The organism is Caulobacter sp. UNC358MFTsu5.1, assembly GCF_000712075.1.
Taxonomy (GTDB): domain Bacteria; phylum Pseudomonadota; class Alphaproteobacteria; order Caulobacterales; family Caulobacteraceae; genus Caulobacter.
The window spans coordinates 1-113756 of sequence record NZ_JONW01000008.1 but is presented as its reverse complement, the minus strand read 5'-3'; the positions used below and the strand labels follow the sequence as shown (position 1 = coordinate 113756).

The 113756-nt window shown below is 70.5% G+C and carries 97 protein-coding genes and 2 pseudogenes; 41 read left to right on the top strand and 58 right to left on the bottom strand.

All coding sequences use genetic code 11. The features are described from left to right. The first annotated feature begins 27 nt into the window (after window positions 1-27). From BR39_RS0115530 to BR39_RS0115515, 4 genes are all read left to right on the top strand, one after another. On the top strand, window positions 28-1782 hold the full coding sequence (locus tag BR39_RS0115530; RefSeq protein ID WP_029913771.1) for a DUF885 family protein: 1755 nt from the start codon (window positions 28-30) through the stop codon (window positions 1780-1782). 212 nt (window positions 1783-1994) lie between these two features. After that, on the top strand, window positions 1995-2912 hold the full coding sequence (locus BR39_RS0115525; RefSeq protein WP_029913764.1) for a sugar kinase: 918 nt from the start codon (window positions 1995-1997) through the stop codon (window positions 2910-2912). A 140-nt stretch (window positions 2913-3052) separates the two neighbouring features. After that, complete coding sequence (locus BR39_RS0115520; protein ID WP_029913761.1) at window positions 3053-3439, top strand: helix-turn-helix domain-containing protein; 387 nt, start codon at window positions 3053-3055, stop codon at window positions 3437-3439. After that, window positions 3436-4161 (top strand): DUF6456 domain-containing protein, encoded by a 726-nt coding sequence (locus BR39_RS0115515; RefSeq protein ID WP_029913759.1) that lies wholly within the window; start codon window positions 3436-3438, stop codon window positions 4159-4161. The genes BR39_RS0115520 and BR39_RS0115515 overlap by 4 nt, the downstream gene beginning before the upstream one ends. A gap of 166 nt (window positions 4162-4327) precedes the next feature. Here the strand turns inward: BR39_RS0115515 and BR39_RS0115510 are convergent, their stop codons facing one another. The 3 genes from BR39_RS0115510 to BR39_RS0115500 all read right to left on the bottom strand — a co-directional run bounded on the left by BR39_RS0115510 (window position 4328) and on the right by BR39_RS0115500 (window position 6182). Next, window positions 4328-4780: a PA2169 family four-helix-bundle protein gene (locus BR39_RS0115510; protein WP_029913757.1), complete on the bottom strand. Its 453-nt coding sequence runs from the start codon at window positions 4778-4780 to the stop codon at window positions 4328-4330. Window positions 4781-4822: 42 nt separating this feature from the next. Then, a complete protein-coding gene (locus BR39_RS0115505; protein WP_051695756.1) occupies window positions 4823-5179 on the bottom strand; it encodes a hypothetical protein in 357 nt (118 codons plus the stop codon). Window positions 5180-5243: 64 nt separating this feature from the next. After that, window positions 5244-6182 (bottom strand): rhodanese-related sulfurtransferase, encoded by a 939-nt coding sequence (locus tag BR39_RS0115500; protein WP_029913753.1) that lies wholly within the window; start codon window positions 6180-6182, stop codon window positions 5244-5246. Window positions 6183-6260: 78 nt separating this feature from the next. Between BR39_RS0115500 and BR39_RS26775 the strand changes: the two genes are divergently transcribed. After that, window positions 6261-6422, top strand: a complete 162-nt coding sequence (locus tag BR39_RS26775) for a hypothetical protein (protein WP_165185581.1) — start codon at window positions 6261-6263, stop codon at window positions 6420-6422. A gap of 52 nt (window positions 6423-6474) precedes the next feature. Here the strand turns inward: BR39_RS26775 and BR39_RS0115490 are convergent, their stop codons facing one another. Both BR39_RS0115490 and BR39_RS0115485 read right to left on the bottom strand, forming a co-directional pair. Further along, the gene (locus BR39_RS0115490) at window positions 6475-6897 is read right to left on the bottom strand and encodes a SufE family protein (RefSeq protein WP_029913749.1); all 423 of its coding nucleotides are present in this window, start codon (window positions 6895-6897) and stop codon (window positions 6475-6477) included. Between the two features lie 38 nt (window positions 6898-6935). Next, on the bottom strand, window positions 6936-7799 hold the full coding sequence (locus BR39_RS0115485; RefSeq protein WP_029913746.1) for a sensor histidine kinase KdpD: 864 nt from the start codon (window positions 7797-7799) through the stop codon (window positions 6936-6938). 187 nt (window positions 7800-7986) lie between these two features. Between BR39_RS0115485 and BR39_RS0115480 the strand changes: the two genes are divergently transcribed. After that, on the top strand, window positions 7987-9741 hold the full coding sequence (locus BR39_RS0115480; protein WP_029913742.1) for a sensor histidine kinase KdpD: 1755 nt from the start codon (window positions 7987-7989) through the stop codon (window positions 9739-9741). 106 nt (window positions 9742-9847) lie between these two features. Here BR39_RS0115480 and BR39_RS0115475 read toward each other — a convergent pair whose 3' ends face one another. Then, window positions 9848-10714, bottom strand: coding sequence for a hypothetical protein (locus tag BR39_RS0115475; protein WP_029913740.1), 867 nt, complete (start codon window positions 10712-10714; stop codon window positions 9848-9850). A 177-nt stretch (window positions 10715-10891) separates the two neighbouring features. Here BR39_RS0115475 and BR39_RS0115470 point away from each other — a divergent pair, with 177 nt between their 5' ends. After that, window positions 10892-11230, top strand: coding sequence for a DUF1491 family protein (locus BR39_RS0115470; RefSeq protein WP_029913736.1), 339 nt, complete (start codon window positions 10892-10894; stop codon window positions 11228-11230). A 181-nt stretch (window positions 11231-11411) separates the two neighbouring features. Here the strand turns inward: BR39_RS0115470 and BR39_RS0115465 are convergent, their stop codons facing one another. Continuing rightward, on the bottom strand, window positions 11412-12122 hold the full coding sequence (locus BR39_RS0115465; RefSeq protein ID WP_156035808.1) for a 2OG-Fe dioxygenase family protein: 711 nt from the start codon (window positions 12120-12122) through the stop codon (window positions 11412-11414). Window positions 12123-12375: 253 nt separating this feature from the next. Here BR39_RS0115465 and BR39_RS0115460 point away from each other — a divergent pair, with 253 nt between their 5' ends. Then, the gene (locus tag BR39_RS0115460; RefSeq protein ID WP_029913729.1) at window positions 12376-12756 is read left to right on the top strand and encodes a hypothetical protein; all 381 of its coding nucleotides are present in this window, start codon (window positions 12376-12378) and stop codon (window positions 12754-12756) included. Window positions 12757-12814: 58 nt separating this feature from the next. Here BR39_RS0115460 and BR39_RS26770 read toward each other — a convergent pair whose 3' ends face one another. After that, window positions 12815-12958, bottom strand: a complete 144-nt coding sequence (locus BR39_RS26770; protein WP_197026714.1) for a hypothetical protein — start codon at window positions 12956-12958, stop codon at window positions 12815-12817. Between the two features lie 215 nt (window positions 12959-13173). Here BR39_RS26770 and BR39_RS0115450 point away from each other — a divergent pair, with 215 nt between their 5' ends. Then, complete coding sequence (locus BR39_RS0115450; RefSeq protein WP_051695752.1) at window positions 13174-14772, top strand: hypothetical protein; 1599 nt, start codon at window positions 13174-13176, stop codon at window positions 14770-14772. A 9-nt stretch (window positions 14773-14781) separates the two neighbouring features. Beyond that, the gene (locus tag BR39_RS0115445; RefSeq protein WP_029913723.1) at window positions 14782-16383 is read left to right on the top strand and encodes a peptide chain release factor 3; all 1602 of its coding nucleotides are present in this window, start codon (window positions 14782-14784) and stop codon (window positions 16381-16383) included. A gap of 86 nt (window positions 16384-16469) precedes the next feature. Here BR39_RS0115445 and BR39_RS27470 read toward each other — a convergent pair. Together BR39_RS27470 and BR39_RS0115440 are read right to left on the bottom strand one after the other, a co-directional pair. Continuing rightward, window positions 16470-16550: pseudogene (locus BR39_RS27470) on the bottom strand (hypothetical protein); the annotation flags it as partial. A gap of 1104 nt (window positions 16551-17654) precedes the next feature. Beyond that, window positions 17655-18917, bottom strand: a complete 1263-nt coding sequence (locus tag BR39_RS0115440; RefSeq protein ID WP_029913722.1) for a pyridoxal phosphate-dependent aminotransferase — start codon at window positions 18915-18917, stop codon at window positions 17655-17657. Window positions 18918-19184: 267 nt separating this feature from the next. Here BR39_RS0115440 and BR39_RS0115435 point away from each other — a divergent pair, with 267 nt between their 5' ends. The 4 genes from BR39_RS0115435 (at window position 19185) to BR39_RS0115420 (ending at window position 22192) form a co-directional block, all read left to right on the top strand. Beyond that, window positions 19185-20255 (top strand): hypothetical protein, encoded by a 1071-nt coding sequence (locus tag BR39_RS0115435; RefSeq protein WP_029913720.1) that lies wholly within the window; start codon window positions 19185-19187, stop codon window positions 20253-20255. Beyond that, window positions 20252-20821, top strand: a complete 570-nt coding sequence (locus BR39_RS0115430; protein WP_029913712.1) for a hypothetical protein — start codon at window positions 20252-20254, stop codon at window positions 20819-20821. Before BR39_RS0115435 ends, BR39_RS0115430 begins: the two co-directional genes overlap by 4 nt. Before the next feature lie 69 nt (window positions 20822-20890). Continuing rightward, window positions 20891-21784, top strand: a complete 894-nt coding sequence (locus BR39_RS0115425) for a hypothetical protein (protein ID WP_156035792.1) — start codon at window positions 20891-20893, stop codon at window positions 21782-21784. 36 nt (window positions 21785-21820) lie between these two features. After that, entirely contained in the window at window positions 21821-22192 is a 372-nt protein-coding gene (locus BR39_RS0115420) for a methylglyoxal synthase (protein WP_029913708.1), read from the top strand. 7 nt (window positions 22193-22199) lie between these two features. On the opposite strand, the gene BR39_RS26765 is transcribed toward BR39_RS0115420, so the two are convergent. From BR39_RS26765 to BR39_RS0115405, 3 genes are all read right to left on the bottom strand, one after another. After that, a complete protein-coding gene (locus tag BR39_RS26765; protein ID WP_035018542.1) occupies window positions 22200-23000 on the bottom strand; it encodes a hypothetical protein in 801 nt (266 codons plus the stop codon). A gap of 18 nt (window positions 23001-23018) precedes the next feature. Beyond that, window positions 23019-24152, bottom strand: coding sequence for an ankyrin repeat domain-containing protein (locus BR39_RS0115410; RefSeq protein WP_029913705.1), 1134 nt, complete (start codon window positions 24150-24152; stop codon window positions 23019-23021). 138 nt (window positions 24153-24290) lie between these two features. Then, a complete protein-coding gene (locus BR39_RS0115405) occupies window positions 24291-24761 on the bottom strand; it encodes a ribonuclease H (protein WP_029913703.1) in 471 nt (156 codons plus the stop codon). A 124-nt stretch (window positions 24762-24885) separates the two neighbouring features. On the opposite strand from BR39_RS0115405, the gene BR39_RS0115400 reads away from it, so the two are divergent. The 4 genes from BR39_RS0115400 (at window position 24886) to BR39_RS0115385 (ending at window position 27968) form a co-directional block, all read left to right on the top strand. Continuing rightward, entirely contained in the window at window positions 24886-25335 is a 450-nt protein-coding gene (locus BR39_RS0115400; RefSeq protein ID WP_029913701.1) for a DUF2214 family protein, read from the top strand. A gap of 363 nt (window positions 25336-25698) precedes the next feature. After that, the gene (locus tag BR39_RS26545) at window positions 25699-27075 is read left to right on the top strand and encodes a hypothetical protein (RefSeq protein ID WP_029913700.1); all 1377 of its coding nucleotides are present in this window, start codon (window positions 25699-25701) and stop codon (window positions 27073-27075) included. A gap of 61 nt (window positions 27076-27136) precedes the next feature. Next, a complete protein-coding gene (locus BR39_RS0115390) occupies window positions 27137-27442 on the top strand; it encodes a hypothetical protein (protein WP_029913699.1) in 306 nt (101 codons plus the stop codon). 103 nt (window positions 27443-27545) lie between these two features. Next, on the top strand, window positions 27546-27968 hold the full coding sequence (locus BR39_RS0115385) for a hypothetical protein (protein ID WP_029913697.1): 423 nt from the start codon (window positions 27546-27548) through the stop codon (window positions 27966-27968). Between the two features lie 3 nt (window positions 27969-27971). Here the strand turns inward: BR39_RS0115385 and BR39_RS0115380 are convergent, their stop codons facing one another. From BR39_RS0115380 to BR39_RS0115340, 9 genes are all read right to left on the bottom strand, one after another. Continuing rightward, window positions 27972-28568 (bottom strand): hypothetical protein, encoded by a 597-nt coding sequence (locus BR39_RS0115380; protein ID WP_029913695.1) that lies wholly within the window; start codon window positions 28566-28568, stop codon window positions 27972-27974. Window positions 28569-28658: 90 nt separating this feature from the next. Then, a complete protein-coding gene (locus BR39_RS0115375) occupies window positions 28659-29291 on the bottom strand; it encodes a hypothetical protein (RefSeq protein WP_029913692.1) in 633 nt (210 codons plus the stop codon). A 53-nt stretch (window positions 29292-29344) separates the two neighbouring features. Beyond that, a complete protein-coding gene (locus BR39_RS0115370) occupies window positions 29345-30436 on the bottom strand; it encodes a DUF2336 domain-containing protein (protein WP_029913689.1) in 1092 nt (363 codons plus the stop codon). Further along, complete coding sequence (locus tag BR39_RS0115365) at window positions 30433-31125, bottom strand: hypothetical protein (RefSeq protein ID WP_029913685.1); 693 nt, start codon at window positions 31123-31125, stop codon at window positions 30433-30435. The genes BR39_RS0115370 and BR39_RS0115365 overlap by 4 nt, the downstream gene beginning before the upstream one ends. A 122-nt stretch (window positions 31126-31247) precedes the next feature. Continuing rightward, window positions 31248-32003, bottom strand: coding sequence for an ABC transporter permease (locus tag BR39_RS0115360; RefSeq protein ID WP_029913682.1), 756 nt, complete (start codon window positions 32001-32003; stop codon window positions 31248-31250). After that, window positions 32000-32743 (bottom strand): ABC transporter ATP-binding protein, encoded by a 744-nt coding sequence (locus BR39_RS0115355; RefSeq protein WP_029913679.1) that lies wholly within the window; start codon window positions 32741-32743, stop codon window positions 32000-32002. Before BR39_RS0115355 ends, BR39_RS0115360 begins: the two co-directional genes overlap by 4 nt. Window positions 32744-32751: 8 nt before the next feature. Then, a complete protein-coding gene (locus tag BR39_RS0115350) occupies window positions 32752-33744 on the bottom strand; it encodes an ABC transporter substrate-binding protein (protein WP_029913676.1) in 993 nt (330 codons plus the stop codon). A 213-nt stretch (window positions 33745-33957) separates the two neighbouring features. Further along, window positions 33958-36021 carry an ATP-binding protein gene (locus tag BR39_RS0115345; RefSeq protein WP_029913673.1) on the bottom strand — a complete coding sequence of 688 codons (2064 nt, stop codon included), beginning with the start codon at window positions 36019-36021 and terminating at the stop codon, window positions 33958-33960. A 99-nt stretch (window positions 36022-36120) separates the two neighbouring features. After that, complete coding sequence (locus BR39_RS0115340; protein ID WP_029913667.1) at window positions 36121-37392, bottom strand: sodium:proton antiporter; 1272 nt, start codon at window positions 37390-37392, stop codon at window positions 36121-36123. A gap of 107 nt (window positions 37393-37499) precedes the next feature. Between BR39_RS0115340 and BR39_RS0115335 the strand changes: the two genes are divergently transcribed. Continuing rightward, window positions 37500-37982, top strand: coding sequence for a low affinity iron permease family protein (locus BR39_RS0115335; RefSeq protein WP_029913664.1), 483 nt, complete (start codon window positions 37500-37502; stop codon window positions 37980-37982). Between the two features lie 154 nt (window positions 37983-38136). Here the strand turns inward: BR39_RS0115335 and BR39_RS0115330 are convergent, their stop codons facing one another. Continuing rightward, a complete protein-coding gene (locus BR39_RS0115330) occupies window positions 38137-38448 on the bottom strand; it encodes a polyhydroxyalkanoic acid system family protein (RefSeq protein ID WP_029913661.1) in 312 nt (103 codons plus the stop codon). A gap of 127 nt (window positions 38449-38575) precedes the next feature. Here BR39_RS0115330 and didA point away from each other — a divergent pair, with 127 nt between their 5' ends. Beyond that, window positions 38576-38785 (top strand): DNA damage-induced SOS-independent cell division inhibitor A, encoded by a 210-nt coding sequence (gene didA / locus BR39_RS0115325; RefSeq protein WP_029913658.1) that lies wholly within the window; start codon window positions 38576-38578, stop codon window positions 38783-38785. 32 nt (window positions 38786-38817) lie between these two features. Continuing rightward, window positions 38818-39831 (top strand): N-acetyl-D-Glu racemase DgcA, encoded by a 1014-nt coding sequence (gene dgcA, locus BR39_RS0115320; RefSeq protein WP_029913656.1) that lies wholly within the window; start codon window positions 38818-38820, stop codon window positions 39829-39831. Here dgcA and BR39_RS0115315 read toward each other — a convergent pair. Continuing rightward, the gene (locus BR39_RS0115315) at window positions 39828-40775 is read right to left on the bottom strand and encodes a helix-turn-helix domain-containing protein (RefSeq protein ID WP_029913652.1); all 948 of its coding nucleotides are present in this window, start codon (window positions 40773-40775) and stop codon (window positions 39828-39830) included. The two genes, dgcA and BR39_RS0115315, sit on opposite strands and share 4 nt — an antisense overlap. 129 nt (window positions 40776-40904) lie before the next feature. On the opposite strand from BR39_RS0115315, the gene BR39_RS0115310 reads away from it, so the two are divergent. The 3 genes from BR39_RS0115310 (at window position 40905) to BR39_RS0115300 (ending at window position 44022) form a co-directional block, all read left to right on the top strand. Then, entirely contained in the window at window positions 40905-42125 is a 1221-nt protein-coding gene (locus BR39_RS0115310) for an acetyl-CoA acetyltransferase (RefSeq protein ID WP_029913649.1), read from the top strand. Window positions 42126-42263: 138 nt separating this feature from the next. Continuing rightward, complete coding sequence (locus BR39_RS0115305; protein WP_029913646.1) at window positions 42264-43049, top strand: DUF1295 domain-containing protein; 786 nt, start codon at window positions 42264-42266, stop codon at window positions 43047-43049. Window positions 43050-43113: 64 nt separating this feature from the next. Then, window positions 43114-44022 carry a hypothetical protein gene (locus tag BR39_RS0115300; protein ID WP_156035790.1) on the top strand — a complete coding sequence of 303 codons (909 nt, stop codon included), beginning with the start codon at window positions 43114-43116 and terminating at the stop codon, window positions 44020-44022. Here the strand turns inward: BR39_RS0115300 and BR39_RS0115295 are convergent. Beyond that, window positions 44019-45482 (bottom strand): carotenoid oxygenase family protein, encoded by a 1464-nt coding sequence (locus BR39_RS0115295; RefSeq protein WP_029913640.1) that lies wholly within the window; start codon window positions 45480-45482, stop codon window positions 44019-44021. The genes BR39_RS0115300 and BR39_RS0115295 overlap by 4 nt on opposite strands. A gap of 149 nt (window positions 45483-45631) precedes the next feature. Here BR39_RS0115295 and BR39_RS0115290 point away from each other — a divergent pair, with 149 nt between their 5' ends. Beyond that, complete coding sequence (locus tag BR39_RS0115290) at window positions 45632-47659, top strand: TonB-dependent receptor (protein WP_029913638.1); 2028 nt, start codon at window positions 45632-45634, stop codon at window positions 47657-47659. Window positions 47660-47799: 140 nt separating this feature from the next. Here BR39_RS0115290 and BR39_RS0115285 read toward each other — a convergent pair whose 3' ends face one another. After that, complete coding sequence (locus BR39_RS0115285) at window positions 47800-48900, bottom strand: L,D-transpeptidase (protein ID WP_029913634.1); 1101 nt, start codon at window positions 48898-48900, stop codon at window positions 47800-47802. A 92-nt stretch (window positions 48901-48992) separates the two neighbouring features. On the opposite strand from BR39_RS0115285, the gene BR39_RS0115280 reads away from it, so the two are divergent. After that, on the top strand, window positions 48993-50144 hold the full coding sequence (locus BR39_RS0115280) for a D-alanyl-D-alanine carboxypeptidase family protein (protein WP_029913631.1): 1152 nt from the start codon (window positions 48993-48995) through the stop codon (window positions 50142-50144). Window positions 50145-50199: 55 nt separating this feature from the next. Continuing rightward, on the top strand, window positions 50200-50877 hold the full coding sequence (locus BR39_RS0115275; protein ID WP_029913628.1) for an arylesterase: 678 nt from the start codon (window positions 50200-50202) through the stop codon (window positions 50875-50877). On the opposite strand, the gene BR39_RS0115270 is transcribed toward BR39_RS0115275, so the two are convergent. From BR39_RS0115270 to BR39_RS0115210, 14 genes and pseudogenes are all read right to left on the bottom strand, one after another. Then, window positions 50870-51979 (bottom strand): YeiH family protein, encoded by a 1110-nt coding sequence (locus tag BR39_RS0115270; RefSeq protein WP_029913624.1) that lies wholly within the window; start codon window positions 51977-51979, stop codon window positions 50870-50872. The two genes, BR39_RS0115275 and BR39_RS0115270, sit on opposite strands and share 8 nt — an antisense overlap. Before the next feature lie 136 nt (window positions 51980-52115). Next, window positions 52116-55232: an efflux RND transporter permease subunit gene (locus BR39_RS0115265; protein ID WP_029913622.1), complete on the bottom strand. Its 3117-nt coding sequence runs from the start codon at window positions 55230-55232 to the stop codon at window positions 52116-52118. A 9-nt stretch (window positions 55233-55241) separates the two neighbouring features. Then, window positions 55242-56369 carry an efflux RND transporter periplasmic adaptor subunit gene (locus tag BR39_RS0115260; protein ID WP_231499479.1) on the bottom strand — a complete coding sequence of 376 codons (1128 nt, stop codon included), beginning with the start codon at window positions 56367-56369 and terminating at the stop codon, window positions 55242-55244. Window positions 56370-56491: 122 nt separating this feature from the next. After that, window positions 56492-56929, bottom strand: a complete 438-nt coding sequence (locus BR39_RS0115255; protein WP_029913616.1) for a hypothetical protein — start codon at window positions 56927-56929, stop codon at window positions 56492-56494. 162 nt (window positions 56930-57091) lie between these two features. Then, window positions 57092-57448, bottom strand: coding sequence for a hypothetical protein (locus BR39_RS0115250; protein WP_029913614.1), 357 nt, complete (start codon window positions 57446-57448; stop codon window positions 57092-57094). 180 nt (window positions 57449-57628) lie between these two features. Continuing rightward, window positions 57629-57961 (bottom strand): hypothetical protein, encoded by a 333-nt coding sequence (locus tag BR39_RS27065; RefSeq protein WP_029913611.1) that lies wholly within the window; start codon window positions 57959-57961, stop codon window positions 57629-57631. A 190-nt stretch (window positions 57962-58151) separates the two neighbouring features. Next, a pseudogene (locus BR39_RS27060) lies at window positions 58152-58310 on the bottom strand (helix-turn-helix transcriptional regulator); the annotation flags it as partial. An 83-nt stretch (window positions 58311-58393) separates the two neighbouring features. Then, window positions 58394-59452 carry an L-glyceraldehyde 3-phosphate reductase gene (gene mgrA, locus BR39_RS0115240; RefSeq protein WP_029913608.1) on the bottom strand — a complete coding sequence of 353 codons (1059 nt, stop codon included), beginning with the start codon at window positions 59450-59452 and terminating at the stop codon, window positions 58394-58396. A gap of 117 nt (window positions 59453-59569) precedes the next feature. Beyond that, window positions 59570-60583, bottom strand: a complete 1014-nt coding sequence (locus BR39_RS0115235) for a glycoside hydrolase family 5 protein (protein ID WP_029913606.1) — start codon at window positions 60581-60583, stop codon at window positions 59570-59572. Between the two features lie 94 nt (window positions 60584-60677). Continuing rightward, a complete protein-coding gene (locus BR39_RS0115230) occupies window positions 60678-61406 on the bottom strand; it encodes a FadR/GntR family transcriptional regulator (protein WP_029913603.1) in 729 nt (242 codons plus the stop codon). A gap of 186 nt (window positions 61407-61592) precedes the next feature. Continuing rightward, the gene (locus BR39_RS0115225; protein ID WP_029913600.1) at window positions 61593-63149 is read right to left on the bottom strand and encodes a sodium/sugar symporter; all 1557 of its coding nucleotides are present in this window, start codon (window positions 63147-63149) and stop codon (window positions 61593-61595) included. A 47-nt stretch (window positions 63150-63196) separates the two neighbouring features. Beyond that, window positions 63197-63811 (bottom strand): 2-dehydro-3-deoxy-6-phosphogalactonate aldolase, encoded by a 615-nt coding sequence (locus BR39_RS0115220; protein WP_029913597.1) that lies wholly within the window; start codon window positions 63809-63811, stop codon window positions 63197-63199. Continuing rightward, window positions 63804-64733, bottom strand: coding sequence for a 2-dehydro-3-deoxygalactonokinase (locus BR39_RS0115215; protein WP_029913595.1), 930 nt, complete (start codon window positions 64731-64733; stop codon window positions 63804-63806). The genes BR39_RS0115220 and BR39_RS0115215 overlap by 8 nt, the downstream gene beginning before the upstream one ends. Window positions 64734-64741: 8 nt before the next feature. Beyond that, on the bottom strand, window positions 64742-66478 hold the full coding sequence (locus tag BR39_RS0115210; protein WP_029913592.1) for an IlvD/Edd family dehydratase: 1737 nt from the start codon (window positions 66476-66478) through the stop codon (window positions 64742-64744). Between the two features lie 285 nt (window positions 66479-66763). Here BR39_RS0115210 and BR39_RS0115205 point away from each other — a divergent pair, with 285 nt between their 5' ends. From BR39_RS0115205 to BR39_RS0115190, 4 genes are all read left to right on the top strand, one after another. Further along, entirely contained in the window at window positions 66764-69691 is a 2928-nt protein-coding gene (locus BR39_RS0115205; protein ID WP_029913589.1) for a TonB-dependent receptor, read from the top strand. Between the two features lie 136 nt (window positions 69692-69827). Further along, on the top strand, window positions 69828-71336 hold the full coding sequence (locus tag BR39_RS0115200) for a tryptophan halogenase family protein (RefSeq protein WP_029913584.1): 1509 nt from the start codon (window positions 69828-69830) through the stop codon (window positions 71334-71336). A gap of 120 nt (window positions 71337-71456) precedes the next feature. Then, on the top strand, window positions 71457-73127 hold the full coding sequence (locus BR39_RS0115195; RefSeq protein ID WP_029913581.1) for a DUF5597 domain-containing protein: 1671 nt from the start codon (window positions 71457-71459) through the stop codon (window positions 73125-73127). 172 nt (window positions 73128-73299) lie between these two features. Next, a complete protein-coding gene (locus BR39_RS0115190) occupies window positions 73300-76137 on the top strand; it encodes a TIM-barrel domain-containing protein (protein WP_231499478.1) in 2838 nt (945 codons plus the stop codon). 162 nt (window positions 76138-76299) lie between these two features. Here the strand turns inward: BR39_RS0115190 and BR39_RS0115185 are convergent, their stop codons facing one another. The 6 genes from BR39_RS0115185 to hutI form a co-directional block, all read right to left on the bottom strand. After that, entirely contained in the window at window positions 76300-76962 is a 663-nt protein-coding gene (locus BR39_RS0115185) for a M23 family metallopeptidase (protein WP_029913575.1), read from the bottom strand. Window positions 76963-77107: 145 nt separating this feature from the next. Continuing rightward, window positions 77108-77692, bottom strand: coding sequence for a HutD family protein (locus BR39_RS0115180; protein ID WP_029913572.1), 585 nt, complete (start codon window positions 77690-77692; stop codon window positions 77108-77110). 38 nt (window positions 77693-77730) lie between these two features. Continuing rightward, window positions 77731-79395, bottom strand: a complete 1665-nt coding sequence (hutU, locus tag BR39_RS0115175; protein WP_029913567.1) for a urocanate hydratase — start codon at window positions 79393-79395, stop codon at window positions 77731-77733. Between the two features lie 8 nt (window positions 79396-79403). Then, window positions 79404-80231, bottom strand: coding sequence for an N-formylglutamate deformylase (gene hutG, locus BR39_RS0115170; protein WP_029913564.1), 828 nt, complete (start codon window positions 80229-80231; stop codon window positions 79404-79406). A 130-nt stretch (window positions 80232-80361) separates the two neighbouring features. Beyond that, complete coding sequence (gene hutH, locus BR39_RS0115165; protein ID WP_029913561.1) at window positions 80362-81897, bottom strand: histidine ammonia-lyase; 1536 nt, start codon at window positions 81895-81897, stop codon at window positions 80362-80364. After that, entirely contained in the window at window positions 81894-83105 is a 1212-nt protein-coding gene (hutI, locus tag BR39_RS0115160; protein WP_029913559.1) for an imidazolonepropionase, read from the bottom strand. Before hutI ends, hutH begins: the two co-directional genes overlap by 4 nt. An 87-nt stretch (window positions 83106-83192) precedes the next feature. Between hutI and BR39_RS0115155 the strand changes: the two genes are divergently transcribed. Together BR39_RS0115155 and hutC are read left to right on the top strand one after the other, a co-directional pair. Then, window positions 83193-84686 carry a formimidoylglutamate deiminase gene (locus BR39_RS0115155; RefSeq protein WP_081916833.1) on the top strand — a complete coding sequence of 498 codons (1494 nt, stop codon included), beginning with the start codon at window positions 83193-83195 and terminating at the stop codon, window positions 84684-84686. Beyond that, window positions 84683-85411 (top strand): histidine utilization repressor, encoded by a 729-nt coding sequence (hutC, locus tag BR39_RS0115150; protein ID WP_231499477.1) that lies wholly within the window; start codon window positions 84683-84685, stop codon window positions 85409-85411. Before BR39_RS0115155 ends, hutC begins: the two co-directional genes overlap by 4 nt. Before the next feature lie 133 nt (window positions 85412-85544). On the opposite strand, the gene BR39_RS0115145 is transcribed toward hutC, so the two are convergent. From BR39_RS0115145 to BR39_RS0115130, 4 genes are all read right to left on the bottom strand, one after another. Further along, a complete protein-coding gene (locus tag BR39_RS0115145) occupies window positions 85545-86306 on the bottom strand; it encodes an SDR family NAD(P)-dependent oxidoreductase (protein WP_029913549.1) in 762 nt (253 codons plus the stop codon). Between the two features lie 189 nt (window positions 86307-86495). Then, entirely contained in the window at window positions 86496-88136 is a 1641-nt protein-coding gene (locus tag BR39_RS0115140) for an alpha-L-fucosidase (protein ID WP_029913546.1), read from the bottom strand. A gap of 8 nt (window positions 88137-88144) precedes the next feature. Beyond that, window positions 88145-90322, bottom strand: coding sequence for a sialidase family protein (locus BR39_RS0115135; protein WP_029913544.1), 2178 nt, complete (start codon window positions 90320-90322; stop codon window positions 88145-88147). Further along, complete coding sequence (locus BR39_RS0115130; RefSeq protein WP_029913541.1) at window positions 90322-92295, bottom strand: glycoside hydrolase family 97 protein; 1974 nt, start codon at window positions 92293-92295, stop codon at window positions 90322-90324. Before BR39_RS0115130 ends, BR39_RS0115135 begins: the two co-directional genes overlap by 1 nt. Before the next feature lie 178 nt (window positions 92296-92473). Here BR39_RS0115130 and BR39_RS0115125 point away from each other — a divergent pair, with 178 nt between their 5' ends. From BR39_RS0115125 to BR39_RS26535, 3 genes are all read left to right on the top strand, one after another. Further along, entirely contained in the window at window positions 92474-94957 is a 2484-nt protein-coding gene (locus BR39_RS0115125; protein ID WP_029913536.1) for an exo 1,3/1,4-beta-D-glucan glucohydrolase, read from the top strand. Window positions 94958-95133: 176 nt separating this feature from the next. Further along, window positions 95134-97065, top strand: a complete 1932-nt coding sequence (locus BR39_RS0115120; protein WP_035018581.1) for a sialate O-acetylesterase — start codon at window positions 95134-95136, stop codon at window positions 97063-97065. A 228-nt stretch (window positions 97066-97293) separates the two neighbouring features. Next, complete coding sequence (locus tag BR39_RS26535; RefSeq protein WP_156035788.1) at window positions 97294-97455, top strand: hypothetical protein; 162 nt, start codon at window positions 97294-97296, stop codon at window positions 97453-97455. A gap of 5 nt (window positions 97456-97460) precedes the next feature. On the opposite strand, the gene BR39_RS0115110 is transcribed toward BR39_RS26535, so the two are convergent. The 3 genes from BR39_RS0115110 to BR39_RS0115100 form a co-directional block, all read right to left on the bottom strand. Beyond that, on the bottom strand, window positions 97461-97937 hold the full coding sequence (locus tag BR39_RS0115110; RefSeq protein ID WP_029913532.1) for an ester cyclase: 477 nt from the start codon (window positions 97935-97937) through the stop codon (window positions 97461-97463). 84 nt (window positions 97938-98021) lie between these two features. Further along, complete coding sequence (locus tag BR39_RS0115105) at window positions 98022-98723, bottom strand: DnaJ domain-containing protein (RefSeq protein ID WP_029913529.1); 702 nt, start codon at window positions 98721-98723, stop codon at window positions 98022-98024. Between the two features lie 40 nt (window positions 98724-98763). Beyond that, on the bottom strand, window positions 98764-99105 hold the full coding sequence (locus BR39_RS0115100) for a hypothetical protein (protein WP_029913525.1): 342 nt from the start codon (window positions 99103-99105) through the stop codon (window positions 98764-98766). Between the two features lie 81 nt (window positions 99106-99186). Between BR39_RS0115100 and pdxH the strand changes: the two genes are divergently transcribed. Continuing rightward, window positions 99187-99852 (top strand): pyridoxamine 5'-phosphate oxidase, encoded by a 666-nt coding sequence (pdxH, locus tag BR39_RS0115095; RefSeq protein ID WP_029913523.1) that lies wholly within the window; start codon window positions 99187-99189, stop codon window positions 99850-99852. A 124-nt stretch (window positions 99853-99976) separates the two neighbouring features. Here the strand turns inward: pdxH and BR39_RS0115090 are convergent, their stop codons facing one another. Beyond that, the gene (locus tag BR39_RS0115090) at window positions 99977-100648 is read right to left on the bottom strand and encodes a TetR/AcrR family transcriptional regulator (RefSeq protein WP_051695749.1); all 672 of its coding nucleotides are present in this window, start codon (window positions 100646-100648) and stop codon (window positions 99977-99979) included. A gap of 239 nt (window positions 100649-100887) precedes the next feature. Between BR39_RS0115090 and BR39_RS0115085 the strand changes: the two genes are divergently transcribed. Further along, window positions 100888-102387 (top strand): bifunctional aminoglycoside phosphotransferase/ATP-binding protein, encoded by a 1500-nt coding sequence (locus BR39_RS0115085; RefSeq protein WP_029913515.1) that lies wholly within the window; start codon window positions 100888-100890, stop codon window positions 102385-102387. Here the strand turns inward: BR39_RS0115085 and BR39_RS0115080 are convergent. Beyond that, entirely contained in the window at window positions 102384-102791 is a 408-nt protein-coding gene (locus BR39_RS0115080; RefSeq protein WP_029913512.1) for a hypothetical protein, read from the bottom strand. The genes BR39_RS0115085 and BR39_RS0115080 overlap by 4 nt on opposite strands. 49 nt (window positions 102792-102840) lie before the next feature. Beyond that, window positions 102841-104616, bottom strand: coding sequence for an ATP-binding protein (locus BR39_RS0115075; protein ID WP_337685175.1), 1776 nt, complete (start codon window positions 104614-104616; stop codon window positions 102841-102843). A 202-nt stretch (window positions 104617-104818) separates the two neighbouring features. Between BR39_RS0115075 and BR39_RS0115070 the strand changes: the two genes are divergently transcribed. Continuing rightward, window positions 104819-107749, top strand: a complete 2931-nt coding sequence (locus BR39_RS0115070; protein ID WP_029913506.1) for a long-chain-fatty-acid--CoA ligase — start codon at window positions 104819-104821, stop codon at window positions 107747-107749. Between the two features lie 144 nt (window positions 107750-107893). On the opposite strand, the gene BR39_RS0115065 is transcribed toward BR39_RS0115070, so the two are convergent. Continuing rightward, window positions 107894-108787, bottom strand: coding sequence for an MBL fold metallo-hydrolase (locus tag BR39_RS0115065; RefSeq protein WP_029913504.1), 894 nt, complete (start codon window positions 108785-108787; stop codon window positions 107894-107896). Window positions 108788-108865: 78 nt separating this feature from the next. Here BR39_RS0115065 and BR39_RS26530 point away from each other — a divergent pair, with 78 nt between their 5' ends. Then, window positions 108866-109018, top strand: coding sequence for a hypothetical protein (locus tag BR39_RS26530; protein WP_156035787.1), 153 nt, complete (start codon window positions 108866-108868; stop codon window positions 109016-109018). A 23-nt stretch (window positions 109019-109041) separates the two neighbouring features. On the opposite strand, the gene BR39_RS0115055 is transcribed toward BR39_RS26530, so the two are convergent. Next, complete coding sequence (locus tag BR39_RS0115055; RefSeq protein ID WP_029913502.1) at window positions 109042-109452, bottom strand: TIGR01244 family sulfur transferase; 411 nt, start codon at window positions 109450-109452, stop codon at window positions 109042-109044. A 617-nt stretch (window positions 109453-110069) separates the two neighbouring features. Here BR39_RS0115055 and BR39_RS0115050 point away from each other — a divergent pair. After that, window positions 110070-113285, top strand: a complete 3216-nt coding sequence (locus tag BR39_RS0115050) for a TonB-dependent receptor (protein ID WP_029913499.1) — start codon at window positions 110070-110072, stop codon at window positions 113283-113285. The last annotated feature ends 471 nt before the right edge of the window (window positions 113286-113756 follow it).

Here is a 113756-nt window from a genome sequence, read left to right as displayed (position 1 = left end):
CTCGTGGTGAACCTGCGGGGAGTTTACATGTCCAAGCGCGTCCTTCTGGGCCTCGCCCTGGTTCTGGCCCTGAACGGCGTAGCCGTCGCGGCCGCGCCCAGCGCCGCCGACCGGCTGGCCCAGGCGGTCAAGGCCTACGAGGCGGCCGGGGCGGGCGAGGACGACGGCGAGGGCGGGGCCGACGACGCCTCGCGCTTCAAGTTCCCGCCGGTGGGCCCCAAGGCCGACGCCGACCGCAAGGCTCTGCTGACCTCGGCCCGCCAGGCGCTGGACGGCGTCGACCTGGCCGCGCTGAAGCCCGACCAGCGCCTGACCCACGCCATCCTGAAATGGAGCCTGGACGAGCGGCTGGAGGGCCTGTCGTTCGACGAGGCGCGGATGCCGTTCAGCACCGACGGCGGCTTCGACGTCATCCTGCTGTACCGCGCCAACGGCATGCACCTGAAGTCCGAGGAAGAGGCCAAGCAGTGGATCGCCCTGCTGGCCCAGACGCCCGACTGGTACGCCGCCAACATCGCCAACGCCCGGCGCGGCGTGTCGACCGGCTTCGTACAGGCCGTGCCAACCGCCCAGGCTGTGCTGGACCGCGCCCGCCGCACCGCCGCCACGCCCCTGGCCGAGGAGCCGCTGCTGGCGCCGCTGCGCGACCTGCCGTCCAGCATCCCCGCCGATCGCCGGGCCGCCCTGCTGGCCTCGGGGACCAAGGTGGTGACCGACCGGGTCGCCCCCGCCCGCGCCGGCTTCGTCACCTTCATGGAGCAGGAGTACCTGCCGCACGCCGCCAAGAGCCTGGCGGTGTCGGACCTGCCGGACGGCGCGCGCTACTACGCCTTCCTGGTGCGCCGCCACACCACCACCACCATGACCGCCGACCAGGTCCACGCCCTGGGCCAGTCCGAGGTGGCCCGCATCCGCGCGCGGATGGAGGTCGTGATGAAGCAGGCCGGCTTCCAGGGCGACCTGCCGGCCTTCATCGCCTATCTGCGCAAGGACCCGCGGTTCTACGCCACCAGCCGCCAGCAGCTGCTGGAGAAAGCCAGCGAGATCGCCAAGCGGGCCGACGACCAACTGCCCGCCCACTTCGGGACCCTGCCGCGCCTGACCTACGGCGTGCGCCCCGTGCCGGCCAGCATCGAGCAGGGCTACACCACCGGCCGCTATTTCGGGGGCGATCCCAAGACCGGCCGCGCCGGCGGGCTGATGATCAACACCTCGGCCCTAGACCAGCGGCCGCTGTACGAGCTGCCGGCCCTGGTGCTGCACGAGGGCGCGCCCGGCCACCACATCCAGACCGCCCTGGCCCAGGAGCAGACCGGCGTCCCGGACTTCCGCAAGACGGTCTATTTCAATGCCTACGGCGAGGGCTGGGGCCTCTATTCCGAGTGGCTGGGCGAGGAGATGGGGATCTATCGCGACCCCTACGAGCTGTTCGGGCGGCTGTCGTACGAGATGTGGCGCGCCTGCCGGCTGGTGGCCGACACGGGCCTGCACGCCAAGCATTGGACGCTGGACCAGGCCAAGGCCTGCTTCGTCGAGAACACCGCCCTGTCGCCGACAAACATCGACGTCGAGGTGGCCCGCTACGTCTCCTGGCCGGGCCAGGCCCTGGCCTACAAGGTGGGCGAGCTGAAGATCCTGGAACTGCGGAAACGGGCCGAGACGGCGCTGGGCGACAAGTTCGACGAGCGGGCTTTCCACGACGCGGTGCTGCTGAACGGCTCGCTGCCGCTGGCGGTGCTGGAGGCCAAGATCGACGCGTGGATCGCGGCGCGGAAGCGGTAGGCGTCGGGCGGCGATCACTTGCCCCCTACGGACCGCTTCGCGGTCGTCTTCCCCCGAAGGGGGAAGAGCGCTCGGCGCGAAGGCTCCGCCCCCTATGGGGGCGGACAGACCGCGAAGCGGTCAGGTGGGGGCCAGTGGGCGAGCCACCGCCGCCTGGATCGTGGCCGGCAAAGCGCCTATCACCGCGCTCGACAACAAGGGGACCCCGTCACATGGCCAAGATCACCGTCCTGGGCGAATGCATGGTCGAGCTGTCGCCGGAGGGCGAGGGTCTGCATCGGATGGGGTTCGCGGGCGACACCTTCAACACCGCCGTCTACATGGCCCGGCTCGGCGACGACGTCGCCTACTGCACGGCCCTGGGCAAGGGCGATCCCTTCAGCGACGGCGCCCTGGCCGCCATGCGCCGCGAAGGGCTGGACACCCGGCTGGTGCGCGAGGCCGAGAACCGGCTGCCGGGTCTCTACGCCATCGTGCTGGACGAGAACGGCGAGCGGAAGTTCCACTACTGGCGCGAGCGCGCGCCCATCCGCGACCTGTTCTCGCAACACACCGCCGACCAGCTGATCGCCGCCGCCAAGGCCAGCGACCTGGTCTATCTGTCGGGCGTGACCCTGGCGGTGATCGGCGACATCGGCCGCGCGCGGCTGAAGGACATCCTCGCTTACGTCCACTCGCTGGGCGTGGCCGTGGCCCTGGACTTCAACTACCGCCCGGCCCTGTGGGCCTCGCCCGAGGCGGCGCGCGAGGCGCTGGACGGCGTCGTGCCGTCGTGCCGTTTCGTCTCGCTGAGCAGCGAGGACAGCCGGCCGCTCTACGGCCGCGAGGCCGAGGACCTGGCCGCCGAATGGGCCGCGGCCGGCGCCGAGGTGGTGGCGCGCGACGAGAGCCACGCGGTCAACGTCCACACGCCGGAGGGCCGGATCGCCACCCCGGCCCCGGCCCGGGTCAAGGCCCTGGACACCACCGGCGCGGGCGACAGTTTCAACGCCGCCTACCTGTCCTCGCGCCTGGCCGGCCTGCCGGTCGAGACCGCCGTGGCGCGCGGCCACGACCTGGCCGCGGCGGTGGTGACTCGCAAGGGCGCGATCATCCCGACGGCCTCGATGCCCGTCTGGCCGCGGGGATAGAGCGGGGTCAGGTCCAGCGCAATCAAAGGTTTATATTCCTACTAGACGCGCGTAATAGGAAAGTTATCCTCACCCCTGGAATATCGACCTAGGATTCGGGTCGAGGGCGTCACGGGGACGCCGTTCGCAGGGGGAAGCCGATGCTGGCTCAAGCTCTCGAGGATCTGTGGGCCATCTCGCCCGACCCGCGCCGCGACAAACTGACGGCGGCCTTCATCACCCACGCGGTGGCCCTGGCCACCGGCGTCGCGCCGTCCGACATCGCGTCGACCAAGCGCACCAGCAAGGCGGCGGCGCGGGCGCGGCAGATCGCCATCTATCTGGCGCACGTGAACTTCAACTGGCCGCTGATCCGGGTGGCCTTCGCCTTCAACCGCGACCGCACCACCTGCGGCCACGCCTGCCACCGCATCGAGGACATGCGCGAGAACGCCGACTTCGACGCGCGGATGAGCGTGCTGGAGGCCTGCATCAAGCAGGCGCCGGACGCCATTCCGGAACTGACCGAACTGGGGCCGGAGCGATGAGCGGCGCGGCGACGGAGGCGGCGTTCCAGCGGATGCTGGAGGCCGAGCGCCTGGCCGGCCGGGCCGAACGGCTGCTGCGGCGGCCGGGGGCGCTGATCGAGGTCAAGGGTCTGGGCTACGTGGTCCGCTTCGGTCCGCGCCGGGCGGCCATGCTGACGGTGGACGAGGCGGCGTTCCGGGTGCTGGCCCGCGACGGGGCCCTGGCCGCGCGGCGCGAGGGCGGGTGGCGGCTGGTCAAGCCGCTGGCGCCGCCGGTCCCGCCGCCGGGACGTCCAGGCGTGATCGAGGGCGAGCGGGTGGTGATCGAGGGCAGCGACCAGCACGTGGTGCTGAAGGCCAACCTCGGCGAGTCGCCCCTGGCCTGGCTGGCCCGGCGCGGCGGGCTGGAGGACGTGGAGTTGCTGGCCGGCGAGCGGCTGCGCGAGGACTTCCAGAAGGCCGGCTCGATCGGCCGCCTGACCATGGATTGGGACGCCCAGCCGCGCGGCGACGGCGGCGGCCAGAGGCTGGAGCCGGCCCTGCGGGCCCGGGCGGCCAAGGACCGTATCGCCGCGGCCCTGGCGGCCGTGGGGCCGGGCCTGCGCGAGATGCTGGAGCGGGTGTGCCTGGCCGAGACGGCCCTGCAGGTCGCGGAGCGCGAACTGGGCCTGCCCAGGCGGGCCGGCAAGACGGTGCTGAAGCTGGCGCTGCAGCGGCTGGCGATGCACTACCGGATGGCGTGATGACGCCCAGATCGTCTGTCCCTCTCCCTTGTGGGGAGGGTGGCCCTGGCGGAGCCAGGGTCGGGTGGGGCTTACTGAGTCAGCAGACCCCACCCACCAGCTTCGCTGGTCCCCCTCCCCATAAAGGGGAGGGAAGAGCCAAGATTTGGAAAGCTCTGGCCGGGACCTAGTGCTTCATCATGTGCTTGATGTCGCGCATCTGGTCGTGGCCGGACTTGACCGAGGTCCAGGCCTTCTCGATGGCGGCGCGGGTCTGGGCGTCGACGTCCGTGTCGGCCAGGGCCTTCTCGAACTTGCCCTTGATGTAGTCCTCGCCGGACTCGACCTCGCTGACGATGGCTTCGTCGCCCTTGGTCAGGCTGTCCTTCAGGTTGACGAAGGCGCGGTGGGCGGCGGCCAGGATCGTGCCGTCGTCCTTGGCCTGGCCGCCCAGGCGGCGGACCTCGTCCTGCAGGTCGGAAGCCACCGAGCGGCGCTCCTGGGCGCGCTGGGTGAACAGGGTCTTGAAGCGGGCGCCGTCGGCGTCCTTGGCGGCCTCGGCGTAGCCGTCGGCGCTGTCGATGGTGGTCTCGACCAGGCTGTTGATCAGCTTGATGTGGTCTTCGTTGGTGTGGGCCATCGGGGGCTCTCCTTGATTGGGGACGGGTTGCGTGGGGGAGGCCTAACGCGGGGCGGACTCGGAAGGTTCGAAGCGCGACTTCAGCGTCGAGGCCTGCGCGCCCAGGAAGCCCCAGGCGGTGGTGGCGGCGGCCAGGGTCGGACCGCGCGTGCGGCGGTTGATCAGCAGGGCGGCCACGGCGCCGGCGCCCACCAGGGCGAGGGCCAGCGGCACCTTGCGGCCGGCCAGCGTGATCCGGCCCTGGGCGTCGGGCTTGAGGGCGTAGTCGGCCGGCGGCTGGACCGCGTAGGGATCGGCGGGCGCCTTCTGGAAGAGGCCCGAAATCTTGTCGGACAGGCTGGACAGCAGGCCCTGGCGGGCGGCGGCGGGCGTGCCGTAGGAGGCGTCGTAGGCGGCCATGGGTGGCTCCTTGGAGAAAGAGGAGCCTCGATAACGCGGGGCCGGCGGGGATGATCCGCCGCCGTCAGTCCGTTTCGCGCGGCGGCATCACGGCCCCGACGTGCTCGATGCCCAGTTCCTTCGCCCGGGCCGCCTGCCTGTGCCGCTCGGCGTAGCGGGCCTTGGCCACATCGTCGCGGGCGTCGTGGCAGGCGGGGCAGGAGACGCCCTCGACATAGTGCGCCGAGGCGCGATCCTCGGGACTGACCGGCATGCGGCAGCCCCGGCACAGGGCGTGGGTCCCGGGCTCCAGCCCGTGGCCGACCGCCACCCGCTCGTCGAACACGAAGCACTCGCCACGCCACAGGCTCTGGTCGGCGGGCACGGTCTCCAGATAGTTCAGGATGCCGCCTTTCAGGTGGAAGACGTCCTCGACGCCCTCGCTCTTGAGGAACGCCGTCGACTTCTCGCAGCGGATGCCGCCGGTGCAGAACATCGCCACCTTGGGCGGAGCCGCCGGGTCCCAGGTCTCGCGGAAGGCGCGGAACCAGGCGGGGAAGTCGCTGAAGCTGGCGGTGGCCGGGTCGATCGCCCCCTCGAACGTGCCGATGGCGGTCTCGTAGGCGTTGCGGGTGTCGATCACCACCACGTCGTCGCGGGCGATCAGGGCGTTCCAGTCGGCGGGCCCGACATAGGTCCCGGCGTTGGCGGCGGGGTCCAGGTCGCCGGCCCCCAGGGTGACGATCTCGCGCTTGATCCGCACCTTCATGCGGTGGAACGGCATGGTCTCGGCCGTTGCGAATTTCAGCTCCAGCGTGTCGCAGCCGGGCAGGGCGCGGATGTGGTCCAGCACCTGGTCGATCGCCTCGGGCGTCCCGGCGATCGTGCCGTTGATCCCCTCGCGGGCCAGCAGCAGCGTGCCCTTGACGCCCAGGCCGCAGCACAGCTTCGACAGCGGCCGCATGATCGTCAGCGGGTCGGCGAAGGTGGTGAAGCGGTAGAGGGCGGCGACGCGGAAGCTCATGGCCTGGGCTGATAGGCGCTGGAGCGCGGCTTCTCAAGCGTCAGTGGAACTATCGCCAAACACGGCGGTTACATCGGCATGAGCATCCTGATCGTCGTCCTCGTCGCCCTCATCCTGCTTGGCCTGGCGCTCTATGCGGTCCAACGCAGCCCCATCCCGTCGCCGGTCAACTGGCTGATCCAGCTGGTGCTGATCGTCATCGCGATCTGGTTCATCGGAACGCGGGCGGGGTTCTTCTGAGCCTAAACACCGCTCATTCCGGCATTCGCCGGGTTGAGCGGATTTTATAGGATCAGACCAGCGCCGACGCGTCCCGCTGGATGCGCGCCACCATCGCCTTCAGACCGTTCGACCGCTGCGACGACAGCGCTTCCGACAGGCCCAGCCGCGCCATGGCGGCGGCGGCGTCGAAATCGACGATGTCCCGCGCCGGGCGGCCCGAATAGAGCCGCATCAGGATGGCGATCAGGCCGCCGACGATGTGGGCGTCGCTGTCGCCCCGGAACCGGATCGTGCCGTCGGCCTGGGGCTCGGTCACCAGCCACACCTGGCTGGCGCAGCCGCGCACCTTGTTGGCGTCGGAATGCTCGGCCTCGCTCAGCGGGGCCAGTTCCTTGCCCAGCTCGATCACGTAGCGATAGCGCTCTTCCCAGTCGCCGAGCAGTTCGAACTCGTCGGCCAGTTCGTCGAGGGCGGCGTCGATGGGGCGTTGCATGGCGGGGACTTAATGCCCCACGGCCCAAAGGGGAAGGCCTAAGGCCGCGCCCGGGCCAGCGAATGCCGCGCCGAGGCTTCCGGCAGGGTGACGACGGCGGTGAACCCGTGGCCCGGCGTCGATTTCAGCCGCAGGCTCCCGTCCATGGCCCGGGTCAGCAGGTCGACGATCGGCAGGCCCAGGCCCGCGCCTTCCGACTCCCGGGTCAGGGTGGCGCCGCCCTGCTCGAACGGGCGGATCAGGCGCGGCAGGTCGGCCGGGTCGACGCCCTCGCCGTGGTCGCGGATCTCGATCTCGACGGTTCCGCCGATCTGCTTGGCTTCGATCAGCACCAGCCCGCCCTGCGGCGAGTGGGTTAGGGCGTTCTGCAGCAGGTTGGTCAGGATGGTGCGCAGGCCGCGGCCGTCGGCGCGCAGGCAGGGCAGGGTCCCGGCCTCGGGCGCGACGATGCTGACCCCACGCGCGGCCGCTTCGCCCCGCAGCTGCAGGATCACGTCCTCGACGGCGTCGTCCAGACTCTCCTCGCCCAGGTCCAGGTCGGTGACGTGGCCTTCCAGGCGGGCGATCTCGACGATCTGGTTGACCAGCCGCAGCAGCTTCAGGCCGCTCTCGTGCACCAGGGTGGCGTATTCCTTGTACTGCGGCGCGCCCAGGGGGCCGTACAGCTCGCAGGACAGGATCTCGGAAAAGCCGATCACCGCGTTCAGCGGGGTGCGCAGCTCGTGGCTGACCATGCGCAGGAACGAGCGTTTCTGGTCGTCCAGGGCCTGCTTGCGCCGCGCGCGCGCCGCCGCCCGCCGGAAGGCGGTGGTCTGCGACATCAGGCCGGTGTCGGCGCCGGCGCTTTCGCGCGGCGTCTCGGCATGGCCCGACGCGTCGGTGATCGCCGGAGGTGGCGGCATGAGGACTCCCGGACCTTCTGTCCGTAACTTCGATGGGCCAGAATGAACCAAGGCGCTTACGAATCCGTTTCCGTCCACAAGAAGCTCTGGCGTTAACGATCCCGCGCAGATTGTGCGGCCTTGGGCGACTCCCCGGCCCGCGTTAAGCTTTGACGACGAAGACTCACCGAAAGGGATTCTCGCGGCCTTGCCCATCGACGGCGCCCCGCTCCAGACCGGCTCCAAGCCGGGTCAGGTCTCGTCCTCGACGGGAGCCTTCGGCGCGGCGCATCTGTGGCGGCTGGGCTGGCTGGCGACCGTGATCTTCGCGACCGGCGCGGCGGCCTTCACGCCCGGCGTGGTCGGCGGTCCGGTCTGGCTGGCCCTGGCGGCCGGCGCGGTCCCCGCCCTGGCCGCCCTCGCGGTCGGCGACCGGCGCGACGAGCGCCTGCAATCCCTGATCCTGGTCCTGTGGGCCACCTGCGGCGCGGGCGCGGCGGTGGTGACCGGCGGCGTCTCGGGCGCGATGAGCGCCTGGATCCTGGCCCCGGTGGCGGCCGCTTCGACCCTGTCGTCGCCGCGACGTCTGGCCGAGGGCGCCAGCCTGTCCCTGATCGGCGGCGCCGTGGCCGCCCTGACCCAGCTGTCGGGCCTGGCCCCGCCCGCGCCCACCGGCCCCCTGGCCTTCATCCTGGGCTTCCTGTCGGTGGCCACCGTCGGGGTGGGCCTGGCCTCGGGCCTGATCCTCACCCACCGCCGGGCGGGCGAGCGCGACAATCGCCACGTGGGCGAGCTGAACACCCTGCAGACCCTGGTCGACGGCGCGCCGCAGCTGCTGCTGGTCGTGGCCAGCAACGGCCGGGTCAGGACCGTGCGCGGGGCCGCCCCGCGCGGCGTCGCCACCTCCAACCTGGTCAGCGAGGGCCTGGCCTCGGCCGCCGTGGCCGGCGACCGCCAGAAGGTCAGCGCCGCCCTGGCCTCGGCCCTGGACGGCGGCGAGGCCAGCGTCGCCTTCGCCCCGCTGCTGGACCCCACCCGCACCGTCTGCCTGGACCTGCGTCAGGTCTCGCCCGACCTGCTGGTCGGCGTCATGCGCGACGCCACGATCGAGCGGGCCCGCGAGACCGCCCTGCAGCAGGCCCGCGCCGAGGCCGAGGGCCTGGCCGCCGGCCGCGCCCGCTTCCTGGCCAATATGAGCCACGAGCTGCGCACGCCGCTGAACGCCATCATGGGCTTCTCCGACATCATGCGCGCGCGGATGTTCGGCCCCCTGACCGACCGCTACGGCGAATACGCCGAACTGATCCACGAGAGCGGCCGCCACCTGCTGGACCTGATCAACGACGTGCTGGACATGTCCAAGATCGAGGCCGAGCGCTTCGAGCTGCAGCGCGGCGAGTTCGACGCCCGCGAGGCGGTGACGGCGGCCATGCGCCTGCTGCGCGTCCAGGCCGACGCGGCCGGTGTGCAGCTGCGCGGCGTGCTGCCCCCGGGCGAGCTGGAGGTCGACGCCGACCGCCGGGCCCTGAAGCAGATCGTGCTGAACCTGGTGTCCAACGCCCTGAAGTTCACCCCGCGCGGCGGCCAGGTGACGGTCACGGCCGACGGCCACGACGGCGAGTTCGAGCTGGTGGTCGCCGACACCGGCGTCGGCATTAGCCCCGAGGATCTCGAGCGCCTGGGCCGTCCCTACGAGCAGGCCGGCGGCGTGGACCAGCGCGCCAAGGGCACGGGCCTGGGCCTGTCGCTGGTGCGGGCCTTCGCCAAGCTGCACGGCGGCGAAATGAACATCGAAAGCCGCCTGGGCGCGGGGACCAGCGTCTCGGTCCGCATGCCGGTGCTGCTGCGGGCCTCGCGTCCGGCCATGGAGGCCCCGCTGCTGGAGCCGATGTCGTTGCCCGAGGTCGAGCCGGAAGAGTCCGAGCTGGGCCCGAACGTCGTGAAATTCGCCCCGCCGCGCTGAAGCGGCTCACCCACTTGCCCCCACCAGGCGCCGAAGCGCTCTTCCCCCTCAGGGGGAAGACGATCGCGAAGCGATCCGTAGGGGGCAAGTGCTAGCCGCTCAAACCCTACCGCAAAAACGCCCGTCCCGCCGCGAAGTCCCCGACCTCCACATAAGCGCGGCGCACCGTGTCTACGCCGGTCCGGCTGGTGAACACGAACTCCACCGTCGCCGCCTCGCGCGGGTCGAGCCGGCTCATGGCGTCGGCGGCTTCGCGGGGGAAGCGGAACGACAGGCCGGTCTTGGCGCCGGTCGGCAGCAGGGTGACGGGGGCGGCGTCGCGGGTCTCGGCGGCGAACACCCGGCTGGCGTTGCGCGGGGCGGCGTTGGCGGCCAGGCCCTTGGCGTTGCGGGCGTTCAGGTACGGCCCCTGGGTGCGCAGGGTGTCGCGCAGCACCAGGCGGGCGGCGTAGGGCTGGGCGTCGTCGGCGAAGGTCGCCACGGCCAGCATGTCGTTGGCCCGGCCCGACAGGCCGAAGACCAGCCGGTCGCGGCCGAAGCCGGCGGGCTGGGACAGCCGCCAGACGGGGATCGTCGCCGAGACCGAGCGGTCGGCCTGCCAGGTGGCCCGGTCGCCGGGATAGGTCATCCGCAGCATGGTCGAATAGCCGTCGAAGGCCTGGCGCACGCGGCCGGCGGCGGTCTGCATGTCCTTGGAGGCGCAGGCCGTCGCCCCGGCCTTGGCGCGGGCGCGCTGCTCCACCGCCTGGACCTGGACCTCGCTGGCGCCCGAACGCAGGGTCGCGCCGCGCGCCTGGGCGCGGGCGGCGTCCAGGGCCGAGCCCACGGCGGGCTTGAACAGCCGGCAGCGCGCGTCGGCCGAGGTCATCAGCGTCCGTTCGTAGAGCTGGTCGGCGGCGGTGGCGGCATGGGCCTGGCCGCAAACGCCGAGGGTGGCGATCGCGACGAAAATCCCTGGCCACCGCGCCGTCATGACCGGCAGAGCCTTTCCCTTTCGAATGAAATTCGAAAGGGGCGAAAAGGCTCTACAATAGGGGGGCGAACGCGCGTAGGCGCGTTCGGCGGTCTTTCTCGACGTCATTTTCTCGTATTCTGCGAGAGCGGTTTCAGCCGGCAGCCTTAGGGCGCCGAGGTTGCGGTTCGGTTAGCGATGCTTCTTTCGACGGATATCTGGGTCGGGGCGCTGATCCGCCGCGCCGAACTGGGCGGGGCCTTCGCCACGGTGGCGCGCAAGGGCGACCCGCGGGCCGGCGCCGTGCTGGTCAAGGCCGTGGACCGACGGGCCAACACCGCCAAGCTCTACAGCGAGGCCACGCGCGGCGACGGCGAGCGGTTCTGGATGCAGCCGGTGCGTTCGGACTTCGAACCGGACCTGGACGCCTACGCCGAACGCGCCGCGCGGATCGATCCGGACATCTGGGTGGTCGAGATCGAAGACCGCGAAGGCCGGCATTTCCTGACCGAGCCGGTGGAGGCGGAGAAGGGGTAGGGGGCTTCGTTTGAAGCCCACTCAATGTTGTCATCCCGGAAAGCGCGCAGCGCTTGTCCGGGACCCAGGTGAACCGCAAAGCCTCAGCCCAGTCCCCTGGGTCCCGGACAGCCTCTGCGAGGCTTCCGGGATGACAACCGTTTGGGGCGTCCGGCGATCACCTTGAACAGCGAGAAGGGCGCTACTCCCGCCGGAACGTCGCCACTAGGACGTCGCGCCGCGCCGGCTGGCCCGGCTCCAGCGGGTGGATCGCCGTCACCCCGTGCAGCACGCGGTGGTCGTCGAGGAAGACCGTGTCGCGGGGCTGTTCCAGGGTGAAGGCCCCCAGGCGCGCGCCGTCGTTGGCGTAGATGTCGGTGACGCCGCTGGCCGCGTTGCGGCGCTCGACCAGCATGACGATCACCCAGTCGACGCCGTCGCGGTGCGCGCCCTCCGGCGTGGGCAGGCCCGCCTCGCCCTCGCCGGCCTCGATGCGGAACTGGTGCAGCTCCACGTGCCAGCGGGCGGGCGGATCGGCCGTCAGGGGATGGAACAGCGCCAGGCCCCGCGCCAGCACGGCCCGGGTCACCGGGTGGTCGGCGATGGCGTCGGTGATCGGCTCGAACCAGCGCTGCACCCCGCCGTTGAGGCTGTTGTAGTCGCGGCTCTGATAGTGGGGCTGGTGCGGCTTGCGCACGACGCCGCCAGAAAGGTCCGGGGCGGGCGACGCGGAGAAGGCCGCGAATCGCCGCCGGCGGTAGCGGCCGCCGTCGGCCATGAAGCGGTCCAGGCCCAGGTCGTTCCAGCTGTCGGCGAAGCGGTCCCACCCGGCCACGGCCTCGGGACCCAGCAGGGCGTCGGTCTCGGCCGGGAGGACGCGGCGGAAGCCCGTGTCCCGCAGGTCGGCGGCGATGTCGCGCGCCAAGGCGGCGGAGGGCGTCGTGTCGGACTGGATCAAGCTTGGCCTCCGGCGGAACGAGACTTCCAGATGGGGCGCGAAGGCCGCCGCGCCAAGCCTTGTTCCGTGTCCAGAAGGTTATCCAGGAATCCCAAATCTTACCCCGTTAACCCTGCTCCTAAACCGGACCGAAAGCACGATGCGGCAGGGTGACGCACGTCTCCCCGACGAATCCCATCAGCCGCCGCGAGGCCCCGGCAAGGTCCCTATGCTCTTCCTGCTCAACGACGTCGTCCTTAGCCTCGACGCGGCCGAACTGGCCCCGCCGCTCACCAGCGAACGTTTCGCTCAGGTGTCGCTGAGCTATGTCGCCAAGCTGGGCCAGGAGCTGTACGCGGCCGAGCCGCTGCTGCACCACAAGGACGTCGAGAAGGCCCAGCGCCTGGCCGCCCTGATCATCGCCAAGCAGCCCACCGTCAACGCGGCCCTATTCATCGCGCCGTCGCGCGGCTGCCTGGTCGAGCAGGTGCAGGTGCGCTACGCGCAGCTGGGGCCGGAGATCATGGGGGCGCTGTTCTCGCGCCAGAAGGCCGGCATCCTGACCAACCTCGAGGCTGACCGCCACGTGTGGCGGCGTCTGGCGGCCTGATCGCCGCACGCCGTCCCGCGCCTTGGGGGCCGCGTTCCGGCCCGGGATTTCCGATCGCCTAGAGGAAGGCGATCAGGCTGAACAGCCAGCTCAGGATCATCGCCACGATCACCAGGCCGGCGAACGCGACGCCGAAGCAGAGGGCGTTGCCTTGAGGGGTGCAGACTCCGCGCTGGTGGCGCGGCTCGTGAACCATAGCCATTGTCGTTTCCTCTCTCGTGGCCGCTCCTCTGACGGAAGTGGTCCACAGTAACGTGAGCATGACTCCAAAACCCCGCACTGACTAGGGTTGTTCCCGGATTTTCAGAAGGTCGGTATGGGCCACGATGTCGCGGCCCGGAGATGACCTTTCGTCACCCTTGCGCCTGGTAGCGCTCACCGCTTAGCTTCGACGTCAAGTTGTGAGGAGGCGTGTTCTTGGGGGGATATCGAGGCGGGCGGCGCATCGCGTCGGCGCTGGTCGCGGCCGGCGTGCTGATGGCGGGGTCGTCGGCGCGGGCCGAGTGGCTGCGGGCCGAAAGCGATCACTTCGTGGTCTACGGCCGCAGCGAGAAGTCGGTGCGCGAGTACGCGACCCAGCTCGAGGACTTCGATTCCCTGCTGCGCCGGCTGCACGGCCGTCCCAAGGACGAGGTCACGCCCCGCAAGCTGCCGGTCTATCTGGTCTCGGGCCTGGGACAGCTGAAGCGCGTGCTGCCCGACGCCCGGGAGGGCATGGCCGGGGTCTATCTGTCGTCGGTGCCGGAGGTCTTCGTCGTGGCGATCCGCGACGGCGCCGGCGAGATGGACCAGAACAAGGGCGACGACACGGTGCTGCACGAGTACGTGCACCACTTCATGCTGCAGTACTATCCCAGCGCCTATCCGGCCTGGCTGGTCGAGGGCTACGCCGAATATTACATGACCGCCGACCTGGCGAAGACGCGCATGGTGGTGGGCGGGGTGAACCGCGGGCGGGCCTACAGCCTGACCGAGCCGGGCGGCTGGATTCCGATGCAGGACGTGCTGGGCAAGCGCCCCGGGGCCCTGAAGGAGCGCGAGGTCTACGCCTACTACGCCCAGGCCTGGCTGCTGACCCACTACATCCTGTCCGATCCCGAGCGGCACAAGCTGCTGGCGCCCTATCTGGACGCGGTGCGCGGCGGCGACGATCCGGTGAAGGCCTGGAAGAAGATCTATGGCGACGAGCCGGACGAGCTGCGGCGCAAGCTGCGGGTCTATATGAGCAAGCCGATCCCGGCCGGCGCGCTGCCGCGGACGGGCGCGACGGAGCCGACGATCACCGTGACCCGCCTGACGCCGGGCGCCGACGACCTGCTGCTGGAAGGCCAGCGCCTGAAGCTGGGCGTGTCGAAGGACGATCGGGCCGAGACCCTGGCCGACATCCGCGCGGCCGCCGCCAAGCGGCCGACCGACCGGTTCAGCCAGCTGGTCCTGGCCCGGGCCGAGACGACCTTCGGCGACCGCAAGGCCGGCGAGACGATCCTGAACGCGCTGCTGGCCGCCAATCCCAAGGACGAGGAGGCGCTGGTCGCCCTGGGCGAAAGCCGCCTGGGCGCGGGGGAGGAGGGTCCGGCCCAGCGCGAGGCCGACTTCGCCCAGGCCGGCAAGCTGTTCGCCCGGGCCTTCAAGATCAATCCGGACAATCCCGAGACCCTGCACGGCTATGTCGAGGCCCACAGCCTGGAGCCGATGACCGACGCCCTGGCCGACATCCGGGTGCGGGCGGTGGTCCTGGCGCCCCAGGTCGGCCATCTGCGGCTGGACGCGGCCCGGGCCCTGATCGAGGTCAAGGACACCGCCATGGCCAAGGTCGTGCTGACGCCGCTGGCCAGCAACCCGCACGGCGGCGGCGAGGTCGAGGCGGCCCAGGCCATGCTGAAGACCATCGACCCCAAGGCCGCCGACTCCGACAAGGCGCTGGCGCCGACCGAGGCCAGCGAAACCACCGGAGCGGCGCCCAAGCCGGCGGCCAAGACGTCGGCAGAGGGTGACAAGGCGGCCTCGGGGAGCTAACCCCCGGGGATGAGCACCTCCCTCGCCCTCGAGGCCGCCCGTCGGCGCACCTTCGCCATCATCAGCCACCCCGACGCCGGCAAGACCACCCTGACCGAGAATCTGCTGCTGGCCGGCGGGGCGATCCGCGCGGCCGGCGCCGTGCGCGCCCGCGGCCAGGCCCGCCGCACCCAGTCCGACTGGATGAAGATCGAGCGCGAGCGCGGGATCTCGGTGTCGGCCAGCGTCATGACGTTCGACCACGACGGCCTGATGTTCAACCTGCTGGACACCCCGGGCCACGAGGACTTCTCGGAAGACACCTACCGCACCCTGACGGCCGCCGACGCGGCGATCATGGTGCTGGACGCCGCCAAGGGCATCGAGCCCCAGACCCTGAAGCTGTTCGAGGTGTGCCGCCTGCGCGACATCCCGATCATCACCTTCATCAACAAGATGGACCGCGAGGCCCAGGACCCGTTCGAGCTGCTGGACGAGGTCTCCTCGAAGCTGGCTCTCGACCCCGCGCCGCTCTACTGGCCGGCCGGCTCGGGCGGGCGCTTCAAGGGCATGCTGGACCTGCGCGGCCAGAAGTTCATCCCCTACGCCAAGAAGAGCTCGACCGACGAGGAGGGCCATCCCGATCCGGTGGCCCTGAAGTCGAACGCGGTGGTGCAGTACCTCGACCCCGAGGAGCTGGCCGAGGTGGAGGAGGGCGCCATGCTGGTGTCCGAGGCCGCCAAGCCGTTCGACGTGCAGTCGTTCCTGGAAGGCCACATGACGCCGGTGTTCTTCGGCTCGGCCCTGCGCCACTTCGGCGTCAACGAACTGCTCGCCGGCATCGGCAGCTACGCCCCCGCGCCGCATCCGGCCAAGGTCAGCAAGGCCGGCGTCGACACCCACGTGGCGCCGGGCGACCCGGAGGTCTCGGGCTTCGTGTTCAAGGTCCAGGCCAACATGGACCCCAATCACCGCGACCGGATCGCCTTCCTGCGCCTGACCAGCGGCCGCTTCACGCGCGGCATGAAGCTGAAGGCCCAGAACACCGGCAAGGCCATGAGCGTCAACGCGCCGATCATGTTCTTCGCCAGCGACCGCGAACTGGCCGAGGACGCCTTCGCCGGCGACGTGATCGGCATCCCCAACCACGGCGTGCTGCGCGTGGGCGACAGCCTGTCCGAGACCGGGACCCTGCGCTTCGCCGGCCTGCCCAACTTCGCCCCGGAAATCCTGCGCCGCGTGCGCGTGAAGGACCCGCTGAAGGCCAAGCACCTGAAGAAGGCGCTGGAAGGCCTGGCCGAGGAGGGGGTGACCCAGCTGTTCCGCCCGATGATCGGCAGCTCCGACTTCATCGTCGGCGCCGTGGGCCAGCTGCAGTTCGAGGTCATGGCCGACCGCCTGGGCAACGAATACGCCCTGGACGTGATCTTCGAAGCCGCCCCCTACGCCGAGGCCCGCTGGATCAGCGGCGACCGCGCCGACGTCGAGGACTTCACCAACAAGCACCGCTCGGCCATGGCCCAGGACATCGACGAACAGCCGGTGTTCCTGGGCAAGTCGAGCTGGGAGATCGGCTACGTGGCCGAGCGCTTCCCGAAGGTGCGGTTCGAGCGGACGAAGGAGCGGGGGTAGGGGGCGTTCGCTGCCGGCGTGCGGCGAAGCCGACGATGGGGCGAAGCGCTGGCGATGCTGAAAGCGGACTTGTCCAAGGTCAGCTAAGGGTGGTTAGCGGACGCCGTGAAAACCCCTCTCTCATAGAGAGAGGGAGGGGCCCGCCGCGAAGCGGTGGGAGGGTGAGAGGTTTCACCGCTAGCCGGAAAATCCAGAGCCGCTGATCCGCGCCTTCGAGACTCCGACAGAGGCTCACCAGGGCCGCCACCGTGGATCGAGCAACTATCCGAAGACCGGCTGAAACAGCCGCGTTTCATTCGGTGAGAGTGTAACCTCTCACCCTCCCATGGCTTCGCCATGGGCCCCTCCCTCTCTCAAAGAGAGAGGGGTCAAGAGGGCTGCCCACTGTCCGACATGGGTCGAAAGCCGACGAAGGCGCCCGGTCTGGATACGGACTTCGCCGTATCGTTGGTCCGTGAAAAACTTATCCCCCTCTCTCCCGGTGTGTTTCCTCAACGAAAACAACGCTCCGAAATCACTTATCCTCCCCCTCTCACGCCGCCGCATAATCAGACCACCTCGAGGCGATGGGGAGGGCGCTAAGGCCTGCGACCTTCGCGGCCTTGGGGGGCGGTCGAGCGGGCGTGCTCGTCGGCGGCGGTCTCGTGAGGGGCCGCGTCTCATCCATCTGGTGCCGGCCGGGCGTGGTCCACAGATACGGCGTTGGATGAGGGTCGGCGGCGCGACAGGCGCGGAGTGACCCATGCGTTCCGGGACCGGGCGACGCGAGCCCGGCCCGCCCGTCGGGGGCTAAGATCGGCGAGGTCCGAACAGGACCCACCGCCGGACGCTCCCGGATAACGATCGCGCGGAGCGTCGGTCCTGGTCGAAACGGTATTCCTACAAAAGCTTCCGGGCCTGGCCCGGCGCTCCGCAGCCCTCCCCGAACTTCAGCGGCTTTCCGCGTGAGGCGGCGAAGTCGTGGCCAGAACAAGGAAGCGCCATGCCGCGATCCAAGACACGAGCCCTTATCCGCGCCGCCAGGCGGCCGCCTCGCGACAGCAACGATCCCATGGATGACGACAGCGGCCGCACGGCCGCGCGCATGGACTATCTCCGCCGCGACATCAGACGGCGGCTGAAAATGGTCGCGGCGGCTCGGACGGCGCAAGGCGGAGTTCCTTCTGGCGAAGGCTAGGGCGACGTCCACGGCGGTTGAACGCACATTCCTCATCCTGAGCTTGTCGAAGGGCCAGGAATTCGTTCACCGACGATGCGGCTGTCCACGAAGCCTAGCCCAGGGCGCTGCGTCCCAGGTCGGCGAAGTGCCCGCCCGCGTCCCGCACGCCCATCGCCACCGCCGGGCTGTCCATCACCGCCTTGAACGCCGTCTTGAACGCGGCCATCTCCTCCGGCGTCCCGACCGACACCCGCACGGCGTTGGGCCAGATGGGCCAGGTGCGGCCGATATAGACGTTCTGGGCCTTCATCGCCGCGATCACGCCCTTGCCGTCGCGGCCGGTGTCGATCATGAAGCAGTTGGTCTCGGGCGCGCCGATGACCTTGTAATTGTTGGCTTTCAGCCAGGCCAGGGTGTCGCGGCGGGTGTCGCCGATGAGCTTCTTGCGCTCGGGGACCAGGCCCTTGTCCTCCAGCGAGGCGCGGGCGGCGGCCGAGCCGGTGATCGGCATGGCGTTCTGGCCGTACGGCTTCAGCCTGGCCAGCAGGTCGGGGCGTCCCACCGCGAAGCCGCAGCGGATGCCGGCCATGCCGTAGATCTTCGAGAAGGTCCGCAGCACGATCAGGTCCTTGCCCGCGGCCACCAGGTCCAGCGTGTCCTGGGCGTCGGACAGGTGGATATAGGCCTCGTCGACCAGCACGATCGACCCGGCCGGCTTGTTGTCCAGCGCCCAGACGATGTCCTGCTTGGTGGTGGTCGTGCCGGTCGGGTTGTTGGGATTGCAGATGTAGATGACGCCGGCGTTGGGATCGGCGGCGACCATCGCCTTGACGTCGTGGGCGTAGTCGGCGGTCAGCGGCACCTTGACGACCTTGGCCTGGCTGGTCCGCGCCGCGTACATGCCCGCCTCGTAGGACGGGTCGGCGGTGACGAAGCCGCGGGTCGGCGAGGTGAAGGCCAGGACGCTGTAGTGCAGCGGTTCGGACGAGCCGGCGTAGACCGCCACGTTCTCGACCTTCAGCCCGTTCTGGGCGGCGAAGGTCATGGTCAGCAGCTCGGTCTCGCCGTTGCGGTCGTAGCGCCCGCCCAGCGGGGCCATGCGGGCGATGGCGTCGCAGGCGGCCTTGGACGGGCCCAGCGGGTTCTCGTTGGCGTTGATCAGCACCGCGCCGGGCGGCGGGATGTTCGGGCCCTGGCCGTGCAGGGCCAGGCCGGTGGGCGCAGCGCCGGGCTTGGCCGGGTCGGCGGCGGCGGCGCGCGCCAGGGCGGCCTCGGTCAGGATCGGCGTCGCGGCCGCCAGCGCCGCGGCGCGCAGGAAGAACCGGCGGCCCATGGCCGGTGAGGTCGCCGATTGGTCGGATGGGCGCTGATCCATGGTCGTTCCCCGCTCGTCGTGTGGGCCCGCCTGCCACGGGCGCGTCCAGCACAGGCCCTGGCGCCGGCGAGGGCAAGAGCGGAGCCGGGCGCCGGGCCCGCCTGCCCGCCGCTTGGGCAAAGGCCGTGGTTCGGAAGGCCGTCGAGGCGGCGATTGCCTGAAGTCCCGGCGTTCGCCTCGGTTGCTGTCGAGCTTCAATTCTACTTGACCGCGCATCCGTGCGGACGGACGCTAGCGGTCCTCGCGATTGAAGGATCGTCTGGAGTGATGCGGTATCAGGCCAGGGGCGGGTGGCTTCGGACCGGCGGCCTGGCCGCGGGCCTGCTGTTGGCGCTCGCCGGACCGGCCCCGGCCTTCCAGTCCAGGACGACGCCGGCGGTCACGACCAGCCCGGCGGCCGTGGGGCCCAGGACCTATACCGAGTGCATGCGCGCCTACGCCAACCGGCCGGACGCGGCGACCACCTGCGCGCGCCTGTTCCCGGCCACGGCGCCCGCCGCCTCGACGCCGTCGACCTCGACGCCTTCCACCACCACGCCCGCCTCGACGTCCACGCCCGCCCAGACCACCCAGCCGGTCGATATCACGCCCCAGTTGGACAAGCTGCTCGACGCCTGGAAGAACCGCCCCAGGACGACGCCCAAGCCGCCCGCCGATCCCCTGGCCGTGATCCCCGACATCCAGGCCAAGTGCGGCGCCTACGCCGGCGTGGTCGAGCGGTGGCGGCGTTGCGTCGCCGACGCGTGGCGGACGGCGGGGCTGAGGGGCGAGCCGCCGCTGGTGCTGCAGAATCCCCCCGCCGTCGAGCCGCCCCCGGTCCAACCGCCGGTCCAGCCGCCCGTCACGACCCGGCCGCCGGTGACGCCTCCCGTCCAGCCGCCGGTCGTCCAGTCCAAGCCCCCGGTCCAGACGCCGGCGCCGCTGACGCCGCAGACGGTCGAGCCCGAGCCCGTGGTCGCCGCGCCGGTCGCCGTGCCCGAACCGCCGCCGGCCGCGATCGTCCCGTCCCCGCCCGCGCCGCCCCCGGCGGTGGTTCCCCCGCCGCCGCCCGCGCCGCCCGGGACGCCGATCTGGTTCTGGCTGGCGGCCCTGGTCGCGGCGGCGGGCGCGGGCTTCGGCGTGGCCAAGCTGCTGAGCCGCGCGCGGACGCCGCGCCCCGCCAAGTCCTCTCCCGCGCCGCCGTGCCCGGAGATCGCCCTGGTCCCCGATCCCGGCGTGGTGGTCCTTACGCCCGACGGCCCGCCCCGGGCCGGCATGGCGGTGTCGTTGCGCGTCGAGCGGGCGGCCGACCGCGACGCCGTTCGCCTGGACTATCCCACGCTGGAGACCGCGCCATGACCGATGCGGCCGCGAACCCCGTCGTCGCCGGGACGACCTGGCGGGCCCTGTTCGCCGAGGACGGCGGCGATCCGCTGGACGTCCTCAAGGACGCGCCTCCCCTGACCCAGGCGATCTCGGACGCCGCCCACAAGTTCCCCAGCGCCTGCTGGGACGACGTCGAGACCGGGTGCCGGGACGAGGTCGGCAAGCTGCTGGACCTGTCGGTGGAACGGGTGCTGTTCGACGGCTGGATGAAGCTGGAGCGCTTCAAGAAATGCGTCGAGGAGTCCAAGGCGCGGCCGGACGACGCCTTCTTCCAGGACCTGGACGACCACCAGATCGCCTCCACCCACAAGCCGCGCATCGAGCTGCGCTACGGGGCGGTCAAGGTGGCCGACCTCGACTTCGAGATCGAGCTGGCCCTGAAGATCAAGGGCGTGCGGCTGGAGGTGCGCGGCGGCAAGGTGGTGTGCGCCACGGCCGGGGTGTTCGCGGCCAGCGCCAAGCTGTCGCTGCACGACCAGGTGCTGGTGGAGAAGGGGACGCCGGAGTTCTCGGCCCCGACCAGGATCCGGTTCGCCTAGGACGGGGCTTCTCAGGCGGGCGAGGCTGGTGCAGCTTGCCGCCGCCAGTTGGGGAATCGCATGCCGTTCATGATCACCTTGCTCGCCGCCGCGCTGTCGGCGGAGACGCCGGCGGGCGAGGTTCCGCCCAAGGTGCCGTTCCAGCTGCTCCTACCCGCCGAACGGTTCTACCCCGACGTGGCCCAGCGGATGGAGGTCGAGGGGTGGGCCGTTCTGCGCTGCACGCCCCAGGCGGACCGCACGTTCGCGGATTGCGGGGTGACGGGCGAGGGGCCGGGCGACGTGGGGTTCGGCCAGGCCGCCCTGCGCATGGCGCCGTATCTGCGCGTGGCCCTGAAGGGCAAGGCTCTGGACACCGTCGTCGGGCGACCGGCGGAGATGACCCTGCGCTTTCAGGTCCCGGCTTCGGAGCGGGCCCCGACAGGGGTGAAGGCGCCGGCGGCGGCCGTCGTGGACGCGGCCCGTCCGCCGGGCGCTCCGTCGGACGGCGTCGCGACCGTGGTCTGCCATGCGTCGTTCGCCGGCGGCGGCCCGCTGACGGACTGCTCGTCCGGCTTCCAGGCGCCCAGGGACGCCGGCTTCGGCAAGGCCGCGGTCGACCTGGCGGCCAGCGCCTATGTCTCCACGCTGGGAGCCGCGCCGCGCCGCGTCCAGGCGTCGCTCTACCTGTCCGACACGACGGGCACGAACGGCTCGTCGATCCGGTCGCCGGATCGGAGCCTCGGCGTGCGGTGGCCGGAGGGGGTGTGGGCCGATCTCGTCGCGCCGGCCGGAAGCGCGCGGACCACCCAGGCGGCCAACCCCGCCGTGTTCGACTGCGATCTGGACGCCAAGGGCGCCTTGTCGGCCTGCACGCCCCAAGGCCAGCTCCCGGCGGAAGCGGCGGCCGCGTCCCAGGCGCTGCTCAGCCAGGCGATCGTCGAGCGCAAGGTCTATTTCAACGTGGTCTGGTCCGGCCGCTAGGCCGCCGGTCGAACCTGTCGTCGTTCAGGAGTCCTCATGTCCCGTCTCGCCATCGGCCTGGTCGCCCACGACGACAAGAAGGCGGCGCTGGTCGACTGGTCGGTGGCGCACCAGACCTTCCTGTCGCGGCATACGCTGTACGCCACCGGCACCACGGGCGGGCGCATCCTGCAGGCCCTGCCGGACCTGGACCTCACCCGCCTGAAGAGCGGTCCGCTGGGCGGCGACCAGCAGCTGGGCGCCCTGCTGGCCGAGGGGCGGCTGGACCTGCTGGTGTTCTTCGTCGACCCGCTGTCGCCCCAGCCGCACGACGTCGACGTCAAGGCGCTGATCCGGATGGCGACCCTGGCCAACATCCCGTTCGCCTGCAACGTGGCGACGGCCGACCTGATCGTGGCCGGCCGTTGAGCCTGTCCTAGCTGGTCGGCGTCGCCGGGGCGACGGCGGCGGCCGGGGCGGCTTCCGAAGCGGGCGCGGCGGCGGGGGCGGCTTCCGCGGCCGGCGCGGTCGTCGTGGCGGCGACCGACGCGGCCGGAGCGGCCGGCGCGACAAGCGCGGCGCCCACCTTGTCGGCGATCTGCGCCCAGCAGGCCTTGCGGGCGTCCTCGTCCATCTTGTCGAGGGAGTCGTGGAAGTGAGGGTCCTTGATCTGGTGGTAGTTCGGGATCCGGCCCGCCACCTCGGCGTCGCAGCTGAAGGTCTGGCCTTCGACGACCACGTCCATGTGCGAGACGAAGTACAGCGGCACCGTCGCCGGCGCGGCGAGGCCGAAGGTGAAGCCGGCCTTCAGGGAGTCGCCCCACAGGTTGCCCTGGTCGATACGGGTCTTGTCCACGAAGCTGGCGGTGACGACCACCGAGCGCGGCGCGGCCTGGCCGGCGGCGCGGGTGCGCAGGTCCTCGGCGGCGAAGCGCACGAACTTGACCAGGTTGCGGCCGTCGACGGTGTTCAGCGGCACGGCCAGGCCGCGCTCCTTGCGTTCGGCCCGGGATTCGCCGGGCACAGGCATGGTCGAGTACCAGCCCATCCCCGAACCGGCGTCGGCCGCCTTGACCGTGACCTTGAGGGTGGGGCCGTCGGTTTCTTCATTGAGCGGCAGGCTGATGGTCTGGCCGGCGACCAGAGTCTGCTTGGCCGCCTGGGCCGGGGCGGCGACCAGGGTGAGGGCGGCGGCGGCCAGGGCGGCGATCGAGATCGACGAGCGAAGCATGTTCATGAGAGGTTTTCCTGAAGATCAGTTGGCGGCGAGTTGGACGCGCAGGGCCTTGGCCCGGGCGGTGAACTCGGTGGATTCGGCCTTGAGGGCGGCGATCGCCGCCTCGTCCTGTTCGACCACGTCGGCCAGGAGCGGCATGAAGGCGGTGATGGTGTTGCCTCCGGCCCCCAGGGTCAGGGCGACGCTCAGGACCGTGGCCACGCCGGCGGCGGCGCGCTGGTTGTTGCGGGACTGCTTGTCCTTCACGAGCTTGGCTTCGTAGACCTTGATCAGGCGGGCGCTTTCGGCGGCCGCGGCGTCGTAGTCGTCCGCGGCGCCGGCGAAGGCGATCTTGGCGGCGGCGGGATCGCTCTTGCGGGCCGCGTACTGGCCCCACCAGTCGGCGGCCAAGGCGTTGGCGCGGAACGACATGTCCTGGACCAGCTCGGACTTCGCGGCCGCTTCGTCCGGCTTGAACTGGATGCGGGCCGGCCGGAAGCCGCGTGCCATCAGGTAGTCGGCGTTCGAGCGTTGATGGTTCTGGGCCGCCATCATCAGGACGTTGGCGCCCGAGACGGTGGTGACGCCGGTGTCCTTGGTGCTCGCCAGCAGCAGTTCGAGCACCTTGCGGGGCTCGCCCACATAGGCCGCGTAGTGCAGGGGCGCGGCGCCGGACGTGTCGGCCAGGTTGGGATCGGCGCCCGCCTTGAGCAGCAGGCCGACCATGGCGACCTGGCCGTCGGTGTCGAGAACCTGGGGCGCGCGGAGCACGGCTTCCATCAGCGGGGTGCGCCCGCCCTGGTCGGCGGCGTTGATGTCGGCGCCCTTGCCCAGCAGGAACTGGACGACGTCGGCCTGGCTGGTCGGATTGCGCAGCGCGGCCAGCAGCGGCGTGGCGCCGCTCTTGTCGCGCAGGTCGACGCCGGCGCCCTTCTCGGCGAACTTCTGCATCAGCGAGAGGTCGCCCTTGGCGGCGGCGTGGAAGAAGGCCGAGCGGCCTTCGGTATCCACCTCGTCGATGGCCGCCCCCGCGGCCAGCAGCTTGTCGATCTTCTTGATGTTCTGGTCGGCGGCGGCCTTGGCCAGGTCCGCCGCGGCGAACGCCGGCGCCGCCGAGGCGACGAACAGCAGCACGGCCGCGCCCACGGCGGCCGTCGAAACGGTGTTACGCAATTGATCCCCCTAGTACACATCCGTTTCAGCACGGACATGTTTCCACCCCAGGTTTCACCCTAGGCGGAAAGGCGGAACACGCGCAAGACGGTCAAGCTTCTCGATCCACTGGATTCCAGTGGGCTCGGATGGAGGCGATCAGCCGGGGAACTTCATCAGGTTGGGCCGGGGGATCGCGGCCTTGAAGGTCCCGCGCGTCTTGGCGGTGTCGAGGCCGAAGTCAGCCCAGGCCTTGAGGAAGCCGGCGACGGGCGTCGTGTCCGGCAGCGGCGCCAGGCTCAGCACGGGGCGGGCGGCCAGCAGGGCGCGGGCGGCGGCCCAGGCCTCGGGTTCGGCCGTGGCCCAGGCGCCGTCGGCGGTCACCAGTTCGGCGGCCAGGTCCGGATCGGCGAAGTGCAGGGTGACGGCCGTGTCGGCCGGCAGGTCGGCCACGGCGCCCAGCGCCTCGATCACCCCGGTCAGCACCATCTTGATCCCGGTGGTCCGCCGCTCGCCGCCGGCCGCGCCCGCCAGGCTCCCGTCGGCGTTGCGCCGCACATGGGCCCAGCCGCCGTAGCCGGGATCGGGTTTGCAGAGCGAGGCGGTCCAGAGGTCGACGGAAGCGGTCATGGCCCTTGTTTAGAGCCGGGTCCCGAAACTGGCCAGAGGGGCGGCCGGAGGGGGAGGGCGGTCGCGTGACGAACCTCGTTCTCCCAGGCATGCTCGGCCCGCGCACATCGAGTCGGAGCCCGCCATGCTGGATCTCGTCCTGGCCGTCCTGCACCACCTGCTGATCCTGTCGCTGGCCGGGCTGATGATGGCCGGCTTCGTGCTGGTCCGGCCGGGCTTGGGCGGTGGGGCGCTGAAGACGCTGGGCGGGATCGACGCCAGCTACGGCGGGACGGCGGTGCTGATCCTGGTCGTGGGCTTCAGCCGGGTCTTCCTGGGCGCCAAGGGGGCGGACTTCTATCTGCACAACCCGGTGTTCTGGGCCAAGATCGCCGCCTTCGCGGCCGTCGGGCTGCTGTCGATCCAGCCGACGATCTCGATCCTGAAGTGGCGCAAGCAGGCCGCCGCCAACCCCGCCTTCGTCCCGTCCGACGCCGACGTCGCCAAGGTGCGCAAGGTGATGCTGGCCGAGCTCCTGGTCTTCGCCCTGATCCCGATCTTCGCCGCCGCCATGGCGCGCGGCTACGGCCTCTAGCCGCCGTTCGGACCCCGCTCGGGCGGCGGTCCGACGGCTGGGCCGGAACAGAAGGTAAACCCGGTCTTAAAAACTATGGTTAACGTCATTTTCACTTGAGTGAACAATGTTCTAACAAGTGCGGCGACGCTCGCTCTCCCGCTCGGATCCGGTAAGCAAGAAGTGTGCCAAATCGGTGCAGAAACAGGGGTTTGAGGGGTATTCGGGAACGAAGTGTAAACACAACCCAAATATTTATGGTTAACGCCATCTTCAGACCTATTAACCGCTTGTTAAGCGCGTTGGCTCCGGCTTTGCTACTCGTGCGTTGAACCCTTGCCGGACGTCCCGGCGTGGGACGGTCCGTGTGCGGAGTGCGCAGCGATGTTTGATTTCGGTCGTGATCTGAAGAAGCTCTTTGGAGTCGACGCCGGAGCGCCCGCGAGGGCGGCGGCGCATCGCGACGGACTGACCGGCGGCGACACCTCGCTGCTGGAGCTGCTGGATCTGCGTCTGCTGGTCAACGAGGCCCGCTCGGCCGACGTGGCCGCGGGCCGGATCGGCGCCAAGGACCGCGGCCATCGCCTGCTGGAGGCCGCCGTGGTCTGGCGCGAGCTGGCCCGCCGCTCGGGCGACGCCGCCGCCCTGCGCAAGGGCGCGGCCCAGGCCGAGGCCGCGGCCAAGATCTTCGAAGCCGAGCACAAGACCGACAGCCTGGCCGCCGCCCGCTGCGAGCAGGCGACCCTGGCGGTGCTGGGCGCCGACCTGTTCGGCGACGAGGGGCTGCACGCCGCCGCCGGCGCCACCCTGACCCTGGCCAAGACCGCGCCGGGCCACCGCTGCGCCATGGCCGAGGCCCTGCTGGCCGGGCTGGAGGGCCGCGTGGCCCTCGGCGAGAACGACATCGACCGCGCCCTGGCCGCCGCCGAGGCCTTCGAGGCGCCGCTGCGGGGCCTGTCGGCCGCGCGCCGGGTCAAGGGCGGGGCCTCGCGCCTGCTGCTGGCCGACCAGCGCGCCGCCCGCGTCGAGCTGCTGCTGGCCTGCGCCGCCCGCCTGAAGGACCGGGCCCTGACCGAGGTGGCCCTGGAAGAGGCCAAGGCCGCCGAGGCCGGCCTCGATCCCGATTTCGAACCCCTGGCCTGGTCGCGCCTGGAGTCCCTGCGCGGGACGGCCCTGGTGCAGCTGGGCGAGCTGGACGGCGAGATCAACCACATCGCCGACGGCGTCGAGGCCCTGGCCGCGGCGCTGGAGCCGGTCTCGGCCGACCACAGTCCGATGGACTGGGCGCGCGGCCAGGCCGCCCTGGGCGCCGGTCTGCAGGCCATGGGCGAGGCCACCACCTCGGACCGCTGCTTCGAGCGGGCGGTCACCTGCTACGACCGCGCCTCGCACATCCTCAAGACCCAGCCGGCCCTGGCCCTGCGCGCCGTGGTCGCCAACAACCGCGCCCTCAGCCTGGCCCGCTGCGCCGAGCTGACCGCCGACCTGGCCGTGCTGGACGCCGCCGAGATGGCCTTCAAGGCCGAGCTGGCTTCGACGCCGGGCGCCCGCGACCCGGCCGCCTGGGCCGTGACCCAGATGAACCTGGCCCGCCTCTACGAGGCCCGGGTCGAGATCACCGGCCGCGACGACGGCCGCCTGGACCGGGCCGCCATGGCCCTGGCCAGCGCCTTCGACATCTTCGCCGAACTGGGCCTGAGGTCTCTGACCGACCTGGCGGCTCAGGGGTTGCAAAGGGTGAAACAGGCGCACGCCGCCTGACCCAAAATGAAACCGGACGGCCTCGAACGGGCCGGACCCAAAGACCAGTAGGGAAGACCCAGTGATCGCTTCGTTGCTCGCCGCCGCCGCTGTCTCGATCGTTCCGACCCCTGTCGCCGACCAACCGGCGGTGACCCAGGTCAAGGACGTCCAGCCCCAGATCGCCGAAGCCATCCTCAGCTGCATGGTCAAGCGCGACGGCGGCCTGACGGCCTGCTCGGTGCAGAGCGAATTCCCCGCCGACATGGGCGTGGGCAAGGCGGCCGTGACCATGGCCTCGCAGTTCCAGGTCGACCTGATGGGCCCCGACGGCAAGAGCCGCGCCGGCTCGTTCATCGACGTTCCGGTCCGCATCCGCATCCGCTAGGGCGCTTTCCCCGGCTCGACCCGAAGCGCGACACCGCCTAGCTTGGCCGCGTAGCGTTTCGGGGGACGACATGGGTCAGGGTTGGGGCGAGGCTTTCAGGGACGTGGACGTCTCCCGGGCGATCTATCTCCTCCTTTATCTGTTCATCGTCGTCCTGGGCATGCGCGGCCTGTCGCCGAGGGTGCGCCGTCGCGCCGAGCCGCCGCGCTGCAAGGCCTGCGACACGCCGCTGGGCGCGGACGCCGCGCCGCAGGGGCCGTGGGGCGGCTGGGCCTGCGGATCGTGCGGCGGTCCGGTGGAACCCGCCGTCGAGCCGCCGCCCCGGACCGGCCTGCTCGGCTGGATGGACCGGTATCCCTGGGCGATCTACGGCGCCGTCTGGGGCCTGCTGATCTGGGGGATGCTGGCGGGCCGCGATCTGTGGCTGCACCAGCCCACGCCCGATCTCCTGACCTTGCCTCTGACCGTCGTGGGCGGCCTGGGCGTCGGCTGGCTGCTGACCCTCATGCACGCGCGCCGGGGCTAGGCCTCACCAGCCCGGCGGAGGGCGGTCGTCTTCGGGCGGCGGCGCATAGCGATCCTCGTCCCGCCGCTCGTCCTCCCAGCGTTCGCGGTCGCGTCGGGCCTGTTCCCAGGCGGCGCGGGCCTCGCGGTCGCGGCGGGCCCAGCGCTGCTCGTCCTCCCAGCGCCGGCGCTGGGCTTCCTCGTAGCGGTCCCGCCGCCAGGCGTCGCGTTCCCAGCGGTCGTCGACCGGTTCGGGCGGCGGCGCGAGGTCTTCCTCCGCCGCCTCGTCGATCTGGGCGACCTGCATCGGCGCGGGCCGCGCGGGCTTCGGCGCGGGCCGCACCGGCGTCCCGACGAACAGGGCCTCGCGGCCCTTGGCCATGGCCCGGGCGGCTTCCGACAGGCCGACGTCCAGGGGACTGGCCAGCGGGCCGGCGCCCGCGACCAGCGCCTTGGGCGGCTGGACCAGGCGGATGCGCAGGCCGCCGTCGCCGCTGGCCTCGGCCGGCGGGTCGGGCCGTGTCAGGGCGGGCCAGAGGGCCGCCGCCACGGCGGCCGTCGTCACGATCCCGGCCACGACCACGCCGGCCGCCAGGGCTGTTTTCTTTTTGGGCGGTTCCACTAGGGCGCTCCGGAGACGGAAGGCCCCTCGACGGGAAGGGAACGACGGCGGACGGCGCCAGTTCCCGGCGATAGGGATGCGCCGATCCGGTCAGCCGGAGGTCTTGCGGTGCCGGAAGCGGCGCGCCAGGAGTTCGACGGCCGTGTTGGCGAACGCCCACAGCAGCATCGCGTAGATGGCGGCCACCACGGCGTACATCGCCCAGAACCCGGCATCCATGCTCAAGGTGCTGTAGCGGCCGCGCTTCGAATTGTAGAACGTCGTCACGTTGCGCCACGCCTTGGCTTGACCGCTGGGCGTGACCAGGTCGCGCTGTCCCAGCCTGGCGTGGGTGATGATGTTCCTCTGCACGCCGCCCGTAAGCGTCTCGGTGTAGTAGGCGACGGTGAGGCGATAGGTCTGGCCCGGCGTCAGTCCCGGCTGATGCAGGCACAGCTCGTCGTACGGCCAGGGGCCGCAGTACAGCGAGACCCACCGCCCGTCCGACATCCGCAGGGAATAGTCGCCCTTGCTGTCGGGATCCCAGTGGTTCGAGATCCAGACGTCGCCTTCCACCGCCTTCTGGGCGGCGGGAACGACGACCGGCTTCGGGGAAAGCAGGCCGGCGACCGGGCCGAGCGCCTCGTTGCCCAGGATGACCAGCCCGAAAAGGCATGCCGCCGCCCGCCAAAGAAGGCTCTGGGCGCTTTGCTCGGAAATGGGGACGCGTTTGCCGGGGATCATCGGCCCGTGGACTACAGGGGTTCGCGTCAGGCGGACAGTCGAAACGCTCCGGCCTAGGCCGCCGCCACGTCGCCCGTCGTGCGGCGCATGCGCCAGAAGCGGAGGGTCCGCAGGGCCGTGTCGCGGGGCAGGGCGCCGTAGAGCTCGCCATAGGCCTTGGCCTTGCCCATGGCGTTGTCGTTCGGGTCCAGGATCAGCAGGGCGAAGGTCAGGAACAGGGCGCGGTCGAAGTCCGCGGCCTTGCAGACCACCGACAGGGCGTCCAGCTCGCGGCGCTCGATGATCTTGCGGGCGGTGTGGAAGTCGATGTCGGCCAGCTCGGCCAGGGCCACCAGGAACTGGCTGGTGCGGTTGGCGCGCAGCATGGCGACCAGGGCCTGAGGCGTGATGGCCCCGCGCCGCTTCAGGGCCACGATCTCATCGACCGCCGCCTGGTAGTCGTCTGGCAGGGCGCCGTCGCCGGCGGCGACGCGGTTGCGGCCGGCCTTCAGCGCGGCTTCCAGGATGGCCGGATCGACATTGGCGTTGCGCTCCATGATCCGGTCGCGCAGGCGCGCCTCGGCCACGAAGTACATCTCGTTGAGCAGGTCCATAGGCATGGCCTTGCGGTCGATGACCGCCTCGTGCAGCTCGGGATTGGCCGCCGCGCGGTCGACCGCCGCCTCGTGGGCCTCGCGAGACAGCACCGCGCCCTCGTTGCGCAGCAGCACGCCCAGGGTGGTGTCGTCGCCGCGCTCGACGATGGCGTCGGACACCAGGCTGGGCACGACGGGACGCTGCGAGATGGCCCGCAGGTGGTCCTGGCCCTGGGTGCGGGCCACGTGCAGGAGGTCGGCCTCGCTAAGCTGGGGCGCGCCTTCCAGGATCGGACGGGCGATGGCGATGCTGTCGCTGGCCAGGGCCCGGGTCAGGGCCGGCGGCGGAGCGGCGGTCTGGCCCAGGCGCTCGGCCAGCTCGATGCGCACGGCCTCTTCCATCTCGCCGGCCAGCTGGCCCATCACGTCGTCGAACAGGCCCATCTCGACCTCGCCGTGACCCTCGCCCGTGAAGAACAGGTCGGTGACGCCGCGCAGCAGTTCGCGGCGGCGGGCGCTGGAGGGCTCGTCGGCCAGGGCGATGAGGTCGTGGAGGCGCGACTGGATCACAGGCCTTCGTTCCGGGTCTTGGCGCGGCGGGCCGCGCTGTCGTCATCGTCGTTGTCGTCGTCGCCGCGCGCGCCGGCCGCCAGCCAGTCGGCCGAGCCGTGCATCGGCACGGCGTCCTTGGGCTCGGGCGGCGGTTCGGTCGCGGCGACCAGGACGCGGTTGTCGGGGCCCGGACGCGGCGCGGCGTCGGGCGTCAGGCCGTAGTCGCGGTCCACCGAATAGAAGCGGGCGCCGGCGGCGGCGCCCGAGGTCGCGGCGACCGGCTGGGGCGGCGGAGCGGGCGCGACGCGGGCGCTGCGGTAGGTGGACCAGTCCTTGACGGGGGCGGCGGCGGCCTGAGGCGGCGCGGCGGCGGCCGGCGCGGGACGCGGCGGGGCGTAGAGGCTGGTCGGCGTCGCCTGGATGGCCGAAGGGACGGTCGCGGGCGGGGCCTGGTACGCGGCAGGCGTCTGGTAACCGGCCCAGGCGGCCATGGGCGCGGGTTGGGCCGGCGCCGAGGTCGCGGGCGCGGCCGGGGCGACCTGGCCCTGACGCTTGTTGGCCCAGCCCAGCATCGGGCCGTCGTAGCGCGTGGCGGCGGCGGACGCTTGACGGGGCGTGGTCGGGCCGTAGCGGCTCTCGCGCGCGCCCTCGGCGTACGCCGGGGCGGCGACGCAGAACAGCACGGGCAGGAGCAGGGCGAGACGCATGAACCGGTCCGACAGAGGCGCGGGATCGGCTGGATTGATAGGCGCTCGGGCTTAATCTTGGCCTAACGCGGCCCGATCCCGCGCCCCTTGTGTCACTTATGCGACTCTCGGGCGCATCCGGTTCAGCGGCCGCGCCACCAGGCCAGCAGGCGGCGCTCGATCAGGCTCAGCACGCCGTGCAGCGCCACGCCCAGCACGGCCAGGACCGCCAGGGCGGCGAACACCCGCGCGGTCTGCAGCCTGTTGGACGCTTCCAGCAGGCGCCAGGCCAAGCCCTGATTGCCGCCCGAGCCGGCCACGAACTCGGCGACCACGGCCCCGACCACGGCCAGGCCAGCGGCCACCTTGTGACCCTCCAGCAGGGCGGGCACGGCCGAGGGCAGGCGCAGCCGCCACAGGCGCTGGGTCCGCCGCGCGCCGTAGAGGTCGAACAGGCGCGACAGGTCCGGATCGACGGCCTTCAGGCCGGTCAGGGCGCCCGAGAAGATCGGGAAGAAGGCCGCCACGGCCGCCAGGGCGACCACGGCGCGCTGCGGATGCTCGATCCCGGCCCAGATGGTCATCAGCGGGCCGATGGCCACCAGGGGCGTGACCTGCAAGGTGACGGCCACCGGGCGCACGGCGTCCTCGACGACGGGGTTCAGGCTGACCAGCAGAGCCAGGCCGCAGGCCAGCAGGCTGGCCAGGACCAGGCCCACCAGGGCGGTGGACAGGGTGGTCCAGGCGCTGGCCAGCAGCAGGGGCCAGCCCTCGACCAAGGCCGTCCCGATCGCCGACGGCGCGGGCAGGAGGTAGACCGGCACGCCCAGGACGCGGCAGGCGGCCTCCCAGGCGGCGAGCAGGACGAGGATCAGGATCGCGGGGGCGAGCAGCTTCATGCCGCCGCTCCCACGCCCGTCGCCAGCAGCCGCGACACCGCCTCGGCCGTCTCGCGGAAGGCCGCCGTGGTGCGGAAGCCCGGCGGGCGGACCACCGGGCCGTCGACCGCCACCTCGCCGGCGATCCGGCCGGGGCCGGCGCTCATCACCACGACGCGGCGGGCCATGTAGACGGCCTCCTCGACATTGTGGGTGACGAAGACCACGGCCGGGGCCAGCTCGGCCGCCAGGGCCAGGACGTCGTCGGCGAGGGCGCGGCGGGTGATCTCGTCCAGGGCCGCGAACGGTTCGTCCAGCAGCAGCAGGCGCGGGCGGGTGACGAGGGCGCGGGCCAGGGACGCGCGCATGGCCATGCCGCCCGACAGCTGGGCGGCGCGGGCGGCCTCGGCGCCCTTCAGGCCCACCTTGGCCAGGGCCTCGACCGCCTGGGCGCGGGCCTGGGCCTTGGGCGCTCCGGCCAGTTCCAGCGGCAGGGCGACATTCGCCGCGGCGCTCATCCACGGGGCCAGGGTGGGGGCCTGGAAGACGACCGAGGTCTCGCCCCGTCCGGCGGCCCGGGCCACGGTCCCGCGCGTGGGCGCCTCCAGCCCGGCCAGCAGCCGCAGGGCCGTGGACTTGCCGCAGCCGGACGGCCCGACCAGGGCGACGATCTCGCCGGCGTTCAGCGCCAGGTCGACGGGCCCCAGGGCGCGGCCGCGTCCGGGATAGTCGACCTCGACCTGTTGGAGGGACGCGATCACCTCCGGCGTCACTTGGGCAGGAAGTCCAGCGTGTAGGCGCTCTTGTAGTCCATGTCCTTGGGGTAGACGCCCTGTTCGGACGCCACCTTGAAGAACTCGGCCCAGCGGGCGTCGTCCATCTTGCCCACGCCCTGGCGCGGCACGATGCCGTAGCTGCGCATCTTCTCGCGGGCCTGGTCGAGGACGTCCTGGGTCATTTCCGGATTGTCCTTGAGGATCAGAGCGTCGCCCGGCTTGGCGTCGCCGTACAGGTACGACGTCCAGCCGGCGGCGGTGGCCTCGACGAACGCCTTCACGGCGGCCGGGTTCTTGTCGATCAGGGCCGTCGGGACCAGGGCGAACGAGGCGTAGGCGGGATAGCCGTCGTCGGCCAGCAGGAAGACCTTCGGCGTGATCTTGCCCTCCTTCTGGATCAGGTAGGGCTCGGAGGTGGCGTAGCCCTGCTGCACCACGCTCTTGTCGGCCAGGAAGGGGGCGGCCGAGTAGTTGTACTTGCGCACCTGGGCGTCGGTGAAGCCGTGCTTGGCCTTCAGCCACACCCAGAAGGCGGTGATCGAGGCGTCCGACAGCAGGATCGGGTGGCCCTTCATGTCGGCGATCGAATTGATGCCCACGCCGTCGTGGGCGATCAGCACCTGCGGGTCCTTGTCCATGAAGGCGGCCACGGCTTTGACCGGCACCTTCTCCTTGGCCAGGTTCAGCACGATGAAGCTGTTGGAGCCGACGCCGACGTCGACCGCGCCGGTGGCCAGCAGCTGGGGCACGTTCACGCCCGGACCGCCCTGGATCAGGGTCACGTCCAGCCCGCGCTTGGCGTATTCGCCGGTGGCCACGGCCTGGTAGTAGCCGCCCAGCTCGGCCTCGCCCTTCCAGTCGGTGGCCAGCTTCAGCGCCGTGCGGCCGGGGGGCGGAGCGGCTTCCTTTTTCGCGGGCGAGCAAGCGGCCAGGGCGGCGCACAGCACCAGCATGGGGGCCAGGGCGGCCAAACGCAGGATCTTCATCGTCGTGTCCCCGAATTGCCGGGGGAGGTTAGTGGGGGAGCGCTGGAGAGGGAAGGGCAGTAAGGGGTTTGTGGCTAACCCACTTTGCCCCCGCCTGGCGGCTTCGCCGCCTGTCCGCCCCCGTAGGGGGCGGAGCCTTGCGCTCTTCCCCCTCCGGGGGAAGACGACCGCGTAGCGGTCCGTAGGGGGCAAGTATTCACCGGCACGAAGGCGCTACTTCCTGGCCAGCCAGCGATTCACCTTGGCGTACAGCACCTCGCGCTGCACCGGCTTGGCCACGTGGTCGACCATGCCGGCGGCGTAGCAGCGCTCGACCTGCTGGGGCAGGGCGTCGGCGCTCATGGCGATGATCGGCACCTCGCCGGCCCCGCCGTCCAGCGCCTTGATGGCCCGGGTGGCGGCCAGGCCGTCCATCTCGGGCATGTGGATGTCCATCAGGATGATGTCGAAGCCGCCGCGCGCGGCCTTGGCCACGGCCTGCTCGCCGTTGTCGGCCGTCTCGACCTCGCACCCGACCAGGGTCAGCAGGGCCGCGCCGATCTCGCGGTTCATCGGGTGGTCGTCGACCAGCAGGATGCGGGCCGCGCCCGGCGCGGCGGCGGGCTCGGGCTGGCCGGCGTCATAGGCCTCGACCTGGGGCGCCTGCAGTTCCACCCAGAAGGCCGAGCCGTGGCCCTGGGCGCTGTCGACGCCGATCCGGCCGCCCATCAGCTCGACCAGCGCCTTGCTGATCGCCAGCCCCAGGCCCGCGCCGCCGTAGGGGCGGCTGGCCGAGCTGTCGACCTGGCTGAAGCGCTGGAACAGCCGGCCCTGGTGTTCGATGGGAATCCCGACACCGGTGTCGATGATCTCGAATTTCAGCCGGTCCTCCAGCTCGCCGGGCTCCACGGTGAGGCAGGCGCGGATGCGGCCGGCCTCGGTGAACTTCACGGCGTTGTTCAGCAGGTTCAGCAGCACCTGGCGCAGGCGCAGGCCGTCCAGGTCGTGCAGGCCGCCCACCGGGTCGTTGACCTCGACCTCCAGGGTCAGCCGCTTGTTCTCGGCCTCGGGGCGGATGATGCCGACCGCGTCGTGCAGCACCGCCGCCGCCGAGGTCGGCTGGAACAGCAGCTCCACCTGGCCCGCCTCGACCCGCGAGAAGTCGAGGATGTCGTTGACGACGGTCAGCAGGGCGGTGCCGGCGCTGTCGATCAGGCCCAGCTGGCGGCGGACGTCGGGCGGCAGGTCCTTGCGTTCGACCAGCAGCTGCGAGAAGCCCAGCATGCTGTTCAGGGGCGTGCGGATCTCGTGGCTCATGGTGGCCAGGAACTCGGTCTTGGCCTCGTTGGCGGCCAGGGCCCGGGCGCGGGCGGCGCGGGTCAGCTGCTCGCGGCGCACCAGCAGCCGGCGCAGGCGCTCCTGCTGGGCCAGGGCCAGGCCGGTGGCCAGGCTGGTGACGAACAGCACGCCGACGAAGATCTGCACCAGGCGGTTCTGGTGGGCCTGGGACCAGTCGGTCGAGATCTGCGGTCCCCACAGGCCGTGGACCGTCAGCGGGATGGCGACGCAGGCGACGATCAGCGAGGCCTGGGCCGCGCCGCGCGGGCCCAGGCGGAAGGCCGTCAGCAGGGCGACGGGGAACAGCAGGAACGGCGCGGGGATGCCCCGGGCGTGGAACACCAGCGCGGTCAGGGCGGCCATCAGCAGGCCCAGGCCCCATGGCTCCAGCGGCGAGCGCTGGAAGGTGCGGCGGTGCTCGCTGTCCAGCAGGACCAGCACGGCCGGCAGCACGATCGACATGCCCAGCACGCCGCACAGGAACCAGTCGGTCAGGACGGACACGAACGGCATGCCGTAGCCCAGGGCCAGCACGGCGGCGGCGACCGCGGCCATCAGCAGCGTCACGGGCGCGGTCAGGGTGGTCAGCAGGGCCAGCTGCCGCATGGTCCGCACGCGCGGCGTTCCGCCGAAGAAGCGTCGGGTCACGCGCCATACCAGCAGGGCCTCGCCGACGTCGACCACGGTGGAGAGGATCGAGCGGCCGATCCCGTCGCCGACCAGCAGGTCGATGATCATGTGGCCGACCACGGCGATGACCGTCAGGAGGGTCCGGCGCCGCGGGTTCAGCACCAGCAGGCCGCCGGCCAGCAGCGCGTTGGTCGGCCAGAGGGTGGCGACGCCGAGCACGTTGCGGGTCAGGAAGTCGCTGAAGGCCTGGCTGGCCAGCAACGCCACGGCCAGGACGAACAGGATCCGGTCCTGCCGCCGCTGTTCCTGATGGGCGACGTTAGCCTGCATGGTTTTCCCGTTCCCCGGACGGGAGGAATACGCGAACAGGGCCTTTGCGTTTCCTCGATACGAGGCGCTGTGACGCTTTGCCGCATCCTAAGGTGAAGTTCAATCCCGTTGAGGTTGCGGGTCGTCCCGATGCAAGACCTCTCGCCGCCGCCAAGCGTCGATGCGGGTCATCAGCGGGGTGGCGGTGACGCCGTGGACCAGGATCGAACACAGCACCACGAAGCCGGTGATCGCCCACAGCCGGTCCCAGCCGTGGAAGTCGCCGTGGTTGAGGCCGTAGGCCAGATAGTAGAACGACCCGATCCCGCGGATGCCGAAGAAGGCCACGACCGCGCGCTCGCGCATGGAGTGGGGCGCGCCGATCAGGCCGATCCAGCCGGCCAGCGGCCGGATCACGAACACCAGCGCCAGGCCGAAGGCCGCCTCCTTCCAGGTCAGGCCGTCCAGCAGGCCGCCCGCCACCGCCCCGCCCAGCAACACCAGCACCAGCATCATCAGCAGGCGCTCCACCTGCTCGGCGAAGTCATGCATGGCCTCGTGGAATTCGTGGTCGCGCTCGGTCGCCCTCAGGGCCAGGGCGGCGACGAACACGGCCAGGAAGCCGTAGCCGTGGGCGGCCTCGGCGACGCCGTAGGCCACCAGGGTCGCGCCCAGGGCCACCAGCCCGTCGCCGGTGCCCGAGATCCGGGCGTGCGGCGCCTTGAAGGTGGCCCAGCCCAGGACCTTGCCGACCGCCCAGCCCACGCCCGCCCCGGCCGCCACGCGCCACAGCACGTCGACGGCCAGCCACTGGGTCAGCAGGGGCGCGCCGACCGTTCCTCCGGCCAGGGCGATGGCCACGGCCAGGTGCACGAAGGGGAAGGCGAAGCCGTCGTTGAGCCCGGCCTCCGAGGTCAGGGCGAAGCGGGCCTCGCCGTCCTCGCCCGAGCGCGGCGGCCCCACCTGGACGTCGGAGGCCAGCACCGGGTCGGTGGGGGCCAGGGCGCCGCCCAGCAACAGGGCCGAGGCCAGGCCGAGGCCCAGGCCGTGCACGCCCATCAGGGTCACCGCCACGATGCTCAGCGGCATGGTGATGGCGATCAGCCGCCAGGACGAGCCCCAGCGCCGCCAGCCGATCCGCCGGTCGATCTTCAGCCCGGCCCCCATCAGCGAGACGATGACCACGACCTCGGTCAGCCGCTGGGTCAGGGTCGAGAACCGCACGGGATCGGAACGGAACGGCAGGACGCCGCCGTGGAACACCGCCACCCCGATCAGCACGCAGAGGATGGCCAGGGACAGGGGCAGGCGGCTCAGCGCCATCGGCAGCCAGGCGACCAGCAGAACCACGACGCCCAGGCCCAGCAGGAACAGCAGATACGGATCGAACATCCGTCCCTAACGCATGGGGCGGGGAACCGGGGCCGTCGCCGTCCGAACCCAGCGGCGCCGTCGGGCGTTATGACCTCGGGCCCTCGCGCCTGAAAGCTGGGAGCGTCATGGACAAGCTGTTCGCCAAATTCGCCAACGCCACGGCGCGGATCACCGGCAGCCCGCCGGCCTTCATCGTCTGCGTGGCGCTGGTCGTCGCCTGGGCCGCCAGCGGGCCGATCTTCAAGTTCTCCGAGACCTGGCAGCTGGTGATCAACACCGGCACCACGATCATCACCTTCCTGATGGTGTTCCTGATCCAGAATACCCAGAACCGCGACGGCGCGGCGGTCCAGACCAAGCTGGACGAGCTGATCCTGACCTCGGCCGCCGAGAACGACTTCATGGGCATCGAGAAGCTGACCGAGAAGGAGCTGGCGGCCATGCACGCGCGCTGCACCGAGCACGCCCAGATCGCCCGGGACCGTCTGGACAAGATCGAAGCCGAGCGCGAGGCCCGCAAGGGCGCCAAGGCCTCGCCCAAGGCCAAGCGCGCCCGGGCCAAGCGTCCGCCGGCCAAGAACGCCCCGCCGCGGCGGGTGAGGGCCTAGCCTCGAAGCCGCTCATCCCGGCGAATGCCGGGACCCAGATGGAAGGGCTTTGAGGCTGACGCCAAGAACTCAGAGCTCATCCAGTCATCCACACCGTTATGGGATCTGGGTCCCGGCGTTCGCCGGGATGAGCGGATGTTGGGGAGCGTGACCGCTACTTCTTCTCCAGCAGCAACTGGCCCTGCTTCTTGACCGCCCCGGTGATCTTGCCGGCGATCATGCCCAGCAGGCCGGGCAGGACGATTTCCATCCGCACCGAGTCCGCGAACACCGTCAGCACGCCCGAGATCGGCTGGCCCATGGCCTGGGCCGAGAAGGTCAGGGCGTCGCCGGCCCAGCTCTTGTTGACGTCCTTGACCATGCCGCCGGTCTGGCTGAGCAGCTGGCCGAACCCTTCGTCGATCCGGCGGCGCGCCTCGGCGACGCCCAACTGGTGGGGCAGGGTGATGGTGACCGGCTTGCTCATGCGCGGGATGCTCCTTGGCTACGGGGTCTAACGCCCGTCGGCGACATATGGTGGCGAGCGGCCTTCGATCATACGTCCGGATTTGACGCATCGCCCGGCGAAGGTCTCCTCATCCACGGAGGACGCCATGACCGACATCGCCATGCCCAGCCTGTTCCAGCCCCAGCCCCGCTCGGTCCGTTTCACGCGTCCGGGCCGTCCGGCCGGCGTGCTCGGCGCGCTGAACTACGCCGGGGTGCTGCTGGTCTGGGCCGGGCTGTTCGTCTGGGACCCCCGGCTGGCCATGCAGGTGCTGCGTGAGCGCCGCGCCGACTCGCCGATCCGTCGTCGCCCCTAGCCAAATCCCGCTGACGGTGGGATGGCAGGGACATGCAGCGCACCGTCTCGATCGCCCATGTCAGCCACCGCCTGAAGGCCCCGTTCCGCATCTCGCGCGGGGTCAAGACCGCCGCCGAGGTGGTGGTCGTCGAGATCGTCGAGGATGGGCTGATCGGGCGGGGCGAGAGCGTGCCCTACGCCCGCTACGACGAGACGGTCGACAGCGTCGTCGCCCAACTCCAGCCCGCCGCCCAGGCCCTGCGCGACGGCGCCCGGCCGCATGACGCTGTGGCGCTGCTGACGGCCGGCGCGGCCCGCAACGCGCTGGACTGCGCCCTGTGGGACCTGCGGGCCAAGCGCGAGGGCCTCAGCGTCGAGGCCCTGACCGCCCTGCGCGTCCCCGACAGCCTGGTCACCGCCGTCACCGTCAGCCTGGACAGCCCCGAGGCCATGGGCCTGGCCGCCCAGGCCGTGGCCTCCGCCCCGCTGATCAAGGTCAAGCTGTCGGCCGAGGATCCCGCCGCCCGCCTGCTGGCCGTGGCCAAGGCCGCGCCGCGCGCCCGGCTGATCGTCGACCCCAACGAGGGCTGGGACTTCGCCATCCTGGACGGGCTCAAGCCCATCCTGTCGGACCTCAACATCGCCCTGGTCGAACAGCCCCTGCCGGCCGGCGCGGACCAGGCCCTGGAGGGCTACGACCCGCCGTATCCGATCTGCGCCGACGAGTCGGTGCATGTGGCCGAGGACCTGGCCGGGCTGAAGGGCCGCTACCGCGCCGTGAACCTCAAGCTCGACAAGGCCGGCGGCCTGTCCGAGGCCCTGCTGATGCTGGAGGAGGCCCGCAACCACGGCTTCGAATTGATGGTCGGCTGCATGGTGGCCTCGTCCCTGGCCATCGCCCCGGCCCTGCATCTGGCCGGCTCGTGCGCCTTCGCCGACCTGGACGGGCCGTGGTGGCTGGCTGAGGATCACCCGGGCGGCTGCCGCGTGGCGGACGGGCGGATGACGCGTCCGGCCGAAGGGTTCTGGGGCGACGGCGTGACGGCGACGGGGCTGTGGCTCTAGGCGGGAAGCCGCGTCGACTTCACGTCCACCGCCCCGTGGCACGTCTCGCAGCGCGCCTTCGTCTCCAGCGGCGATCCGCAGGGCTTGTGGATCAGCACCTCCGGCGGCCCGGCCTCGCCTGACAGCCAGCGGTCGCCCCAGGCCATCAGGGCCACGATCAGCGGGAACAGGTCGCGCGCCTCTTCCGTCAGCCGGTACTCCCAGCGCTCGGGCCGGGCCTGGTAGAGCCGCTTCTCCAGCATGCCCAGGGCGGTCAGCCGCGCCAGCCGGTCGGCCAGGATGTTGGTGGCCGCGCCCAGCTCGGCCTGCAGGTCGTTGAACCGTCGCCGGCCGTAGAAGCACGCCGCCAGCAGGTGGGCCGTCCAACGGTCGCCCAGCACGGCGATCGAGCGCTCCAGCATCGGCGTCAGCGGCTGGGCGGCCTCGGCGGTCGAGCGGCGCTGCAGGCGGGCGCGGGGCGCAGGCTCCAGGCCGGCGCCGGGACCGGGGACCAGCTCGACGTCGCGCGCCTCGACCGGCCGCTCGCAGGCCTTGCAGACCAGCTCGGCCACCAACGGCTCGCCGCAGGTGGCGTGCCGGATCCGGTGCGAGGGGCTGGTCTCGTCATAGTGCCAGCGGGTCTCCCAGCGCAGGATCATCAGGGCCGCGTCGTAGAGGTCCTTGCCCATGGCCGTCAGGTGATAGCCGTGGCGGACGGGACGCTCCTGGTAGGGCCGCTTCTCCAGCACTCCGGCGGTCTCCAGCCGGCCCAGCCGGTCGACCAGCAGCGAGCGGGCCATGCCGGTCAGCTTCACGAAGCCGTCGAACCGGGTCTGGCCCATGAAGGCGGCGTAGAGGGTCAGCAGGGTCCAGCGGTCGCCGATCAGGTTCAGGGCCCGCGCGGCCGAGCTGGCGCGGACCATCTGAGGGGCGGCGACGACCTGGCTGGGAGCCTCTGGGATCATGACCTCTGGTTCGGATGTTTCGCGGCGGGCTGTCAACGCGGAGCATTGCCTCGCGACAAGTCACTTGTATAGTCGGACTGACTAAGCCGGGGCACATCGGCGAGGACGGCGAGCGGGAGGGAAACGGCGATGGTCTACATCCTGGGCGGCTGGCAGAGCGACTATTCGGCCAACTGGGCGCGGCAGGGCATGGACCTGGCGGACGCCTTCGCCGAGGCGGTGGGCCAGGGCCTGGCCGCCGTCGACCTGGACCCCGCGGACATCGAGACCGGCCATGTCGGCAATTTCGCCGGCGAGCTGTTCGCCGGGCAGGGGCTGCTGGGCGGCTTCTTCGGCCAGGTGCATCCGGCCCTGGACGGCTTGCCCACGGCGCGCCACGAGGCAGCCTGCGCCTCGGGCAGCGTGGCGATCCTGGCGGCCACCGCCGAGATCGAGGCCGGCCGCTACGACCTGGCCTGCGTGGTCGGGATCGAGCAGATGCGCAACGTCGCCGGCCAGGTCGCCGCCGAGCACCTGGGCTCGGCCGCGTGGGTCGGGCACGAGTTCCAGGACGCCCGCTTCCTGTGGCCGCGCGCCTTCTCCGACCTCGCCGACGAGTACGACCGGCGGCACGGCCTGAAGTACGAGCACCTGATGGCGATCGCCGAGAACAACTTCAACAATGCTCGCCGCAACCCCGACGCCCAGACCCGCGACTGGCGGTTCGGGCCGGGGGCCTTCACCGCCGACGACGTGGCCAATCCCGTGGTCGAGGGCCGCACGCGCAAGCAGGACTGCGGCCAGGTGACGGACGGGACGGCGGTGGTGTTCCTGGCTTCGGAGCGCCGGGCCAAGGCCTACGCCTTCCTCCGCGGCGTGCCGCTGGAGAGCCTGCCGCGCATCAGGGGCTGGGGCCATCGCTCGGCCCCGATCAGCTACGCCCGCAAGGTCGAGGCCAGCCGCGACCAGCCCTACGTCTTCCCGCAGGTGCGCCGGGCCATCGAGGACGCCCGGGCCCGGGCCGGCATCACGGACGTCTCCCAGATCGACGCCGTCGAGGTCCACGACTGCTTCACCGCCACCGAATACATGGCTATCGACCATCTGGGCCTGACCGCGCCGGGCGAGAGCTGGAAGGCGGTCGAGGATGGCTCCATCGCGATGGGCGGCCGCCTGCCGGTCAACCCCTCCGGCGGCCTAATCGGCGCCGGCCACCCGGTGGGCGCCACCGGCGTGCGCATGGCCCTGGACGCCTTCAAGCAGGTGACCGGCGCGGCCGGCGACTGCCAGGTCGAGGGGGCCCGGACGGTGCAGACCCTGAACATCGGCGGCTCGACCACGACGACGGTGAGCCTGGTGGTGGGGGTGTAGATCCGCCCCCCTCGGGGGAGGTGGCCCGAAGGGCCGGAGGGGGCAGCTCCGCCGGCTCGGAAGTCCCCCTCCGTCGGCTTCGCCGACACCTCCCCCAGAGGGGGAGGATTTTCTGTTCGACATCTCCAAGGCTTCGCGATGCCCCTCCTGACCCTCCTCCTGATCAACGCCGCCGTCTCCGCCGTCGCCTTCGTGGCCCTCTGGCTGATCGGGCTTCGCCTGAAGGACGTCAGCTTCGTCGACGCCTGGTGGGGCGTGGGCATGGCGCTGATCGCCTGGGCGACGCTGGTCCAGTCCGGCGCCACCCCGCACGGCGTGCTGCTGACCGGCCTCTGCACCGTCTGGGCCGCGCGGCTGGGCGGTTACCTGCTGTGGCGCTGGCGCAGGCAGGGACCCGACCGGCGCTACGTCACGATGATGCACTACGCCGAGACCCAGCGCGGCTGGGGCTTCGCCAAGGCCTCGGCCCTGCTGGTGTTCGCCCTGCAGTACCTGCTGCAGTTCGTGGTGGCCCTGCCGGTGCAGCTGGGCCAGCTGATCGCCGCGCCGCTGGGCGGGCTGGCGATCGCCGGGACCGTGCTGGCCCTGGTCGGGATCGGCTTCGAGAGCCTGGGCGACTGGCAGCTGGTCCGCTTCAAGGCCCAGCCCGCCAACGCCGGCAAGGTGCTGGACACGGGCCTGTGGCGCTACACCCGCCACCCGAACTATTTCGGCGACGCCTGCGTATGGTGGGGCCTCTACCTGATCGCCGCCGAGACGGGCCTGGGCGCCTGGGCCCTGCCGGGGCCGGTGCTGATCACCGTGCTGCTGACCCGCTGGAGCGGCGTGCCGACGGTCGAGGGGCGCATGCGCCGGAAACGTCCGGACTACGAGGCCTATGTCGCCCGCACCTCGGGCTTCGTCCCGTGGTTCCCCAAGGCCTGAGCCGCCGCTGTACTTTGGCGCGCGCGGGCGTAACCTTCGATTGAAAAATCATGGAGGTCGCGTCATGCGTAAGCGTTCGGCAGCTTTGGCGGTCGTCGCCGCTTCGATCCTGTTCGCGCCCCAGGCGCTGGTCCCCCAGGCCCAGGCCTTCGGCACCATCCGCAGCTTCGGCCAGAACGCCGAGCACGAGCGGATCACCCGCAGCGGCCTGGCCGGGTTCGGCTTCGGCCCGGATTCCCTCAGCGAGATCGCCGGCAAGAACGGCACCTGGGGCGCGGTCGGGGCGCCCGACAACCCGACCCGGGGTCTTGGCGGCAACAAGGCGGCCCATTGCGACGGCGGCGACTTCTTCGCCAGCCCCGGCTATCCCCAGAGCTCGCTGGCCGCCGCGACCGAACTGACCCGCTGCCGCAACTACATCTACAACAACATCAACGCCGCGGTGACCGACGCCGCGGGCCTGGTGAGGGCGAACCTGTCGCTGGACAGCACCAGCATCTTCGGCGGCTGCAACTACAACGGCGCCAAGGGCCGGGCCAAGTGCAACGTGTTCGAGGACATGGGCATGGCCTTCCACGCGGCCCAGGACTTCTATTCCCACACCAACTGGATCGACGCGCCGCGCGCCACGCCCTCGATCGCCAATCCCCAGGGGCTGAACAACACCGTGCCCGCGACCTGGCTGTCGCCGACGCCGGTGACCTTCCCGACCGGCCTGATCAGCGGCTGCTACGACGGCTTCCCGGAGGCGTTCCATTGCGGCGGGCGGATCAAGCACGCGACGCTGAACAAGGACACCGCCGGCGCCGCGCGCGGCGGGGGCGGGGCCTATGCCCGCGCCATGAACGTCGCCGCCATCGATACGCGGGCCAAGTGGGCCTATTTCGAAAGCCGCCTGATCGCGGTGTACGGCGCCCCGCGCGGGAACAAGATGATCTGCGTGCTGAAGCGGGACAATCCGGGCAGCTGCTAGGCGCCGAGCGCCGCCCGTCCCGCCCACACCGCATGCGTGCCGCTGCTGATCTTGTGGGGCAGGGCGATGCGGCAGGCCGGCTGCATGGTCTTGGCGTCGACCACCAGGCACTCGGACGTCCCCCGGTTCTCGTCGATGATGAAGCTGACCAGGTAGCCGTCGTCCTCATCGACCGCGCCGACGCGCGGCGCGAACGGGGCCTCGCTGGCGTAGCGGCCGGGCTCCAGCGGCAGGGTCCAGCTGACGCCGGTCTCCAGGTCGTGCTTGACGAAGCCGTTGAACAGGAACCAGCCCGGCTTGGCGGTAGTGGAATAGGCGTAGCGGTAGGGCCGCCCGGCATAGGCCTGGTTGAACATGCCGAACTCCAGGATGCGCTCGTCCAGCCGCTGTTCGACGGTCTCGCCGGTGGCCAGGTTGAAGCGCCAGCGGTGCAGCTTCGGCCGGAAGCTGTGCTCGTCCAGATAGGCCATCAGGTGGCCGTGGCCCTCGGGCGCGTCCTCCAGCGGGCGCGGCGTGGGGTTCTCCTGGAAGTAGCCGTCCAGCACGATCTCGTCGCCGTCCTCGTACGCATTGAGCCAGTGCAGGACGTAGGTCGGCGCGGCCTCGAACCAGCGGACCTCGCCGCCGTGGCGCGGCACGATTCCGAAGCGCGACGGCACCCCCTTGTGCAGGCGCACGGCGTGGATGTCGCGCTCCAGCAGGGCCTGGTCCCAGAACACCGGCAGGTCGTTGAGGATCGAGTAGTTGGCCGTGAACGCCATGTCGTGCGGCAGGCGCGGGCCGGGCAGGTCGATGGCCTGGTAGACGGTCCGCTTCCCCGACGCGTCGACCACGCCGTAGTGCATGTAGGGCGCGTGCTTGGAGTAGTTGAAGAACATCAACTCGCCCGTGGCCTCGTCCACCTTCGGGTGGGCCGACACGCCGTCCAACGGGGCCCAGGACGCGACGCCCAGGTTCTCCAGGGTCAGGGGATCCAGGCGATAGGCCTCGCCGCACTGGTAGAAGGTGGCGATCGCCTCGCCGCGATGGACCAGGATGTCGGTGCTGGCGGTGTCCTTCAGGCTTCCGTGCGCGCCGAAGCCGGGGCGCTTGGACGTGCCGGGCCCGTCGGCCAGCCCACCCCAGAGGCTCTCGCCGGCCTCCTGTTCGGCCTCGAAGCCGCGGGTGCGGATGAAGCGGTTGCGGTAGCTGGCCGCCCCGTTCCTGAACTCGATCTGGTGGACCATGCCGTCGCCGTCGAACGGATGGTAGCGGCCCAGCGGCTGGTGGACGGGGTTCTCGGTGTTGCGCAGGTAGACGCCGTCCAGGTCGGCCGGGATCGCACCCTCCAGCACCTCCAGGTCGACCGCATCCACCTCCTCGTGCAGCGGCGTCCAGGCCCCGGTCATGTACGGATGGTTGGTCGGCTGGAGCGAGGTGCGGACCGGCGGCAGGCGCCTAATCTGCGTGGCGATCTTCATGGCGGGCTCCCTGGCGTCTTGGCGCGAGCTTAGGAATGCAAGTCTCGTTGTGCAAGTGACTGAAAAGGGGATTGCGCCGACGCGGGCCGCCGTTCTTTCGTCACGCCGGCGGTCCAGCTGATACAAGACGCCGCCGAGTGAGATTGACCATGCCCCTGGACGCCCCGCCTGCCCTTGAAGCGCCCGCCCCCGAAGCGCCCGCCGTCGAGCAGGTGATCGTCACCGCCGCCCGCCTGCCGCCCGCCGCCGCCGAGGCGGCCTTCTCGTCGGTGCATCTGGGCGAGCGCGACCTGGCCCGGACCCAGCGGGTGGACGAGGCGGTGGGCCAGACGCCGGGCGTCTCGCTGTTCCGCCGCACCTCCAGCCTGTCGGCCAATCCGACCACCCAGGGGATCAGCCTGCGCGCCATCGCCCCGTCGGGCGCGGGGCGGGCCCTGGTCACCCTGGACGGCGTGCCGCTGAACGACCCGTTCGGCGGGTGGGTGATCTGGTCGCAGCTGGCGCCGGAGTCGCTGAGCGGCGTGGACATCGTGCGCGGGGCGGGGGCGGGGCCCTACGGCGCCGGCGCCCTGACCGGCGTCATCGACCTGAAGGAGCGCGACGCGGGCGTCGCCGGCGACGTCTCGCTGGGCGAGCTGGGCAGCGAGCGCGCCTCGGCCGCCGCCACCTCGACCTTCGGGCGGTTCGAGTTCACGGGCGCGGCCTTCTACGACAAGTCCGACGGCTACGTGCCGGTGCGCGGGGCCCAGCGCGGCGCGGCCGACACCCGGACCGACCTGGAGGCCAAGAGCATCTCCGGCCGCATCGACCTGGCCACGGGCCTGGGCCTGCTGTCGCTGCGCGGCGGCTTCTTCGAGGAGGACCGTGGCGCGGGCCTGGCCGGCGCGCGCGCCAACGCCTCGGGCAACGTGTTCAGCGCCACCCTGGTCAAGGCCCCGCGCGGCGAGGCCCTGGGCTGGAAGCTGCAGGCCTGGCGGCGGACCAGCGACCTGTTCAACAGCTCGGTCGCCGTGGCGGCCGACCGCTCGTCCACCACGCCGGCCAACAGCCAGGACAAGACCCCGGCCACCGGCTGGGGCCTGAACGGCGCCCTGCGCCAGAAGGTCGGCGGGCTGGAGTGGGAGCTGGGCGCCGACGCCCGCCTGAACGACGGCGAGGAGCGCGAGCGCTACAGCTATTCGGGCGGGACCTACACCCGCAACCGCGTGGCGGGCGGCAAGACCTCGGTGGTCGGCGCCTATGCCGACGGCTCGTGGACCACCGGCCCGTGGCTGGTGGCCGGCGGCCTGCGGCTGGACCACTGGGAGACCACCGACGGCTTCCGCGTCGAGCGCAACGCCCTGACCGGCGCGGTGCTGCTGGACCAGCGCCCGGCCGACCGCGACGGCGAGGTGGTCAGCGGGCGCCTGGGCGTGACGCGCGACCTGGGCCACGACGTGACGGCGCGCGTGGCCGGCTACACCGGCTTCCGCCCGGCCAGCCTGAACGAGCTCTACCGCCCCTTCCGAGTGGGCAACGACGTTACCGAGGCCAATGCCGGCCTCAAGCCCGAGCGGCTGGAGGGGCTGGAGGCGGGCCTGTCGCGCAAGGGCGCAAAGGGCTTGATCGAGGCCACGGCGTTCTGGAACCGGATCGACGACCCGATCGTCAATGTCACCCTGGGCGTGGGGCCGGGGACCTTCCCGATCGGCGGCTTCATCCCGGCCGGCGGCGTGCTGCGCCAGCGCCAGAACGCCGGCTCGATCGACGCCGTCGGGCTGGAGGGCCGGGCCGAACGCAAGGTCGGGGTCGTGACCCTGACCTCGGCCTTGTCGGTCACCGACGCCCGGGTGGACGGCGGTTCGACCGCGCCCCAGCTGACCGGCAAGCGCCCGGCCCAGGCCCCGGTCTGGAGCGCCACGGCGGGCCTCTCGGCCGACCTGACCGAGACCCTGGTCCTGGCCACCGACCTGACCTGGGAGGGCAAGCGCTTCGAGGACGACCTCAACAGCCGCGTGCTCGACCCGGCGTACCGCCTGGACGCGCGGCTGGACTGGCGCGTGCGGCCGCTGGTGACGGCCTACGTCGCGGGCGACAACCTGCTGGACGCGGACATCCAGACCTCGCGGACGGCCGACGGGGTCCCAGGCTATGCGGCGCCGCGGATCGTGCGGGTGGGGCTGCGGGTGGCGATCTGAGGCTAACCCACTTGCCCCCACCTGACCGCTACGCGGTCTGTCCGCCCCCATAGGGGGCGGAGCCTCGCGCGGCGCCGGCTACAGCGCTCTTCCCCCTCTGGGGGAAGACGACCGCGAAGCGGTCCGTAGGGGGCAAGTGTTCAGCGCACCGGCTTGCCCCGGAACACCACCTTCGCCCCCTTCTGCACGGCCGCGCCCAGCTCCGCCGCGTCCCAGTTCGTCAGCCGCACGCAGCCGTGCGAGGCCCGCTTGTTGACCAGGCGCGGGTCGGGCGTGCCGTGGATGCCGTAGGTGTCCTTGGTCAGGTCGATCCAGGTGGAGCCCACCGGATTGTTCGGCCCGGCCTTTATGGTCAGCTTGCCCGTCGGCTTGCCGAAGGTCAGGCGCGTGGGGTCGTAGGTGTAGGTCGGGCGGGGGGCCACGGTGTTGACCGCCCATTCGCCGACCGGGGCCGGGCGCTCGGTGCTGCCCACCGTGGCCGGATAGACCGCCAGCAGCCGGTCGCCGTCGGCATAGGCCTTCAGCGTGCCCTTGGCGTTGTCGATCTCGATGCGGGTGACCTTGCCGTCCAGGCCGTCGGGACCCAGGGCCGCGACGACGATGGTGGTCCCGGCCTTGGAGAAGTCGACGCCGGGATTGAGGGCCTGCAGCAGCGGCTCGTCCATGTGGAACTTCTCGGCCAGCAGCTCCAGCGGCGTGCCGTAGCCGAGGGCCGGCAGCTTGGCCATGGCCTCGTAGTCGTCCTTGGGGATGTCGGGCGTGAACGGGCCGGCCACGTCCTCGGCGGTGATCACATAGTCGGTCAGGGCCGGCGCGCTGTCGGCGACCAGGGCGTCCCAGGTGGCGGGGCTCAGCTTGCCGTCGACCGTCAGGCGGTGGGCCTCCTGGAAGGCGCTGAGCGCCAGGGTCAGGTTGCCGCCCTCCTGGCCGTCGATGACGCCGGGCGAGAAGTGGGCGCGGTCCAGCAGCACCTGGGCGCGGGCCAGATAGGCCTGCTTGGCCTCCGGCGTCGTGGCGGCGGGGTCGAAGGCGGCGGCGTTCACGGCCTGGGCCAGGGGCGAGGGGGCGGCCGGGGCCGGGGCGGGCGGGGCGGCGACCAGCGGCGGCGGCGTCTGCGGCGCGGGCGCGGCGGCGGGCTTGGATGCGGCCGGCTTCTGCTGTTGCGGGGCGGGGTCGGAACAGGCCGTCGTGGCCGCCAGGCAGCCGAGCAGAAGGACGACGGGACGCAAGGGCAGGGGCATGTAACAACTCCGAGGCGGGAACGCCTTGCCCCTCTCAAGCCTTGAGCCATGGCGAAGTTCCACTGCTGCCCCCTGGGGGCGAGGAGCCCCGATTGAAGATTCTGCGTCGGCTGATCTGGGTGCTGGGCGTCCTGCTGGTGCTGGTCGTCGCCTTCTCGGTGTGGGTGATGTGGCCCAATCAGCGGCCCGCGCCGGCCATGCCGCCGCCGTCGGTGTCGGCCGCCCGCGAGCCGCTACAGTACGAGCCGCCGACCTACCTGCCGTCCAACGATCCGCCGGCCAGCCCGAGTTTCGCGCCGACCGGCGGGACGCCCGAGGCCTGCGACGCCGGCGGCGCCTCGGCCAGCGCCGCCCCGGTCAACGCCGCCTCGCTGACCACCCTGGTCTGGACGCCGTTCGGCCGTCCCGAGACCGGCTGGGAGATCTACGCCCCCCGCGTCGCCCACGAGATCCAGACGACCTGCGCGCCCGGCTCGCCCCGCTTCGCCGCCGCCCTGGCGCGCTGGCAGGGCGGCCATGGTCTGAAGTCGACCGGGACGTTCGATCCGGAAACCTTCCAGGCGATGCTGGTGCGCTGGCACCGGGCGCGGCCGTTCGTGAAGGTCAACGGCGAGGGGATCTGCCCCGGCGCGCCGGCCGTGAGCCTGCTGTCCACGGCCGGTCCCCAGGAGAGCTACGGCGGCAAGACGATCCAGCTGCGCCCCGGCGCGTTGGACGCCTATCGCCGGATGGTCGCCGAGGCCAAGGCGGCGGGCGTGGCCCGCGACCCGCGCGCCCTGACCATCTTCTCCGGCTTCCGCGACCCGCTGGCCGACGCCGCCCGCTGCGCCCGCGACAACAACTGCCAGGGCGTGTCGCGCACCATCTGCTCGGCCCACCGCACGGGCCTGGCCCTGGACATGTTCATCGCCGCCGCCCCGGGCTTCGGACCGGACTCCAGCGCCGACGCCAACCGCCTGGCGATGGCCCGGTCGGACCTCTATCGCTGGCTGGTGGCCAACGCGGGGCGGTTCGGCTTCGTCAACTATGCGTTCGAGCCCTGGCACTGGGAATGGACGGGCGAGCCGATGCTGCCGGGCGTGCCGATCAACAGCCTGCCGTTGGCGGGGTCAGGCCGTCCGGGCGATCCGCTGCTGACGCCGCCTCCGGCGCCGGCCCCCGCAACCGCAGCGCCCAAGCCGCCGCCGAAAGCGTCTCCGCCGTCCAAGACCCCGAAACAGGGCGCGGCGAAAACCCGGTCATGAAACCTCCCGAATTCGTGGACATTGTCTGGACGACAGCCAGCGTACACAGGGAGTCATGAGCTTCACCGCACCGCGTTTGCCCGATCGCCGCGCGTTCCTGGTCGGCCTGCTGCTGGCCGGCCAGGCCGCCGCCGCGCCGCGAATCCAGCCGAGGCTGCCGCCGAAACCCCCGGTCGTGACGGTGCTGGGCGACTCCATCACCTCGGGGTTGGGCGTTCCGGCCCAGGCCGCCATGCCGGCCCAGCTGCAGGCGGCCCTGACCCGGATGGGCGTGGTCGCCCAGGTGCGCGCCGCCGGCGTGCCGGGCGACACCAGCGGCGGCGGCCTGGCGCGGGTCAACCGGAGCGTCCCGCCGGACACCGCCCTGTGCGTCGTGGCCCTGGGCGGCAACGACCTGCTGCAGGGGATCGAGCCCCGGGTGACCAAGGCCAATCTGCGCGCCATCCTGCAGAGCCTGCGGGACCGGCGGATCGGGGTCGTGCTGGTCGGGGTCGGCGCGCCAACGCTGTTCGGGGCGGGCTACGCGCGCGAGTTCAACGCCGTCTATCCAGCCCTCGCGCGGGAGTTCTCGGCGCCGCTCTATCCCAACATCCTGGCCGGGGTGGGCGGCTCGCGGCAGCTGATGCAGGGCGACGGCATCCACCCCAACGCCGCGGGCGCGCGGGTCATCGGCGACCGGCTGGCGCCGCTGGTGGCCCAGGCGCTGCGGTCGATCCAGACCGCCGCTAGGTGAAGAACTCCACTGCCACCAGCACCACGCCGGCGATCCACACCGTCTCGAACACCATCAGGGCCACGGGCCGCCAGCCGGCGGTCATCAGGTCCTTGAACGAGGTCTTCATGCCCAGGCCCGCGATGGCGGTGACCAGGCACCAGCGCGAGACCTCGTTGGCCGCGTCTGTGACCGGCTTGGCCAGCCAGCCCAGGCTGTTGATGACGACCAGGGCCGCGAAGCCGATCAGGAACAGCGGCACGGTCGGCTTGGCGCCGCCGCTCGCGCCGGGACCCATCCGCGCCACGACGAAGGCGATGGTGAAGACCACCGGCAGCAGCATGGTCACCCGCAGCAGCTTCACATAGGTGGCCACGTCGCCGGTGTGCGGCGAGATCATGTAGCCGGCGCCGACCACCTGGGCCACGTCGTGGATCGTGCCGCCCAGGAAGACCCCCGCCCGGGTGTGGTCCAGGTGCAGGGCCGCCGTCAGCAGCGGATAGGTGATCATGGCGATGGTCGACAGGGCCGTGACCGTGACGACCGCCAGGATGGTGTCGCGTTCTGCGTCCTTGCCGCGCGGCAGGACCGAGGCGATGGCCAGGGCCGCCGAGGCCCCGCAGATGCCGACGGCGCCGCCCGACAGCACGCCGAAGCTGGAGCGCAGGCCCATGCGCTTGGCCACGAACGCGCCCAGGGCGATGGTCGAGCCGATGCCGACGATGACCATGATGATCGGGGTCAGGCCCAGGCCCAGGATCTGGCTGGCGGTGATCCGCGCGCCCAGCAGGGCCACGCCGAAGCGCAGGACGGCCTTGGACGAGAACTCGATGCCGGGGATGCAGCGGCCTTCCTGGTGCAGGAAGTGGAAGGTCATGCCGAACAGCAGGGCGAACAGCATGACCGGCGCGCCGTAGTGCTGGGCCAGCCACTGCGAGGCCAGGGCGATGGTCACCGCCACCAGCACGCCGGGATAGAGCTTCAGCAGGGCCGCCTGGCCTGGGAAGCCGGCCTTGGTCTTCGTCGCGACGGCGGGCTCGGGCCGCGACAGCCCCTCCATGCCTTCGAGCGACTGGAAGAGCGCCCGCGCCGCGGCGGTGTCGGTGTCGAGGTCGGAATTCATCGTCTGGCCCTGGAGCGGCGAGTCGCGCCGGTCGGATGATCGAGACCACGATGCGGAAGGCGGGTACAGGCCAAAAATAAACCCCTCGCCGCTGGGGCGAGGGGTTCGGCTTGGCCTTCAAGGGCGAAGACGAGGGTTAAAGCTCCCGCCCGCCGCTGACGATCGGTTCGGGCTGGTGGCCGTGACCGGGGACCGCGTGGCTGGGCGCGCGCTTCTGGTGCTGGAACAGCTTGTCGATGATCTTGCCCGACCAGTTCTTCAGCATGTCCATGAACACGAACACCACGGGGATGTAGAGCAGGGACAGGAAGGTCGAGGTGATCAGGCCGCCGATCACCGCGATGGCCATCGGGGCCCGGAACTCGACGTCGGCGCCGAAGCCGACCGCCACCGGCATCATGCCCGCGCCCATGGCGACGGTGGTCATGATGATCGGCCGGGCCCGCTTGTGGGCGGCGTCCAGCAGGGCCTCGCGGCGGGTCATGCCGCCCTTCATCGCCATGATCGCGTACTCGACCAGCAGGATCGAGTTCTTCGCGGCGATGCCCATCAGCATCAGGATGCCGATCAGGGTCGACATCGAGAAGCTGGAGTGCGCCAGGACCAGCAGGGCGAAGGCGCCGCCGATGGCCAGGGGCAGGGCGGCCATGATGGTCACCGGATGGGCGAAGCTGCGGAACAGCAGCACCAGCACGACGTACATCAGCAGGATGCCGGTGATGAAGGCGGCGGCGAAGCCGGTCAGCATCTCGGCGATGAACTCGGCGTCGCCGGCCGGAGCCTCCTTCACGCCGGGCGGCAGGTTCTTGACCGACGGCAGGGCGTGGACGGCCTTGGCCGCGTCGCCGACGACGATGCCGTCCAGCTCGGCGGTGATCTCGGCCACCCGCGAGCGGTCCTGGCGCGAGATCTGCGACGGACCGGCGCCGAAGCGCACGTCCGCCACCGCGTTCAGCGGCACGGCGCCGCCGTGGCTGGACGGGACCTTGAGGGTCTCGAGCACCGACATGTTCTCGCGCGCGTCGTCGGTCAGGCGCAGACGGATCGGCACCTGGCGGTCGCCCAGATTGTACTTGGGCAGGGACTGGTCGATATCGCCGATCGTGGCCACGCGCACGGCCTGCGAGATCGCGCCGGCCGAGACCCCGGCCCGGGCGGCCTGGTCGGGCTTGGGCGTGACGATGATCTCGGGACGGGCGATGGCCGCGGTGTTGACCACGTTGGCCAGGCCCTTGACGCCGCGCATCTGGGCCTCGACGGCGCGGGCCGCCGCTTCGAGCTGCGGGCCGTTGTCGCCGATCAGGCGCAGGGTGTAGCTGGAGCCGTCGCTGGGACCGCCGCCGTTGTTGCTGCCCGCGCCGATCCGCGCGCCGGGGATGGCCTTGAACTGGTCGACCATCTGGCGGCTGAAGTCGCGCTGGCTGATCCGCTGGCCTTTCGGCACCAGGTCGGCCGTGACGCGGGCCTGGTTGACGCCGTCGCTGCCGACCGAGGCGTAGACCCCGGTCACCTCGGGACGGGCCTCCAGCTCGCGGGTCATCTGCATGACGACCGCGTCGGTCTCGTCCAGGGTCGCGCCCGGGGGCAGCTCGACGCTGAACGGCGCGCGGCCGCGGTCGGCCGCCGGCTGGAACTCGAACGGCAGCTTCCCGGCCAGCAGGAACGAGCCGACCAGGATCGGCAGGGCCAGCAGGGCCACCTTGATCTTGTTGCCCAGGGCCCAGTTCAGGGCCTTGAGGTAGGGCGCCATCCAGAACGGATCGGTGTCGGGCTTGTTGTGGGCCTTCAGCATGTAGGCGCCCATCAGCGGCGTCAGCATGCGGGCGACCAGCAGCGAGAACAGCACCGAGATGCAGGCCGCGAGCGCGAAGGCCTTGAAGAACTGGCCGACGATGCCAGGCATGAAGCCGACCGGCGCGAACACCGCCACGATGGTGAAGGTGGTGGCCACGACGGCCAGGCCGATCTCGTCGGCCGCCTCCATGGCCGCGTCGTAGGGTGATTTGCCCCCGCGCATGTGCCGGACGATGTTCTCGATCTCGACGATGGCGTCGTCGACCAGGATGCCGACGGTCAGCGACAGGGCCAGCAGGGTCACGCCGTTCAGCGATTGGCCCAGCGGCGCCATGACCGCGAAGGTCGGCAGCAGCGACAGCGGTATGGCCACGGCCGCCAGGAACGTCGCCCGCCAGTCGCGCAGGAACAGCAGCACCACCAGCACGGCCAGCAGGGCGCCCAGGCCCAGGGCCTCGAGCGAGGCGTAGTAGCTCTGCTCGATGTACTTCACGTTCGAGGTCAGCTCGACGATCTTGATCTCGGGATGGGCCTTGTCGAGCTTCTCGACTTCCTTGCGGACCTTCTCGGCGACCTTGACCTCGCTGGCGCCGCGCGAGCGGACCATGTTGAAGGTCACGACTTCCTGGTTGTCGAAGCGCGCGCGGTTGCGCGGCTCGGCCCAGCGGTCCTCGACGTCGCCCAAGTCGCCCAGGCGCACGGTCTCGCCGTTGCCCAGCTGGACGCGGGTCTCGCGCAGCTGATCGACCGAGCCGGCCGCGCCCAGGGTGCGGATGGCGCGCTCGGAGCCGGAGACGGTGACGCGGCCGCCGGGCAGGTCGGCGTTGGCCGACTGCAGGGCCTGGCTGACCTGGGCGGCGGTGACGCCGCGCGCGGCCAGGCGGTCGGGGTCGAGGGCCACCTGGATCTCGCGGCTGACGCCGCCCTGGCGGTTGACCTGGCCGACGCCCTTGATGGCCAGCAGGGCGCGGCTGACGTCGTTGTCGACGAACCAGCTGCGTTGTTCCGGCGTCAGGGTCGGGGCCTGGACCACGTAGGTGATCAGGGCGTCGCCCGAGATGTCGATCCGGGTGACGTTGGGGATCTGCATGTCCTGCGGCAGCGAGCTCTGCAGGTTGGCCATGGCGTTGCGGACGTCGTTGGTCACCCGCTCGTGGTCGACGCCCAGCTCGAACTCGATGAAGGTCGAGGAATAGCCGTCGCCGACGGTGGAGCTGATGTGGCGCACCTGGCCAAGGCCCGCGATCGAGTCCTCGATCAGCCGGGTGACCTGGGTCTCCAGCTCGGTCGGGGCCGCGCCGGGGCGCGAGGCGTTGACCACCACGAAGGGCAGGTCGACGTCCGGATTGTCGTTGATCCGCATGCTGGTGAAGCCGCCGATCCCCGCCAGGGTCAGCAGCAGGAACAGCAGCATCACGGGGATCGGGTTCTTGATCGCCCAGCGGGAAATGTTGTTCATCGCCGGCCCCTAGCGCTTGGCCGCGACGGCCACGGCGGGCGGCGCGGCGTGGGCGGACGAGCCGGCGACGCGCACGGCGTCGCCTTCGCCCAGGAAGCCGGCGCCTTCGACCACGACCCGCTCGCCGGGGTTCAGCCCGTTGGCGGCCGTGCGGTCGGTGTTGCGGGCCAGGATCTCGATGCGGCGGAACTGCACGTGGTTGCGGGCGTCGACCACGAACACGCCGGGCTGGTTCTGGCGATACAGGATCGCGGCGGTCGGGATGGTCGGGGCCGGTTGGGCGCCGGCGGCGATCTGGGCGCGGGCGAACATGCCCGAGCGGAAGCCGCTGCCGGGCGCCAGGCTGATCCGGGCCAGGCCGACGCGGGTCTGGGTGTTCACCTCGGAGGTGACGATGCGGATCGTCCCGGTGGTCTGGCCCACCTGGTCGGAGGTGACCGTGGCCGGCATGCCGGCGCGCAGGGCCAGCAGGTCGGCTTCGGGGATCTCGGCGTCCAGCTCCAGGCGGCCGTCGCGGACGATGCGGAACAGCTCGGTCCCGGGCGAGATGATCTGGCCCTTGGTGACGCTGCGGCGGCTGATCAGGCCGGAGACCGGCGCGCGGACCACGGCCTGGCCCAGCCGGGCGACGGTCTCGCCGTAGGCGGCTTGGGCCGCGGCGACCTGGGCGATCGCGGTCTGCTGGCGCATGGTCGCGGTGTCGAGCGCCGAGGCGGCCAGATAGCCCTTGGCCTGCAGTTCGCGCGAGCGGTTCAGGGCGGCCTGGGCCTCGGCCAGGGTGGCCTTGGCGGAGGCCACCGAGGCCTCCTGCTGGCGGGCCTGGGCGCGCAGCATGGTGTCGTTCATCGCCACCAGGACCTGGCCCTGGCGCACGACCTGGCCTTCTTCGGCGTTGACCGACACGGCGGTCAGGCCGCCGGTCTCGGCGCCGACGGGCACTTCTTCCCAAGGCGTGACGGTGCCCGAGGCGTTGATGATGCGCGGCAGGGCCTGGACGTTCACCACGGCGACGCTGACGGTCTGGCTGGCGGCCTGCGAGGGCTTGGGCGTCTTGGCCTTGGCCTTGTCGCCATGGTCGCACGCGGACAGCCCCAGGGCGCCGATGCAGAGCACCACGGGTAACGCAGTCGAACCCACGCCGCGTTGTTTGATCCGTTGATGCACGACCACCTCAGCTCCGATTATTTGAACAGCCAGACGCCTTCTAACCGAGAAACGCTGTTCACCGGATTAAATGATCGTAAGGCGACGCCTGGAGGTCAGGCCAAACCGTCCGGGCGAGGCTTTTCCCGCCGGCCGGCGTTCCAGGCGCCGACCAGAAGGGCGCCCATAACCAGATAGCTGAGCAGGCTGCCGGCCACGTAGTAGGCGCGGGGGATGATCTGCTTGTCGATCGCGGCGGCCAGGTGGACCAGGGCGGCGACGCCCTGGAAGGCCGCGGCGGCCATGGTCCACCAGCGGTCGGAGGTCAGGGCCAGATACAGCAGGACCAGCAGCAGCAGGACGTCGACCATCAACACGCCGCCTTGGGCGCCGAGGGTCTGGCTGTCGTCCTGGACGAGGGGGCTGGCGAACCAGGCGGCGGCCATCGCCGCGGCGGCGACCCGTTCGACCCAGCGACCGCGCCAGACGGCGAGCCCGCAACAGGTCAGCAGCACGGCGAGGCTGAACAGCTGGTCGAGGGTCTGGACGTACATCGGGGCGTTTCTTGGCGGGTTCCGGCGGCGCGTCGGACCGCCAGCTTAACCTGATCCGGGATCGAAGCCGATCCGGCCGGAAACAATCTGCCAGTTCGCGGGCCCGATCACATGTGGGGGTGCATGATCGGGCCCGCGGCGCGAGGCCTGAGGGGGGAGGGTTCAGGCGACTTCGCGCGCGGTCGGCACCGCCCGCAGGCTGCCGATCAGGCTGGGGGGCGGCTTCTTGCCGCCGCCGCCGAAGGAAACGGCCGACAGGCCGATGTCGTGCTGGGCCTTGCTGAGGCCCTGGTGGGTTTCGAGGATGTTCTGACGGGCCACGCCCAGGGCGCGCATGGTCTCGATCGCGCTGATCAGGGCGTCCTGGCCGACCATCACCGACAGGTTCGCGGCTTCCCGCGAGGCCGGCATCAGGGTGGTCAGGGCGGCGGTGCTGGCGATGGCCGCGTCGATCGCCTTCTCGGCGGCGAACAGGGCTTCGGCCACGGCTTCGGCGGCGTGACGACGTTCCTTGAGCATGACGGTTCTCCTCGCGCCGCGGGAGGGCGGCGCGTCATCTGGGGTGGAGGCGTGGAGAGCGCTCGGAAGCGGCGGTCTAGAACAGGCCCCGGAGGGCGTGCAGGCCGGCCAGCAGGGAGCCGAACGCGAAGGCGGTCGCGAGCATCATGGCGGCGATCAGGGCCAGTCGTTGGCCGACGGTCAGGTCATTGGGGCCTCCCCAATTTCCGAATGGCCGAAGCTCTCGTCCATCAGCGCGCCGGCCACGCAGAGGATCTCCCTCAGCACCATTTCCGGCGGCTTGAAATTGGCCTGCTTCCGCGTCGCGCTGACCAGGTCCGAGGCCATCAGGGCGCTCTGGGCGGTCGCCGCCAGGCTGGCGAGCTGACGTTCCAGTTCGGACCAGGTGAAGGCCGGGACCCGCTCGTCCTGCGAGTTCAGGGTCGGCCAGGCCTTGTGGAAGTTCAGGGCGTCGCGGCGCAGGCTCAGCGCCTGGTCGATCGCGTCCTTCTGGGATTCCGTGAGTGGCGGCACGTGCTGTTCCTTCCTCGATGTCGCGGCGGTCGCGGTCGGACCGCGGGACCTCGACGGGGTCGAAAGATCTGGAGGAAGGATGGGCGGGGGGCGGCGACGGAGCTAGCCCCGCCGCGTCGGACCCTGACGCGATCGGAGGGGGGGAGGCCCCCGCGGAGGCCTGGTTCCGCGGCGAGAGCAGGCGGGCCGCCTCGTAGCGGTCGGCGGCGCCCAGGCGGCGCCGCGCCTTGTCCAGGTGCCAGTCGACGGTGTGCTTGGACAGGCCGAGACGACGGGCGATCTCCTTGGAGCTGAGATGCTCGTCCACGAGGCGCAGGCAATCGCGCTCACGCGGCGTCAGTCGGTCCATACCGCTTACTGTCCGGTCCAAGCCGTCGGCCCCCGAGTTCATGGACTGATTGTATTCCGAAACCACTCTACCGCAAGGCGCGGTCAGCCCTTGGGCAGGTCCGCCGCCTCGAGGTTAGACGAAATCTTCCACAGATCGATGGCGCCCTCGGTGGCGTGGCGGTCGATTTGCGCCAGCTCCTCGGCGGTGAAGCCCAGGGTGTTCAGCGCCGCCAGCGAGTCCTCCAGCTGGGCCACGGTGCGCGCGCCGATCAGGGCCGAAGTGACGCGCGGATCGCGCAGCACCCAGGCCAGGGCCATCTGGGCCAGGCTTTGGCCGCGGGCCTTGGCGATCTCGTTCAAGGCCTTGATGCGGGCGATGTTGTCGTCGCTCAGCAGATGGCCGCCCAGCGAGCCGGCCTTGGCCGCGCGGGAGTCCTGCGGCACGCCGCCCAGGTACTTGTTGGTCAGCATGCCTTGGGCCAGCGGCGAGAAGGCGATGCAGCCCACGCCCAGGTCCTCCAGGGTGTCCAGCAGGCTGTCCTCGATCCAGCGGTTCAGCATCGAATAGGACGGCTGGTGGATCAGCAGCGGCACGCCCTCGCTCTTGAGAATGGCGTGGGCCTGGCGGGTCAGCTCGGGCGAGTACGAGGAGATGCCCACGTACAGCGCCTTGCCCTGGCGGTGCAGGTGGGCCAGGGCGCCCATGGTCTCCTCCAGCGGCGTCGTGGGGTCGACCCGGTGCGAATAGAAGATGTCGACATAGTCCAGGCCCATGCGCTTGAGGCTCTGGTCGCAGCTGGCGATCAGGTACTTGCGCGAGCCGCCGATCCCGCCGTACGGCCCCGGCCACATGTCCCAGCCGGCCTTGGTCGAGATCACAAGCTCGTCGCGGTGGGCGGCGAAGTCGGCGGCCATGACCTTGCCGAAGTTCTCCTCGGCCGAGCCGTAGGGCGGGCCGTAGTTGTTGGCCAGGTCGAAGTGGGTGACGCCCAGGTCGAAGGCGCGGCGCAGGATCGCGCGGCCGGTCTCGAACACGTCGGCGCCGCCGAAGTTCTGCCACAGCCCCAGCGAGATCGCCGGCAGGTCCAGGCCGCTGCGGCCGGTGCGGCGATAGGGCATGGCGTCATAGCGGGTGTCGGCGGCGACGTAGGGCTTCTGCACGGCGAGGGTCCTGGGGAGAGGATACGGAAGCGGGATGGATGGCGCGAAACGGGGTCCTTGTCATCCGTCACGATCCGTTGTCGCGCCCCTCGCTTTCCGGGATGACAACGTTAGTGGTTATTTCGGAACCAGCGCGTCGTGGATCGGCGTCACCCAGGCGTCGGCCTTGATGTCGTAGGCGATGAAGTCGCTGTCGAACTGCCAGTAGGACCAGGCCCAGCCGCGCGCCTCGGCCTCGCGGGCGGCGGCGGCGGTGTAGGCGGCGCGCGAGGCCATGTCGCCCCTGTCGTAGGCCCCGAACTCGCCCAGCAGCATCGGCCGGTCGTTGGCCTTGGCCCAGGCCTGGACGCCGTCGAAGTCGGCCTTCATCCGCGCGCGCTCGGCGGGCGCCCCCCAGGTGACGCCGGTCTTGGGCGTGTCGGGATTCCACGCCGCGCCCTGGTGGGTGAACTCCATGGGCAGGTAGTAGTGGACCGTCGCGATCAGGTGGCGGTCGCCCTGCGGCAGCTTCAGCTGATCCAGGTGGCTGATGTTGTTCCAGAAGGCCGGGCCGACGATCACGTTGCGGGTCGGGTTGCTGGCGCGGACCACCGGCAGGAGCTCGGCGATCCAGGCGTTCCACAGTTCGTCGGTCAGGCCCTTGTTCGGCTCGTTCAGCAGCTCGAACACCACGCCGTCGGGCGCGTCCTTGTAGCGTTCGCCGACCTGCTTCCAGAAGGCGACCAGCTTGGGCTTGCAGGTGGCCGGATCGTTGCCGCAGTCGCCGAAATTGTGCTCGTCCAGGATGACGGTCAGCTTCTGGTCCAGGGCGGCCTTGACCACCTGGTCCAGGGTGGCCAGCCAGGCCGGGTCCAGCCGGTTGTCGGCGTCCATGTGCGAGAAGGCGTGCAGGTTCAGCCGCACCGCGTCGAAGCCGCCGTCCTTGATCACCTTGAAGTGGCGCATCTGGAAGCGGGCCTTGGCCGGGTCCTTCCAGATCGGGTCGTAGCCCAGGACGTTGATCCCGCGGGTCATGGCCTTGACCTGGTCCCGGGCCGGGATCTCGCGCGCGGCGGCGGGCGAGGCGGCCAGCGACGACAACAGCGCGCAGGCGGTCAGGGCGGCCGCGAGGGCCTTGAGGGACTTGGGCATGGCGTTTCCTCGAGCCTCTGCGGGCTTTGACGTGACAACGCTGTCAACATCGCCCGGAAAACGCCGGCGCGCAACGCCCGAACGGCCTTCGATGTCAGGCGTCGCGGCGGGCTTCCACCGACTCTGTGTCGGGCGAGGCGGCGCGGATCAGTTCCAGCACGTCGACGATGATCACCTGCATGGCCTTCTGGGCCGCCACGGCGTCGCGGGCCATGATGGCGTCGGCCACGTCCTCGTGCGACGGGATCGAGGCGGTGCGGCCCTTGATGCGGTTGGTGAAGCGGATCGAGATGCGCAGGGCGGTGTTCACCAGCTCGTGCAGGTCGCGATAGAACGGGTTCTTGGTGGCGTTGAGGATGGCCACGTGGAAGGCGATGTCGGCCGACAGCGGGTCGTCCTCGCCGCCGGCGGCGGCCTTCATGCGGTTCAGCGCCTTGCGGATGCCTTCCAGCCCGGTCTCGTCGGCGTTGCGGGCGGCCAGGGCGGCGGCGGCGGGCTCGATGCCCAGACGCATCTCGGTGAACTCGGCCAGCAGGCGCAGGCTGAACTTGCGCTCCAGCATCCAGCGCAGGACGTCGGGGTCCAGCAGGTTCCACTCGGTCTCGGGCTCGACCACGGTGCCGTGGCGGGGGCGGGCGCTGAGCAGGCCCTTGGCCGTCAGCATCTTGACCGCCTCGCGGGTCACGGTGCGGCTGGCGCCGAACTGCTTGGACAGTTCGCCTTCGGTGGGGAAGCCGATCGTGGCGTATTCGCCGGTGACGATGGCCTGGCCCAAGGACTCGACGAGTCCATAGGTCAGACTGAGGCCCGGCTGCGTACGGATCACCAAGTTGTCGCCCCCAAAACGCTTCTTGAAATCGGTCGTCGTCTGAATAGGTCTGACCTTGTGTAGCGTGCTTCGTTCACGCCCGGAACAATCATGTCAAAGACGAAAGCCCCGCCACGCTCGCGTGACGGGGCTTTGCGCTTCAGACATGCGTGGACACCGGTGGACACGCCGTCGGCGACGTCACCACCAGGTGGCGTAAAGCGCGATCAGGATCACGATCACGCCCAGTCCGGCGATGTTGAAGCCGGTGGTGGTCTTGTAGCTGACCCCCTCCAGCGACACGACGTTGACCTCCTTCTTCTGGGGCGCGACCAGCGAGACGAGGACGGCGGCGGCCAGGGCCAGGAGGAAGACCAGACCGACGCGGTTCATGAAGGGCATGTCGGGCATGCCGAACTTCAGGGCCAGCGACAGGATCACCGAGCCGGCCGTGGCCACCAGGGCGCTGGCGGTGGTGGCGCGCTTCCAGAACAGGCCCAGCATGAAGATCACCACGATGCCCGGGGTGAAGAAGCCCGTGTACTCTTGGATCCGCTGGAACACCTGGTCGGCGCCGCCCAGCAGGGGTCCCGCCGACACGATGCCGACGAGCACGGCGACCACGGCGGTGATGCGGCCCACCAGCACCAGGTGCTGTTCCGACGCGTCCTTCTTGGCCTTGGCGTAGATGTCCAGGGTGAAGATGGTGGCGATCGAGTTGATCTTGGCGGCCAGCGACGCGACGATCGCCGCGACCAGGGCCGAGAACACCAGGCCCAGCAGGCCCGGCGGCAGCAGCTTCATCATCTCCGGATAGGCTTGGTCGGGCTTGGCGAGACCCGGCGCCAGGACCAGGGCGGCCAGGCCCGGAACGACCACGATCACCGGCATCAGCAGCTTCAGATAGGCGGCGAAGGCGATGCCCTTCTGGGCCTCCGCGATGTCCTTGGCGCCGAGCGCGCGCTGGATGATGTACTGGTTGAAGCCCCAATAGCTGACGTTCATCACCCACAGGCCGCCGATCAGCACCGACAGGCCGGGCAGTTCCTTGTAGTGCGGGCTCGACTTGTCGAGGATCATCTTGAAGTGGTCGGGGAACTGGGTGGTCAGATGGGTGAAGCCGGCCACCGCGCCGCCTTCGCCGCCGATCTTGGTCAGCGACAGGTAGACGATGATCAGGCCGCCCATGACCAGCAGGGCCACCTGGACGATGTCGGTCAGGGCCACGGCCTTCAGGCCGCCCCACAGCTGATAGGCCAGGGCGAAGACGCCGATGATGATCAGGGCCTGCATCTGGTCGATGCCGGTCACCGTGTGCACGGCGATCGACCCCAGCCACAGGATCGAGGTCAGGTTCACGAAGATGTAGAGGCCCAGCCAGAACCAGGCCATCAGGTTGCGCACGCTGGGTCCGTACCGCTGCTCCAGGAACTGCGGCATGGTGCTGATGTTGTTCTTCAGGAAGATCGGCAGGAAGAACTTCCCGACGATCAGCAGGGTCAGGGCCGCCATCCATTCGTAGGAGGCGATGGCCAGGCCCAGGGCGTAGCCCGAGCCGCTCATGCCGATGATCTGCTCGGCCGAGATGTTGGCGGCGATCAGCGAGGCGCCGATCGCCCACCAGGGCAGGGCCTTGCCGGCCAGGAAGTAGTCGGTGGAGTCCTTCTTGTGGCCGCCCTTGTCGCGGGAGACCCACTGGGCCAGGCCGAAGATGGCGACGGCGTAGATCGCCAGGATGACGAAATCGATGGTTCTCACTGGGGTCCCCCCTTTGGGCCGTGTTCTTGTTCCGACGCGGACGCTCGTTACTGGGTGGTCTGTTCGGTCCAGGCGGCCACCAGGGCCTTGGCGCGGGCCCCGACCTCTTCGGCCGTGTAGCCCGGACGATAGAGCTCGCCGCCCACGCCGATGCCGGCGACGCCGGCCTTGATCCAGGGCTCCAGATTGGCCGCGCCGACGCCGCCCACGGCGTAGACGCTGACGTCCTTGGGCAGCACGTCGCGCACGGCCTTGATGTGGCCCGGGCCGAAGGTGCCGGCTGGGAACAGCTTCAGCGAGCGGGCGCCGGCCTTGACGGCGGCGAAGGCCTCGCTGGGCGTGGCGAAGCCGGGCATGACGGTCAGGCCCAGCCCCACGGCGTGGCGGATGACCTCGACGTCGATGTTGGGCGTGACGATCAGCTTGCCGCCGACGCCGGCCACCTGGTCGACGACCTCGGGCGACAGCACCGTGCCGGCCCCGCACAGGGCCTTGTCGCCGAACGCGGCGCACAGCTTGCCGATGCTAACCAGCGGCTCGGGCGAGTTCATCGGCACCTCGATGGCCTCGATCCCGGCCTCGACCAGGGCGGCGGCGATGTCGAGGACCTCGTCGGGCTTCACGCCGCGCAGGATGGCGACGATGGGGGGCGTGCTAGGCAACGACGTGTACTCCACGGGTGGGCGACAGGACCGAAAGACCGGCCAGGACGGCGGAGTCGCCGTCGACCGCCACGCTGGTCCCGCCGAAGGCGGCGATGGCCTGGGCGTAAAGGCTGCTCAGGGCGGGCGCGCCGATCAGCGAGACCTGGCCTAGGGCGCCGAACCAGTCGACCGTGGCCGCCACGTCGGCGGCCAGCAGCAGGCCCGACAGGAAGCCCATGGCGTCGGCCTTGGGCAGGCCGTCGATCAGCTGGCGGCTGCGGGTCTCGAAGATCAGGTGCGGCAGGCGCGCGGCGCCCTGCTCGCGGATGCGGGTCACGCCCAGGGCGAAGCCCTCGGCGGATTCCGGCTCATCACCCGGCGCGGCCTTGGCCAGGATCGAGTGCTCGCGCAGCAGGGCGTAGAGCTCGCCGACGGGCGCGGTGACGAAACCGGCGATGCGGCCGTCCTCGACCGCGACCCACTTGGTGTGGGTGCCGGGCAGGGCCAACAGATGGGGGCCATGCTTGAGGGCGGGGTCCAGTTCGAGGGCGCCCAGGATCTGGGTCTCCTCGCCGCGCATCACGTCCGGACCGCCCAGGGCGTTGCGGCACGACAGGCCCGGCACGATGGCCACGGGCAAGCCGTCGGCGTCGAGGTGCAGCAGCCGCTCGCGGACGTCGGCGGCGCCGGCCGGGCAGGGGGCGTAGGCCGCCTCCTGCCAGCCGTTGCGCGAGCCGACCATGCCGCACAGCAGGGCCAGGGAGGGACCGGCCTCGCGCCAGTCGCCGACCAGGTCCAGGAACGCCTCGCGCGGCGAGGCGCCGTTCAGCGCCCCGATGCCCGGTCCGTCGCGGCGGTCCAGCACGCTCTTGCCCTGGCGCAGATAGAGCCGCAGACGCGAGGTGCCCCAGTCGCCGAAGATCGTGACCGAGCTGTCCATCGGATTCATCAGTGCGATTCTCGCGTGACGACCGAGCCGCTCGACCCGACCAGGAAGTCCAGGTCCGCGCCCTTGTCGGCGCCCAGCACGTGGTCGATGTAGAGCTTGGCGTAGCCGCGCGTCGCCTTGGGCGCGGGCGGATTGGCCTTCCACTCGGCCAGACGCGCCGCCAGCTCCTCGTCCGGGATCAGCAGGTTCAGCGCGCGGGCGGGGCCGTTCAGCTCGATCTCGTCGCCGCTGCGGACCACGGCCAGCGGGCCGCCGGCGTCGGACTCGGGCGAGACGTGCAGGATCACCGTGCCGAAGGCCGTGCCGCTCATCCGCGCGTCGCTGATACGGACCATGTCCTTGACGCCCTTCTCCAGCAGCTTGGTCGGCAGGGGCATGTTGCCCACTTCCGGCATGCCCGGATAGCCCTTGGGACCACAGCCCTTGAGCACCAGGATCGAGGTCTCGTCGACCTCCAGCTCGGGGGAGTCGATGCGGGCCTTGAAGTCCTCAATGGTCTCGAACACCACGGCCTTGCCCTTGTGGCTCAAGAGCTCGGGGCTGGCGGCGCTGGGCTTGATCACCGCCCCGCCGGGCGCGAGGTTGCCGCGCAGCACCCAGATGCCGCTGTCGGGCTTCACCGGGGCTTCCAGGCCGCGGATGACCTCGGCGTTGAACACCTCGGCCTTCTCGTACTGCTCGCCGATCCGCGTACCGGAGACCGTCAGGGCCTCGGGGTTCAGGAACGGCGCCATCTGCTTCATCACCGCCGGCAGGCCGCCGGCGTAGTGCAGGTCTTCCATCAGGAAGCGGCCCGACGGCTGCAGGTCGACCAGCAGGGGCACGTCGCGCGACAGGTTGTCGAAGTCCTCCAGCGCCAGCTCGACGCCCAGGCGGCCGGCCAGGGCCAGCAGGTGGACCACGGCGTTGGTCGAGCCGCCGATCGCGGCGTGCACGCGCAGGGCGTTCTCGAAGGCGGCGCGGGTGACCACCTGCGACATGGTCAGGCCGTCGTGCACCATGCGCACGATGGTCCGGCCGGTGTGGTGGGCCATCGCCGCGCGGCGGGCGTCCACGGCCGGGATCGAGGCGTTGTAGGGCAGGCTCATGCCCATGGCCTCGACGATGGCGGCCATGGTCGAGGCGGTGCCCATGGTCATGCAGGTGCCGGGCGAGCGGCTCATGCCGCTCTCGGCCGACATGAACTCCGGCAGGGTCATCTCGCCGGCCCGCACGGCCTCGGAGAACTTCCAGACGTCGGTGCCCGAGCCGATGTCCTTGCCGCGGAACTTGCCGTTCAGCATCGGGCCGGTCGAGACGACGATGGTGGGCAGGTCGACGCTGGCCGCGCCCATCATCTGGCCCGGGGTGGTCTTGTCGCAGCCGCCCAGCAGCACGACGCCGTCGATCGGGTTGCCGCGGATCGACTCCTCGACGTCCATGGCCAGCAGGTTGCGGAACAGCATGGCGGTGGGGCGCATCTGGGTCTCGCCCAGCGACATGGCGGGGAATTCCAGCGGCAGGCCGCCGGCTTCCCAGACACCGCGCTTCACGTGCTCGGCGATGTCGCGCAGACCCGCGTTGCAGGGGGTGATTTCCGACCACGTGTTGCAGATGCCGATCACCGGCCGCCCGTCGAACACGTCGTCCGGCAGGCCCTGGCTCTTCATCCAGCTGCGATGGATAAAGCCGTCACGATCCAGCTTCCCGTAGCTGTGACCGCTGCGGAACCTGCCGCCCCCGTTTCCCTGACCCATGTTCTTCCCTGACGCCACGGACAGCGCTACTCGCGTCCGATGGAGCTTCATTTATAGTATAATAATGATGGTTGCAAACGTCGTGGATTCACAGGGGTTTGAGGCCAGCGTGGCGCAAAAGTCGCGCCCTTCGGCTCAAATTGATAGCGCTATCAATTTGGTATTGTAAGTCTCAATTATATGACTAAAGCTCCCCTCAGATCGTGTGACCGCTACCCGTGCGGCGCACGTCACCGGCGCCCTTAGAGCGCTGGGACGGATCTCATCTGGGGGAAGGAAACCGGAATGCCGCCTCGTAATTCTCGTCGCAACGTCATGTTCATGGGCGCCTCGGCGCTTGTCCTTTGCGGCGCCCTGCCCGCGGTCGCCTTCGCCCAGGCGGCTCCCGCCCCGGCCGCCGACACGGTCGAGGAAGTCGTCGTCACCGGCCAGCGCGCCGCCCTGCAATCGGCCCAGAAGCTGAAGCAGAACGCCGAGCAGCTGGTGGACTCGATCACCGCCACCGACATCGGCGCCCTTCCTGACCGTTCGGTCACCGAAGCCCTGCAGCGCGTTTCGGGCGTCACCATCGGCCGCACCGCCGACGGTCGCGACGCCGACCGCATCTCGGTCGAAGGCAGCGGCGTGCAGGTTCGCGGCCTGAGCTGGGTTCGCGGCGAACTGAACGGCCGCGACAGCTTCTCGGCCAAGGCCGGTCGCACCCTGAGCTTCGAGGACGTGCCGCCCGAACTGATGTCCGGCGTCGACGTCTACAAGAACCCCTCGGCCGACATCATCGAAGGCGGCGTCGGCGGCACCGTCAATCTGCGCACCCGCCTGCCGTTCGACAGCGGCAAGCGCATCCTGGCCTATTCGCTCGACAGCAGCTGGGGCGACCTGTCCAAGAACTGGCAGCCCAGCGGCTCGGTGCTCTACAGCAACCGTTGGGACACCAACGTCGGCGAGGTCGGCTTCCTGATCGACCTGTCGGACTCCAAGCTGTCCAGCCGCACCGACACCATCTCGGTCGACCCGTTCTTCGCCCGGACCGACCTGCAGCCCGGCAAGACGGTCTACGTCCCCGGCGGCTTCGGCTACCGCACCCTGGACTACGAGCGCGAGCGCAAGGGCATCGCGGCCGCCCTGCAATGGCGCCCGAACGACCAGTGGGACGCCAGCCTGCAGTTCCTGCGCTCGTCGGCCTCGCAGGCCTCGACCGAGCACGCGGTCGGCTTCAACGTCGGCTCGACCAACTGGCCCGCCGCCGGCACGGACTTCACCTACGATTCGAACGGCCATTTCATCAAGGGCACACTGGCCCAGAGCCAGACGGACAACACCAGCCTCGGCTCATCGACGATCGACACCCGCTACGCCGACCGCAGCTCGGTGACCTCCGACTACGCCCTGAACGTGAAGTACACGCCGAACGACAAGTGGACGTTCTCGGGCGACATCCAGTACGTCTACGCCAAGACCAAGACCGTCGATAACACCGCGTTCAACTCGCTGAACGGCAACGCCGCCCCGGCCAGCCTGGACCTCACCGGCAGCCTGCCGGTGATCACCATGAACAACGACGCGGCCTTCACGTCCAACCCGGCCAGCTACTACCTGGTCGCGGCGATGGACCACCACGACCGCAACGAAGCGGCCGAATGGGCCGAGCGCTTCGACGGCGACTACCGCTTCGACGACGGCGGCTGGCTGAAGTCGTTCCGCTTCGGCGTACGTCACACCTTCCGTCAGGCCACCACCCGCGAAACCTCGTATCGCTGGGACACGGTGGCCCCCAGCTGGTCGGCTCCGTCGATCAACCAGCTGGACGGCTATCAGGGCTATTACGGCCTGTATCCGTTCGACAACTACTTCCGCGGCAAGGCCCACCTGCCGGCGACCTTCGTCATGCCGAGCGCGGCCTTCGTGAACAACTACGGCGACACGTCGAAGCTGCTGTACCGGATCGCCCAGGCGAACGGCGGAAGCTGGTGCCCCTTCAACGGCGACTTCGAGGACCAGAGCTCGTGCGGCGGCAAGGGCAGCACCAACCACCAGAAGGAAGAGACCCTGGCGGCCTTCGGCCTGCTGCGGTTCGGCCATGACGTCTCGCTGTGGGGCGACGATCGCGAGATCGACGGCAACTTCGGCGTCCGCGTCGTCAAGACCGAAAGCGCCAGCCAGGGCCTGCAGGTCTTCACGCCGAACAGCAGCACCAGCGTTCCGGCCGCCGACCAGGCGTTCTCGAACGGCGGCAAGAGCCCGTACAAGGGCGGTCGGGACTATGTGAACGTCCTGCCCAGCCTGAACGTGCGCCTGAAGATCACGCCGGACATGTTCGTGCGCTTCGCGGCGGCCAAGGCCATCGTCCGTCCGGACTTCCAGCAGCTGCAACCGAACTACACGATCGCGCCCACCAACGGGTTCATCACCGGCGGAACTTGCTCGAGCTTCATCCCGGGCGGTTCGCAGGCCAACTGCGTCTACCAGTACACCGCCAACGCCGGTAACCCGGACCTGAAGCCCACGCGCTCGACCCAGTTCGATCTGTCGTACGAGTGGTATTTCAACTCGACCGGCAGCCTGACGGCGACGCTGTTCTACAAGGACATCTACAACTTCATCACCAACGGCTCGACCGTCATCAACTTCACCAACAACGGGGTGACCCGTCCGGTGCAGGTGATCCAGCCGTACAACGCCGGCCACGGCACCATCAAAGGCTTCGAAGTCGCCTACCAGCAGTACTTCGACTTCCTGCCGGGCGCCCTGCGCGGCCTGGGCGTGCAGGCCAACTACACCCACGTCGACAGCAAGGGCACGCGCAACGCGGCGTCCAACCCGTACGACACCAACCAGACCGGCAACATCTCGTCGCACGACGACGAGATGCCGCTCGAGGGCCTGTCGCCCAACAGCTACAACGTCGCCGGCCTGTACGACCTGGGCAAGGTTTCGGCCCGCTTGGCCTACAACTGGCGTGAGCGCTACCTGCTGACGACCACGGCCGCGAACATCAACATCCCGGCCTGGTACGACGACTACGGCCAGCTGGACGGCTCGGTCTTCTACACCGTCAACGACGCGCTGAAGATCGGCTTCCAAGCGGCCAACCTGACGAACTCCGAGACCCGGATCCTGGTCAGCTATCCCGGCCGTCCCGAGGAAGGCCTGACCAAGCACAACTGGGTCGTCGCCGATCGTCGCTACTCGATCGTCCTGCGCGGCACCTTCTAAGGTCCTGATCGCGAGACCCTGAGCGGCCCCCGTTCCGGCCCGGTCATCCGGGAAGGGGCGGGGGCCTTTTTATACGTCGCGCCGGCCGCGGAACCCGCTAGCCTGCGCGAGCACGCAACGACGGAAAATCCGCGCCATGACCGAGCAGCCGCTCAAGTTCGTCATCGTCGGGGGAGGCACGGCCGGCTGGATGGCGGCCGCCGCCCTGGCCCACGCCCTGAAGGGCCGGGTGGGCGAGATCGAGCTGGTGGAGTCCGACGAGATCGGCACGGTCGGCGTCGGCGAGGCCACCATCCCGCCGATCCAGTTCCTCAACAGCCTGCTGGGCATCGACGAGATCGACTTCGTCAAGAAGACCCAGGCGACCTTCAAGCTGGGCATCGAGTTCCGCGACTGGCGGCGGCTGGGGCACAGCTACATCCACCCGTTCGGCCCCATCGGCATGGCGATCGAGGGCGTGGGGTTCCATCACTACTGGGGGCGGCTGCGCCGTCACGGCGACACCAGCGACATCTGCGACTACGCCATGTCGGCGGTCGCGGCGCGCAAGGGCAAGTTCGTCATCGCGCCCAGCGAGCTGCCGCCCGGCGTGCCGCCGCTGGCCTACGCCTACCATTTCGACGCCGGCCTCTACGCCCGCTTCCTGCGCGACTACGCCGAGAAGCGCGGCGTCCGGCGCACCGAAGGCAAGATCGTCGAGGTCAAGCAGCGCCAGTCCGACGGCTTCATCGAGGCGGTCGAGCTGGAGGGCGGCAAGCGGATCGAGGGCGACTTCTTCATCGACTGCTCGGGCTTCCGCGGGCTGTTGATCGAGCAGACGCTGAAGTCCGGCTACGAGGACTGGACGCACTGGCTGCCCTGCGACCGCGCCCTGGCCGTGCCCTGCGAGAGCGTCGCGCCGCTGACGCCCTATACGCGCTCGACCGCCCGGACCGCCGGCTGGCAGTGGCGCATCCCGCTGCAGCACCGCACGGGCAACGGCTACGTCTATTCCAGCCCGTTCATCAGTGACGACGAGGCCGCCGCCACCCTGATGGCCAACCTCGACGGCGCGCCGCGCGCCGAGCCCCGGCTGCTGCGCTTCGTCACCGGCCGGCGCAAGCAGGCCTGGAACAAGAACGTCGTGGCCCTGGGCCTGGCCAGCGGCTTCATGGAGCCGTTGGAATCGACCAGCATCCACCTGATCCAGACGGGCGTGATGCGCCTGATCTCGCTGCTGCCCACCCGGAACCACGACCCGGCGGCGGTCGAGGAGTACAATCGCCTGTCGAAGCTCGAATACGAGCAGATCCGCGACTTCATCGTCCTGCACTACCGCGCCACCGAGCGCGACGATTCCGAGCTGTGGCGCTACTGCCGGCGGATGGCGCTGCCCGACAGCCTGACCCACAAGATCGAGCTGTTCCGCGAGCGCGGCAAGGTCGCCCGCTTCGACGACCAGCTGTTCGCCGAGCCCAGCTGGGTGTCGGTGTTCCTGGGGCAGGGCGTCGAGCCCCGCGACTACGACCGCCTGGCCGACGTGCCGCCGCTGGCCGACGTCCAGCGGGCCCTGGCCAATGTGCGGGACAAGATGAACCACATCGCCGACCGGCTGCTGACGCACGACGAGTTCATCGCCCGGCACTGCAAGGCCGATCCGATCTAGTCAGGCCTGGCGGCCCGGAAGGCTTGCCAGTCAATTATCATACTTATACTTCTGATAACGGTAACAGCGCTGTCACGCCGAGGTTCGCCTCGCGGAAGACGGCCCAGCGGGAGGCGACACTTGCGGATCCAGCATCGAGTCCGGACCGAGGGGGCGACCCGCCCTCGGCTCTTCCTGTCGGCCCTGGTCGCGGCCACGGCGCTGTGCGGCGTTCTGGCCGCCACGCCGGGCGCCGCCGCCGACCTGCCCAAACTGGTCGCCAAGGACGGCCGCCACGCCCTGATGGTGGACGGCGCGCCGTTCCTGATGCTGGGCGTCCAGGCCAACAACGCCGCCAACTACCCTTCGCAGCTGCCCAAGGTGTGGCCGGCGGTGAAGGCCATGCACGCCAACACCCTGGAGATCCCAGTCGCCTGGGAGCAGATCGAGCCGGTCGAGGGCCAGTTCGACTTCTCGTATGTCGACGTGCTGCTGAAGCAGGCCCGCGAGAACGACACCAAGCTGGTCCTGCTGTGGTTCGCCACCTGGAAGAACAACGGCCCGCAGTACGCGCCCGAATGGGTCAAGCTGGACAACAAGCGCTTCCCGCGGGTGATCACCGCCAAGGGCGAGACCCGCAACTCGCTGTCGCCGCACTTCCCGGCCACGCTGGAGGCCGACAAGAAGGCCTTCGTGACCTTGATGCGCCACCTGAAGGCGGCCGATCCGGACCACACCGTGATCATGGTCCAGCCCGAGAACGAGACCGGCACCTACAGCGCCGTCCGCGACTATTCGCCGACCGCCCAGAAGCTGTTCGAAGGCCCCGTACCCGCCCAGCTGGTCAAGGCTCTGGGCAAGAAGCCGGGGACCTGGAGCCAGGTCTTCGGCAAGGACGCCGACGAGTTCTTCCACGCCTGGTCGATCGGCCGGTTCGTCGACGAGGTGGCGGCCGCCGGTAAGCGCGAGCTGCCGCTGCCGATGTACGTCAACGCGGCCCTGCGCGACCCCTTCAACGACCAGGACCCCTACACCTACTCGTCGGGCGGCCCGACCTGGAACGTGCTGGACGTCTGGAAGGCCGCGGCCCCGTCGATCGACGCCATCGCGCCCGACATCTACCAGCGCGAAAGCGCCAATGTCCGCAAGACGCTGGAGCAGTACGGCCGCCCCGACAACGCCCTGTTCGTGCCCGAGATCGGCAGCGACAAGGGCTTCGCCCGCCACGTCTACGACGTGCTGGGCCGCCATGGGATCGGCTTCTCGCCGTTCGGCCTGGATTACACCGGCTATTCCAACTACCCGCTGGGCGCCAAGCAGGTCGACGCCGAGGCGCTGGAGAACTTCGGCGTCCACTATCGCCTGCTGGCCCCGATGGCCCGCGAATGGGCCAGGCTGTCGTTCACGGGCGACGTCTGGGGCGCCGGCGAGGCCGACGACCGCAAGGCCGAGACCCTGAAGCTGGGCGATCGCTGGACCGCCACCGTCTCGTACGGCGAATGGCAGTTCGGCTCGATCGAGGCCCCCTGGATGTCCAAGGCCGAGAAGCAGCCCAATCGCGCGGTCCCCGACGGCGGCGCCCTGATCGCCCGGCTGTCGGCCGACGAATTCCTGGTCACCGGCTATCGCGCCCGCATCACCTTCGGCTCGGCCAAGGGGGAGCGGTTCATGATGTCCCGCGTCGAGGAAGGCCACTTCGACGACAAGGGCCAGTGGGTGTTCGACCGCCTGTGGAACGGCGACCAGGTCGACTACGGCCTGAACCTGACCACCCTGCCGCAGGTGCTAAAAGTAAAGCTCGCGACCTACTGAACCCAACTTTTCAACCGCTCATCCCGGCGAATGCCGGGACCCAGATCCCGTGGCGGGACGGCTGACTGGAAGGGCGCAGAGCCCGTGGCTCCAGTCTCGAAGCCATTCCATCTGGGTCCCGGCATTCGCCGGGATGAGCGGAGATAAAAACGAGATCAAAGGGAAGAAACCGATGCGCATGCTGCCCAAGGCCCTCTTCGCCGGCCTCACGCTCTCCCTCCTGGCCTCGACCAGCGCCTTGGCCCTGGACGGCGCTTTCGAGAAGACCGCCGACGGGGTGATCGTCACCCCCGCCTCGGGGCCGGCCAAGAAGGTGCGGCTGCAGGTGATGGGCGAGCGGGTGATCCACGTCACCGCCACCCCGACCGACAGCCTGGACGTCCCGGCCAGCCTGATGGTCACCGCCAGGCCCACCGGCGCCTTCACGGTCGAGGAGGCGGCCGGCAAGGTCGTGGTCAAGGCCGGCAAGGCCACCGCCGAGGTCTCCCTGGCCAGCGGCGCGGTCAGCTTCCGCGACGAGACCGGCAAGCTGGTGCTCAGCGAGAACGGCCGCCGCCCGTTCAAGACCGAGACGATCGACGGCAAGACCTTCTACGGCGTCAGCCAGCAGTTCAATCCGGGTACGGACGAAGCCTTCTACGGCCTGGGCCAGCACCAGAACGGCCAGATGAACTACAATGGCCAGGACGTCGAACTGGCCCAGTACAACCGCGACATCGCCATCCCGTTCGTGCTGTCCACCCGGAACTACGGCCTGCTGTGGGAGAACAACGGGATCACCCGCTTCGGCGACCCGACGCCCTACGACCTGGCCTCGCGCGACCTGAAGATCTTCGACGCGGCCGGCAAGCCGGGCGGCTTCACCGCCAGGTACTATGTGGGGAACGACCTGAAGTTCACCCGCGTCGAGCCCGACATCAACTACCGCTACCTGAAGGACCTGCCCAACTGGCCGGCCGAGCTGACCGGTCCGGACAAGAAGCCGGTCAAGGGCGCGCGGGTGGTCTGGGAGGGCTCGGTCGAGGCCTCGGTCGCCGGGGTCCAGAAGTTCAAGCTCTACTCGTCCAGCTACGCCAAGCTCTCCATCGACGGCAAGGTCGCGATCGACCGCTGGCGGCAGAACTGGAACCCGTGGTTCCACAACTTCACCGCCCCGATGAAGCCGGGCGCGCGCCACAAGGTCCGCGTCGAGTGGGAGCCCAACGACGGCTATATCGGCCTGCTGCACAACAACCCGATCCCGGCGGCCGACCAGCACTCGCTGACCTTCACCTCCGAGGTCGCCCACGCCGTCGACTACTACTATGTGGGCGGCTCGGACCTGGACCAGGTGGTGGCCGGCTATCGCGGCCTGACGGGCGACGCGGTGCTGATGCCGCGCTGGGCCTACGGCCTGTGGCAGAGCCGCCAGCGCTACGAGACCGCCGACCAGCTGCTGGACGTGGTCAAGCAGTACCGGGCCCGCAAGCTGCCGCTGGACAACATCGTCGAGGACTGGCGCTACTGGAAGGACGACGCCTGGGGCAGCCACAAGTTCGACGAGACGCGCTTCCCCGACCCCAAGGGCATGATCGACCAGGTCCACGACCTGAACGCCCACTTCATGATCTCGATCTGGCCGAAGTTCTATCCGACCACGGAGCACTTCAAGGAGCTGGACGCCAAGGGCCACATGTATCACCGCAACCTCGAGCAGGGCGCGGTGGACTGGGTGGGGCCGGGCTACGCCAACTCGTTCTACGACCCCTATTCCAAGGAGGCGCGCGACATCTACTGGCGCCAGGTCAAGGACAGCCTGAAGGGCTTCGGCGTCGACGCCTGGTGGATGGACAGCGACGAGCCGGACATGCACTCCAACCTCGACATCCCCGAGCGCACCCTGCGCATGGGCCCGACGGCGATGGGACCGGGGGCCGAGTTCTTCAACTCCTATCCGCTGATCCACACCACCGGCGTGTTCGAGGGCGAGCGCGACCTGAACCCCGACAAGCGCAGCTTCATCCTGTCGCGCTCGGGCTTCGGCGGCATCCAGCGCAACGGCGTGGCCCTGTGGAGCGGCGACGTGGTGGCCCGCTGGGACGACCTGAAGGACCAGATCTCGGCCGGCGTGAACCTGTCGATGTCGGGCGTGCCCAACTGGACCACCGACATCGGCGGCTTCTCGGTCGAGGACCGCTACACCAACAAGGACCCGGCCCACTGGGCCGAGTGGCAGGAGCTGAACCTGCGCTGGTTCCAGTTCGGCGCCTTCAGCCCGCTGTTCCGCAGCCACGGGGAGTTCCCGTACCGCGAGATTTACAACCTCGCCGACGAGGGGACCGAGGTCTACAAGGCCCTGGCCTGGTACGACGAGCTCCGCTACCGGCTGATGCCCTACGTCTACACCCTGGCGGCTGATACCTATCAGCGCGACGGCAGCATCATGCGCGGCCTGGTCATGGACTTCCCGTCCGACCTGAAGGCGCGCGACGTCAACGACGAGTACCTGTTCGGCAAGGCGTTCCTGGTCGCCCCGGTGACCGCGTTCAAGGCCCGCTCGCGCGAGGTCTACCTGCCGGCGGGGGCGTCCTGGTACGACTTCGAGACCGGCAAGGCCTTCAAGGGCGGCCAGACGATCAAGGCCGACGCGCCGCTGGCGCGCATGCCGCTGTTCGTGCGGGCTGGCTCGATCGTGCCGACCACGGTGGTCCAGCAGTACGTGGGCGAAAAGCCCGACGCCCCGCTGACCGTGGTGGTCTACACGGGCGCCGACGGGACGTTCGAGCTTTACGAGGACGACGGCCTGACCAACGGCTACGCCCGCGGGGCCTGGAGCCGCATCCCGATGAGCTTCGACAACGCCTCGGGAAGGCTGACGATCGGCGCGCGGTCGGGGAGCTTCAAGGGGATGGTCGAGAACCGCGAGATCAAGGTGCGGTTCATCGGAGCCGGGGCCAAGCCGGTGGACTTCGAGGCGGTGGATCAGACGGTGGCGTACTCGGGGCGGCCGGTGGTGGTGACGCGGAAGTAGGTCAGTGGCTCACTGACTTGCCCCCACCTGACCGCTTCGCGGTCTGTCCGCCCCCGTAGGGGGCGGAGCCTTTGGCGCGGCGTCGGCGGTCGAGGCTCTTCCCCCTCTGGGGGAAGACGGTCGCGAAGCGACCCGTAGGGGGCAAGTGTTCGCCGCCGAGGCTTAGGCCTCCACCACCAGCTTCTTCACGATCAGCTCGGCCGCGTTCACCCGCTCGCCGCCCGGCTCCATCACCTCCAGGTGCACGTGGTTGGTGATGCCCGGATAGTGCTTCTGCAGGCTCTGGTCCGTGCCGATCACCTCGCCCAGGCGCACGGCCTGGCCGACCTCGACGCCGGGGGTCACGTAGAAGGCGCGGGCGATGTAGCCGAGGGCCGGGTTGCTGATCTCGACGAACTTCAGGTCGCTGGACCCGGCGTAGGCGTAGCCGATCTTGGTCACGTAGCCGGAGATCGGGGCCATCACGTCCTGGCCGGCCTTGGCCACGTAGTCGACGCCCTCGTGGTCGCGCGAGCCACCGTCGCGGCGGGCGCCGAACCGGCCGTCGCCGAACTCGTCGTGGCCGCGCGGGGCGCCGCCGGTCGGGTTGGCGAAGTCGGGCGCGCCGTCGCCGTCGATGTCCGAACCGCTCCAGACCAGCTCCTTGCGGACCGGCTTCTGCGGCTTGGCGGCCAGGTCGGCCAGCAGGCGCTGCACGGCCGGCGTGGCGTGCGGGGCGTTGTGCGGATTCTCCATCGCCGCCACCATCATCGGAGCGAAGACCAGGGCCAGACCCAGCGCGCCGCGCGCCAGAGGGGCGAGTTTCTTCGCTGTCGATGCGTGCATGAAATCTTCCTGGATTTGTTTTGGGGATCGTTTCGGAGCGTTGAGCGTTGGCCCGGTTAACGATCAGATAAGGCAAAGACGTGGCGAACTCAGTGCGGCGCGAGGTCGCGCGCGCATTCGCCTATACCGGGATCTATTCCAAGCTTTACTGTTGGATGTGCTCGGGATCGACCGTGATCTCGCAGATCAATGTTCGGCCTCGGCCTTCCAGGCTCAGGCGCGAGTGGCCGTGCTCCAGCACGACCGCATCCAGCGGCGACAGGTCGATCGCGCCGCCGGGCCTCACGATGCGTAAGGGGTCCAGGGCCAGGACCAGCGTCACACGGGCCTTGGCCGCCACGTCGCTGGCCCCGGTCACCGTCAGCCGCCGGGTCCGCGCCCGCCAGGCGCCCCGTCGCACCATCACGTTCAGGTCGCTGATCGGGCCGTGGGTCAGGCGGGCGGCGACCCGCGCCTCGCCGGGGAAGTCCAGGGGCGGGGAGGCGGCGTCCAGGGCCAGCATGCGGTCGTCGACCGTCAGCAGCAGGCCCTCGCCCTGGATCACCGTCAGCACCCGGTCGACGCCCGGGAAGATCGAGAACGGCCCGTCGGCGGCGATCTCGGCCAGGCTGATCCGCCACTCGAAGCCGCCCAGGTCGGCGCCCGGCGGCCAGGCGGCCACCTCGCGCGTGACGCCGCCGCCGTTCTTCCACGGCGTGGCGATCCGGTCGGCGGCTCTCAGGACGCGCATCTAATTGATCCGATGAGCGGAGGAAGGGGGAGTATGGCTTACAAAATCCCCGGCAGGTCCAGCCCGTGCTCCCGCGCACAGTCCCTGGCGATCTCGTAGCCCGCGTCGGCGTGGCGCATGACGCCGCTGGCCGGGTCGTTCCACAGCACGCGCTCGATCCGCTTGGCCGCCGCCTCGGTGCCGTCGCAGACGATGACCATGCCGGCGTGCTGCGAGAAGCCCATGCCCACCCCGCCGCCGTGGTGCAGCGACACCCAGGTGGCGCCCGAGGCTGTGTTGAGCAGGGCGTTCAGCAGCGGCCAGTCCGACACCGCGTCCGACCCGTCCATCATCCCCTCGGTCTCGCGGTTGGGCGAGGCGACCGAGCCGCTGTCCAGGTGGTCGCGGCCGATCACCACGGGAGCCTTCAACTCGCCCGAGGCGACCATTTCGTTGAAGGCCAGGCCCAGCCGGTGGCGATCGCCCAGGCCCACCCAGCAGATGCGGGCCGGCAGGCCCTGGAACTTGATCTTCTCGGCGGCCATGTCCAGCCAGTGGTGCAGGTGAGGATTGTCGGGGATCAGTTCCTTGACCTTGGCGTCGGTCTTGCGGATGTCCTCCGGATCGCCCGACAGCGCCGCCCAGCGGAACGGCCCGATCCCCCGGCAGAACAGCGGGCGGATATAGGCCGGCACGAAGCCGGGGAAGTCGAAGGCGTTCTCGACGCCTTCCTCCAGCGCCATCTGGCGGATGTTGTTGCCATAGTCGACCGTGGGCACGCCGGCGGCCTGGAAGTCGAGCATGGCCTTCACGTGCACCGCCATCGAGGCGCGGGCGGCCTTGTTGACCGAGGCCGGGTCGCGCTCCTTGGCGGTCGCCCACTGCTCCAGCGTCCAGCCCGCCGGCAGGTAGCCGTTGATCGGGTCGTGGGCGCTGGTCTGGTCGGTCAGCAGGTCGGGGCGGACGCCACGCTCGAACAGCGCCGGCAGCAACTCGGCGGCGTTGCCCAGCAGGCCCACCGAGATCGGGGTCTTGGCGGCGCGGGACTCTTCGATCCAGGCCAGGGCCTGGTCGACGCTGTCGGTCGAGCGGTCCAGATAGCCGGTGCGCAGGCGCATCTCGATCCGCGAGGGCTGGCACTCGATGGCCAGGCACGAGGCCCCGGCCATCACCGCCGCCAGCGGTTGGGCCCCGCCCATGCCCCCGAGGCCGGCCGTCAGCAGCCACCTGCCCGAGAGGTCGCCGGCGTAGTGCTGGCGGCCCATCTCGACGAAGGTCTCGTAGGTGCCCTGAACGATGCCCTGGGCGCCGATATAGATCCACGAGCCGGCGGTCATCTGGCCGTACATGGCCAGGCCCTTGCGATCGAGCTCGTTGAAGTGCTCCCAGGTCGCCCAGCGCGGCACCAGGTTGGAGTTGGCGATCAGCACGCGGGGCGCGTCGGGGTGGGTGCGGAACACGCCCACCGGCTTGCCCGACTGGACCAGCAGGGTCTGGTCGTCCTCCAGCCGGCGCAGGGTCTCGACGATCTTGTCGTAGCTCTCCCAGTCGCGGGCGGCGCGGCCGATGCCGCCGTAAACCACCAGCTCCTCGGGCCGCTCGGCGACGTCGGGATGCAGGTTGTTCATCAGCATCCGCAGCGGGGCTTCGGTCAGCCAGGACTTGGCGGTGAGCTCGGTCCCGGTGGCGGGGCGGATGACGCGGGTGTTGTCGAGACGGGTCATGCAGGGACTCAGGCTTGGGCGAAGGCGAGGCAGGCCTTCAGCACGTCGGAGAGGGCGGCGCGCAGCGGGGCGGCGCGGGCGGCGGCGTAGGGCGTGGGCCAAGTCTCGGCGGTCAGCGCCGCCGGCTCGTCGATGTAGCCGCGGCAGGCCAGTTCCATCTGGACGGCGTGGACGCCGTGGTCCGGCCGGCCGTAATGGCGGGTGATCCAGCCGCCCTTGAACCGGCCGTTGGTGACGCGCGGCAGGCCGGTGGCGGCGCACGCCGCCTCGACCCGGGCGGTCAGGCCGGGATCGCACGCCGCGCCGCTGTTCGTGCCGATGTTGAACTGCGGCAGCTCGCCGTCGAACAGCCGGGGCGCGCGCGAGCGGATCGAGTGGGCGTCGTACAGCACCACCTTGCCGTGGCGCGCGAGCAGACGGTCCAGCTCGGCCTCCAGCGCGTCGTGATAGGGATCGAAGAAGGTCACGCGCCGCCGGGCGATCTCGGCCGCGTCGGGCTCCTGGCCGGCCTGGTACAGCGGCTCGCCGTCGAAGGTGTCGATCGGGCAGAGGCTGGTGGTCGCCTGGCCGGGATACAGCGACACGCCCGACGGGTCGCGATTGACGTCGATCACCGTGCGCGAGACGCCGGTGCGCACCACCGTGGCGTCCAGGCCGTCGGCGAAGGCGTAGAGCTCGCCCAGCCACCAGTCGGCGTCCTTGCGGGCCAGCCACGGCGAGACCAGGCGAGCCTCGACGTCGGACGGGATGATGGTCCCGGCGTGCGGGATGCTGACGACCAGCGGGGCCTCGCCCCGGGTGAGGTGGAGCCAGTCGGTCGGGCTCAACGCACTCATGAGGTTGTCATCCCGGCCGAAGCGAAGCGTAGAGCCGGGACCCAGGTGAACCGCACCGCATTCGCCCAGTCTCCTGGGTCCCGGACAGCTCCTGCGGGGCTTCCGGGATGACAACGGTTTGGGGCAGAGCTCATCCCTCCACCCCCGGCAGGTCGATCGCCGAAGCCGCCGCGATCACCGCCCCTGACCGGACCAGCGCGTTGGCGGCCTCCATGTCCGGATGGAAGTGGCGGTCGTCCGACAGGTGCGGGACCTGGGCGCGCAACACGCCGCGCGCGGCTTCCAGGGCCGGGCTCGACGTCAGGGGCGCGTGGAAGTCGCAGCCCTGCACGGCCGCCAGCAGCTCGATGCCGATCACCGCCTCGGCCGCCTCGACCATGGCCAGCAGGCGCCGCGCGCCGTGGGCGGCCATCGAGACGTGGTCCTCCTGGTTGGCCGAGGTCGGGATGGAGTCGACGCTGGCCGGATAGGCCTTCTGCTTGTTCTCCGACACCAGGGCGGCGGCGGTGACCTGGGGGATCATGAAGCCGGAGTTCAGGCCGGGCTTGGGCGTCAGGAAGGCCGGCAGGCCCGAGCAGGCCGGATCGACCAGCATGGCGATGCGGCGCTCGGCGATCGAGCCGATCTCGCAGACCGCCAGGGCGATCATGTCGGCCGCGAAGGCCACCGGCTCGGCGTGGAAGTTGCCGCCCGACAGGGCCTCGTCCGTGTCGGGGAAGATCAGCGGGTTGTCGGAGACGCCGTTGGCCTCGGTCGCCAAGGTGACGGCCGCTTGGCGCAGCACGTCCAGGGCCGCGCCCATCACCTGGGGCTGGCAGCGCAGGCAGTAGGGGTCCTGCACCCGGGCGTCGCCCTCGCGGTGGGAGTCGCGGATCGCCGAGTTCGCCATCAGGGCCCGCAGGGCGGCGGCGGTCTCGATCTGGCCGGGCTGGCGGCGCAGGACGTGGATGCGCGGATCGAAGGGCGTGTCCGAACCCTTGGCCGCCTCGGTCGCCAGGGCGCCGGTGACCAGGGCCGACTGGAACAGCCGCTCGGCGTCGAACAGGGCGGCCAGGGCGTTGGCGGTCGAGAACTGGGTGCCGTTCAGCAGGGCCAGGCCTTCCTTCGGACCCAGGGTCAGGGGCTTCAGACCCGCTTCCATCAGGGCCTGGACGGCGGGCAGGCGTTGGCCGCCGACGGAGATCTCGCCGACCCCGATCATGGTCGCGGCCATGTGCGACAGCGGCGCCAGGTCGCCCGAGGCGCCGACCGAGCCCTGGCACGGCACGACCGGCGTCAGGCCCTTCACGAGCATCGCTTCCAGCAGGTCGGTCGTCGCCGGCCGCACGCCCGAGGCGCCTTGCGCCAGGCTGGCCAGCTTCAGGGCCATCATCAGCCGGATCACCGGGACCGGCGACGGCGCGCCCGTGCCGGCGGCGTGGGACAGGACGATGTTGCGCTGGAGCGTCTCCAGATCGGCGTCGCCGATGCGCACGCTGGCCAGCTTCCCGAAGCCGGTGTTGATCCCGTAGACCGGCGCGCCCTTGGCCAGGATGCGCTCGACCGCCGCCGCGCTCTCGGCGATCACCGGAGCGGCGCTGGGATGTAGCCGCGCGGGCGCGCCGCGGTAGACGGCCTTCCAGTCGGCGAGGCTGACTTCACCGGGGTTGAGAACGACTTCGGTCACGCGATTTCACCCTTCCAGACGCGCGCATGGAGCGGATTGAACCCCATGCGGTAGACAAGTTCGGCGGGACGCTCGATGTCCCAGACGGCCAGGTCGCAGGCCTTGCCGACCTCCAGCGTGCCGACGCTTTCGAGGCGGCCGATCGCCCGCGCGGCCTCGCGCGTGACGCCGGCCAGGCACTCGTCGACGGTCATCCGGAACAGGGTGGCGGCCATGTTCATCGTCAGCAGCAGGCTGGTCAGGGGCGAGGTGCCGGGGTTGCAGTCGGTGGCCAGGGCCATCGGCACGCCGGCGGCGCGCAGGGCCTCGATGGGCGGAAGCCTGGTCTCGCGCACGAAGTAGAAGGCGCCGGGCAGCAGGACGGCGACGGTCCCGGCCTTGGCCATGGCGGCGATCCCGGCGGCGTCCAGATGCTCCAGGTGATCGGCCGACAGCGCCCCGAACTCGGCGGCCAGGGCCGCGCCGTTCAGGTTCGACAGCTGCTCGGCGTGCAGCTTGACCGGCAGGCCGTGGGCGTGGGCCGCCTCGAACACCCGGCGGGTCTGGGCGGGCGTGAAGCCGATGCCCTCGCAGAACGCGTCTACCGCATCGGCCAGGCCCTCGGCGGCGACGGCGGGGATCATCTCGCGGCAGACCAGGTCGACATAGCCGTCGGGATCGCCGGCGAATTCGGGGGGCAAGGCGTGGGCGCCCAGGAAGGTGGTGGTCACCGACACGTCGCGGACGTCGGCCAGGGCGCGGGCGGCGCGCAGGCTCTTCAACTCGTCGTCCAGCGACAGGCCGTAGCCGGACTTGATCTCAAGGGTGGTCAGGCCCTCGGCGATCAGGGCGTCCAGGCGGGGCAGGGCGGCGGCCACGAGGTCGGCGCGCGAGGCGGCGCGGGTGGCCTTCATGGTCGAGACGATGCCGCCGCCGGCCCGGGCGATCGCCTCGTACGACGCCCCGGCCAGCCGCAGCTCGAACTCGTGGGCGCGGTCGCCGCCGAACACCAGGTGGGTGTGGGGGTCGATCAGGCCCGGGGTGATCCAACGGCTGGCGCAGTCGATCGTCTCGCGCGCCTCGAAGGTGGGGGCGTCGGCGGCGGGGCCGGCATAGACGATGCGGCCGCCCCGCGCGGCCACGACGCCGTCCTCGATCGCGCCGATTCCGGAACGATCGACGGCGAAAGTGGCCAGGCGGGCCTTGCTCCACACCCGATCGCAGCGCATGGGCTGGGGTCTCCCGAACGCCGGTCCGGTCTCTTGCCGTCGGCTTCAATATGTATAGACATATTCGCTCGACACGAGGATTGTCCAGTGACCGACGACGCGTTTCCGCCGGAAGCCGACCACGACGACGACGCTCCCATCTACACGCCGCCTGAAGAGGTGGCGGCGGCGCCCGCGCCTGAGCCGACGCCCGAGCGCCCGTCCCAGGGCGCGCCGGCAACCGGACCCCAGACCCTGTGGTTCGAGCAGGCCCTGCTGGCCGACGGCTGGGCCAGGGACGTGCGGTTCACGATCAGCGAGGGCATGATCAGCCGGGTCGACACCGACGTGGCCCGCCAGTCCGGCGAGACGGCCCACGGCCCGTGCCTGCCCGGCCTGCCCAACCTGCACAGCCACGCCTTCCAGCGCGCCATGGCCGGCCTGACCGAGACGCGGGGACCCACCGGCGACAGCTTCTGGACCTGGCGCGAGCTGATGTACCGCTTCGTCGACCGGCTGGGTCCCGACGAGGTCCAGGCCATCGCCGCCCTGGCCTATCTCGAGATGCTGGAGACCGGCTCGACCCGGGTGGGCGAGTTCCACTACCTGCACCACGACAAGGACGGTTCGCCCTACGCCGACCCCGCCGAGATGGCGGGGCGGATCGCGGCGGCGGCGGACGAGACGGGGATCGGCCTGACCCTGCTGCCTGTGTTCTACGCCCATGCCGGCTTCGGCGGCGTCGCGCCCGGCGAGGGCCAGCGGCGGTTCATCCACGATGTCGACGGCTACGGCCGGCTGATCGAAGCCAGCCGCGCGGCGGTGGCCGGCCTGCCCGACGCGGTGGTCGGGATCGCGCCGCACAGCCTGCGGGCGGTCACGGGCGAGGAGCTGACCGCGATCCTCCCCCTGGCCGGCGCCAACCCGATCCACATCCACATCGCCGAGCAGACCCAGGAGGTCGACGACTGCCTGGCCGCCACCGGCGCGCGGCCGGTACGCTGGCTGATGAACAACGCGCCCGTCGACAAGCGCTGGTGCCTGGTCCACGCCACCCACCTGAACGCCATGGAGACCGAGCGCCTGGCCAAGAGCGGCGCGGTGGCCGGCCTGTGCCCGATCACCGAGGCCAATCTGGGCGACGGCGTCTTCCCGGCCCACGACTACCTGGCGGCCGGCGGGGCGTTCGGGATCGGCTCGGACAGCAACGTGCTGATCGACGCGGCCGAGGAGCTGCGCACCCTGGAATACGCCCAGCGCCTGACGCGGCGGGCCCGCAACGTGCTGGCCAAGGCGCCCAGGAGCTCGACGGGCGGCGACCTGTTCCGCGCGGCGGTGAACGGCGGCGCCCAGGCCCTGGGCGTGGCCGGCGGCCTGCGGCGCGGGCGTTCCGCCGACTTCGTGACCCTGGACCGCGCCCATCCGGCGATGATCGGCCGCGACGGCGACGCCCTGCTGGACAGCTGGGTGTTCGCCGGGCGACACGGGGCCATCGACGGCGTCTGGCGCGGCGGCCGCCAGGTCGTCAGCGGCGGCCGCCACCATGCGCGCGAGGCGATCCTGGCGCGCTACGCGACGGCGTTGAGGAGCGTGCTGGCTTGAGTGATCCGGGCGTGGAAGGGGGGACGCTGTATCGGCGCATCCGGGGCGAGATCGAGGACCTGATCCGCTCGGGCGCCTGGGCGCCGGGCCGCAAGATCCCCTCCGAGATCGAGCTGATGAGCCAGTTCGGCTGCTCGCGGATGACGGTCAACAAGGCCATGTCGACCCTGGCCAAGGAGGGGCTGATCGTCCGCCGCCGCCGCGCCGGCTCGTTCGTGGCCCGGCCGCGCGTGCACTCCACCGTGCTCGACATCCCCGACATCCAGGCCGAGATCGTGGCGCGGGGCGAGACCTATCGCTTCGACCTGCTGGAGCGGAAGCGGCGCAAACCCAAGGCGGGCGATGTCGAGGAGGTCGCCCTGGCCGCGGGCGGCGAACTGCTGGTGCTGCGCGGCCTGCATGTGGCGGGCGATCGACCCTTCGCCCTGGAGGACCGGCTGATCAGCCTGGTCGCCGTGCCCGAGGCCGCCGAGCAGGATTTCGCCGAGGAGGCGCCCGGGGCCTGGCTGCTGCACCACGTGCCGTGGACCGAGGCCGAGAACCGGATCAGCGCCGTCGGCGCCGAGGCCGACGTCGCCCGCCTGCTGGCGCTGGACGAAGGCGCGGCCCTGCTGGCGGTCGAGCGCCGCACCTGGCGGGCCGGCGAGCCGGTGACCTGGGTGCGCCAGCTGTTCCCGGGCGAGGCGTACGACCTGGTGGCGCGGTTCGGGCCGGCGCGGACCTGAATTCCGCTCATCCCGGCGAATGCCGGGACCCAGATGGAATAGCTCTGAGGCTGACGCCAAGAACGCCGAGCCCTTTCAGTCATCCGCTCAGCCATGGGATCTGGGTCCCGGCATTCGCCGGGATGAGCGGAGTTTAGAGGGACTGCCCGTCGTCCACCGTGAACACCGAGCCGGTCACGGCTCTGGCCGCATCGCTCGAGAGATACAGCGCCATGGCCTCCAGGTCGCTCGTCTCCATCAGCCGCTTCCTCGGGAAGCCCGCCACCAGCTTTTGGCCGCCTTCGCTGTCGAACCAGTCGTCGTTGATCTCGGTCCGGATATAGCCGGGGCACAGGACGTTGACGTTGATCCCCTTGCGCGCCCACTCGCGGGCCAGGCTCTTGCCCATGTGGGCCGTGGCGGCCTTCGAGGCGACATAGGCGGTGAGACCCGGCAGCACCTTGTGGGCGCCGATCGAGGCCACCAGCACGATGCGGCCGCGCTCGCTGGCCGGGCTGCCGGCCTTGATCATCCGCCGGGCGCCTTCGCGGGCGGTCAGGAAGACGCCTCGGGTGTTGACCGCCATCACCTTGTCGAAGTCCTCGATGGCGATATCGAGGGCCAGGCCCTCCATGTTGATCCCGGCGTTGGCGATCACCGAGTCCGGCGCGCCGAAGGCGGCCTCGACGGCGTCGTAGGCGGCGATCACCGAGGCCTCGTCCTCGACGTCCATGGCGAAGGCCCGGGCCGTCCCGCCGGCGGCGGCGATCTCGGCGACCAGGGCTTCCAGCTTGTCGGCCCGGCGGGCGGCGGCGGCCACCTCGGCCCCGGCCTTGGCGGCGGCCCGGGCCAGGGCGGCGCCGATGCCCGAGGAGGCGCCGGTGATCAGGACGGTGCGGCCGGCGAGGGAGGTCATGGGGGCGCTTCCTTTTTCGGCAGTCTGGGGAACTGCCGTAAGGGGCGTCAATGCGCAGCGGCTCACCCGCTTGCCCCCACCTGACCGCTACGCGGTCTGTCCGCCCCCGTAGGGGGCGGAGCCTAAGGCGCGAGGCTCTTCCCCCTCCGGGGGAAGACGACCGCGCAGCGGTCCGTAGGGGGCAAGTGTTCAGACCAACCCAGGTCCGGAGATTCTCAGAACCGGCGTGAAAGCCGGCCGCGCGCTCGGTATCTCAACCCGCAACCCCTTGCCGTCCCGCTTGAACGCCAGCGGCTCGGGCGAGCCCAGCAGCTCCACCCGCCGAACCTCGCCCCCACTCGTCTGCCCGCTCGTCGCCAGGCTCTCGATCACCAGCTCGCCTGACGGCCAGGCCATCGGCAGCGCATACAGATCCCCGCCCTTGGTGACGAACCGGATGTCGGCCGCCTCGAACGGCTTGGCCGCGCCTTCGTTCTGCATGCCCTCGACCAGCTTGGTCGGGCCCTCGCCGAAGATCCGCCAGGGGCGCGAGCCGTAGATGGCCGGACCGTTGACGGCGATCCAGCCGGCCATGCCCTCCAGCACCTTCTCCTCCTTGTCGTCGATCGTGCCGTCGCCGCGCTGGGGGATGGAGAGCATCAGGCAGCCGTTCTTGCTGACCACGTCGATCAGCCGCTGGATCACGTCCTGGGCGCTCTTGTAGCCGTCGCGGTCGTAGAGGGCGCGGTCGTAGTGCCAGTTGCCGATGCAGGTGTCGGTCTGCCAGGGCTCGGGCCGCAGGCGGTCGGAAAAGCCGCGCTCGACATCCTCGACGATGCCCCGGCGCTGCAGGGGGCTGAGCTTCTTGCCGGTGACGACCACGTCCGACGCGCCGCGCCAGGCGCGGGCCCGGTTGTAGTAGTGGGCCGTGGCCGACAGCCCCGCCTGGCCCAGCGGCAGGCCGTAGTTGTCGAAATAGACCATGTCGGGCTTGTAGCGGTCGACCAGGTCGTTCTGGCGCGCCAGCCAGTTCGCCGTGAAGGCCGGGTTGTTCGGCGGTGGGGTCTCCAGCCACTCGCCGTCGTGCTTGTCGTGCCAGGCGTTGGCGGCGGCGATGCTGTCGATCCCGTCGGGGATCACCATGTTGCGGCCGGTATAGAGGTCCTGCGGGTCCAGGCCCTGCCACCACTTGCCCTTGCCGTCGGCCTTGGTCAGCTGGAAGGCGTCGTAGCGCCGGCCCTTCAGCGGGCCTTCGGCGTCGTAGCCGTAGGCGGTCTGCCACCAGTGCCAGGCGTGGGCCGAGTGGTTGGAGACGCCGAAGCGCAGGCCGTGCTGGCGGGCGACCTTCTCCCACGTCCCGACGATGTCCCGCCCCGGACCCACGCGCAGGGTGTTCCAGGCATGGTGGCGGCTGTCGAACATGTCGAGGTTGTCGTGGTGGTTGGCCATCGACATGAAGTACTTGGCGCCAGCGGCCTTGTATTTGCGCATCAGGCCTTCCGGGTCCCAACGGTCGGCCTTCCAGCGCGGGATGAACTCCATGAAGCCGAACGTCGTCGGGTGCCCGTACGTCTTGACGTGGTGCTGGTAGAACGGGTTGCCCTGCTGGTACATCTGGCGGCCGTACCAGTCGCCGAACTCGGGCACGCATTGCGGACCCCAGTGCGACCAGATGCCCAGCTTGGCGTCGCGGAACCAGTCGGGGGTCTTGTAGCCGTCGGCCAGGGACTCCCAGCTGGGCTGGAAGCCCCGCTTCGAAGCGGCGAAAGCAGGCCCCCCCAGAGTGGATTGGGCCGAGGCGGCGGCCAGGCCGGCGCCGAGGTTCAGAAGGTCGCGGCGATTGAGGCTCATGCCTGTCCCTAGTTCTTGGCGGGCGACGGATCGCCGTAGAGGATGCCCCGGCCGTGGACGCCCAGATAGACGCGGCCGTAGCGGTTCGGATCGCCGGTCAGGGCGCGCAGTTCGGCGAAGCCCCAGCGTTGGTCGTGCAGCTTGATCCAGGTCTTGCCGACGTCGTCCGAGCGGAACACGCCCTCGACGCCGCCGACCTTGCCCCAGACGAACACCGCCGGATGGGCCTGGCCCGGGGCGGCCTTGCCGAAGCCGACCAGGCCGGCGTCGTCGACGCCCGCCACGGCCTTGAAGCCGGCGCCGCCGTCGGTCGAGCGCATCAGGCCCTGGGACGTGGGCAGCCAGACCTCGCCCTCGATCCCGGGCACGGCCTTCAGCGGGCCGCCGCCGGCCAGGCCCCGGGCCGTGACCTTGAAGGTCTCGCCGCCGTCGGCGCTGGCCAGGACCGCGCCCTGCGCGGCGTCATAGACGTAGAAGCGCAGCGGGTTCACGCGGTCCGAGGCCGGGGTGAAGTCGGGGCGCTCGCCCTTCGTGACGCCCTGCACCGGCCGCCAGGTGCTGCCGTCGTCGCTGGAGACGTAGGGGGCGGCGTTGCGCATGGCCCAGACCATCCGCGCGCCGTCGGCCGACAGGGCGATGCGGCCGGTGTGGATGTGGGCGTCGCGGGGCGGGGAGGCGGCGAAGGGCGTCCAGGTCCGGCCGCCGTCGGTCGAGCGGAAGCCGGCCGTGGGCGTCGGGTCGCTGGTCCGCACCAGCACCTGGGGCTTGAGGGCCGCATAGTCCAGCCCGCGATTGGTGCCGCCGTGCGGGTCGAAATAGCGGCTGGCGGCGGCGCGATCGAGGTCGTCGTGGCGGAAGCCGCCGATGTCGCCGATCGTGCTGATCAGGGGCTCGCCGGGCGGGCTGACCAGCTCCAGGGCCACCGTCTCCTCCAGGCCCTCGTCGTCGAACCGCCAGTGGGTGGCGCCCGAGCGGTCGGCCTCGGTCAGGTTCGTGGTCCGCCACAGGCCGTAGCCGGTGACATAGATCGCCTCGTCGGGATTGGTCGGGTCGATGTCGATGTCGCCGATCCAGTGACCCATGGCCCGGCCGGTTTTGGACTCCAGGCTGCGCACCCAGGGCGCGCCGCCGGTGTCGTGCTCGGATTTCTCGCGCAGGGCCTTCCAGCTCCTGCCGCCGTCGGTGCTGCGGAAGACGTCGTCGCCCGCCGCCCAGCGATCCAGGGTGGAGACCACGATCGTCCCCGGATGGGCGGGGTCGAGGCTGAGGCCGCCATAGCCGAAGACGTCCGTCCCCTGCGGCTTGACCGGGGTGATGTCGGTCCAGGCGCCGGTGTCGGGGTCCAGTTTCCAGACCGCGCCGTCGGTGACGTCGTTGGGGCCCAGGCCGTTGCCGTAGGCGATGTAGACGACGCCCTTGGCGTCGATGGCCAGATGATGCGGGACCAGGCCTTTCGGCTGGCCGGTGACCAGACCCCACGTCGCGCCGCCGTCGGTGCTGACCAGCAGGCCGCCCCCGCGCTCCCCGGCCACGCCGGCGTAGAGGATCGCCGTCTCGCCGGTCTTGGTCTTCATCACCGGATCGAAGGCGACGAGGGTGACGTGCAGGCGCGGGAAGGCCTCGACCCGCGACCAGGTCGCCCCGTGGTCGGCGCTGCGATAGAGGCCCTCCTTGGTCCCCAGGAACAGCACCGCGCCCTGGGCCGGATCGACCATCAGCCGCTCGCCGGTGTTGCGACCGTCCTCGTTGCCGCCGATGCCGACCGGCAGCTCGGTCTTGGCCCAGGTGGCGCCGCGGTCGGTGGAGCGCAGCACGGCCCCGCCGCGCGCTCCGGGACGGGTGTACTCGCCGGCCGCCATGTAGAGCCGGTCCGGATCGCGCGGATCGACCGCCAGGCTCAGGGCTCCGGCCAGCTGGCCGTCGGCGCGGGGCAGGGCGTCGTTCAGGGCGACCCAGCGGCCGGTCGTCCGGTCCAGGCGATAGGCCCCGCCGATGTCGGTGCGGGCATAGACCAGCCCCTTCTCGGTCGGGTGATAGACCACCCCGCTGACGAAGCCGCCGCCCAACACCTCGACGGTGTTCCAGCCGTAGGGCTGGACCTTGGGCGCGGCGGCGGGCGCGGTCCCGGCGAACGCCACGACGCCCGCCGCGACCGCCAGGGCCAGGATGCGTTGAAGGCGAGGCACTAGCGGGCCGGCGTCAGACGGACGGCCGCGCCGCCGCTGGGCGCCAGCTTCAGGGTCAGGACGTCGCCGGCCTTCACCGTCCGCGTCGAGGCGACGAGGTCGGTCGGCGCCGCCCCGTCCTGGCGGATGTCGGCGGTGAAGGCGCCCGCGCCGAGGAAGCCCAGCGGGATCTTCACGGTCCGGCCGGCGTCGTTGGTCATCGCCCCGATCCACCAGTCCGCGCCCTTGCGGCGGGCCAGCACGACCGACTGGCCGATCTCGCCCGCCACGAACCGCGTCTCGTCCCAGGTGGTGGGGGCGGCGGCGACGAAGTCCAGGCCCGCGGGGCTGTCCTTGTAGGTGTCGGGGCTGTCGGCGACGATCCCGAACGGGCTGTCATAGACCACGTACATGGCCAGGGCCTGGCCGCGCGTGGTCTGGACGAAGGGCAGGGTGTTGCGCGGATCGAACGCGGCCGGCGCCACGTTGCGGAAACCGCCGGGCGTGTAGTCCATCGGCCCCAGCAGCATGCGGGTGTAGGGCAGGGTGACGTTGTGGGCGGCGGTCACCCGCCGGCTCCACTTGTTGTACTCCGCGCCCATGACGCCTTCCTGGGTCAGGTAGTGCGGATAGGTGCGGATAAGGCCCGTCGGATGCTCGGCGCCGTGCAGGTCGACCATCAGATGGTGCTGGCCGGCCTTGGTCAGCAGGCGGTGGTAGTAGTCGACCATGGCCTGGTCGTCGCGGTCCATGAAGTCGACCTTGATCCCCTTGATCCCCCACTGCTCGTACAGCGGGACAGCCTCGTCCATCTGGGCGTCCAGGGCCTTCCAGTTCAGCCACAGCCACAGGCCGACCTTGCGCTCCTTGGCGTAGGCGATCAGGCCGGGCAGATCGAGTTCGGGGATCGGGCGGGTGACGTCGACGCCCGGCTGGACCGCCCCGCCGCCGCCGGCGCCCGCGTGCCAGCCCTCGTCGATCAGCATGTAGTCCAGGCCGTTGGCGGCCGCGAAGTCGATGTAGCGCTTGATGGTCTCGGCGTTCATGCCGGGCTTGGCCACGCCGCTGATCGACGGGCCGTTCCACCAGTCCCAGGCCGCCTTGCCCGGCTTGATCCAGGACGTGTCGGCCACCTTCGACGGCGCGCTCAAGGTGGTGACCAGGTTGCTTTCGATCAGCTGGCCGGCCTTGGGGGCCACCATCACGACGCGCCAGGGCGAGACCACGTCGGCGCCGATGCGGGTGCGCACGGCCACGGTCGGATCGTCCAGGCGGGGCGACAGCTTGGCCTGCACGCCCAGCCCGCCGTCGCCGCGTCCGGTCAGGTAGAGGCCGGCATAGTCCTTCAGGTCGGCCTCGGCGATGGCGAAGGCGGCGTTGGCGCCCTCGCAGACCAGGGGCGCGTCGTAGAGATTGTGCTCGCGCAGCTTCGAGGCCTGGACCGGATCGAACTCGCCCTCGTGGCTGGTGCCGAACTTGCCCAGGTTCAGGCCCCAGCAGCGGTAGTCGGCCGGGAAGTCGAAGCGGGTCTCCTCGTTGCGGATGTTCACCGCGTCCAGGCCGGGCTGACGGGGCAGCACGTAGCGGAACGCGACGCCGTCGTCATAGGCCCGCACGATCACCCGCAGCCGGCGCTTGCCGCCCTCGGGCTCCTGGAAGTCGACGTCGAGCTGGTTGTAGCGGTCGCGGACCGTCCGGGTTTTGCCGGCCACGAGATCGTAGGTCGCGTCGCCGCTCGAGGGCGCGGCGCCGGCGATCTTCAGCCCGTGGCTCAGCGAGCCGCCGGCGCTGAGCACCAGGCCCAGCGGCGAGGGCGCCAGCAGGGGCTGGCCCTTGTAGGCCACGGCGTAGCGGGCCTGGCCGTCGCTGTCGGAAACCGTGACCTGCAACGCGCCGTCGGGCGAGGTCAGCCGCTGTTCGGCGGCGAAGGCGGGAGAGGCGGCGACGATCGCCATGGCCGCACCGGCCATCAGGCCCGCTGCATGAGTCCGCATGTGGTCGTTTCCCCGCTGGTTGCTTATCGGCCGCTTAATGGGCGTTTCTATTTGTCACACAAATTAGACCGTGTATGGATCGCCGTCGAGCTTTTAGATACCGGTACCAGCAAGGCGTACGGATTGCCCCGACATCGTCGGCGTGCGACTGACAACGTTGTCGGAACCGAACGATAAAATGTGGGGAGTTATGAACACCAAGGCCTTCTGCGCCGCGTTGCTGGCGACCACCCTCCTGACGACCACCGTCATGACCGGCGCGGCCTCCGCCGCCGACTCCAAGAGCACCGCCCATCCCGCCCTGTGGCCCGCGGCCAAGAGCCAGGGCCTGGTGGATCCCCAGACCGAGGCCTTCGTCGACGCCCTGCTGGCCAAGCTGACCCTCGAGGAGAAGGTCGGCCAGATGATCCAGGGCGACATCGGCTCGGTGAAGCCGGAAGACCTGAAGACCTATCCCCTGGGCTCGATCCTGGCCGGCGGCAGCTCGCCGCCGCTGGGCGCGCCCGACCGTTCGCCGATCGGCCCGTGGGTCAAGTCGGTCGAGGCCTTCCGCGCCGCCGCGGACCAGCGCCAGGGCGGCACGCACATCCCGCTGATGTTCGGCATCGACTCCGTGCACGGCCACGGCAATGCCGTCGGCGCCACGCTCTTTCCGCACAACAGCGCGCTGGGCGCCACGCGCGATCCCGAGCTGATCCGCAAGATCGGCGCGGCCACGGCGCAGGAAACCGCCGCCAGCGGCTTCGACTGGGCGTTCGGCCCGACCCTGACCGTGCCGCGCGACGACCGCTGGGGCCGGGCCTACGAGGGCTATTCGGAAGACCCCGAGATCGTCCGCAGCTACGCCGGCCAGATGATCCTGGGCCTGCAGGGCGCCGTCAGCCAGGGCGGCGTCATCCAGCAGGGCCACGTGGCGGCCAGCGCCAAGCACTTCCTCGGCGACGGCGGCACCCACAACGGCAAGGACCAGGGCGACACCCAGGTCTCGGAAGCCGACCTGATCCGTCTCCACGCCCAGGGCTACGTGCCGGCGATCAACGCCGGGACCCTGACCGTCATGGCCTCGTTCTCCAGCTGGAACGGCGAGAAGATGCACGGCAACAAGAGCCTGCTGACCGACGTGCTGAAGGGCAAGATGGGCTTCGACGGCTTCATCGTCGGCGACTGGAACGGCCACGGCCAGGTGGCCGGCTGCACGCCCCGCAACTGTCCGCAGGCCGCCAACGCCGGCCTCGACATGTACATGGCGCCCGACAGCTGGAAGGAGCTCTACGCCAACACCCTGGCCCAGGCGAAGTCGGGCGAGATCCCGATGGCCCGCATCGACGACGCCGTGCGCCGCATCCTGCGCGTGAAGGCCAAGATGGGCCTGTTCCAGCAGGCGCGTCCGCTGGAGGGCCGCGAGTCCGTCATGGCCTCGCCCGAGCACAAGGCCATCGCCCGCCAGGCGGTGCGCGAGTCTCTGGTGCTGCTGAAGAACAACGGCGTGCTGCCGGTGAAGGCCAGCGCCAACATCCTGGTGGCCGGTTCGGGCGCCGACGACATCGGCCAGCAGGCCGGCGGCTGGACCCTGTCGTGGCAGGGCACGGGCAACACCAAGGCCGACTTCCCCAACGCCCAGTCGATCTATTCGGGGCTGAAGGAGACGGTCGAGGCCTCGGGCGGCACGGCGACGCTGAGCGTCGACGGCAGCTTCGACAAGAAGCCGGACGTGGCCATCGTGGTGTTCGGCGAGACGCCCTACGCCGAGGGCGTGGGCGACATCAAGACGCTGGAATTCCAGCCCGGCAAGAAGACCGACCTGGCCCTGCTCAAGAAGCTGAAGGCGGCCGGCGTGCCGGTGGTGGCCGTGTTCCTGTCGGGCCGGCCGCTGTGGGTGAACCCCGAGATCAACGCCTCGGACGCCTTCGTGGCCGCCTGGCTGCCGGGCTCGGAAGGCGGCGGGATCGCCGACGTGCTGATCGGCGACAAGGCCGGCAAGCCGCGCACCGACTTCCACGGCAAGCTGTCGTTCAGCTGGCCCAAGACGGCCGGCCAGTTCACCCTCAACCGCGGCGACAAGGGCTACGACCCGCAGTTCGCTTACGGCTACGGCCTGACCTACGCCTCCAAGGTCCGGGTCGGGACCCTGTCGGAGAAGCCGGGCTTCACGGTCGCCACCGAGAACGTCAGCGACTACTTCGTGGCCGGCAAGACGCCCGCGCCGTTCGAGTTCAAGGCCACGCCGACCACGGCGGTGCAGATCCGCCCGGTCGACGCCGGCAACGTGCAGGAGGCCGGCCGCCAGCTGATCTTCTCGGGCGACAAGCCGGCCACGGTCGCCCTGGCGGCCGACGAGGCCTTCGACCTGTCGTTCCAGACCAACGCCGAGATGAACCTGCTGGTCGAGTATCGGCTGGACGCCAAGCCGACCGGTCTGGTCACCCTGGCCAACGGCTGGGGCAAGCTGGACCTGACGCCGGTGCTGAACGCCGCGCCGACGGGCGAGTGGAAGAGCCTGAAGGTGCCGCTCAAGTGCTTCCAGGCGGCCGGGACCGACGTGACCAAGGTCACCACGCCGTTCGCTCTGTCGACCCCGGGTTCGCTCACGGTGTCGCTGCAGACCGTCAAGCTGACCACCGAACCGGCGGGCGCGACCTGCCCGGCGAAGGCTCAGGACTAATTATTATTCCGCTCATCCCGGCGAACGCCGGGACCCAGATCCTATGGCGGTGTGGATGATTGGAAGGGCTCAGCGCCTTTGGCGTCAGCCTCAAAGCCATTCCCTCTGGGTCCCGGCATGCGCCGGGATGAGCGGATTTTGGGAGTAGGCTCATGCGCTCGAAGTTCCTTGGCCTCATGGCCGCAACGGCTCTGACCGCGCTGGGCCCGGCCCTTGCCCAGGCCGCCCCGCTGCTGGCCCCGGTCTTCACCGACCACGCCGTGCTCCAGCGCGGCCAGCCGATCCGGGTGTGGGGCGCGGCCTGGCCGGGCGAGGCGGTCGAGCTGTCGCTGGACGAGGCCAAGGCCACGGCGACGGCCGACGCCCAGGGCCGCTGGTCGACGACCTTTGCCGCTCGCGAGCCGGGCGCGGCCCTGACCCTGACGGCCCAGACGAGCGGCGAGCGCCAGACGATCTCGGACCTGCTGGTCGGCGACGTCTGGCTGTGCTCGGGCCAGTCGAACATGGAATACCCGCTGCGCCGGTCGCTGGCCGGCGAGGCCGAGGCGGCCAATTCGGCGGACCCGAACATCCGCCTGCTGCAGACCGGCCGCACCAGCCTGCCCGAGCCGACGACGGCCCTGCCCAAGGAGGCGGCCTGGCGTCCGGCGACCCCGGAGTCGGCCAATAACTTCAGCGCCGCCTGCTTCTTCATGGGCCGCGAGATCAAGAAGACCACCGGAGTTCCGGTGGGCCTGATCGACGCCACCTGGGGCGGGTCGGTGATCCAGGACTGGATCAGCCGCGAGGGCCTGCACGCCCTGGGCGGCTATGACGAGGGCCTGGCCGTGCTGGCCGACTACGCCAAGTCGCCGGACCTGGGCATGGCCAACTGGAGCGCCATGCTGGGCCGCTGGGCCGCCAAGGCCGAGCCCCAGGCCGCGACCTGGAATCGCCCGGACTTCGACGACCGCGACTGGAAGACCATGCCGGCCGAACAGTTCTGGGAGACCAATCCCGGGCTCGAGACCTTCGACGGCACGATCTGGCTGAGGGCCACGATCACCCTGACCGCCAAGCAGGCCAGGCAGGGCGCGACCCTGTCGCTGGGGCCGATCGACGACCTGGACACCACCTTCGTCAACGGCCGCGAGATCGGCTCGTCGCAGGGCTGGGACAGGCCGCGGAACTACAGGATCGCGCCGGGCGTGCTGAAGGCCGGGCCGAACCTGATCGCCGTGCGGGCCATCGACACCAGCGGCGGCGGCGGGGCCTGGGGCCCGGCCGCCCAGAAGGGGCTGAAGTTCGACGACGGGTCGTTCGCCCCGCTGGGCGCGACCTGGCGCTACAAGGTCTCGGCCACCATCGCGCAGTCGGGCCTGCCGCCCACCGCCCCGTGGGTGGGGACCAGCGGCCTGTCGACCCTGCGCAACGGCATGATCGCCCCGCTGGTCCCCTACGGCGTCAGGGGCTTCGCCTGGTACCAGGGCGAGGCCAATGTCGCCGAGCCCCAGACCTACCAGCGCCTGCTCACGGCCCTGGTCGCCGACTGGCGCTCGGCGTTCAAGGCGGAGGGCGGCGGGCCGGACCTTCCGTTCCTGGTGGTGCAGCTGGCCGACTTCGGACCGCGCCACACCGCGCCCGTCGAGTCCGGCTGGGCGGGCGTGCGCGACGCCCAGCGCCGGACGGCGGCGGCCGATCCCAAGGTCGGTTTGGCCTCGGCCGTCGACATCGGCGACATCTACGACATCCATCCGGCCAACAAGCAGCAGGTCGGCCACCGCCTGGCCCTGCAGGCCCGCAAGCTGGCCTATGGCGAGACGACCCTGGTCGCCGCCGGGCCGGCCCCGCTGTCGGCGACGCTCTCCGGCGGCGCGGTGGTGGTGCGGCTGGACCAGCCGGCGGTGGTGCAGGCCGACGTCCGGCCCGTCGGCTTCGAGCTGTGCGACGCGGCGGGCGGCTGCCGTTTCGCCGAGGCCGCCCTGACGGGCGAGGGGGTTCGATTGGCGGTCCCGGCTGGTTTCTCGCCGGCCAAGGTCCGCTTCGCCTGGGCCGACAGCCCGATCCTCAACCTCTACGGAGTCACCGGATTACCGGCGACGCCGTTCGAAATGGCGGTGGCGCCCTAGGCTCGTCTGGGCCGCGACCGGGCGGATTCCGAGGGTTTCGCTCGATTTCCACCCGCCTTCGGCCGCGCCTACGCTGGTGGTCTGGCTTGTGCTGGGGCGCAACCGAACCCGGGTTTGGACGCGGCCCGGCGCGGGCAGGGGGCGGACGGCGCGCGCTGAACCGCGCGCGCCGTTAACCAGCAACGCATTGACCGAAAAGGCATTTGTCTCTCGTGAGGAGAGCGTAGCGTGCCCGATGTCGCGTACCAGGAACTGGCCGAACTGTGGGAGGCCGTGTTCGGCGAGCAGCCTTCCGTCGTCGCCGAGCCGGGCCTGACGGCCCAGATCCTGGTCGACTGCCTGCCGCCGGCCGAGCCGTACAGCTTCAAGACCGAAGACGAGGAAGAGTAGGGGGCCTAAGCCGCCTTCGCCCCCGCCGCCGCCACCAGGGCGCCCAGCGCGTCCATCGCCGTCATGCCGCCCAGTAGCTGGCGCACGATGGTCAGGGTGTCGGAATAGATCCGCTCGCAGACCAGGGTCTCGCCGTCGAACAGGAAGAAGGCGGTCATCTGGCAGCTGAACGGGCGGCCGGTGGCGGGCAGCGGGCCCAGCGGGCCCGACTGGGTTCCTTCAAGAATGAACTCCACCACGATCCCGTCGTCGACATGGCGCAGCGACAGCAGGGTGTTGCGCTGGTCGGGGAAGGTCTGGCGCGAGGTCGTGTAGTAGCGCTCGACGTCGGGGCGGCCGTCATGGACCGCGCCGGTGGCGATGATCTCGTAGTGGGGGTGGGGGAAGGTGGCCAGCACCTTGTCCCAGGCGTGGTCGATCTCGTCGGCCATGTGCTCGCGCACGATCTTTTCGCGGCGGGCGCGCAGGGCTTCGTCGGTCATGATCCGTCCTCCCGGCCGCTCTGGGGCGGCGTCGGGCGGATCATAGGATCGTCGAACGGGCGTTTGGAAGCGCTAAGCCGCCGCTTAGGCCGCCCAGGCGGCCGCGAAGCGCTTGAGCTGCGAGCGGGCGACGCTCTCGGCGCCTTCGCCCAGGGCCTCCAGGCGCAGGAAGAGGTCGCCGGCGCGGTGCGGGCCGCGGGCGGGCAGGCCCTGGCCCGGCAGGCGCACCAGGCCGCGCGCGGCGGCCTTGGTCGAGATCCACACCAGGCGCGGGCCAAGGGCCGTGGCCACCTCGATGCGGCCGCCCTCGGCCAGGGCGCGGGCGTCCAGCCGCGCGGTCAGCCACAGGTCGCCGCCGCGCACCAGGGCGTCGGGGTCGTGCTTGAGCGTCACGCGGAAGGTCACGTTCTCGACCCGCACCTTGTCGTCCTCGCGCAGGCCGGCGGGCAGGGTCAGGCGCAGCTTGCGGCCGTCCAGCGCCAGGTCGAGGGTCCCGCCGGCGAAGGCCAGGGCGGCGTCGACCTGCAGGACGGCCTGCTCGACCCGGGCCGGCTCGGCCACGGCGGGCGGGAAATGGATCTGGCGGGCCGGGGCGTCCTGCAGCAGGCGATAGGCGGCCAGCACGTCGCGGAAGAGGGCCGCGTCGCCGCCGGGACGGTCGGGGTGGGCGCGCTTGGCGGCTTCGCGATAGGCGGCCCGCAGCTCGCGCTCGTCGGCGCCCGGCGCGACGCCGAGGATGGCGCGGGCGGCCTGGAGGCTGAGGACGGAGGACGAGCCGGCGGTCATGCCGCCGACCCTGCCGCCCTTTGGTCAACGGGGGGTTAAGTTAACGAATCTGACCGCTTAGCAGCCAGACCAGGCCGAAGATCCCAAACACGCCCGCCACGAAGGCGATCACCGCCCACGAGCCGCTGCGCTTGTGCCAGGTGACCGGCACGTCGACCTCGGGCCCCTCGACCCGCGCCCGCTCGGCCGCCTTGGCCCGCAGCCGCCAGAAGTTCCAGGCCCCGCCCGCGAACAGGAACAGGCCGCCGGCCGCCAGGATGATCCAGTCCTGGGTGTCGTCGCCCTTCCACTTGATCGCCTGGGCATAGCCGATCCACAGGCCGGCCGCGCACCACAGCGCCAGGGGGATCCAGGCCAGTCGCGCCCGCGTGCCGAGTTTCATAGGGTGTCCTTCATGTCGCGCGGCAGATGCGCGCGACCGGCCATCCTCGTCAAGCGTGACCCGCCGCTCTATATCCGTCCCATGACCGACGCGCCCCTGATCCCCGCCTCGCCCTCCGAGGACGACTATGTCCGACAGGTGACCGAGGCGACGCCCCCGCCGCTGCTGCCCGAGGGCGATCCGATCCACCTGTTCGAGGACTGGCTGGCCGAGGCCGGCAAGGGCGAGCCCAGCGATCCCAACGCCGTGGCCCTGTCGACGGTCGACGCCGACGGCCTGCCGGACTCGCGCATGGTGCTGCTCAAGAGCGTCGATGCGCGCGGTTTCGTCTTCTACACCAACACCCAGAGCGCCAAGGGGGTTGAGCTTTCCGGCCAACCAAAGGCGGCCCTGCTGTTCCACTGGAAGTCGCTGCGCCGCCAGGTGCGGGTGCGCGGCGTGGTCGAACCGGTCACCGAGGCCGAGGCCGACGCCTATTTCGCCAGCCGCGCCCGCCACAGCCAGCTGGGCGCCTGGGCCAGCGACCAGTCGCGGCCGCTGCCCGACCGCCTGGCCCTGGAGCGCCGGGTGGCCGAGATGGCCCTGAAGTTCGGCCTGGGCAAGGTGCCGCGCCCGCCGCACTGGTCGGGCTATCGCGTCGTCCCCCAAGTCATCGAGTTCTGGCGCGACCGCCCGTTCCGCCTGCACGAACGGCTGGTCTACGACCGCGCCGGCGAGGGGTGGGAGACCAGGCGGCTGTTTCCCTGAGCAGACACCCTCTCCCATTGGGAGAGGGAGGGACCCGCCGCGAAGCGGTGGGAGGGTGAGGGGTTACACCCTTGCCGTTTTCACGCGAACGCCCTGCCGGCGCGCCGGTTGACGCCTTAACCCCTCACCTTCCCACGCTTTCAGCGTGGGCCCCTCCCTCTCCCTCTGGGAGAGGGATTTTGGCCCCATACCGCGCCAGGAAGGTCTCCACCGCGTCCGCGCAGATGTCCGCCAGCGGCCGGAGCGGCTGGGCTTCGTCGCCGGCGGTCAGGCCCAGGACCAGGGTGGCGTCGTCCAGCATGCCCAGCAGCTGGCCGCCCGCCCAGGCCGGCTGGCCGATGGTCAGTTCGCCGGTCTCGACCAGGTCCTCGAGGACCTGGATCGCCGCGCGCCTCAGGTCCTGGTGCGCGCTGTGCAGGACGGGGTCGGTCACGGCCCCGAAGCGCGGCCGCTCGCCCGCCACCATCCGGAACATGGCCCGGGTGGCCGGGCGCGACATGACGCCGGCATAGGCCAGGGCCAGGGCGGTCAGGCGGGCGCGGGCGTCGCCCTGGACCTCGAGGCTGGCGCGCACGGGCTCGGCCATGCGTCCCACGGCCTCGTTGACCACCACCTCGAACAGCTTGGCCTTGCTGGGGAAGTGCGCGTACAGGGTGGCGGTGGACACGCCGGCCATCCGGGCGACGGCCTCCATGCCGGCGGCCGTATAGCCCTCCCGCAGGAACACGCCGCGCGCGGCGTTGAGGATCTCGCTCTTCTTGCGTTCCGAGCGGGTGAGGACAGCGCCTGCGAGCATTGTGGTTATGACTCGATCTATGGTTCACGGACCATAGACATGCAACTTAAGCGTAAGCAAGCGCGCCGGGCGCGACGCCGCGCGAACTTTCCGCTATGGGGACGCCTTCGCCCGGATCAGGGGCGAAAATCCCAGGGCATGGCAGCCGAAAGTGGATGCCGGTTTCGGCGGCCGCCATGCTCGGAATGATGAAATGGAGCCTGTTCGGAAGGCTCCGGTGTTTTGGACGAGGCTTGGGCGTGATCAAGGACGCGGAGACGGTTCGCGAGCAGGAAGTGGCCGCCTGGATGGGCGAGCGGGCCGATCGGGTGATCGAGACCTCGTGCGCCCGCGTGTTCCTGGTCGGGGAGGCGGCCTGGAAGGTCAAGCGCCCGGTCAATTTCGGCTTTCTCGACTACTCCACCCTGGAGCTGCGCCGCTGGTCGCTGGAGCGCGAGCTTTCCTTCAACCGCGCCGCCGCGCCCGACATCTATCGCGCCGTGCGCCGCCTGACGCGGACCGGCAACGGCGGGGTCGAGATGGACGGGGCCGGCGAGGTGGTCGAGTACCTGCTGGAGATGCGCCGCTTCGACGAGCAGGGCGTGCTGGCCCAGCAGCCCTGGGCCATCGACGACGCGCTGGAGGAGTCGCTGGGCCGCACCATCGCCCAGTTCCACGCCGGGGCGCCGCTGCGTCCGAAGGGCGGCGGGGTGGGGGCCCTGGGCTACACCATCGCCTCGAACGCCAACCTGCTGCGCGGCCTGGCCCCGCGCCTGGGCGCCCAGGCGGTGGAACGGCTGATCGCCGAGACCGACCTGGCGCTGGAGCGCCTGGGTCCGCTGCTGAACGCGCGGGCCGGCCAGGGCTTCGCCCGCCACTGCCACGGCGACCTGCACCTGGGCAACATCCTGGTCGAGGACAACAAGCCGATCCTGTTCGACTGCATCGAGTTCAACGACTCGCTGTCGGACATCGACATCCAGTACGACCTGGCCTTCCTGCTGATGGACCTGGACTTCCGCCGTCGTCGCGACGCGGCCGGCCGGGTGTTGAACGCCTATCTGGACGAGGCCGCCCGCACGTTCGGCGAGGGCCTGTGGACCGGGCTGGCCGCCCTGCCGCTGATGCTCAGCGTCCGCGCCGCCGTGCGCACCCACGTCTGGGCCTACAGCAACGACGACGAAGCCGCGCGCGCCTACCTGGCCACGGCCCTGGAGCACCTGGCGCCCAAGCCGGTCAGCCTGGTGGCCACCGGCGGCTTCTCGGGCTCGGGCAAGTCGACCTTCGCCCGCGTCTGCGCGCCGGGCCTGGGCGCGGCGCCGGGCGCGGTGGTCCTGCGCACCGACGAGATCCGCAAGCGCCTGTGCGGCGTGCCCTCGCTGCAGCGCCTGCCGAAAGAGGCCTACACGCCGGAAATGAGCGACAAGGTCTATGACGAGCTGTTCCGCGACGCCCGTCTGACCCTGGCGGCCGGCCGCTCGGTGGTGGTCGACGCGGTGTTCCTCAAGCCCGAGCAGCGCGCCCGCGCCGAGGCCCTGGCGAAGGAGGTCGACGTGGCCTTCCAGGGCGTCTGGCTGGAGGCCCCGCCCGAGGTGCTGCGCGCCCGCGTCGCCGCCCGCGTCAACGACGCCTCGGACGCCGACGTGGCGGTGCTGGAAAGCCAGCTGACCCGCGACACCGGCGAGATCGCCTGGCGCAGGGTCGACACGGTCAGCGCCTTCGAGGACGAGGCCCGGGCCCTGGCGGAGTCGATGGGCTAGGGCTGCTGGGGCTGGGGCGTCGCGCCCTGGACGGGACCCGGCGAAGCAACGAGCTTGCAGGAGAAGATGTTCGCGGTGGCCGGCCTCGCGGCGGCGTCGCCGACGCCCATGCCCAGGACCGCCGGCCGTTGGCTGATCAGTATGGAATAGAGCTGATCGCGATCCTTGCCGCGCGGGCACGGCTCCCTCGCGATCGCCGTGATCGCCGCTCCGGGCGGATCGACGGGCTTCAGCCTCACGGAATAGGCCAGCTCCTCGACTCCGTCCGAGAAGCCGGTGACGGGGGAGGTCGACAGCACGCGCGCCGTAATGGTGGAGAGGGGATCGGCGGCGGACGCTGGATTTGCGGAGACGCACCAGGCCAGGGCCAGGATCGTCAGGGCGGAAGCAGGAGCTCGGATCATGGCCCGAGGCTCCGTCGCGCCCCGGCGGAAGTCAATCGGACCCTGGCCGCTACGACCCCGTCGCCGCTTCCGCGCAGCCCCTGGCCTTGCCGCGCACCGCGCCGCAGATCGACGACAGCAGTTCCACGGGACGGATCGGCTTGCCCAGGTGGTCGTCGAAGCCCATGGCCAGGAAGCGCTCGCGGTCGCCCGACATGGCCGAGGCGGTCAGGGCGATGACCGGGATCGCCGGGTCGCCCCCGCGACCGGCGCGGATCTCGCCCAGGGCGGTGATGCCGTCCATCACCGGCATGTTGATGTCCATCAGCACCGCGTCGAACGTTTCGGTCGCCAGGGCGTCCAGCGCCGCTTGGCCGTCGCCGACCACGGTCAGGCCCACGCCGGTGGCCTCCAGCATGGTGCGCACCACGACCTGGTTGATGGCGTTGTCCTCGGCCATCAGGATGCGCAGGGCGTCTAGGTCGGGTTCGTCCTGATCCTCGACCTCGTCGATCACCGCCGCCGTTACGGCCTGCGCCGCGATCGGCGTGGCGTGCAGGGTGAAGACGAACGTCGCCCCGCCGACGCCGCTCTCCAGGACCAGGTCGCCGTCCATCTGGCGGGCCAGGGCGCGCGAGATGGTCAGGCCCAGGCCCGTGCCGCCATGGCTGCGCGAGACGGCGTTGTCGGCCTGGGTGAAGCTTTCGAAGATGCGGTCGTGGACGTTGGCGTCGACGCCGACGCCGGTGTCGATCACCCGCAGCCGGATCTCGCTGTCGCCGTCGGCCAGGGGCGCGTTGCGCGCCGACAGCTGGATCGTCACCCCGCCCTGGCTGGTGAACTTCAGGCCGTTGGAGATCAGGTTCATCAGCACCTGGCGGATGCGCTGCGGGTCGGCCAGGATCCAGGCGGGCGAGGAGGGGGCGATCTCGACCTTCAGCCACAGGCCCTTCTCGGCGGCGGCGTCGCGCCACGCGTCGCCGGCCGCGCGGACCAGGTCGTGCAGGTTGACGGCCACCCGGTCCAGCTCGACCTTGCCGGCCTCGATCTTCGACAGGTCCAGCACGTCGTTGAGCACCTGCATCAGGCTGTCGCCCGACTTGATCATCAGGCGCACGTGGCGGCGCTGGGCCTCGTTGAGGTTGCTGCGGTCCAGGGCGTAGGCCATGCCCAGCAGGCCGTTCATCGGCGTGCGCAGCTCGTGGCTGGTGACGGCCACGAAGGTCGACTTGGCGCGGTTGGCCTCCAGGGCCCGCTCGCGCTCCTCGCGCAGGCCGCGGGTCAGGGCGTCCATCCGCTTGGCGGCGGCGCGGTTGGCCAGCATGACGTTCAGGGTCGTGGCCACCACCATGACCAGGCCCCAGCGGGCGATGTTGGGACCCACGCCCTGGTCGGGGAAGAAGAACAGCGGGAAGACCACCAGGCTGACCATCGGCGCGAAGGCCGACACCGCGACCAGGGCGGCCGGCTGGTGGCGGAAGTTCTGGGTGTAGACGATCTGGCCCACCCACACCGAGGCGGCGGCCAGCCGCATGTCGTGCAGCGGCGAGAACCACATCGCCGCCGCCAGCCACGACCAGGTCAGGTTGATCGGCAGGGCGCCCAGCAGGAAGACGGCGCGCATGGTCGGCGTGCCGGCGACGCCCGGCTTGAACCGCCCGGTCGCCAGTCGCGCCAGGCCTTCGCTGGCCAGGAACACCGTCAGCCAGCACAGGGCGAAGTTCAGGCCCAGGGCCATCTGGGTGACGCCGGCCGCCATCGCCGCGGGGATCACGCGGGACAGCAGCAGGCGGTGGGTGTCCATCGCCACTTCGTCCAGCCGATCGTCGGCCAAGATGGCGTCCACTCGTCCCACTCGAATCCCAGCCCGCTATGTCGTCCAGTCGACCGATTATAGACGATCAAGGCTTCCAGGAGCTGAACAAGGGCTGCGGCGGATCAGCGCGATGCGGCCCGGGTTCGCCTCGGGCGCGCCGCGCGTTGCGCCGGGGGCCGCGCGCCGCTAGCCTTGCCTGAACAACGATAATGGACTGAGAGAGCGGGGAACGATGCAGGGCTTGATGCAGCACGGGGCTTTGACGGTCGACAAGATCATCGACCACGCCGCCCTGTGGCATGGCGGGCGCGAAGTCGTCACGCGATCGGTCGAGGGGCCCATCGTCCGCACCACCTACGGCGCGATCCACGACCGCGCCAAGCGGGTGTCCAACGCGCTGCTGGGCCTGGGGATCAAGCCGGGCGACCGCGTCGGCACCCTGGCCTGGAACACCGCTCGCCACATGGAGGCCTGGTACGGCATCATGGGCGTGGGGGCCGTCTGCCACACCCTGAACCCGCGCCTGTTCCCGGAGCAGATCGCCTGGATCGCCAACCACGCCGGCGACCGCGCCATCTTCGTGGACCTGACCTTCCTGCCGATCATCGCCGGCGTCCTGCACCACCTGCCCACCGTCGAGCACGTGGTGCTGTTCACCGACCGCGCCCACATGCCCGCCGACTTCAAACCGGCCGGCGAGGCGCCCAACTTCAAGGGCCTGCTCTGCTACGAGGACCTGGTCGCCGAGCATTCGGCCGACTGCGCCTGGGGCGGGTTCGACGAGGGCACGGCGGCGGGGCTCTGCTACACCTCGGGCACGACCGGCGACCCCAAGGGGGTGCTGTACTCGCACCGCTCCAACTTCCTGCACACCCTGATCACCCTGCAGCCCGACGTGATGGGCCTGTCGCAGAAGGACGTGATCCTGCCGGTGGTGCCGATGTTCCACGCCAACGCCTGGGGCGTGGCGTTCTCGGCCCCCGGCACCGGCGCCAAGATGGTGATGCCCGGCGCCAAGATGGACGGGGCGTCGATCTACGAGCTGCTGGACACCGAGGGCGTGACCTTCTCGGCCGCCGTGCCGACGGTGTGGCAGATGCTGCTGCAGCACCTGAAGGAAAGCGGCGGCAAGCTGCCCAACCTGCGCAAGGTGGTGATCGGCGGGGCGGCCTGTCCCGAGGTGATCATCCGCGCCTTCCAGGAGGACTACGACGTCGAGGTGGTCCACGCCTGGGGCATGACCGAGACCTCGCCGGTCGGCACGCTGTCGGTCATGACCGACGAGCTGGAGAAGCTGCCCTACGACCAGCAGATGCCCTACCGCCTCAAGCAGGGCCGGCCGCCGCTGGGCGTGGAGCTGAAGCTGACCGACGACGCGGGCCAGCGCCTGCCGCACGACGGCAAGAGCTTCGGCAACCTGAAGATCCGCGGCCCGATCATCGCCGCCGAATACTTCCGGGGCGCCGGCGGCAGAATCCTCGACGACGAGGGCTTCTTCGACACCGGCGACGTGGCCACGATCGACGACCACGGCTTCATGCAGATCACCGACCGGGCCAAGGACGTGGTCAAGTCGGGCGGCGAGTGGATCAGCTCGATCGACATCGAGAACATCGCCCTGGGCCATCCCAAGGCGGCGATGACGGCGGTGATCGGCGTGCCGCATCCCAAGTGGGACGAGCGGCCGATCCTGCTGGTCAAGCTGAAGGACGGCGAGACCGCCACCAAGGAAGAGTTCCTGGAGTTCCTGCAGGGCAAGATCGCCAAGTGGTGGATGCCCGACGACGTGGTCTTCGTCGACGAGATCCCGCTGGGCGCGACCGGCAAGATCGACAAGAAGCTGATCCGCCAGCGCATGAAGGACTATGTCCTGCCGGGCCTGGCGGCCGCGACCGTCGCCCGGGCGGAGGACGAGCCCAGGCCCGAGCCGCCGCCCGCCGCCCTGGCCGCCGCCGACGGGGCCCAGGCCGCGCGGATCTACGCGCCCGAACCGGAAGAGCCGCTGTCGGAGCCGCCGCCCATCCCCGAGCCCGAGGTGGTCGAGGCCCTGGCGCACGCCGACGCCGAGGCCGGGGGCGCGACGCCCGTCGCCTCGCTGCTGGCCGAGGCCGCCGCGGCGGCGGCCGCCAGCCCCGCCGAAGCGCCGCGCCCGGCGCCCGCGCCTCACGTCGAGCCGGCGTTCGAGCAACGCGGCCAGGAGGAGCACTTCCCCCTCGGCCCGCTGCCCGCCGCGCCGACCCTGGCCCCGGTGCCGGAGGAGGCCTTCCACGCCGAGCCGGTCTTCGTGGCCGAGGAGGCGCCGCTGGCCATGCCGGTGGTCCCCGAACGCCGAGGCAGGAAGGGCAGAGGGACGTCGAAGGCGAAGAAGGCCGAGACGGGCGGCCGGTCCAAGGGCGGGTTCACCGGCGGCCTGCTGGACCTGATCGTGCTGATCGCCCTGGCGCCCGCCCTGCTGGTCGGGGCCGGCGCCCTGGGCGTGAAGGCCGGGGTGATCCCGCTGGCCCTCGGCTACGACCAGATGACCCTGGACTGGGCGCCCAAGGCGGCCATGCTGGGCGTCGCCACGGGCGTTCTGGGCCTGATCTTCGCGCTGTTCGGCGGCTTCTCGCGGCACTGGAAGAAGGCCTTGCTGGCCCTGGCGGTCACCGTCGCCACCCTGGGCGTCATGGTCGCGGCCAACGCCATGGGCGGCCGCGCGCCGCCGGTGCACGACGTCTCCACCGACTGGAAGACCCCGCTGATGCTGTCGGACGCCGCCCTGGCGGCGCGGGGCGGCGAGGCCCAGACCGTCGAGGCCGATCCCAGCCTGCCGGTCGGCTCGCTGGCCTATGCCGGCCGCCGGATCGCCGACGTCAACGCCGAGACCTGCCCGGCCGCCCGGCCCCTGGTCCTGACGCGCTCGCCAGCCGACGCCTACGAGGCCGCCAAGGCCGCCGTCCAGGCCGCGGGCCTCTCGATCGTCACCGACGACCCGATGGACGGCCGGCTCGAGGCCACCGGCCAGAGCTTCTGGTACGGGCTGAAGGACGACCTGGTGGTGCGGGTGCGCCCCGACGCCTCGGGCGCGCGGGTCGACATGCGCGCGGTCGGCCGCGAGGCCGGCGGCGACATGGGCCGCAACTGCCGCCGGGTGGGGGATCTGCTGGCGGTGGTGAGGGGGTAGAGGGCTCACACCCTTGCCCCCACCTGACCGCCACGCGGTCTGTCCGCCCCCGTAGGGGGCGGAGCCTCACGCGCGGCGCCGGCCACAGCACTCTTCCCCCTGTGGGGGAAGACGACCGCGAAGCGGTCCGTAGGGGGCAAGTGATCAGGCCAGCCGATAAAGACTGTCCAACCCCGGCTCGCCCTCCGTCACGACCCGCCCTTCCTTCACCAGCAGCAGCATGTGCGCCAGGACCGACATCGCCGCCGCCGGATGCAGGCGCGGATCGACGGCCGCGTACAGGGTGGGGACCATGGCCTTGATCGTGGTCGGGCCCTCGGTCAGCGCCGCCAGCACCTGGGCCTCGCGCGCCCGGCGGTGGTCGGCATAGGCCTGGAGGAACGGCGCCACCTCGCGCACCGGCGCGCCGTGGGTGGGCCACAGGGTCTCCAACCCCATCGCCGCCACCTTCTCCAGGCTGGCGAAATAGTCGCCCATGTCGCCGTCGGGCGGGGTGATCACCGTGGTCGACCAGCCCATGACGTGGTCGCCGGAGAACAGGGCGTTCTCTTCCTTCAGGGCGAAGCAGACATGGTTGGAGGTGTGACCGGGCGTGGTCACGGCGCGCAGGGTCCAGCCCGGACCGTCGAACGCGTCGCCGTCGGCGATCTCGACGTCGGGACGGAAGCCCTCGTCCTCGCCGGCCTCCAGCGCCAGGCCCGGCGCCAGCTCCGCCAGGTGCGGCGCGCGGCGGCCGAAGATCGTCGCTCCGGTCGCCTTCTGCAGCGGACGGGCGAGGGGGGAATGGTCGCTGTGGTGGTGGGTGACCAGGATGTGGCTGACCGTCTCGCCCTCCAGCGCCGCCAGCAGCGCCTGGAGGTGGCCGTCCAGATCGGGACCCGGATCGATCACCGCCACCGTCCCGCGCCCGACGATGTAGGTGCCGGTGCCGACATAGGTGAACGGCCCCGGATTGTCGGCGATCACCCGGCGGATCAGCGGCGAGACCTGGTCGCAGCGGCCGTACTCGAACTCGATCTCGCGGACGAAGGGGATCATGTCGATATCGGCCTTTCGAGGGGCGGAGCGGCGCCGGTCTTGCGGTGGGCGGCCCGTGAACCTCCAGGAGTACGGATCATGGCCGCCGACGCAGCGATTTTTGTTTCAAAACGGCTCCAGCGCGCGGCCTTCGCCATCCTGTGTCTCATCGTGGCCCAGTTCGTGGTGGCCAGCTGCACGCCCGAACCGGCGGCGATGGCGGCCCGGGTCGGCCTGACCCACCACTACTAGCCGGACGACCGGGCGCTGGGGCGCTAGACCCCCAGCACGCCCGACAGGTCGTAGCCGGCGTCGGCGCCCAGGCGCACCAGCTCAGCGCGGTCGGCTGCGCCCGAGGCCGCCTGGCCCAGCGACCAGGTGACGATCGAGCGCGTGCCCGAACGACAGAAGGCCAGGACCGGCCCTTCAGCGCCCTCGACCGCGCGCCGCACGGCCTCGACCTGGTCGAAGGTCGGCCCGCCCCGCACCGGGATATGCACATAGTCCAGACCCGCGGCCCGGGCCGCCGCCTCGACCTGGGCGCTCGACGGCTGGCCGGGCTCCTCGTCGTCGGGGCGGTTGTTGATCACCAGGACGAAACCTTCGCCGGCCGCGCGGCCCAGGTCGTCGAGCGCGATCTGGGGGCTGACCGAAAGCGAGTCGGTAACACGTCGGAACGCGGTCATGGGCATGTCGCTCGTGGGCAAATGGAAGAGACGGCGCCGCGGCGGCGCGCCCTCATCATCCCGGTACTCGGGCGCCCGTGCAACGGTCGCCGGCGAGCAAATGTGACGGAAATTTGGGCGATACATAGGAAGAATTTCTCGCCGATCGTCAGGGTTCGGCATTTGGTACCGCTAAAAGCCACGTTTCGTGGGGTGATTTCTCGGATGTCAACCCGCAGGCGGCTGTTTTTGACCCTCCGGCGCCCGGTCGCGGGCGAGGGGCGCCCTCCGCCGGGGTCCGGGTGGAATTTGCCTGTGCGACCAACGGGATACAGGGGGTGAGACCCATGTTATCCGGCGGTTTGTGGAAAATCTGAGCGGCGTTCGTCAGAAATGAGGCGATCGTGTTGCGATAATGCGACAGCCCCAGGCGATGTGATTACAGACTGGTAATGGGAATTGACCGGCGCGCGGCGCGCCTCCTAACGTCACCCCAACCGGGGAAATGTTTTCCGGGACACCTAAGTTCTCGTGGTGGAGTTGGGGCAAAAATCCAGACAGGCCGAACGTAACGCCCCCGAAAAGGGCGCGTGCGGGCGGTCGGGATGCTTCGCCATGTCAGAGGGGATATTATGAAGATGAATTCCACGAAGGGCGGCGCCCGCGCGCGTCTTTTGACGTCGACGCTGCTGGCCGGTCTGGCCACCGTCGCCGCGCCGCTGGCCGTCACGGCGATCGCCACGGCGATCCCGACGCTCGCCAGCGCCCAGGACTACAGCTCGGGCTCGCTGCTCGGCACCGTCAAGGACTCGGCCGGCGTCACCGTTCCGGACGCGACCGTCACCGTTAAGTCGCTGGATCAAGGCTTCACCCGCACCGTCACCACCGACGGCGCCGGCCAGTTCCGCGTTCCCCTGATCCCGATCGGCGGCTACTCGGTCTCGATCGCCAAGGAAGGCTACCAGCCGACCAGCGACGGCAACGTCCGCGTCGCCCTGGGCGGTTCGACCGCCTACTCGTTCACGCTGACGGAAGTCGGCGGCTCGGTCAGCGAAGTGGTCGTCACCGCCACCGCCAACCCGCAGCTGGACTTCGCCGCGACGACCAAGGGTCTGAGCGTCGACATGGAGACCCTGACCAAGCAAGCGCCGATCGGCCGCTCGCTGACCGCGGTCGTCCAACTGGCTCCGGGCGTCGTCGTCGGTTCGGCCGCGCGCGTGGGCACCGCCCCGAGCGCCGCGAACTTCGGCGGCCAACCCTCGGTCGGCGGCGGTTCGGTCGCTGAAAACGCCTTCTACATCAACGGCCTGAACATCACGAACTTCGACACGTACATCGGCGCCGCCGAAGTGCCGTTCGACTTCTACAAGTCGGTCGAAGTGAAGACCGGCGGCTACCCCGCCGAGTTCGGCCGCGCCACGGGCGGCGTCATCAACGCCGTCACCAAGTCGGGCTCCAACGACTTCAAGTTCGCCGTCCACGGCAACTTCGAACTCGACAGCATGCGCGAAGACTCGCCGGACTCGTACCTGATCGCCAACCACCGCGGCGCCCAGTCGAGCAAGAGCGGCACCTTCGAAGTCAGCGGCCCGATCATCAAGGACCACCTGTTCTTCTACGTGCTGAACCAGCAACGCGAGAACTCGCAGTCGACGGCCTTCAAGACCACCGGTCAGTACACCGTCGACAAGTCGAACGACCCGTTCTGGGGCGCCAAGATCGACGGTTACATCACCGACCGTCAGCGCGTCGAACTGACCTATTTCGACACCCAGAAGACGATCGACCGCACCGCCTATCTCTATAACGGCACGACCGACGTCATCGGCGCCCAGCTGCCGTCGACGGTCTACCGTCAGGGCGGCGTGAACTACGTCGCGCGCTACACCGGCACGTTCACCGACTGGTTCACTCTGTCGGCCGCCTACGGTCGCAACCGCGACTCCAACAGCGTCCTGCCGACCAACACGGTCGACCCGCTGGTGCAGGAAGACTACACGAGCGGCGCTCTGAACGTCCTCAGCAACCAGAAGCAGGGCTCGATCGAGACCCGCAAGACGCTGCGCGAGTTCTACCGCGTCGACGGCGACTTCTACTTCAACCTGATGGGTGACCACCACATCCGCACGGGTTACGACCACGAGAAGACGACGCTCAACCACGCCAACATCGACACGGGCCCCGGCGCCACGGGTATCGCCTACATCTACCACCAAGGTGGTACGGGCGACGCTCTGGAAGTTCCGGCCGGCGTGAACTACGTCGAAATCTCGACGAACCGCTTCGGCGGCGCCCCGGTGCACGGCGTGAACGCCGCCTGGTACATCCAGGACGCCTGGGACATCACCCCGGACCTGAACCTGCAGCTCGGCATCCGCAACGACAAGTTCACCCTGGACAACCTCCTGGGCGAGACGGTGCTGAACCTGAAGAACAACTGGGGCCCGCGCATCGGCGTGACCTGGGATCCGGTCGGCGAAGGCAAGGACAAGGTCTCGGCCTCGTTCGGCCGCTACTACATCCCGCCGGCGTCGAACCTCAGCTACCGCGGCGCCGACCTGGGCTACAGCACGTTCTTCTACGCGCCGGGCTACGTGGTTGGTTCGGGCAGCACCACCCCGAACTTCACCCGCGGCGCCAACTTCGCGCCGACGGCTCTGGGCACCCAGATCACCACGACGACCAACCCGGGTATCGATGCGGGCTTCCTGGTCCGCTGCCCGAACTCGGTCGTGGCCGGCACCCCGAACGTCGCCGGTTGTAACGTTCCCTTCGGTCTCGGTGTCGCCGAACCGGCCTATTCCAAGGCTCAACAGGGCATCAAGGCCTCGCAGGAAGACGAATACACCGTCGGCTACGAGCGTCAGTTCAACGACCTGTGGAAGGGCGGGGTCAACCTGACCTACCGCAAGCTGAACCGCATCTCGGAAGACACCACGCTCGACCCGTTCGTCATCAAGTGGTGCGCCGCGCACACCACCGGCGCGACGCTGGCGGCCTGTAACACGATCTGGGGCGCCAACTCCTGGCAGTACATCGTCTTCAATCCGGGCACGGACCTGACGATCAATCTGCGTCAGCCCGACGCCGCGGTCTTCGACGCCGCGACGATCGCCGCCGCCGCCGCCCTGCCGAAGCAACTGACCTTCACCAAGGACGAGCTGGGCTTCCCGAAGCCCAAGCGCGAATACATCGCCCTGGAGTTCACCTTCGAGCGCGCCTTCGACGGCAAGTGGGGCCTGAAGGGCTCGTACACCCTGTCGGAAAGCAAGGGTAACTACGAAGGCACCGTCCTGTCGGACAACGCCCAGGCGGACGCCGGTTCGACCGTGCTGTACGACTTCGTCGGTCTGACCGACAACCAGTACGGCCTGCTGCCGAACCACCACGCCCATCAGTTCAAGGCCTTCGGCAGCTACGCCGTGACCGACAACCTGATGTTCGGCGCCAACGTCCGGGTCATCTCGCCGAAGCACCAAGGCTGCTTCGGCCTGCACCCGACCGATGGTCCGTCGCAAAACTACGCCGCCGCTTCGCGCTGGTGTAAGACGTTCAACGCGGACGGCAGCCTGGCCCAGGCCAGCCACCCGGTTCCGCGTGGTTCGGCTCTGGAAACCGACTGGGAAACCAACCTCGATCTGTCCCTGCGCTACACCGTGCCGGAAAAGATCATGGCCCTGGGCGGCAACCTGGTGCTGCGCGCCGACGTGTTCAACGTCTTCAACGCCGACGCGATCACCTCGCGCGAAGAGCGTGGCGAAAGCAACGCCGGCGGCCGTCGCGCTCAGTACGGCTTCCCGATCGCCTACCAGACCCCGCGCTACGTGCGTCTGGGCTTCGATCTGGACTTCTAAGGCTCGACCACAATCGAACCTGGAATGGCGGCGGGCTCCTCGGAGCCCGCCGTTTTTCTTTGGGGCGTCGGGGACATGCACTCACGGCAGGGCCTTGCCGATTTCTCACGGGCGCGGGGGTGAGTGCGTGTCCCCCAAGTCGCCCGCTGACGGGGACATGCCCTTGGGCGTGTCCCCAGGTCTCGCGCGGCGCCAGGTGGTTGGGGACACGCCGCAAGGGCATGTCCCCGGTCGGACTTATCCTCGGCGGATGGCGAACAGACTTCAGCGTTTTCAATGCCTTGAACTTTTTCGACCGAACTTGTCCTCACCCTTCCAGGCGCCCGTATCCTGATCCCACCTGAAGGCATGGGAAGGGCGTCCGGCCGGCGACCGAACGGCTTTCGGGGGTGGACGAGCGGGAAGCGCTCGCCGGTGGTCTTGAGTGACGCCTTCGCGGCGGTCCTGGGCAGGTTCCTTGAAACACAGGAC

What these genes read in the sequence shown, in the direction of transcription:
- BR39_RS0115530 (WP_029913771.1), top strand. Translation starts at nt 28, where the DNA reads ATGTCCAAGCGCGTCCTTCTGGGCCTCGCCCTGGTTCTGGCCCTGAAC.
- BR39_RS0115525 (WP_029913764.1), top strand. Translation starts at nt 1,995, where the DNA reads ATGGCCAAGATCACCGTCCTGGGCGAATGCATGGTCGAGCTGTCGCCG.
- BR39_RS0115520 (WP_029913761.1), top strand. Translation starts at nt 3,053, where the DNA reads ATGCTGGCTCAAGCTCTCGAGGATCTGTGGGCCATCTCGCCCGACCCG.
- BR39_RS0115515 (WP_029913759.1), top strand. Translation starts at nt 3,436, where the DNA reads ATGAGCGGCGCGGCGACGGAGGCGGCGTTCCAGCGGATGCTGGAGGCC.
- BR39_RS0115510 (WP_029913757.1), bottom strand. Translation starts at nt 4,780, where the DNA reads ATGGCCCACACCAACGAAGACCACATCAAGCTGATCAACAGCCTGGTC.
- BR39_RS0115505 (WP_051695756.1), bottom strand. Translation starts at nt 5,179, where the DNA reads ATGGCCGCCTACGACGCCTCCTACGGCACGCCCGCCGCCGCCCGCCAG.
- BR39_RS0115500 (WP_029913753.1), bottom strand. Translation starts at nt 6,182, where the DNA reads ATGAGCTTCCGCGTCGCCGCCCTCTACCGCTTCACCACCTTCGCCGAC.
- BR39_RS26775 (WP_165185581.1), top strand. Translation starts at nt 6,261, where the DNA reads ATGAGCATCCTGATCGTCGTCCTCGTCGCCCTCATCCTGCTTGGCCTG.
- BR39_RS0115490 (WP_029913749.1), bottom strand. Translation starts at nt 6,897, where the DNA reads ATGCAACGCCCCATCGACGCCGCCCTCGACGAACTGGCCGACGAGTTC.
- BR39_RS0115485 (WP_029913746.1), bottom strand. Translation starts at nt 7,799, where the DNA reads ATGCCGCCACCTCCGGCGATCACCGACGCGTCGGGCCATGCCGAGACG.
- BR39_RS0115475 (WP_029913740.1), bottom strand. Translation starts at nt 10,714, where the DNA reads ATGACGGCGCGGTGGCCAGGGATTTTCGTCGCGATCGCCACCCTCGGC.
- BR39_RS0115470 (WP_029913736.1), top strand. Translation starts at nt 10,892, where the DNA reads ATGCTTCTTTCGACGGATATCTGGGTCGGGGCGCTGATCCGCCGCGCC.
- BR39_RS0115460 (WP_029913729.1), top strand. Translation starts at nt 12,376, where the DNA reads ATGCTCTTCCTGCTCAACGACGTCGTCCTTAGCCTCGACGCGGCCGAA.
- BR39_RS26770 (WP_197026714.1), bottom strand. Translation starts at nt 12,958, where the DNA reads ATGGCTATGGTTCACGAGCCGCGCCACCAGCGCGGAGTCTGCACCCCT.
- BR39_RS0115445 (WP_029913723.1), top strand. Translation starts at nt 14,782, where the DNA reads ATGAGCACCTCCCTCGCCCTCGAGGCCGCCCGTCGGCGCACCTTCGCC.
- BR39_RS0115440 (WP_029913722.1), bottom strand. Translation starts at nt 18,917, where the DNA reads ATGGATCAGCGCCCATCCGACCAATCGGCGACCTCACCGGCCATGGGC.
- BR39_RS0115435 (WP_029913720.1), top strand. Translation starts at nt 19,185, where the DNA reads ATGCGGTATCAGGCCAGGGGCGGGTGGCTTCGGACCGGCGGCCTGGCC.
- BR39_RS0115430 (WP_029913712.1), top strand. Translation starts at nt 20,252, where the DNA reads ATGACCGATGCGGCCGCGAACCCCGTCGTCGCCGGGACGACCTGGCGG.
- BR39_RS0115425 (WP_156035792.1), top strand. Translation starts at nt 20,891, where the DNA reads ATGATCACCTTGCTCGCCGCCGCGCTGTCGGCGGAGACGCCGGCGGGC.
- BR39_RS0115420 (WP_029913708.1), top strand. Translation starts at nt 21,821, where the DNA reads ATGTCCCGTCTCGCCATCGGCCTGGTCGCCCACGACGACAAGAAGGCG.
- BR39_RS26765 (WP_035018542.1), bottom strand. Translation starts at nt 23,000, where the DNA reads ATGAACATGCTTCGCTCGTCGATCTCGATCGCCGCCCTGGCCGCCGCC.
- BR39_RS0115405 (WP_029913703.1), bottom strand. Translation starts at nt 24,761, where the DNA reads ATGACCGCTTCCGTCGACCTCTGGACCGCCTCGCTCTGCAAACCCGAT.
- BR39_RS0115400 (WP_029913701.1), top strand. Translation starts at nt 24,886, where the DNA reads ATGCTGGATCTCGTCCTGGCCGTCCTGCACCACCTGCTGATCCTGTCG.
- BR39_RS26545 (WP_029913700.1), top strand. Translation starts at nt 25,699, where the DNA reads ATGTTTGATTTCGGTCGTGATCTGAAGAAGCTCTTTGGAGTCGACGCC.
- BR39_RS0115375 (WP_029913692.1), bottom strand. Translation starts at nt 29,291, where the DNA reads ATGATCCCCGGCAAACGCGTCCCCATTTCCGAGCAAAGCGCCCAGAGC.
- BR39_RS0115365 (WP_029913685.1), bottom strand. Translation starts at nt 31,125, where the DNA reads ATGCGTCTCGCCCTGCTCCTGCCCGTGCTGTTCTGCGTCGCCGCCCCG.
- BR39_RS0115360 (WP_029913682.1), bottom strand. Translation starts at nt 32,003, where the DNA reads ATGAAGCTGCTCGCCCCCGCGATCCTGATCCTCGTCCTGCTCGCCGCC.
- BR39_RS0115350 (WP_029913676.1), bottom strand. Translation starts at nt 33,744, where the DNA reads ATGAAGATCCTGCGTTTGGCCGCCCTGGCCCCCATGCTGGTGCTGTGC.
- BR39_RS0115345 (WP_029913673.1), bottom strand. Translation starts at nt 36,021, where the DNA reads ATGCAGGCTAACGTCGCCCATCAGGAACAGCGGCGGCAGGACCGGATC.
- BR39_RS0115340 (WP_029913667.1), bottom strand. Translation starts at nt 37,392, where the DNA reads ATGTTCGATCCGTATCTGCTGTTCCTGCTGGGCCTGGGCGTCGTGGTT.
- BR39_RS0115335 (WP_029913664.1), top strand. Translation starts at nt 37,500, where the DNA reads ATGGACAAGCTGTTCGCCAAATTCGCCAACGCCACGGCGCGGATCACC.
- BR39_RS0115330 (WP_029913661.1), bottom strand. Translation starts at nt 38,448, where the DNA reads ATGAGCAAGCCGGTCACCATCACCCTGCCCCACCAGTTGGGCGTCGCC.
- didA (WP_029913658.1), top strand. Translation starts at nt 38,576, where the DNA reads ATGACCGACATCGCCATGCCCAGCCTGTTCCAGCCCCAGCCCCGCTCG.
- dgcA (WP_029913656.1), top strand. Translation starts at nt 38,818, where the DNA reads ATGCAGCGCACCGTCTCGATCGCCCATGTCAGCCACCGCCTGAAGGCC.
- BR39_RS0115315 (WP_029913652.1), bottom strand. Translation starts at nt 40,775, where the DNA reads ATGATCCCAGAGGCTCCCAGCCAGGTCGTCGCCGCCCCTCAGATGGTC.
- BR39_RS0115310 (WP_029913649.1), top strand. Translation starts at nt 40,905, where the DNA reads ATGGTCTACATCCTGGGCGGCTGGCAGAGCGACTATTCGGCCAACTGG.
- BR39_RS0115305 (WP_029913646.1), top strand. Translation starts at nt 42,264, where the DNA reads ATGCCCCTCCTGACCCTCCTCCTGATCAACGCCGCCGTCTCCGCCGTC.
- BR39_RS0115300 (WP_156035790.1), top strand. Translation starts at nt 43,114, where the DNA reads ATGCGTAAGCGTTCGGCAGCTTTGGCGGTCGTCGCCGCTTCGATCCTG.
- BR39_RS0115295 (WP_029913640.1), bottom strand. Translation starts at nt 45,482, where the DNA reads ATGAAGATCGCCACGCAGATTAGGCGCCTGCCGCCGGTCCGCACCTCG.
- BR39_RS0115290 (WP_029913638.1), top strand. Translation starts at nt 45,632, where the DNA reads ATGCCCCTGGACGCCCCGCCTGCCCTTGAAGCGCCCGCCCCCGAAGCG.
- BR39_RS0115285 (WP_029913634.1), bottom strand. Translation starts at nt 48,900, where the DNA reads ATGCCCCTGCCCTTGCGTCCCGTCGTCCTTCTGCTCGGCTGCCTGGCG.
- BR39_RS0115275 (WP_029913628.1), top strand. Translation starts at nt 50,200, where the DNA reads ATGAGCTTCACCGCACCGCGTTTGCCCGATCGCCGCGCGTTCCTGGTC.
- BR39_RS0115270 (WP_029913624.1), bottom strand. Translation starts at nt 51,979, where the DNA reads ATGAATTCCGACCTCGACACCGACACCGCCGCGGCGCGGGCGCTCTTC.
- BR39_RS0115265 (WP_029913622.1), bottom strand. Translation starts at nt 55,232, where the DNA reads ATGAACAACATTTCCCGCTGGGCGATCAAGAACCCGATCCCCGTGATG.
- BR39_RS0115255 (WP_029913616.1), bottom strand. Translation starts at nt 56,929, where the DNA reads ATGTACGTCCAGACCCTCGACCAGCTGTTCAGCCTCGCCGTGCTGCTG.
- BR39_RS0115250 (WP_029913614.1), bottom strand. Translation starts at nt 57,448, where the DNA reads ATGCTCAAGGAACGTCGTCACGCCGCCGAAGCCGTGGCCGAAGCCCTG.
- BR39_RS0115235 (WP_029913606.1), bottom strand. Translation starts at nt 60,583, where the DNA reads ATGCCCAAGTCCCTCAAGGCCCTCGCGGCCGCCCTGACCGCCTGCGCG.
- BR39_RS0115215 (WP_029913595.1), bottom strand. Translation starts at nt 64,733, where the DNA reads ATGGACAGCTCGGTCACGATCTTCGGCGACTGGGGCACCTCGCGTCTG.
- BR39_RS0115210 (WP_029913592.1), bottom strand. Translation starts at nt 66,478, where the DNA reads ATGGGTCAGGGAAACGGGGGCGGCAGGTTCCGCAGCGGTCACAGCTAC.
- BR39_RS0115205 (WP_029913589.1), top strand. Translation starts at nt 66,764, where the DNA reads ATGCCGCCTCGTAATTCTCGTCGCAACGTCATGTTCATGGGCGCCTCG.
- BR39_RS0115200 (WP_029913584.1), top strand. Translation starts at nt 69,828, where the DNA reads ATGACCGAGCAGCCGCTCAAGTTCGTCATCGTCGGGGGAGGCACGGCC.
- BR39_RS0115190 (WP_231499478.1), top strand. Translation starts at nt 73,300, where the DNA reads ATGCGCATGCTGCCCAAGGCCCTCTTCGCCGGCCTCACGCTCTCCCTC.
- BR39_RS0115185 (WP_029913575.1), bottom strand. Translation starts at nt 76,962, where the DNA reads ATGCACGCATCGACAGCGAAGAAACTCGCCCCTCTGGCGCGCGGCGCG.
- BR39_RS0115180 (WP_029913572.1), bottom strand. Translation starts at nt 77,692, where the DNA reads ATGCGCGTCCTGAGAGCCGCCGACCGGATCGCCACGCCGTGGAAGAAC.
- hutU (WP_029913567.1), bottom strand. Translation starts at nt 79,395, where the DNA reads ATGACCCGTCTCGACAACACCCGCGTCATCCGCCCCGCCACCGGGACC.
- hutG (WP_029913564.1), bottom strand. Translation starts at nt 80,231, where the DNA reads ATGAGTGCGTTGAGCCCGACCGACTGGCTCCACCTCACCCGGGGCGAG.
- hutI (WP_029913559.1), bottom strand. Translation starts at nt 83,105, where the DNA reads ATGCGCTGCGATCGGGTGTGGAGCAAGGCCCGCCTGGCCACTTTCGCC.
- BR39_RS0115145 (WP_029913549.1), bottom strand. Translation starts at nt 86,306, where the DNA reads ATGACCTCCCTCGCCGGCCGCACCGTCCTGATCACCGGCGCCTCCTCG.
- BR39_RS0115140 (WP_029913546.1), bottom strand. Translation starts at nt 88,136, where the DNA reads ATGAGCCTCAATCGCCGCGACCTTCTGAACCTCGGCGCCGGCCTGGCC.
- BR39_RS0115130 (WP_029913541.1), bottom strand. Translation starts at nt 92,295, where the DNA reads ATGCGGACTCATGCAGCGGGCCTGATGGCCGGTGCGGCCATGGCGATC.
- BR39_RS0115125 (WP_029913536.1), top strand. Translation starts at nt 92,474, where the DNA reads ATGTGGGGAGTTATGAACACCAAGGCCTTCTGCGCCGCGTTGCTGGCG.
- BR39_RS0115120 (WP_035018581.1), top strand. Translation starts at nt 95,134, where the DNA reads ATGGCCGCAACGGCTCTGACCGCGCTGGGCCCGGCCCTTGCCCAGGCC.
- BR39_RS0115110 (WP_029913532.1), bottom strand. Translation starts at nt 97,937, where the DNA reads ATGACCGACGAAGCCCTGCGCGCCCGCCGCGAAAAGATCGTGCGCGAG.
- BR39_RS0115105 (WP_029913529.1), bottom strand. Translation starts at nt 98,723, where the DNA reads ATGACCGCCGGCTCGTCCTCCGTCCTCAGCCTCCAGGCCGCCCGCGCC.
- BR39_RS0115100 (WP_029913525.1), bottom strand. Translation starts at nt 99,105, where the DNA reads ATGAAACTCGGCACGCGGGCGCGACTGGCCTGGATCCCCCTGGCGCTG.
- pdxH (WP_029913523.1), top strand. Translation starts at nt 99,187, where the DNA reads ATGACCGACGCGCCCCTGATCCCCGCCTCGCCCTCCGAGGACGACTAT.
- BR39_RS0115090 (WP_051695749.1), bottom strand. Translation starts at nt 100,648, where the DNA reads ATGCTCGCAGGCGCTGTCCTCACCCGCTCGGAACGCAAGAAGAGCGAG.
- BR39_RS0115080 (WP_029913512.1), bottom strand. Translation starts at nt 102,791, where the DNA reads ATGATCCGAGCTCCTGCTTCCGCCCTGACGATCCTGGCCCTGGCCTGG.
- BR39_RS0115070 (WP_029913506.1), top strand. Translation starts at nt 104,819, where the DNA reads ATGCAGGGCTTGATGCAGCACGGGGCTTTGACGGTCGACAAGATCATC.
- BR39_RS0115065 (WP_029913504.1), bottom strand. Translation starts at nt 108,787, where the DNA reads ATGATCCCCTTCGTCCGCGAGATCGAGTTCGAGTACGGCCGCTGCGAC.
- BR39_RS26530 (WP_156035787.1), top strand. Translation starts at nt 108,866, where the DNA reads ATGGCCGCCGACGCAGCGATTTTTGTTTCAAAACGGCTCCAGCGCGCG.
- BR39_RS0115055 (WP_029913502.1), bottom strand. Translation starts at nt 109,452, where the DNA reads ATGACCGCGTTCCGACGTGTTACCGACTCGCTTTCGGTCAGCCCCCAG.
- BR39_RS0115050 (WP_029913499.1), top strand. Translation starts at nt 110,070, where the DNA reads ATGAATTCCACGAAGGGCGGCGCCCGCGCGCGTCTTTTGACGTCGACG.